The organism is Mesorhizobium sp. CCNWLY176 (genome assembly GCF_037153935.1).
Classification (GTDB): Bacteria; Pseudomonadota; Alphaproteobacteria; order Rhizobiales; family Rhizobiaceae; genus Mesorhizobium_M; species Mesorhizobium_M zhangyense.
The window spans coordinates 1-111,411 of the sequence record NZ_JBBBDZ010000016.1; the positions used below are offsets into that span (position 1 = coordinate 1).

The 111,411-nt window shown below is 61.3% G+C and carries 112 protein-coding genes, 1 tRNA gene and 1 riboswitch (1 of these 114 only partly in view); of the genes, 51 read left to right on the top strand and 62 right to left on the bottom strand.

The window, feature by feature from the left end:
* On the top strand, window positions 1-321 hold a 321-nt coding region (locus WBQ96_RS22435), incomplete at its 5' end, for a tyrosine-type recombinase/integrase (protein ID WP_336552526.1).
* 39 nt (window positions 322-360) lie between these two features.
* Here WBQ96_RS22435 and WBQ96_RS22440 read toward each other — a convergent pair.
* From WBQ96_RS22440 to WBQ96_RS22455, 4 genes are read right to left on the bottom strand one after another with little or no spacing between them, the layout of a single operon-like run.
* Window positions 361-1,674: an O-antigen ligase family protein gene (locus WBQ96_RS22440; RefSeq protein ID WP_336552527.1), complete on the bottom strand. Its 1,314-nt coding sequence runs from the start codon at window positions 1,672-1,674 to the stop codon at window positions 361-363.
* Complete coding sequence (locus tag WBQ96_RS22445; RefSeq protein ID WP_336552528.1) at window positions 1,671-3,203, bottom strand: undecaprenyl-phosphate glucose phosphotransferase; 1,533 nt, start codon at window positions 3,201-3,203, stop codon at window positions 1,671-1,673. Before WBQ96_RS22445 ends, WBQ96_RS22440 begins: the two co-directional genes overlap by 4 nt.
* 43 nt (window positions 3,204-3,246) lie before the next feature.
* Window positions 3,247-4,464: a glycosyltransferase family 4 protein gene (locus WBQ96_RS22450; RefSeq protein ID WP_119818294.1), complete on the bottom strand. Its 1,218-nt coding sequence runs from the start codon at window positions 4,462-4,464 to the stop codon at window positions 3,247-3,249.
* A gap of 41 nt (window positions 4,465-4,505) precedes the next feature.
* Complete coding sequence (locus WBQ96_RS22455) at window positions 4,506-5,069, bottom strand: polysaccharide biosynthesis/export family protein (protein WP_091916658.1); 564 nt, start codon at window positions 5,067-5,069, stop codon at window positions 4,506-4,508.
* Window positions 5,070-5,321: 252 nt separating this feature from the next.
* Here WBQ96_RS22455 and WBQ96_RS22460 point away from each other — a divergent pair, with 252 nt between their 5' ends.
* A complete protein-coding gene (locus tag WBQ96_RS22460) occupies window positions 5,322-7,493 on the top strand; it encodes a GumC family protein (RefSeq protein WP_336552529.1) in 2,172 nt (723 codons plus the stop codon).
* A gap of 253 nt (window positions 7,494-7,746) precedes the next feature.
* On the opposite strand, the gene WBQ96_RS22465 is transcribed toward WBQ96_RS22460, so the two are convergent.
* Window positions 7,747-8,964 carry a GNAT family N-acetyltransferase gene (locus tag WBQ96_RS22465; RefSeq protein ID WP_336552530.1) on the bottom strand — a complete coding sequence of 406 codons (1,218 nt, stop codon included), beginning with the start codon at window positions 8,962-8,964 and terminating at the stop codon, window positions 7,747-7,749.
* 87 nt (window positions 8,965-9,051) lie between these two features.
* Here WBQ96_RS22465 and WBQ96_RS22470 point away from each other — a divergent pair, with 87 nt between their 5' ends.
* The gene (locus tag WBQ96_RS22470) at window positions 9,052-10,110 is read left to right on the top strand and encodes a polysaccharide deacetylase family protein (RefSeq protein ID WP_336552531.1); all 1,059 of its coding nucleotides are present in this window, start codon (window positions 9,052-9,054) and stop codon (window positions 10,108-10,110) included.
* Window positions 10,111-10,113: 3 nt separating this feature from the next.
* Here WBQ96_RS22470 and WBQ96_RS22475 read toward each other — a convergent pair whose 3' ends face one another.
* The gene (locus tag WBQ96_RS22475) at window positions 10,114-10,329 is read right to left on the bottom strand and encodes a DUF2842 domain-containing protein (protein WP_336552532.1); all 216 of its coding nucleotides are present in this window, start codon (window positions 10,327-10,329) and stop codon (window positions 10,114-10,116) included.
* Between the two features lie 151 nt (window positions 10,330-10,480).
* Here WBQ96_RS22475 and WBQ96_RS22480 point away from each other — a divergent pair, with 151 nt between their 5' ends.
* Entirely contained in the window at window positions 10,481-11,572 is a 1,092-nt protein-coding gene (locus WBQ96_RS22480) for a COX15/CtaA family protein (protein WP_336552533.1), read from the top strand.
* Here the strand turns inward: WBQ96_RS22480 and WBQ96_RS22485 are convergent.
* The 3 genes from WBQ96_RS22485 to speB form a co-directional block, all read right to left on the bottom strand.
* Window positions 11,562-12,401 (bottom strand): aminoglycoside phosphotransferase family protein, encoded by an 840-nt coding sequence (locus tag WBQ96_RS22485; protein ID WP_336552534.1) that lies wholly within the window; start codon window positions 12,399-12,401, stop codon window positions 11,562-11,564. The genes WBQ96_RS22480 and WBQ96_RS22485 overlap by 11 nt on opposite strands.
* A complete protein-coding gene (gene argC / locus WBQ96_RS22490) occupies window positions 12,402-13,340 on the bottom strand; it encodes an N-acetyl-gamma-glutamyl-phosphate reductase (RefSeq protein ID WP_336552535.1) in 939 nt (312 codons plus the stop codon).
* 71 nt (window positions 13,341-13,411) lie between these two features.
* Complete coding sequence (speB, locus tag WBQ96_RS22495; RefSeq protein ID WP_165114333.1) at window positions 13,412-14,380, bottom strand: agmatinase; 969 nt, start codon at window positions 14,378-14,380, stop codon at window positions 13,412-13,414.
* A gap of 449 nt (window positions 14,381-14,829) precedes the next feature.
* Between speB and WBQ96_RS22500 the strand changes: the two genes are divergently transcribed.
* Both WBQ96_RS22500 and WBQ96_RS22505 read left to right on the top strand, forming a co-directional pair.
* Window positions 14,830-15,852: a glycerophosphodiester phosphodiesterase family protein gene (locus tag WBQ96_RS22500; protein WP_165114331.1), complete on the top strand. Its 1,023-nt coding sequence runs from the start codon at window positions 14,830-14,832 to the stop codon at window positions 15,850-15,852.
* A 172-nt stretch (window positions 15,853-16,024) separates the two neighbouring features.
* Complete coding sequence (locus WBQ96_RS22505) at window positions 16,025-16,942, top strand: hypothetical protein (RefSeq protein WP_336552536.1); 918 nt, start codon at window positions 16,025-16,027, stop codon at window positions 16,940-16,942.
* Here WBQ96_RS22505 and WBQ96_RS22510 read toward each other — a convergent pair.
* The 4 genes from WBQ96_RS22510 to WBQ96_RS22525 form a co-directional block, all read right to left on the bottom strand.
* Window positions 16,927-17,310 carry a hypothetical protein gene (locus WBQ96_RS22510; RefSeq protein WP_336552537.1) on the bottom strand — a complete coding sequence of 128 codons (384 nt, stop codon included), beginning with the start codon at window positions 17,308-17,310 and terminating at the stop codon, window positions 16,927-16,929. The two genes, WBQ96_RS22505 and WBQ96_RS22510, sit on opposite strands and share 16 nt — an antisense overlap.
* A 124-nt stretch (window positions 17,311-17,434) precedes the next feature.
* Window positions 17,435-17,911, bottom strand: coding sequence for a 30S ribosomal protein S9 (rpsI, locus tag WBQ96_RS22515; protein WP_091916670.1), 477 nt, complete (start codon window positions 17,909-17,911; stop codon window positions 17,435-17,437).
* Between the two features lie 2 nt (window positions 17,912-17,913).
* On the bottom strand, window positions 17,914-18,378 hold the full coding sequence (rplM, locus tag WBQ96_RS22520; RefSeq protein ID WP_091916849.1) for a 50S ribosomal protein L13: 465 nt from the start codon (window positions 18,376-18,378) through the stop codon (window positions 17,914-17,916).
* 234 nt (window positions 18,379-18,612) lie between these two features.
* A complete protein-coding gene (locus WBQ96_RS22525; protein WP_336552538.1) occupies window positions 18,613-19,059 on the bottom strand; it encodes a PaaI family thioesterase in 447 nt (148 codons plus the stop codon).
* A gap of 149 nt (window positions 19,060-19,208) precedes the next feature.
* On the opposite strand from WBQ96_RS22525, the gene WBQ96_RS22530 reads away from it, so the two are divergent.
* The 4 genes from WBQ96_RS22530 to WBQ96_RS22545 all read left to right on the top strand — a co-directional run bounded on the left by WBQ96_RS22530 (window position 19,209) and on the right by WBQ96_RS22545 (window position 22,383).
* Complete coding sequence (locus WBQ96_RS22530) at window positions 19,209-20,027, top strand: enoyl-CoA hydratase (protein ID WP_336552539.1); 819 nt, start codon at window positions 19,209-19,211, stop codon at window positions 20,025-20,027.
* Between the two features lie 43 nt (window positions 20,028-20,070).
* Window positions 20,071-20,592: a CoA-binding protein gene (locus tag WBQ96_RS22535; RefSeq protein WP_336552540.1), complete on the top strand. Its 522-nt coding sequence runs from the start codon at window positions 20,071-20,073 to the stop codon at window positions 20,590-20,592.
* A 147-nt stretch (window positions 20,593-20,739) separates the two neighbouring features.
* Window positions 20,740-22,023 carry an O-acetylhomoserine aminocarboxypropyltransferase gene (locus WBQ96_RS22540; RefSeq protein WP_336552541.1) on the top strand — a complete coding sequence of 428 codons (1,284 nt, stop codon included), beginning with the start codon at window positions 20,740-20,742 and terminating at the stop codon, window positions 22,021-22,023.
* A gap of 12 nt (window positions 22,024-22,035) precedes the next feature.
* Window positions 22,036-22,383: a cupin domain-containing protein gene (locus WBQ96_RS22545; RefSeq protein WP_336552542.1), complete on the top strand. Its 348-nt coding sequence runs from the start codon at window positions 22,036-22,038 to the stop codon at window positions 22,381-22,383.
* Between the two features lie 92 nt (window positions 22,384-22,475).
* On the opposite strand, the gene WBQ96_RS22550 is transcribed toward WBQ96_RS22545, so the two are convergent.
* Together WBQ96_RS22550 and WBQ96_RS22555 are read right to left on the bottom strand one after the other, a co-directional pair.
* A complete protein-coding gene (locus WBQ96_RS22550) occupies window positions 22,476-23,306 on the bottom strand; it encodes a hypothetical protein (RefSeq protein WP_337035931.1) in 831 nt (276 codons plus the stop codon).
* Entirely contained in the window at window positions 23,293-24,564 is a 1,272-nt protein-coding gene (locus WBQ96_RS22555) for a cytochrome P450 (protein WP_336552544.1), read from the bottom strand. Before WBQ96_RS22555 ends, WBQ96_RS22550 begins: the two co-directional genes overlap by 14 nt.
* A gap of 134 nt (window positions 24,565-24,698) precedes the next feature.
* Between WBQ96_RS22555 and WBQ96_RS22560 the strand changes: the two genes are divergently transcribed.
* A complete protein-coding gene (locus tag WBQ96_RS22560; protein ID WP_336552545.1) occupies window positions 24,699-25,532 on the top strand; it encodes a cyclase family protein in 834 nt (277 codons plus the stop codon).
* Window positions 25,533-25,719: 187 nt separating this feature from the next.
* Window positions 25,720-26,823: an NAD(P)/FAD-dependent oxidoreductase gene (locus tag WBQ96_RS22565; RefSeq protein ID WP_336552546.1), complete on the top strand. Its 1,104-nt coding sequence runs from the start codon at window positions 25,720-25,722 to the stop codon at window positions 26,821-26,823.
* Window positions 26,824-26,891: 68 nt separating this feature from the next.
* Here WBQ96_RS22565 and WBQ96_RS22570 read toward each other — a convergent pair whose 3' ends face one another.
* From WBQ96_RS22570 to WBQ96_RS22585, 4 genes are all read right to left on the bottom strand, one after another.
* Window positions 26,892-27,152, bottom strand: coding sequence for a hypothetical protein (locus tag WBQ96_RS22570; protein ID WP_337035932.1), 261 nt, complete (start codon window positions 27,150-27,152; stop codon window positions 26,892-26,894).
* A 259-nt stretch (window positions 27,153-27,411) separates the two neighbouring features.
* A tRNA-Glu gene (locus WBQ96_RS22575) sits at window positions 27,412-27,486 on the bottom strand.
* Window positions 27,487-27,564: 78 nt separating this feature from the next.
* Complete coding sequence (locus tag WBQ96_RS22580) at window positions 27,565-28,845, bottom strand: YcbK family protein (protein WP_336552548.1); 1,281 nt, start codon at window positions 28,843-28,845, stop codon at window positions 27,565-27,567.
* A gap of 268 nt (window positions 28,846-29,113) precedes the next feature.
* On the bottom strand, window positions 29,114-30,952 hold the full coding sequence (locus tag WBQ96_RS22585; RefSeq protein WP_336552549.1) for a PHA/PHB synthase family protein: 1,839 nt from the start codon (window positions 30,950-30,952) through the stop codon (window positions 29,114-29,116).
* 107 nt (window positions 30,953-31,059) lie between these two features.
* On the opposite strand from WBQ96_RS22585, the gene WBQ96_RS22590 reads away from it, so the two are divergent.
* The 5 genes from WBQ96_RS22590 (at window position 31,060) to recJ (ending at window position 37,138) form a co-directional block, all read left to right on the top strand.
* Window positions 31,060-31,440: a hypothetical protein gene (locus tag WBQ96_RS22590; protein WP_336552550.1), complete on the top strand. Its 381-nt coding sequence runs from the start codon at window positions 31,060-31,062 to the stop codon at window positions 31,438-31,440.
* 70 nt (window positions 31,441-31,510) lie between these two features.
* Entirely contained in the window at window positions 31,511-32,728 is a 1,218-nt protein-coding gene (locus WBQ96_RS22595; protein WP_336552551.1) for an LL-diaminopimelate aminotransferase, read from the top strand.
* 50 nt (window positions 32,729-32,778) lie between these two features.
* A complete protein-coding gene (locus tag WBQ96_RS22600; RefSeq protein ID WP_336552552.1) occupies window positions 32,779-34,092 on the top strand; it encodes a homoserine dehydrogenase in 1,314 nt (437 codons plus the stop codon).
* A 195-nt stretch (window positions 34,093-34,287) separates the two neighbouring features.
* Window positions 34,288-35,265 (top strand): class II fructose-bisphosphatase, encoded by a 978-nt coding sequence (glpX, locus tag WBQ96_RS22605; protein WP_336552553.1) that lies wholly within the window; start codon window positions 34,288-34,290, stop codon window positions 35,263-35,265.
* A gap of 88 nt (window positions 35,266-35,353) precedes the next feature.
* Window positions 35,354-37,138, top strand: a complete 1,785-nt coding sequence (gene recJ, locus WBQ96_RS22610) for a single-stranded-DNA-specific exonuclease RecJ (protein WP_336552554.1) — start codon at window positions 35,354-35,356, stop codon at window positions 37,136-37,138.
* On the opposite strand, the gene WBQ96_RS22615 is transcribed toward recJ, so the two are convergent.
* The 3 genes from WBQ96_RS22615 to folE all read right to left on the bottom strand — a co-directional run bounded on the left by WBQ96_RS22615 (window position 37,139) and on the right by folE (window position 39,333).
* Window positions 37,139-38,110 (bottom strand): patatin family protein, encoded by a 972-nt coding sequence (locus tag WBQ96_RS22615; RefSeq protein WP_336552555.1) that lies wholly within the window; start codon window positions 38,108-38,110, stop codon window positions 37,139-37,141.
* A gap of 84 nt (window positions 38,111-38,194) precedes the next feature.
* A complete protein-coding gene (gene hisI / locus WBQ96_RS22620; protein ID WP_336552556.1) occupies window positions 38,195-38,650 on the bottom strand; it encodes a phosphoribosyl-AMP cyclohydrolase in 456 nt (151 codons plus the stop codon).
* Between the two features lie 44 nt (window positions 38,651-38,694).
* Complete coding sequence (gene folE, locus WBQ96_RS22625) at window positions 38,695-39,333, bottom strand: GTP cyclohydrolase I FolE (protein ID WP_336552557.1); 639 nt, start codon at window positions 39,331-39,333, stop codon at window positions 38,695-38,697.
* Between the two features lie 236 nt (window positions 39,334-39,569).
* Here folE and WBQ96_RS22630 point away from each other — a divergent pair, with 236 nt between their 5' ends.
* A complete protein-coding gene (locus WBQ96_RS22630) occupies window positions 39,570-40,013 on the top strand; it encodes an iron-sulfur cluster assembly scaffold protein (RefSeq protein ID WP_336552558.1) in 444 nt (147 codons plus the stop codon).
* Here the strand turns inward: WBQ96_RS22630 and WBQ96_RS22635 are convergent.
* Window positions 40,010-40,918, bottom strand: coding sequence for a LysR substrate-binding domain-containing protein (locus WBQ96_RS22635; protein WP_336552559.1), 909 nt, complete (start codon window positions 40,916-40,918; stop codon window positions 40,010-40,012). The two genes, WBQ96_RS22630 and WBQ96_RS22635, sit on opposite strands and share 4 nt — an antisense overlap.
* Window positions 40,919-41,014: 96 nt before the next feature.
* Here WBQ96_RS22635 and WBQ96_RS22640 point away from each other — a divergent pair, with 96 nt between their 5' ends.
* The 3 genes from WBQ96_RS22640 (at window position 41,015) to thrS (ending at window position 43,719) form a co-directional block, all read left to right on the top strand.
* Window positions 41,015-41,176 (top strand): hypothetical protein, encoded by a 162-nt coding sequence (locus tag WBQ96_RS22640; RefSeq protein WP_165114262.1) that lies wholly within the window; start codon window positions 41,015-41,017, stop codon window positions 41,174-41,176.
* A gap of 80 nt (window positions 41,177-41,256) precedes the next feature.
* On the top strand, window positions 41,257-41,631 hold the full coding sequence (gene yidD, locus WBQ96_RS22645) for a membrane protein insertion efficiency factor YidD (RefSeq protein ID WP_336552560.1): 375 nt from the start codon (window positions 41,257-41,259) through the stop codon (window positions 41,629-41,631).
* 108 nt (window positions 41,632-41,739) lie between these two features.
* Window positions 41,740-43,719, top strand: a complete 1,980-nt coding sequence (thrS, locus tag WBQ96_RS22650) for a threonine--tRNA ligase (protein ID WP_336552561.1) — start codon at window positions 41,740-41,742, stop codon at window positions 43,717-43,719.
* A 90-nt stretch (window positions 43,720-43,809) separates the two neighbouring features.
* On the opposite strand, the gene WBQ96_RS22655 is transcribed toward thrS, so the two are convergent.
* Complete coding sequence (locus WBQ96_RS22655) at window positions 43,810-44,700, bottom strand: hypothetical protein (RefSeq protein ID WP_336552758.1); 891 nt, start codon at window positions 44,698-44,700, stop codon at window positions 43,810-43,812.
* A 180-nt stretch (window positions 44,701-44,880) separates the two neighbouring features.
* On the opposite strand from WBQ96_RS22655, the gene WBQ96_RS22660 reads away from it, so the two are divergent.
* Both WBQ96_RS22660 and WBQ96_RS22665 read left to right on the top strand, forming a co-directional pair.
* Window positions 44,881-45,465 (top strand): nitroreductase family protein, encoded by a 585-nt coding sequence (locus WBQ96_RS22660; RefSeq protein WP_336552562.1) that lies wholly within the window; start codon window positions 44,881-44,883, stop codon window positions 45,463-45,465.
* Window positions 45,466-45,470: 5 nt separating this feature from the next.
* Complete coding sequence (locus tag WBQ96_RS22665) at window positions 45,471-46,073, top strand: flavin reductase family protein (protein ID WP_336552563.1); 603 nt, start codon at window positions 45,471-45,473, stop codon at window positions 46,071-46,073.
* On the opposite strand, the gene WBQ96_RS22670 is transcribed toward WBQ96_RS22665, so the two are convergent.
* Window positions 46,070-46,951, bottom strand: a complete 882-nt coding sequence (locus WBQ96_RS22670; RefSeq protein WP_165114249.1) for an HpcH/HpaI aldolase/citrate lyase family protein — start codon at window positions 46,949-46,951, stop codon at window positions 46,070-46,072. The two genes, WBQ96_RS22665 and WBQ96_RS22670, sit on opposite strands and share 4 nt — an antisense overlap.
* On the bottom strand, window positions 46,951-47,406 hold the full coding sequence (locus WBQ96_RS22675) for a MaoC family dehydratase (protein ID WP_165114247.1): 456 nt from the start codon (window positions 47,404-47,406) through the stop codon (window positions 46,951-46,953). Before WBQ96_RS22675 ends, WBQ96_RS22670 begins: the two co-directional genes overlap by 1 nt.
* 154 nt (window positions 47,407-47,560) lie before the next feature.
* Here WBQ96_RS22675 and WBQ96_RS22680 point away from each other — a divergent pair, with 154 nt between their 5' ends.
* The gene (locus WBQ96_RS22680) at window positions 47,561-48,682 is read left to right on the top strand and encodes a DUF2336 domain-containing protein (RefSeq protein WP_336552564.1); all 1,122 of its coding nucleotides are present in this window, start codon (window positions 47,561-47,563) and stop codon (window positions 48,680-48,682) included.
* Between the two features lie 12 nt (window positions 48,683-48,694).
* Here WBQ96_RS22680 and WBQ96_RS22685 read toward each other — a convergent pair whose 3' ends face one another.
* From WBQ96_RS22685 to WBQ96_RS22750, 14 genes are all read right to left on the bottom strand, one after another.
* On the bottom strand, window positions 48,695-50,764 hold the full coding sequence (locus WBQ96_RS22685; protein ID WP_336552565.1) for an FUSC family protein: 2,070 nt from the start codon (window positions 50,762-50,764) through the stop codon (window positions 48,695-48,697).
* A gap of 22 nt (window positions 50,765-50,786) precedes the next feature.
* A complete protein-coding gene (gene parE, locus WBQ96_RS22690; RefSeq protein ID WP_336552566.1) occupies window positions 50,787-52,835 on the bottom strand; it encodes a DNA topoisomerase IV subunit B in 2,049 nt (682 codons plus the stop codon).
* A gap of 212 nt (window positions 52,836-53,047) precedes the next feature.
* On the bottom strand, window positions 53,048-55,861 hold the full coding sequence (gene gcvP / locus WBQ96_RS22695; RefSeq protein WP_336552759.1) for an aminomethyl-transferring glycine dehydrogenase: 2,814 nt from the start codon (window positions 55,859-55,861) through the stop codon (window positions 53,048-53,050).
* Window positions 55,862-55,869: 8 nt separating this feature from the next.
* Window positions 55,870-56,238 carry a glycine cleavage system protein GcvH gene (gene gcvH / locus WBQ96_RS22700; RefSeq protein ID WP_336552567.1) on the bottom strand — a complete coding sequence of 123 codons (369 nt, stop codon included), beginning with the start codon at window positions 56,236-56,238 and terminating at the stop codon, window positions 55,870-55,872.
* Window positions 56,239-56,244: 6 nt separating this feature from the next.
* Window positions 56,245-57,345 (bottom strand): glycine cleavage system aminomethyltransferase GcvT, encoded by a 1,101-nt coding sequence (gene gcvT, locus WBQ96_RS22705; RefSeq protein WP_336552568.1) that lies wholly within the window; start codon window positions 57,343-57,345, stop codon window positions 56,245-56,247.
* Between the two features lie 150 nt (window positions 57,346-57,495).
* Window positions 57,496-57,582, bottom strand: a riboswitch (glycine riboswitch).
* A gap of 166 nt (window positions 57,583-57,748) precedes the next feature.
* Complete coding sequence (locus WBQ96_RS22710) at window positions 57,749-58,135, bottom strand: helix-turn-helix domain-containing protein (protein WP_336552569.1); 387 nt, start codon at window positions 58,133-58,135, stop codon at window positions 57,749-57,751.
* 181 nt (window positions 58,136-58,316) lie between these two features.
* Window positions 58,317-59,108: a molybdopterin-binding protein gene (locus WBQ96_RS22715; protein ID WP_336552570.1), complete on the bottom strand. Its 792-nt coding sequence runs from the start codon at window positions 59,106-59,108 to the stop codon at window positions 58,317-58,319.
* Window positions 59,105-59,986, bottom strand: a complete 882-nt coding sequence (locus WBQ96_RS22720; protein WP_336552571.1) for a cytochrome b/b6 domain-containing protein — start codon at window positions 59,984-59,986, stop codon at window positions 59,105-59,107. The genes WBQ96_RS22715 and WBQ96_RS22720 overlap by 4 nt, the downstream gene beginning before the upstream one ends.
* 121 nt (window positions 59,987-60,107) lie before the next feature.
* Complete coding sequence (fghA, locus tag WBQ96_RS22725) at window positions 60,108-60,944, bottom strand: S-formylglutathione hydrolase (RefSeq protein WP_336552572.1); 837 nt, start codon at window positions 60,942-60,944, stop codon at window positions 60,108-60,110.
* The gene (locus tag WBQ96_RS22730; RefSeq protein ID WP_336552573.1) at window positions 60,941-61,342 is read right to left on the bottom strand and encodes a type II toxin-antitoxin system VapC family toxin; all 402 of its coding nucleotides are present in this window, start codon (window positions 61,340-61,342) and stop codon (window positions 60,941-60,943) included. Before WBQ96_RS22730 ends, fghA begins: the two co-directional genes overlap by 4 nt.
* Window positions 61,332-61,586, bottom strand: a complete 255-nt coding sequence (locus tag WBQ96_RS22735; protein ID WP_336552574.1) for a FitA-like ribbon-helix-helix domain-containing protein — start codon at window positions 61,584-61,586, stop codon at window positions 61,332-61,334. The genes WBQ96_RS22730 and WBQ96_RS22735 overlap by 11 nt, the downstream gene beginning before the upstream one ends.
* A 65-nt stretch (window positions 61,587-61,651) precedes the next feature.
* Window positions 61,652-62,302, bottom strand: a complete 651-nt coding sequence (locus WBQ96_RS22740) for a DUF1345 domain-containing protein (RefSeq protein WP_336552575.1) — start codon at window positions 62,300-62,302, stop codon at window positions 61,652-61,654.
* On the bottom strand, window positions 62,299-62,784 hold the full coding sequence (locus tag WBQ96_RS22745) for a YaiI/YqxD family protein (RefSeq protein ID WP_336552576.1): 486 nt from the start codon (window positions 62,782-62,784) through the stop codon (window positions 62,299-62,301). Before WBQ96_RS22745 ends, WBQ96_RS22740 begins: the two co-directional genes overlap by 4 nt.
* A gap of 14 nt (window positions 62,785-62,798) precedes the next feature.
* Entirely contained in the window at window positions 62,799-63,926 is a 1,128-nt protein-coding gene (locus WBQ96_RS22750) for an S-(hydroxymethyl)glutathione dehydrogenase/class III alcohol dehydrogenase (RefSeq protein WP_336552577.1), read from the bottom strand.
* A 117-nt stretch (window positions 63,927-64,043) separates the two neighbouring features.
* On the opposite strand from WBQ96_RS22750, the gene WBQ96_RS22755 reads away from it, so the two are divergent.
* The 4 genes from WBQ96_RS22755 (at window position 64,044) to dnaE (ending at window position 70,918) form a co-directional block, all read left to right on the top strand.
* Window positions 64,044-64,478 carry a potassium channel family protein gene (locus WBQ96_RS22755; RefSeq protein ID WP_336552578.1) on the top strand — a complete coding sequence of 145 codons (435 nt, stop codon included), beginning with the start codon at window positions 64,044-64,046 and terminating at the stop codon, window positions 64,476-64,478.
* A 100-nt stretch (window positions 64,479-64,578) separates the two neighbouring features.
* The gene (locus WBQ96_RS22760) at window positions 64,579-66,591 is read left to right on the top strand and encodes an acetyl/propionyl/methylcrotonyl-CoA carboxylase subunit alpha (protein ID WP_336552579.1); all 2,013 of its coding nucleotides are present in this window, start codon (window positions 64,579-64,581) and stop codon (window positions 66,589-66,591) included.
* Between the two features lies 1 nt (window position 66,592).
* Window positions 66,593-67,270, top strand: a complete 678-nt coding sequence (locus WBQ96_RS22765; RefSeq protein WP_336552580.1) for an HAD hydrolase-like protein — start codon at window positions 66,593-66,595, stop codon at window positions 67,268-67,270.
* 117 nt (window positions 67,271-67,387) lie between these two features.
* Window positions 67,388-70,918, top strand: coding sequence for a DNA polymerase III subunit alpha (dnaE, locus tag WBQ96_RS22770; RefSeq protein WP_336552581.1), 3,531 nt, complete (start codon window positions 67,388-67,390; stop codon window positions 70,916-70,918).
* A 27-nt stretch (window positions 70,919-70,945) separates the two neighbouring features.
* Here dnaE and WBQ96_RS22775 read toward each other — a convergent pair whose 3' ends face one another.
* The 3 genes from WBQ96_RS22775 to WBQ96_RS22785 form a co-directional block, all read right to left on the bottom strand.
* Window positions 70,946-71,248, bottom strand: a complete 303-nt coding sequence (locus tag WBQ96_RS22775; protein WP_336552582.1) for a DUF6958 family protein — start codon at window positions 71,246-71,248, stop codon at window positions 70,946-70,948.
* Complete coding sequence (locus WBQ96_RS22780; RefSeq protein ID WP_336552583.1) at window positions 71,245-71,697, bottom strand: YybH family protein; 453 nt, start codon at window positions 71,695-71,697, stop codon at window positions 71,245-71,247. The genes WBQ96_RS22775 and WBQ96_RS22780 overlap by 4 nt, the downstream gene beginning before the upstream one ends.
* 107 nt (window positions 71,698-71,804) lie before the next feature.
* Window positions 71,805-73,133 (bottom strand): DNA polymerase IV, encoded by a 1,329-nt coding sequence (locus WBQ96_RS22785; RefSeq protein WP_336552584.1) that lies wholly within the window; start codon window positions 73,131-73,133, stop codon window positions 71,805-71,807.
* A 67-nt stretch (window positions 73,134-73,200) separates the two neighbouring features.
* On the opposite strand from WBQ96_RS22785, the gene WBQ96_RS22790 reads away from it, so the two are divergent.
* Window positions 73,201-73,776 carry a GNAT family N-acetyltransferase gene (locus WBQ96_RS22790; protein WP_336552585.1) on the top strand — a complete coding sequence of 192 codons (576 nt, stop codon included), beginning with the start codon at window positions 73,201-73,203 and terminating at the stop codon, window positions 73,774-73,776.
* 9 nt (window positions 73,777-73,785) lie between these two features.
* On the opposite strand, the gene WBQ96_RS22795 is transcribed toward WBQ96_RS22790, so the two are convergent.
* Together WBQ96_RS22795 and WBQ96_RS22800 are read right to left on the bottom strand one after the other, a co-directional pair.
* A complete protein-coding gene (locus WBQ96_RS22795; RefSeq protein ID WP_336552586.1) occupies window positions 73,786-74,439 on the bottom strand; it encodes a hypothetical protein in 654 nt (217 codons plus the stop codon).
* Window positions 74,436-74,735, bottom strand: coding sequence for a DUF3572 domain-containing protein (locus WBQ96_RS22800; RefSeq protein ID WP_165114189.1), 300 nt, complete (start codon window positions 74,733-74,735; stop codon window positions 74,436-74,438). The genes WBQ96_RS22795 and WBQ96_RS22800 overlap by 4 nt, the downstream gene beginning before the upstream one ends.
* A 256-nt stretch (window positions 74,736-74,991) precedes the next feature.
* On the opposite strand from WBQ96_RS22800, the gene WBQ96_RS22805 reads away from it, so the two are divergent.
* Together WBQ96_RS22805 and WBQ96_RS22810 are read left to right on the top strand one after the other, a co-directional pair.
* Window positions 74,992-75,348: a response regulator gene (locus WBQ96_RS22805; RefSeq protein ID WP_281353940.1), complete on the top strand. Its 357-nt coding sequence runs from the start codon at window positions 74,992-74,994 to the stop codon at window positions 75,346-75,348.
* 37 nt (window positions 75,349-75,385) lie between these two features.
* Window positions 75,386-76,759, top strand: coding sequence for a PleD family two-component system response regulator (locus WBQ96_RS22810; RefSeq protein WP_336552587.1), 1,374 nt, complete (start codon window positions 75,386-75,388; stop codon window positions 76,757-76,759).
* Window positions 76,760-77,146: 387 nt separating this feature from the next.
* Here WBQ96_RS22810 and rpmG read toward each other — a convergent pair whose 3' ends face one another.
* The 6 genes from rpmG to topA all read right to left on the bottom strand — a co-directional run bounded on the left by rpmG (window position 77,147) and on the right by topA (window position 84,828).
* Complete coding sequence (gene rpmG / locus WBQ96_RS22815) at window positions 77,147-77,314, bottom strand: 50S ribosomal protein L33 (protein ID WP_019173400.1); 168 nt, start codon at window positions 77,312-77,314, stop codon at window positions 77,147-77,149.
* A 103-nt stretch (window positions 77,315-77,417) separates the two neighbouring features.
* Entirely contained in the window at window positions 77,418-78,563 is a 1,146-nt protein-coding gene (locus WBQ96_RS22820) for an MFS transporter (RefSeq protein ID WP_336552760.1), read from the bottom strand.
* 62 nt (window positions 78,564-78,625) lie between these two features.
* On the bottom strand, window positions 78,626-79,366 hold the full coding sequence (locus WBQ96_RS22825; protein WP_336552588.1) for an NUDIX hydrolase: 741 nt from the start codon (window positions 79,364-79,366) through the stop codon (window positions 78,626-78,628).
* A gap of 75 nt (window positions 79,367-79,441) precedes the next feature.
* Window positions 79,442-79,876: a DUF983 domain-containing protein gene (locus WBQ96_RS22830; RefSeq protein ID WP_336552589.1), complete on the bottom strand. Its 435-nt coding sequence runs from the start codon at window positions 79,874-79,876 to the stop codon at window positions 79,442-79,444.
* Window positions 79,876-82,203, bottom strand: a complete 2,328-nt coding sequence (gene rnr / locus WBQ96_RS22835; RefSeq protein WP_442920852.1) for a ribonuclease R — start codon at window positions 82,201-82,203, stop codon at window positions 79,876-79,878. Before rnr ends, WBQ96_RS22830 begins: the two co-directional genes overlap by 1 nt.
* A 6-nt stretch (window positions 82,204-82,209) precedes the next feature.
* A complete protein-coding gene (gene topA, locus WBQ96_RS22840; protein ID WP_336552590.1) occupies window positions 82,210-84,828 on the bottom strand; it encodes a type I DNA topoisomerase in 2,619 nt (872 codons plus the stop codon).
* Window positions 84,829-85,117: 289 nt separating this feature from the next.
* Here topA and WBQ96_RS22845 point away from each other — a divergent pair, with 289 nt between their 5' ends.
* Window positions 85,118-85,321: a hypothetical protein gene (locus WBQ96_RS22845; RefSeq protein ID WP_336552591.1), complete on the top strand. Its 204-nt coding sequence runs from the start codon at window positions 85,118-85,120 to the stop codon at window positions 85,319-85,321.
* Here the strand turns inward: WBQ96_RS22845 and dprA are convergent.
* From dprA to WBQ96_RS22865, 4 genes are read right to left on the bottom strand one after another with little or no spacing between them, the layout of a single operon-like run.
* Window positions 85,283-86,416 carry a DNA-processing protein DprA gene (gene dprA, locus WBQ96_RS22850; protein WP_336552592.1) on the bottom strand — a complete coding sequence of 378 codons (1,134 nt, stop codon included), beginning with the start codon at window positions 86,414-86,416 and terminating at the stop codon, window positions 85,283-85,285. The two genes, WBQ96_RS22845 and dprA, sit on opposite strands and share 39 nt — an antisense overlap.
* A complete protein-coding gene (gene plsY, locus WBQ96_RS22855) occupies window positions 86,413-87,027 on the bottom strand; it encodes a glycerol-3-phosphate 1-O-acyltransferase PlsY (protein ID WP_336552593.1) in 615 nt (204 codons plus the stop codon). The genes dprA and plsY overlap by 4 nt, the downstream gene beginning before the upstream one ends.
* A gap of 45 nt (window positions 87,028-87,072) precedes the next feature.
* Window positions 87,073-88,359: a dihydroorotase gene (locus tag WBQ96_RS22860; RefSeq protein ID WP_336552594.1), complete on the bottom strand. Its 1,287-nt coding sequence runs from the start codon at window positions 88,357-88,359 to the stop codon at window positions 87,073-87,075.
* Window positions 88,356-89,321, bottom strand: a complete 966-nt coding sequence (locus tag WBQ96_RS22865; RefSeq protein ID WP_165114172.1) for an aspartate carbamoyltransferase catalytic subunit — start codon at window positions 89,319-89,321, stop codon at window positions 88,356-88,358. The genes WBQ96_RS22860 and WBQ96_RS22865 overlap by 4 nt, the downstream gene beginning before the upstream one ends.
* Window positions 89,322-89,490: 169 nt before the next feature.
* Here WBQ96_RS22865 and WBQ96_RS22870 point away from each other — a divergent pair, with 169 nt between their 5' ends.
* Window positions 89,491-91,116 (top strand): DNA alkylation response protein, encoded by a 1,626-nt coding sequence (locus WBQ96_RS22870; RefSeq protein ID WP_336552595.1) that lies wholly within the window; start codon window positions 89,491-89,493, stop codon window positions 91,114-91,116.
* Here WBQ96_RS22870 and WBQ96_RS22875 read toward each other — a convergent pair.
* Window positions 91,101-92,036, bottom strand: coding sequence for an AEC family transporter (locus WBQ96_RS22875; RefSeq protein ID WP_336552596.1), 936 nt, complete (start codon window positions 92,034-92,036; stop codon window positions 91,101-91,103). The two genes, WBQ96_RS22870 and WBQ96_RS22875, sit on opposite strands and share 16 nt — an antisense overlap.
* A 171-nt stretch (window positions 92,037-92,207) precedes the next feature.
* On the opposite strand from WBQ96_RS22875, the gene WBQ96_RS22880 reads away from it, so the two are divergent.
* Together WBQ96_RS22880 and WBQ96_RS22885 are read left to right on the top strand one after the other, a co-directional pair.
* Complete coding sequence (locus WBQ96_RS22880) at window positions 92,208-92,762, top strand: hypothetical protein (protein ID WP_336552597.1); 555 nt, start codon at window positions 92,208-92,210, stop codon at window positions 92,760-92,762.
* Window positions 92,762-93,073, top strand: coding sequence for a DUF6105 family protein (locus WBQ96_RS22885; protein ID WP_165114164.1), 312 nt, complete (start codon window positions 92,762-92,764; stop codon window positions 93,071-93,073). Before WBQ96_RS22880 ends, WBQ96_RS22885 begins: the two co-directional genes overlap by 1 nt.
* Here WBQ96_RS22885 and ruvX read toward each other — a convergent pair.
* Window positions 93,040-93,525 carry a Holliday junction resolvase RuvX gene (ruvX, locus tag WBQ96_RS22890; protein WP_336552598.1) on the bottom strand — a complete coding sequence of 162 codons (486 nt, stop codon included), beginning with the start codon at window positions 93,523-93,525 and terminating at the stop codon, window positions 93,040-93,042. The two genes, WBQ96_RS22885 and ruvX, sit on opposite strands and share 34 nt — an antisense overlap.
* 78 nt (window positions 93,526-93,603) lie before the next feature.
* On the opposite strand from ruvX, the gene WBQ96_RS22895 reads away from it, so the two are divergent.
* The 5 genes from WBQ96_RS22895 (at window position 93,604) to WBQ96_RS22915 (ending at window position 97,485) form a co-directional block, all read left to right on the top strand.
* Complete coding sequence (locus WBQ96_RS22895) at window positions 93,604-94,311, top strand: metal-dependent hydrolase (RefSeq protein WP_091916773.1); 708 nt, start codon at window positions 93,604-93,606, stop codon at window positions 94,309-94,311.
* 100 nt (window positions 94,312-94,411) lie between these two features.
* The gene (gene gatC / locus WBQ96_RS22900; RefSeq protein WP_336552599.1) at window positions 94,412-94,699 is read left to right on the top strand and encodes an Asp-tRNA(Asn)/Glu-tRNA(Gln) amidotransferase subunit GatC; all 288 of its coding nucleotides are present in this window, start codon (window positions 94,412-94,414) and stop codon (window positions 94,697-94,699) included.
* Between the two features lie 7 nt (window positions 94,700-94,706).
* Entirely contained in the window at window positions 94,707-95,174 is a 468-nt protein-coding gene (locus WBQ96_RS22905; protein WP_336552600.1) for a GNAT family N-acetyltransferase, read from the top strand.
* The gene (gatA, locus tag WBQ96_RS22910; protein ID WP_336552601.1) at window positions 95,174-96,655 is read left to right on the top strand and encodes an Asp-tRNA(Asn)/Glu-tRNA(Gln) amidotransferase subunit GatA; all 1,482 of its coding nucleotides are present in this window, start codon (window positions 95,174-95,176) and stop codon (window positions 96,653-96,655) included. Before WBQ96_RS22905 ends, gatA begins: the two co-directional genes overlap by 1 nt.
* Before the next feature lie 35 nt (window positions 96,656-96,690).
* Window positions 96,691-97,485: a YdcF family protein gene (locus tag WBQ96_RS22915; RefSeq protein ID WP_336552602.1), complete on the top strand. Its 795-nt coding sequence runs from the start codon at window positions 96,691-96,693 to the stop codon at window positions 97,483-97,485.
* Here the strand turns inward: WBQ96_RS22915 and WBQ96_RS22920 are convergent.
* Window positions 97,437-98,189 carry a DUF599 domain-containing protein gene (locus WBQ96_RS22920; protein ID WP_336552603.1) on the bottom strand — a complete coding sequence of 251 codons (753 nt, stop codon included), beginning with the start codon at window positions 98,187-98,189 and terminating at the stop codon, window positions 97,437-97,439. The two genes, WBQ96_RS22915 and WBQ96_RS22920, sit on opposite strands and share 49 nt — an antisense overlap.
* A gap of 300 nt (window positions 98,190-98,489) precedes the next feature.
* Here WBQ96_RS22920 and WBQ96_RS22925 point away from each other — a divergent pair, with 300 nt between their 5' ends.
* From WBQ96_RS22925 to WBQ96_RS22950, 6 genes are all read left to right on the top strand, one after another.
* The gene (locus WBQ96_RS22925) at window positions 98,490-98,615 is read left to right on the top strand and encodes a hypothetical protein (protein ID WP_281353934.1); all 126 of its coding nucleotides are present in this window, start codon (window positions 98,490-98,492) and stop codon (window positions 98,613-98,615) included.
* A 188-nt stretch (window positions 98,616-98,803) separates the two neighbouring features.
* Complete coding sequence (locus WBQ96_RS22930) at window positions 98,804-100,204, top strand: L-serine ammonia-lyase (protein ID WP_336552604.1); 1,401 nt, start codon at window positions 98,804-98,806, stop codon at window positions 100,202-100,204.
* A gap of 63 nt (window positions 100,205-100,267) precedes the next feature.
* Window positions 100,268-100,705: a DUF1489 family protein gene (locus tag WBQ96_RS22935; RefSeq protein WP_336552762.1), complete on the top strand. Its 438-nt coding sequence runs from the start codon at window positions 100,268-100,270 to the stop codon at window positions 100,703-100,705.
* 83 nt (window positions 100,706-100,788) lie between these two features.
* Window positions 100,789-101,400, top strand: coding sequence for a class I SAM-dependent methyltransferase (locus tag WBQ96_RS22940; protein ID WP_336552763.1), 612 nt, complete (start codon window positions 100,789-100,791; stop codon window positions 101,398-101,400).
* Window positions 101,401-101,479: 79 nt separating this feature from the next.
* Complete coding sequence (locus WBQ96_RS22945; RefSeq protein ID WP_336552605.1) at window positions 101,480-102,214, top strand: VWA domain-containing protein; 735 nt, start codon at window positions 101,480-101,482, stop codon at window positions 102,212-102,214.
* Window positions 102,211-102,906, top strand: a complete 696-nt coding sequence (locus WBQ96_RS22950; protein ID WP_336552606.1) for a DnaJ domain-containing protein — start codon at window positions 102,211-102,213, stop codon at window positions 102,904-102,906. Before WBQ96_RS22945 ends, WBQ96_RS22950 begins: the two co-directional genes overlap by 4 nt.
* Window positions 102,907-102,937: 31 nt before the next feature.
* Here the strand turns inward: WBQ96_RS22950 and WBQ96_RS22955 are convergent, their stop codons facing one another.
* Window positions 102,938-104,368 (bottom strand): D-alanyl-D-alanine carboxypeptidase, encoded by a 1,431-nt coding sequence (locus WBQ96_RS22955; RefSeq protein ID WP_336552607.1) that lies wholly within the window; start codon window positions 104,366-104,368, stop codon window positions 102,938-102,940.
* Between the two features lie 273 nt (window positions 104,369-104,641).
* Here WBQ96_RS22955 and WBQ96_RS22960 point away from each other — a divergent pair, with 273 nt between their 5' ends.
* From WBQ96_RS22960 to clpA, 3 genes are all read left to right on the top strand, one after another.
* Window positions 104,642-104,971 (top strand): phasin family protein, encoded by a 330-nt coding sequence (locus tag WBQ96_RS22960; RefSeq protein WP_336552608.1) that lies wholly within the window; start codon window positions 104,642-104,644, stop codon window positions 104,969-104,971.
* A 271-nt stretch (window positions 104,972-105,242) separates the two neighbouring features.
* Entirely contained in the window at window positions 105,243-105,572 is a 330-nt protein-coding gene (gene clpS / locus WBQ96_RS22965) for an ATP-dependent Clp protease adapter ClpS (protein ID WP_091916871.1), read from the top strand.
* An 8-nt stretch (window positions 105,573-105,580) separates the two neighbouring features.
* Window positions 105,581-108,058, top strand: a complete 2,478-nt coding sequence (gene clpA / locus WBQ96_RS22970) for an ATP-dependent Clp protease ATP-binding subunit ClpA (RefSeq protein ID WP_165114137.1) — start codon at window positions 105,581-105,583, stop codon at window positions 108,056-108,058.
* A gap of 84 nt (window positions 108,059-108,142) precedes the next feature.
* Here clpA and WBQ96_RS22975 read toward each other — a convergent pair whose 3' ends face one another.
* The 3 genes from WBQ96_RS22975 to WBQ96_RS22985 form a co-directional block, all read right to left on the bottom strand.
* Window positions 108,143-108,316, bottom strand: a complete 174-nt coding sequence (locus WBQ96_RS22975) for a hypothetical protein (RefSeq protein WP_165114135.1) — start codon at window positions 108,314-108,316, stop codon at window positions 108,143-108,145.
* Window positions 108,317-108,353: 37 nt separating this feature from the next.
* Window positions 108,354-109,685 (bottom strand): ammonium transporter, encoded by a 1,332-nt coding sequence (locus tag WBQ96_RS22980; RefSeq protein ID WP_336552609.1) that lies wholly within the window; start codon window positions 109,683-109,685, stop codon window positions 108,354-108,356.
* Window positions 109,686-109,936: 251 nt separating this feature from the next.
* Window positions 109,937-110,356, bottom strand: a complete 420-nt coding sequence (locus WBQ96_RS22985) for a VOC family protein (RefSeq protein ID WP_336552610.1) — start codon at window positions 110,354-110,356, stop codon at window positions 109,937-109,939.
* Between the two features lie 281 nt (window positions 110,357-110,637).
* Between WBQ96_RS22985 and WBQ96_RS22990 the strand changes: the two genes are divergently transcribed.
* Both WBQ96_RS22990 and WBQ96_RS22995 read left to right on the top strand, forming a co-directional pair.
* The gene (locus tag WBQ96_RS22990; RefSeq protein WP_336552612.1) at window positions 110,638-111,396 is read left to right on the top strand and encodes an AzlC family ABC transporter permease; all 759 of its coding nucleotides are present in this window, start codon (window positions 110,638-110,640) and stop codon (window positions 111,394-111,396) included.
* A protein-coding gene (locus tag WBQ96_RS22995) for an AzlD domain-containing protein (RefSeq protein ID WP_165114125.1) crosses the window boundary here: on the top strand, window positions 111,393-111,411 show its 5' end (the start). The gene runs 329 nt beyond the window's last position; the window shows 19 of its 348 coding nt (coding positions 1-19); its start codon is at window positions 111,393-111,395; its stop codon lies off the right edge, out of view. Before WBQ96_RS22990 ends, WBQ96_RS22995 begins: the two co-directional genes overlap by 4 nt.

Sequence of the window (111,411 nt, forward strand, 5' to 3'; positions counted from 1 at the left end):
TCCGCTCCTCTCCCAGCCGGGAAACTACAGCGGAAAACTCCAATTCTGAACGGTCCAGTTTTCAGGGATCAGATCAGCGTCAAGAACTTCCGTTTTCACGATACACGGCATACCGCCGCAACCCGTGTTCTTCGCAAGAGCAATCTGCGCGTCGTTCAAGAGCTCCTCGGGCACGAGGATATCAAGACAACGACAAAATATGCTCACGCGCTGAAGGAAGACGTGCGAGATGCGCTCGATGCCATCGCCCCCACAAAAAGCCCCACAAAGGAGAGAAAGAAGGCTGATAAGGCATTGAAAAGAATTGGAAAAGCCGGCTGAGGTTCTTCTTCCCCCAGTCAAGTGCGCTACCGGGCTGCGCTACACTCCGGACCGGTTGCTGTCTATCTGCATATGCCTTTGTCGGTCAACCGAAATTCGTGGCTGTGACCGAGTTCGTTGTGCATCTGCGCGAATGGCATGCTGATGGCGATATTCCAGTCCTATTCCGCCCCAGATCAGGCCGAGCAGGAGATAAAAATGCCGCCAGTGGTCGGTGTCGATGAAGGTGCCGAGCGCGATATGGCCGATGAGCACGACATAGGCGCATAGAACGTAGGGTTGCCATGGCCGGTCGCGGAACAGGATGCGGAAGCCGCTGGCGAGCGTCCAGCAGATCATGGTCAGCCATGAGACGAAGCCGAGCCAGCCGTAATCCATCAGTGCTTTCAGCCAGATGTCGTGCGTGTCCTCGCCATAGATCTGGCCGAAGACCAGCGGGCCGATGCCGAAGGGCTTTTCCAGCGCCAGCATGAAACCGATGCCGTAGCGGGCAAAGCGGCCGAGGCGGGCGCTGTCATAATCCTGGGCGAGTTGGGCGCGTGCGGTGAACAGTTCGGCAACACTTGGTATCTGCAGCGCGATCAACAAGGCCAGCGCCAGGAACAGAAATGCCGCAACGCTCATGACGACGATTCGCAGGCGAAAGCGGCCGCTCGAGCTTTGCAGGAACAGCGCGCCGGTGAGCAGGATTGCGGACGCTCCGAAAAGGCCCCAGGCGCCGCGCGAGAAAGAGAAGAAGATACCGCCGACGATGATCAGCAGCGGCACCGCGTAGATGAACATTTTCGCAGGACTGCCAGTCAGCAGACGGTGAAGCAGGTAGATGCCGGGCAAGGCGAGGAAGGGCCCGAAGACATTGGGGTCTTCGAAGGCGCCGGCGGCGCGCTCATATTTGGTGAACATGTCGGCGCCGGGGAAGGCGTGGAAATAGCCGAGAATGCCGAGAAGCGAGGTGACCACGGCTGCCGTGACATAGGCCAGGAAGATGACCCGGTAGAGACCGGGCTGCATTTCCGTGACGGCAGCGAAGAACACGGCCGTAAACGCGAGGAACAGCGACACGGCCAGATAGAGCGGCGTGTTCATCAGGTCCGACATCTGGCTCATGGAGATCATGCCGCCGATATTGAAGGTGACCAGCAGCACCAGCAGTGGCACGACGGAGCGTGATAGCCTGAGGCCGAACAACGCCCATATGGCGATCAGTCCCGCCATATAGAGTTCGTACGGGGCCGGTTCGTTGATGACGAAGCCCGACAGAAGCACGCCAAGGCCGACCGCGCCCGACGAGATCAGCGCGATCAGCTTGGCGTTGACCGCGGCCCGCGGCAGGTCATGGGTGATCGCGCTCAATAGGCGTTTTCCGTATTGAGCAGCCGCACAGGCGTCAGGCAAAGGATTTTCAGGTCCAGCCAGAGCGACCAGTTCTCTATATAGAACAGGTCATATTCGGTGCGCATCCTGATCTTCTCGTCGGTATCCATCTCGCCGCGCCAGCCGTTGATCTGCGCCCAGCCAGTGACGCCTGGCTTCACGCGATGGCGGGCGAAATAACCGTCGACGACTTCGTTGTAGAGAAGGTTGTGCGATTGGGCGGCGATGGCATGCGGGCGAGGGCCGATCAGCGACAGGCTGCCGAACAGCGAATTGAAGAATTGCGGCAACTCGTCGATCGAGGTCTTGCGGATGATGCGCCCGACGCGGGTGACCCGCGGATCGTTCTTGGTGACGCTCTTCTTCGCGGAAGGGTCCGACATGTCCGTGTACATCGAGCGGAACTTGTAGACTTCGACGACCTCGTTGTTGAAGCCGTGCCGTTTCTGCTTGAACAGCACCGGCCCCTTGCTGTCGAGCTTGATGGCGATTGCGGTTGCCAGCATCACCGGCGAGAAGACGATGATGCCGAACAGGCTGAAGATGATGTCGAAGGCGCGCTTGGCGACCGAATCCCAATCGTTGATGGGCTTGTCGAATATGTCGAGCATCGGCACCGAGCCGATGAACGAATAGGATCGCGGCCGGAACTGCAGCTGGTTGGAATGCGCCGACAGCCGGATATCCACCGGCAGCACCCAGAGCTTCTTCAAAAGCTGCAGCACGCGCGCTTCGGCGGTGATCGGCAGCGACACGATCAGCATGTCGATGCGGGCGATGCGCGCGAATTCGATCAGCTCGCTGACATTGCCGAGCTTGGGATAACCGGCGACGATGGGCGGCGAGCGCTTGTCGTCGCGATCATCGAAAATACCGCAGATGCGGATGTCGTTGTAAGGCTGCTGCTCGACCGAGCGAATGAGGGATTCTGCGGATTTGCCACCGCCGACGATGACAGCGCGGCGTTCCATCCGGCCGTTGCGCGCCCATTGCCGGATCACGCGCGAAAGGATCAGCCGTAAGCCGAAGATCAGCGCGAAACCGATGACGAACCAGGAGCCGAACAGGAGTCGCGAGAACCCTTCCGAAATCTTGAGAAAGAAGCCGGCAAGCGCCAGCAGCGCGAAGGTGGCCGACCACATCAGCAGGATGCGCCCGAAACTGGAGAGCGGACGCATCAGCGCGGAGATCTGGTACAGATCGTTGAACTCGAGGAGGATCACCATCAGCAGGGAAGCCGCGCCGATAATGACCGGATAGTGCCAGAACAGATGCGTGGTCAGCCCGACATGGAACGCGAAGAGCGCGAAGCCCGGCAGGAACAGAAGCATGAATTCAACGAGGCGCATGACGCCGCTGACCATGATCGGCGACATCGTATCGCGGCGATATTGCGAGGCGACCTGCAGCGCAACTTTGTTGAGCTTGACGGGCTGGCCTGAAGAGCCAGCGTCAACTTTCCGGCCCGCATTGATCGAAAAGCGGTGTGGAGGTTCAATCTCGTTCATGGTCAAGACCCGCAGATTACGGATCATATCTAACAGTCAGGGGCTAAGAAACCCTTGAGACTATCGGTCGCTTCAGACCATCCTTCGGCTCGGAAATCTTCCGGCCGAGGGCTGCGAAATAGGTTTTTTCGATCTGCGCGGCCATGACGTCGGCGCCGAACCTGGCTTTCAGCTCGACCGGTGTCGGCATGAGGGCGCGGTAAGCGTCGGGATCGAGAAGCGCTTCGCTCATCTTATCGGTCAGTTGGCTGGTCAAAGGATAGACGAGCGCCGGCGAGCCGATGCCGAAGATTTCGGGGATTCCGCCAACGGCAGTCGCGATCATCGGCATGCCCGCACCGAGTGCTTCGAGCACGATGTAGGGCATCGCCTCGGCGCGCGAGGGAACGACGATAAACCGCGCCAGTGAAAAGGCTTTTCGCGCCGGCATGGGCGGCAGGAAGCGCACCCGGTCGGCCAGATCGAGGCGCTTCACCTGTGCGTGGTAACGCGGCAAATCCTCGCCGTCGCCGACCATCACGGCGGTGACCTTGCGTCCGAGTTTTGCCTCGGTGGCGGCGAGCGCGTCAATGAAGAGGTCTGGGCCCTTCAGATCGCGCATCATGCCGATATAGAGGAAATCGGCGGCGTCTGCTGCAGCCGGGACGGGTTCGAATTCGGCGGCGCGAAGACCGTTGTAGACAAGCCCGTGCGGCGGGCGCGGCGTGCCGATCTTGCGGCGGAAGGTTCGCTGCTCATAATCCGAAACGAACAGCAGGTGATCGGTGAAACGCTCCATCAGGCGTTCGAGCCCGAAGAACATTTTTCCCGTCGTGGTCGTTTCGTCGTAGTGCAGGCTGCCGCCATGCGGCGAATAGAGGCGGGCGACGCGAGACCTTGAAACCCGCAACAGCGAGCCGAACATGCGGGCATAGACGCCACCCTTGGCGCCATGTCCGTGCAGGACGTCCGGCTGCAATTCCTTGATGATCCTGTATGTGCGCCAGGCGGCGGTCATATCGCCGGGGCCGATATGGCGCTGCATCGGCGTGCGCCATATGCCGAGCGCCAGCATGTCCTTCATACCGGAAAACAGGCGTTCCTCATAGTCGCCGCCGGTGGTCGAATCGCAGACGATGCCGACCTGGTGCCCGGCCGCTACCTGAGCCTCGGCGAGATCGCGGACATGACGGAAGATGCCGCCGACCGGCGAGCGGAAACAGTGAACGATACGAAGCCGTTCGCCCGCGCTCCTCTCGCTGCCATTTGCATGCTGATTCATGGTCTCTTCCGTAAGTCGAAACCAATCTTACGGACGATGGATTAAAAAAGACGTTCGCGAACGTAGATTGTGTCGCCGGGCAATAGAGGATCGGATGTGACGACCCTTCCGGTCATCACCTTGCCGTTGATATCGCGGGTGATATCGACATTCGCCTGGTTGGCGCGCGCCGAGAAGCCGCCGGCAATGGCGATAGCCTTCTGCACCGTCAGGCCCGGAACGTAGGAGTACTGGCCGGCAGCGCCCACTTCGCCCATGACGAAGATCGGACGGTAGCGATCGATTTCGACCGAAACATCCGGGTCGCGCAGAAAACCCTGCCGCAGCTTGGCGGCAAGCGCTGCCTCGACCTGCTGGGCGGTGTTGCCGCGCGCCGGTACCGCACCGACCAGCGGGAAGGCGATGTAGCCGGACTGATCAACGCTGTAGGTGTTGGTGAGGCCTTCCTGTTCGAACACCGTCACACGAATGCGGTCGCCGGCGCCGAGCCTGTAGGGTTGGTCAAGCGCTTCATGGAAGGCTGCCGGTGCCGGGCGATAGCTGGAGCAGCCGGCAAGCAAAGCCGCGACGAGCAGTGCGTGAAAGGCGGGGCGAAAGCTTTTCATGGCCGGACGGACACCTTTGGCTGAGCGCTGGACTCAAGTTCAGCGACTTCGATGTCGCTGTTATCATCCTGTTAGGGTTAATGCCCGGTAAAGCCCGCTGCTCTTTTGGGTCGATCCGACTACGTATAGTTGCATTAGGGTCGGCTCATTAACGCTCTATCAATCAAGGAAAACAGATTCTTTCCAGCATCTTAACCGATGGGTTACCATAGATGTTTACCATAAGAAGCATCCGATACTGGAGCAGGATGCATGTCAGGCGCTCAATCAACTGCCAACGATATCGATGTCGACCTTGGAAAGCTCTTCGCCTCGCTGGCGAGGAACTGGCTGCGCATCCTGCTGGTCGCGCTCGTCGTTACCGGAATTGCTTTCGTCCTCGCCTGGATGGCGACGCCGCACTACAAGGCCGAAACCCGCATCCTGATCGAAACCCGCGAATCCGTTTTTACCCGGCCGGATACGGGCAATGCAGAGGCTGACCGCCCGATTCTCGATGAGGAAGGGGTAACCAGTCAGGTCGAGGTGATCTCGTCGACTGATATCCTGAAGCAGGTATCGCAGAAGCTCGGCCTCTCGAAGCTGCCCGAGTTCGATCCTGCCGCCAATATGTCCTTGGCCACCCGTTTGCTGGTGATTGCGGGGCTGAAAAGCGATCCGCATGAAATTCCTGCCGACGAGCGCGTGCTGAAGGCATTCCGCGAGAAGCTGAAGGTTTATCGCGTTGAAAAGTCACGCGTTATCGTCATCGAATTCTCGTCCGAAGACCCGCGGCTCGCAGCCGAGGTGCCGAACGCCGTTGCCGATGCCTATCTGTCGGTGAGCCGGGATGCCAAGCTGCTCTCGAATTCCGACGCCACCGACTGGCTGGCGCCAGAGATTGCCGACCTCAGCAAGCGCGTCAAGGAAGCCGAGTCGCGCGTTGCCGATTATCGCGGCAAGTCGGATCTGCTGATCGGACAGAACAACGCGGTCCTGTCGACGCAGCAGCTTTCTGAATTGTCTTCCGAATTGTCGCGGGTGCGCGCCAGCCGTGCGGCATCCGAGGCCAACGCCGAAAGCATGCGCAAGGTGCTGCAAGGCGGCGGTTCGGTCGATGCGTTGCCGGGCGTCCTGTCGTCGCCGCTGATACAGCGGCTGCGAGAGCGCCAGGTGCAGCTCAAGGCCGATATCGCTGACCTGTCGACGACATTGCTGGGGAATCACCCGCGCGTTCGCGCGCTTAATTCGCAGCTTGCTGACCTTGACCGTCAAATCCGCATCGAAGCCCAGAACGTGCTGAAAAGCATCGTGACGGAGGCGCAGACCGCGCAGATGCGCGAGAGCCAGATCGTCGCCGATCTCAACACTTTGAAGGCCGCTTCCGCGCGCTCCGGCGAGCAGGAGGTCGAACTGCGCGCTTTGGAGCGGGAGGCGACTTCGCAGCGGCAACTGCTCGAATCCTACATGACCCGCTATCGCGAGGCCGCATCGCGCAAGGACCGCAACTATCTGCCGGCCGATGCCCGCATCTTCTCCCGCGCAGTCGTTCCGGCGGAGCCATACTTCCCGAAGATCGTGCCGATCGTGGGGGCTGCCTTCGTCGCCTCGCTGCTGATCATGGCTGTGGTGACGCTTCTGCAGGAATTGTTCTCCGGCCGTGCAATGCGCCCGGCGCCCGGCGCGCATTTCGAGCCGGTCGAGCAGGTGGCGATGCCCGTCGTTCAAGCCGACGTGAGTGAGGAGCCTGCCGTGAAGGAATATGATCAAGCCGCGCCAATCGTTTCTTCCAAAGCGGAGCCGGAGGCCGAGGACGATCACGGCGAACTCTCAAGGCCTGAGCGCATGCTGGGTGAGATCGGCATCGAGCGTGCTGCCGAAAAGCTGATTGCCGGCGGCGCCATGCGAGCGATCTTCGTGTCGCCCGAGGGTGACGAAGCTGCGGCGACCTCGGTGATGGTTGCCCGCGAGGTCTCGGATGCCGGATTGCGGGTGCTGCTTCTCGATCTTACCGCGTCGGGCGCCGCTTCACGTCCGATGCTCGACAGCGGCCACTATCCCGGCATAACCAATCTTCTGTCGGCGCAGGCGCAGTTCACCGATGTCATCCATGCCGACCATTATTCCGATTGCCACGTCATTCCGGTTGGCACCGCCGATCCGGTTCGCGCCATGCGCGCCGCCGACCGCCTGCCGATCATCCTGGAATCGCTGACCACCGCGTATGATATCGTCGTGGTCGAATGCGGCCCGATCGATGCCGACGGCATCCGCCGGCTTGTCGGCGAGGGCACAGAAATCTTCATCAGCATGCTGGAACCGGACGAGGACGTGCTGTCGGCAGCCGACAACCTCCGCGAGGGCGGTTACCACGGTTTTATCCTGGTTACGCCGGCTGGCTATGAATTGCCGACGTCGCCGGTGCCTGGAAGGAACGTGGCCTAGGGGCGCGTTCAACCTGATTGGCGGGTGCCCCGCAGATTCGTGCCCGAGCCTTCGCTCTACGTTGCCCCCCTCTGGCCTGCCGGCCATCTCCCCCACAGGTGGGGAGATCAGCCTTCACCAGGGCTTTCGCCAACCTTCAACATCTCAGGATGTGCGGGACGAGCGACACAGCTAATCTCCCCACCCGTGGGGGAGATGGCCGGCAGGCCAGAGGGGGGCGCGAAGGAATGCGAACGGTCCCTTTGCGGTGTAATCAATCGTCGGCCGGCGTCGCCGATCCACCCGCAGCCCGTTTGCGCAGTGCCTTCGCGATCTTCCAGATAAACGGGCTGTTCTTTACAAACGCCTTGAGGCGCGCGGTCGCTCGCGTGCCGGCTGCGAACATCCGCCCCTTGGCCGTGAGTGGCAGAACGATGTCGACATGGCGCGTTTCGATATCGCACCAGAGCCGCTTGTACGGCTCGTCGCCGACGCTGAAATCGTAGATGTCGAAACCGTCGGCGCAGGCGGCGTTTATATTGTCATAGAACAGGAACTCGCCGGGGCTGCTGGCCGCAAGTTCATCGTCGGAGATCGCGCCGAACTCGCAGATGAGGCGTTTGCCGCACTGACTGGTGCCGGTGACCGCGCGCAACACGCCGCCGACTTCGAGCGCTTCCAGCGTGAAGATTGGCTGGTCGGCATTTACGCTCCCTGCAAACAGGGCATGGAAAAACGCCTGCAGTTCGGGCTCTTCGAAAACATTGGCGATGCCCATCTTGCGAAAGCGCTCCACCTTCATCGCAAGGAATGCGTCGAACAGGCGTCGCGTTTCATCGCTGGTTTGCGCGACGAGACGCCGATAACCGCCGGCTGCCTCGAATTTCCGCGTCTGCGCCCGGTGCTTCTTGCGCTTTCGCTTGGCGCTTGTGCGCTCCAGAACGGCGTCGAACCCGCCACCGAGGTCGACACTGAGCGCGATATTCGGGGTCGGGGCATGGGGAAGGGCGAGCAGTGGATTGGCTGTGCCATCGAGGTCGGTGGCGACGCGCTGGAGCACGAGGGCATCGATGTCCGGACGCGCCTTGCCGATAGCCTGCGTCAGGCCGATGATGTCCGCCTCGCTTGCCGATTGAAGCCATTTCGGCAGGGCCGGCGCGAAATTGCCGTTGGCATGCGTGCCTCCCATGAAGCGGGCGACGCGAAACGGCCCGACCTTGACGACTTCCAGCGCCAGCGCGAAAACCGCCTGTTCATTGCTGGTGATCGTGGCGATCAGGCTGTCGGGACGTATCTGCCTGACCCAGTTTTCGACCCAGAGCGCGCTCTGGGCGGGCGCGAAGACGCCGTTTGAACAAAGCCGCACATAGGAGGAAAGTGCTTCGGGTGTGGCCGTCGAAATCCGCGCATGCGTTGCACTAGCTTCCAGCCGAGCTGAAGCATGATCTTGCGCGGACGGTTCGATTCCAAATGACGCGGTGGCGTCAACCATACCTCAATCCTTCGCGGCTAATGCTGGTCGCCTGTCTTGCCGTGGGAAGGCCCCATTCAACGGATTGTAACGCCAAAAGGTGAATTAATGATCGACGGGGGCGATACGTTGCGAAGGCTGGTGCTGAACGCGGTCGGATATTCCGGCCTGGCGCCGCTCGCCCGTCCGCTGGTCGGTGGTATCGGCGCGATCCTGATGCTGCATCGGGTCACCGCCAACCTTGAAAGGCCGGACGGCGCCAACCGCCATCTCAACATAGCGCCGGCCTTTCTGGACGCGGTGATAACCGACATGAAGGCCGGCGGAACCGAATTCGTGACGATGGACGAGGCGCTGGAGCGCGTGAAGCGTGGCGGCAAAAGCGGCCAGTTCGCCACGCTCACCGCCGATGACGGCTACCGTGACAATCTCACCGAGGCGCTGCCCGTGCTCGAAAGGCACGGTGTGCCGATCACCATCTACATCGCGCCCGCCTTGATCGATGGCACCGTGGATTTGTGGTGGGAGGTGATCGACGATATCGTCAACGCCCGCGACATGCTGTTCCTGAACACCGCCGAGGGCCGCGTGATGATCGATTGCTCGTCGCCGGCCAAGCGGGCCGAGGCCAATGCGCGGCTTCAGGAGTATCTGACCATCGACGTGCGCGAGGAGGACCAGCGTGCCGCATTGCACGAACTGGCGCGTTCGTGTGGCGTCGATCCGACCGCGTCGGGCAGGAAGACGCTGATGAATTGGGACGAGGTGAGGGCGGCTGCCACACACCCGCTGGTGACGATCGGCGCGCATACGGTGCATCACTACAGCCTCAAGCGGTTGAGCGAGGAGACCGCTCGGCGCGAGATCGTTGATGCCGGGCGCATTCTCGAATCCGAGCTTGGCGAGAAACCGCGCCACATGGCGTATCCCTATGGCTATCCGAGCGCTGTCGGTGAACGGGAAGTCGCTCTTGCCAGGGCTGCCGGCTATGCCTCCGCAGTCACGACGCGTCATGGCGTGCTGCGGGCCGATCACGCCGGACATCTGCATGCGCTGCCGCGCATCTCGATCAATGGCCGCTACCAGCACGTTTCTTATATCCGCACGATGCTGTCGGGCATCACCACGCCCTTGGCGAATGCCGGCAAGATGCTGGTTACAGTGTAAGGATCAGGGCTTCGGCCTCGGCTCGATAATGAGCCATTTGATGATGCCCATCGCCGGCACCACCCAAAGAATGCCGGTGAACAGGAAGAAGGCCAGATGCACCAGCGGGCCGGATTCCGACAGCTGCGCCACTGCGACCGTCGTCGCGACCAGTGCATAGACGATGACCAGCACGATAAGCAGCACGGTTCCGATCAGTTTTTTCAGGCGAGTGGGCATGGTTCTTCCTTCGCCGCCGTCCTAAAACTTCTCAGGTCGCTGCGCAAGCCGAGAGCTGGCGCGACGGCGTGTCGCGTGCATGATAGCCTTGTAAGAGCTGTCCCGATGGTCCACCAATCGCCGCGTTTCTAACGGTTTGGAATTGAGAGCCATGGCCGCAATCGCCAACGCTGCACCGCTTGCCTCGCATGACAAGGAACAGCGCAACCGCGCCTTCGTGCGTGGTTGGCTCTATGTCGTGCTCGTCGTGCTGTTTGCGCTGGTGATGGTCGGCGGCGCCACGCGAATGACTGGCTCCGGCCTCTCGATCACCGAATGGAAGCCGATCCACGGCGTCATCCCGCCGCTCAACCAGGCCGAATGGCAGGAAGAGTTCGAAAAATACCAGCAGATCCCGCAGTATGAGCAGATCAACAAGGGCATGAGCCTGGACGAGTTCAAGGGGATATTCTGGTGGGAATGGGCGCATCGTTTGCTCGCCCGCGGCGTCGGTTTCCTTGTCGCCATTCCGCTTGCCTTGTTCTGGCTGTCGGGCCGTCTCGAGCGCGGGCTGAAGCCGCGTCTCGTCGGGCTTCTGGCGCTGGGCGGCCTGCAGGGCGCGATCGGCTGGTGGATGGTCGCCTCCGGCCTTTCCGAGCGGGTATCCGTCAGCCAGTACCGGCTGGCGACGCATCTGACGCTGGCCTGCATCATCATCATGGCTACGGCCTATATCGCGCGCGGGGTGGCGACCTATTCGGAGGCCCCGGCAAATCGTGGCGTCCAGCGCTTCGCCGGCATCATGGTTCTGCTGGTGCTGATCCAGATTTATCTCGGCGGCCTTGTCGCCGGCCTGCATGCCGGCCTAACCTACAACACGTGGCCGCTGATGGATGGTGCGGTCATTCCGGGCGACCTCTTCATCATCGATCCTGCGTGGCGCAACCTGTTCGAGAACCCCAAGACGGTGCAGTTCGTGCACCGCATGTTCGCTTATTCGGTGCTGGTCGTTGCCGTCTGGCATGCCTTCGCGACGATGCGGGCGCTGCCGGACACGACGCATGCCCGCCGCGCCTGGGTGCTGGTGGCGCTTATCCTGGGACAGGCGGCTATCGGCGTCGGAACGCTGCTGGCGCAGGCCCACATCCATTGGGCGCTGCTGCATCAGGGCTTTGCCATGATCGTGCTGATCTTCGCGACCGCCCATTGGCGCGGGGCGAAGGGTGCTTATCCCTTGCCGACAGAAATAGCCGTCAGAAGCTAGAACGCACCGCACGAACCGCCGCTACGACGGCAAGCTCGCTCGTCTCTTCGGCTTCGTTCTCGTCCTCGGCGTGCCAGGATGAGGACAGGCAGCCCCATGCAATGGCATGGTCGAGGATGGCGCGCGGGTCCTGTCCAAGCAAGCGGGCGAAAACCTCCGCCATATAGGCGATACGCTCCGCGTCCAGCGAGAGATCATGACGATGGAGCGGGTTGTAGAAGAAGTTCGCCGCGTCGAAGCCGGGGTCGCCGAGAATGCCTTTCGGGTCGATCACCAGCCAGCCGCGCTTTCCGTGCAGGATATTGTCATGATGCAGGTCGCCATGCAGGACGCGCAGATCATGCGGGTCCGACAGCAGGCGCTCGGCAATCTCCGCCGCTTCCCGGTAAGGGCTGTCCGTTCCCGCGTCGCGATCGGCGTTGGCCTTCTTGAACAGGCTGGCGAAACGCTCTCTTAGCGGCTGCAGTTCGGCCGGAGGAGGGGTGTCGGATGCTGAAAACAGTTCAGTCATCACGCCGACCGCAATATCGGTCGCGTGCCGGTCGCCATGCTCGTTCAGCTCGTCGGTGAGCAGGCGGTCGCCAGCATATTCGAGCAACATGTTATGCCCCTCGAAGCCAAGCAGCCGAACCGCTCCGGCACCGTCTCGCCACGACAGATAATGCGCGCCGCGCAGTTCGTCGGCGACGTCATCGAACGGCTTGAGCGCCTTGACGATTGCCGGATCGCCGTTTTCCAGCCGCACCTTCCAGATGCGACTCGAAAATGTTTCGTCAATGAGGATAGGGTCGCTGACTTTCCAGCGACCTGGAAAGTCAGGCTGGTCCATTCAGTGCTTCAGCCCGAGCATCAGATCCATGTTCTGGACGGCAGCACCCGAGGCGCCCTTGCCCAGATTGTCGAGCAGCGCCACCAGATTGACCTGGCCCTGGCCGTCGGTGCCAAAGACATAGAGCTTCATCAGGTCGGTGTCGTTGAGCTCTGTCGGATCGAGGCGGGCGAGCTTGGCGCTTTCGGCAAGCGGCACGACCTCAACGACGTCCTGACCGGCATAATGCGCTGCAAGCGCCGCATGGATGCCACCGAGCGTCACCGCACCGTTGAGGTCGGCCAGATGCAGCGGCACCTGAACGATCATGCCCTGTGCGAAGCGGCCGACGGAGGGCGCAAAGATCGGCTTGCGGTCGAGCAGGCCGTGCTGCTTCATCTCGGGAACGTGCTTGTGCGCCAGGGTCAGGCCGTAGAGGAAATGCGGCGAGGCGATGTGCTCCGGGTTTGCCGGGTCTTCCATCTGCGCGATCATCTGCTTGCCGCCGCCGGTGTAGCCCGAGACGGCGTTGACGCTCACCGGGTAGTCGGCAGGCAGGATGCCGGCTGCAACCAGCGGGCGGATCAGCGAGATCGCGCCGGTGGGATAGCAGCCGGGATTGGCGACGAGCCGTGCCTTGGCGATCAGCGCACGCTGCGCGCCGTCCATTTCGGCAAAGCCATAGGCCCAGTCGGGATGAATGCGGTGCGCAGTCGATGTGTCGATGATGCGCGTCGAGTTCTTGCCTTCCAGGATCGCGACGGCCTCGCGCGAAGCGTCATCCGGCAGGCAGAGAATGGCAAGGTCGGCCGACTTCAGGAAATCGGTGCGCATGTCCTTGTTGCGCCGCTCGGCTTCCGGGATCGACAGGACATCGAGATCGGATCGTTCGGCAAGGCGCGTGCGGATCTGGAGGCCCGTCGTGCCGTGTTCACCGTCGATAAAGATTTTCGGTTTCATGTCCTGTCGTCCATTAAACTTTGCAATTCCAAGGAGATGAAGCCGAAACCGGATTCATCTCCTCAATTTGGTCAGCTCGCCTTCAAGGCGTTTTCGCGAGCCTTTCGCTCGGCCAGCAGGCCGAGATACTGCATTGCCACCGTAGCGCCGGCAATCGCGGTAATATCGGCATGGTCGTAGGCCGGTGCAACCTCTACGACATCCGCACCGACAATGTCGATCTGCGTCATCTGGCGCAGCACCGAAAATATCTTGGCCGTCGAGGGTCCGCCTGCCACCGGCGTGCCGGTGCCGGGCGCATAGGCCGGGTCGAGGCAATCGATGTCGAAGGTGACATAGGTCTTCTTGCCACCGGTGCGCTCGGCAATCGCATAGGCGATGTCGGAGGCGCGCATGTCTTCGACTTCATAGCCGTAGATGATCTTGATGCCGAAATCGTCGGGCGCGTGGGTGCGGATACCGATCTGGATCGAGCGGTCCGGGTCGATGATGCCCTCGCGTACGGCGCGGGCCACGAACGAGCCGTGGTCGATGCGCTTGCCGTCATCGTCCCAGGTGTCCTGATGGGCGTCGAACTGCACCATGGCCAGCGGGCCGTGAATGGCCGCATGCGCCTTCAGCAGAGGCCAGGTGACGAAGTGATCGCCGCCCAGCGACAGCAGGAACGCGCCGGATTTCAGGATCTTCGCCGCTTCGCGCTCGATCGCGCCCGGCGTTTTCTGGTGGTTGCCGGTGTCGAGCAGGCAGTCGCCATAGTCGACGACGCCAAGATTCTCGAACAGGTCGAGATGAAACGGATATTGGGGATCACAGTCGAAGATCGCCGAAGCGCGGCGGATCGCCTGCGGGCCAAAGCGTGCGCCGGAACGGTTGGTAACGGCGGCATCGAACGGAATGCCCCAGACGACGGCATCGGCGCCCTTTACGTTCTTGGTGTAGCGGCGGCGCATGAAAGACAGTGCACCGGCATAGGTCGGATCGCCCGAGCGACCGGTGTTCTTGTTGGCCGTGAAAGCATGGTCAATGGATTTTGCAGGCATCACGATTTCCTAAAACTTGTCTTGTGACGGGCTGATGAAGCGGCGCGGAAATTGCACGGCTTCGGTGGGGAAATGAATTCGCCCCGGCTCTATATCACCGGGACAGGAGGCGGACCATCTTGACGCAGACGGCATTCCTCGATGGGTGCTCCTTCATTGATCGTGCCGCGAATGCGGCCTTTGGCGACCGCCGCCGAATGGTTCGAAATGCTCGTTCCTGGCGGGGTTTCTGCGCTCTCCTGGTCGCGCTTTCTCATTTTCCAGCGACGGGATTCGTTTCGCAGAGCGCCTTCATCGGCTCATCTTTCCCGTTTGTCGACTTTTTTTTCGTTCTCCGGCGTGGGCTGCCGGTCCGGCGGGTTGCGAAAATGTAGCCGGCGGCGTTCACCGCGCTGTCACGCGCTGTCTTTATGTCCTCGCCACATCAAACCGGCGAGGAAACGATTCTCATGCGGATGATGTGGCTGGGTGCGGCTGTGGCCGCTTTCCTGATGCAAGGCTCGACGTCCGTGTCGGCCCAGAACGCGCGGATCGACCAGATCATCGATCGCTTCGAGCATGCCAACCAGTGGCGCGACCATGTCATGATCGTCGCGCATCGCGCCGGCTGGAAGGCCGGCGGGAAAATCACCCGCCCCGAAAACTCAATTGCCTCGATCCGCCACTCGATCGACCTCGGCGTCGAGATGGTCGAGTTCGATGTCCAGAAGACGCAGGACGGTGAACTCGTCGTGCTGCATGACAGCTGGCTCGACCGCACCACCACCTGCAAGGGCGAACTGGTCAAGCATACACTCTCCGACTTGAAGGGCTGCCGGCTGATCGTTGAAGGCACCGGCGAAGTGACCGATGAAGGGGTCCCGACGCTGCGCGACATGCTTGCCGCAGCCAAGGGCCGGATCATGGTCAATATCGACAATAAGCTCGGTGTTGACGCTCTGCCGGAAATGGTCTCAGTCGCTCGCGATCTCGGTATCGAGCGGCAGGTGGTGATCAAGCAGAACCTCTGGAACGCCGACAAGATCGCCGAGATGAAGGCAGTCATGGCGAGGGTGGGCGAGGGCGTTCATTTCATGCCGATCATTGCCGACGATGCCGTCAGGGACGCTCGCTTCATCGAGACAGCCACGAAGGCTTTTTCGGCGGATGCGGTCGAAATGGTGGTCTGGCGCAGCCAAGGCCAAGGCATGATAGCCGATGGCGGGCCGCTGTTCGGTTCGCGTGCCCGAGCGGTTGCGGCTCGAGGCGACTGGCATCTCTGGGTCAACACCTATCCGATCGTGAACCGGGAAAGCGGCCTGCTGGCCGGCGGTCGCGGCGATGAGCTCGCGACATTCGCGAGCCTGCCGGAGGAAACCTATGGTTTCTGGGCGGAGCAGGGCGCGACGATCATCCAGACGGACGAGCCAGAAGCGGCGATCGATTGGCTGACAGCCAATGGCTATCGCACGCCCTATGATCTGACGAATTGACGTCGAGCACGACAGTCGTACGAGCCGGCTCGAAAGTCATCGCATTGGCGTTGCTCTTGGAAGACGTCGAATATTAGCCAAACATTCTCGATATTCCGTCATCTTCGAAAAGCAACTGGACAGTTCTAAGAGAACACGCTCTGGTAGACGGCGGGTTTGAGGATTTCCTTCTATGAATGCAGATGAAATTGTCAGCCATCCCGCGCTGTTTCCTGCGATTCAAAGGCAGTCGCGGGCCTTTTTACAAGTCTCCGAAGAACATCCGCGGCTGGCGGCAGTCTTTGCGACCCATCAGCGCTGGCTGATGGCGATGGTTGCAGTTTCCCTTTACTTTCGAAGTAACCCCAGCGGCAGCCCGAAGGGCACAAGCACTGCCCGCTTCTTCGAGGTGATCGATTATCATTCGGTGGCCAGCAAGAATACCGCCAGCGCATTCGTCAAGGAGATGCTGAACTACGGCTTTGCCAGCTATGGCTCCGATATCGAAGACAAGCGGACGCTGACGTTTCATCCGACGGCTTTGAGTGTCGACGCGATAGGCGTCTGGCTGGCGATTGGCCTCACCACGCTCGACAGTCTCGACGGCAAAAACCGGCTAGCCACATTCCAGGCTGCTCCTGATGGCGCGCGTCGGCTTCTGCCGATTATTTCCGACGGGCTGCTCAAGTCTCGCGCCGTGCGGGAACCCAAGAACACCTTCTCCCTTTTCTCGTGGCTCAACGAGGGCGGAATCGTCATGGAGAGGCTGATAACGGGCATGCGAAAAGCCGACATCAAGGCCGAGCGCATTTCGACCGACATAACCTCGGTCACGAATCTGGGCATGTGGCTGAACCTGTCGCGAGCCCATCTGGCGCGAAAGCTCCGCGAAGCCGAGACTGCGGGCAGCCTCGGATGGCATGGCCAGAAGAACCATTCGGTAATGTGGGTGTCGCAGGGCTTTCTGCAGGATTACATGACCGCCCAGGCGGTCAAATTGGCGATCATGGATGCTTCGTTCGTGACGTGTTTTGGGCCGGAGACAGTCGAGAGGGAGATTGTCGACCGGTCCGTGATTGCCAGTGCGCCGACAGCTCATACGATCTTTTGAGAGATGCTTTCATGTGTGCTGAATTCTTCCTGCCAGTAGATTTGCTCGGCATGAAGCCCTGACTCTGAAAACTGCTTTAGGTCGATAAAGTCCCCATCTGGTGTCTTGGCGACAAGGTGGAAGATTTCACTATCTTCTAATGTTGCCATGAGTTCGTGCATGAAATGCTCAAGACCATATTGAGCAATCAGCATGGGCCGATCATTTTCGGCAGCCAAGGCCAGCAGAGAACGAAATGCTTGATCTGAAGGAAAATCTCGCTCGCCCAGCATAGGGCGGAGGCTCGCCAGCACATGATCAAAACGATCAAATACTGCTCGTCCGAATTCCTTCAGCAATTCATCGGCTTGATTGGTCGACTTGATCACGGCGTCCCCCTGTTCTGACACCTATTTATGGTGCCATCCAAGCCGTTCGATCAACAAAAAAGGCCCCGCAGAACGGGGCCTTTTTTCTCGGTGCTGCAAGCAGCACCTGAAATTCGAAAGCGGATCAGCGCTTCGAGAACTGGAACGAACGACGGGCCTTGGCCTTGCCGTACTTCTTGCGCTCGACGGTACGGCTGTCGCGGGTCAGGAAGCCGCCCTTCTTGAGCACGCCGCGAAGGCCCGGCTCATAGTAGGTCAGCGCCTTGGAGATGCCGTGACGGACAGCACCGGCCTGGCCGGAGAGGCCACCGCCGACGACGGTCGCGATGATGTCGAACTGGCCGACGCGGGCAGCAGCGACGATCGGCTGGTTGAGGATCATCTGCAGCACCGGACGGGCGAAGTAAGCCGCGAATTCCTTGCCGTTGACGACGATCTTGCCGGAACCCGGCTTGACCCAGACGCGAGCGATCGCGTCCTTGCGCTTGCCGGTGGCATAGGCGCGGCCCTGCTTGTCCAGCTTCTGGACATAAACCGGGGCAGCCGGCTGTGCGGTAACGGCAGCGGTGCCGAGTTCTGCGAGCGAGTTGAGCTCAGCCATGATTACGAAGCCTTCTTGTTCTTGGCGTTCAGCGCGCCGACGTCGAGCGTCACAGGCTGCTGGGCGACATGCGGATGTTCGGCGCCGGCATAGACGCGCAGATTCTTCATCTGGCGGCGACCAAGCGGACCGCGCGGGATCATGCGTTCTACGGCCTTTTCAAGGACGCGTTCCGGGAAACGGCCTTCGAGCAGCTGGCGCGCGGTGCGCTCCTTGATGCCGCCCGGGTGGCCGGTGTGCCAGTAGTACACCTTGTCGGTGAACTTCTTGCCGGTGAATGCGACCTTGTCGGCGTTGATGATGATGACATTGTCGCCATCGTCGACATGGGGGGTGAAGGTGGGCTTGTTCTTGCCGCGGAGGATGTTGGCGACGATGGATGCGAGACGACCAACGACGAGACCCTCGGCGTCGATCAGCACCCACTTCTTCACCACGTCCGCAGGCTTCTGCGAAAAGGTTGTCATGGTCATATGCTTTCGGTTCGGACCTTCCGGAGAAGGCGTTTCTTGTTGCTTGGATTGAAACGCCGCCTGCGCGCCGCTTCAAAAACAAAACGACGGCCAATGTGGCCGCTGTTTCGATGACGGCTTATAGGCTGCGAATATCCCCAAGGTCAAGTGACAAGAAATGGCTGCTTTTCGATTAAATTCAATAAAAACAATGCGCTAAGTATAAGGTATTATTTTACCACACAAATTTCAGCGCTTCGGCGGTATCGAATAGGTGCCGGTGGCATGCGCGACCGTCTGCCCGTCCGGTCCGGCGACGATATCTATGTCGTAGACCATCAGGCTTTTTCCGAGCTTCAGGATGCGGCAATGGCCGTCGATCGGGCCGGCTTGCGCCTTGCGCATGAAGTTGATGTTGAGATTGGTAGTCACCGACAGCGCGTCAGGTCCGGCATGGGAAAGCACGCAGACATAGCCACCGATATCGGCCAGCGTGAACAGCGAAGGGCCGGACACGGTGCCGCCGGGGCGCAGGTGACGCTCGTCGGCATTCAGCCTCACCGTGCAACCTCCGGGAAATACGTCGACCGCCTCAAAGGCCGTCAGATCGCCGTTCAGCTGCGGATAGACGGATTTCAGCAGATCGTTGATTTCGCCGGCCGTCATCTTCGGTTCGAGTTTCTGCTGGGCCGGCATCTGATCTGCTCCTGTCGAGGGGTCTGGTTCTACCGTCGATGCTTCCGGCTGCTTATATCTGCCCGAAAGCGTCGCCAGAAAACACGTTTGCCCCCTGTTCTTCAACCTGCAGCGTGTTAGTTCTTTGGGCGAGACGAAGGAGATGAATATTGGCTGAGATCGTCGCCATAAAACCCGCGCCTGAAGGGCCGGTAACCTCGGTGCTTAAGGAAGGCGTGCTGCGCCTGACGCTGGCCAATCCGCCGGCCAATGCGCTGTCGATCGCGACGATGGCGGCACTTCAGGCCGAATTCGACCGTGCCCGCGACGAAAAGGCGGTGCGCGTAATCATCCTGGCAGCAAGCGGCAAGCTGTTCTGCGCCGGTCACGACCTCAAGGAAATGACGCTGCACCGCGCCGATGCTGACCGGGGCAGGGCCTTCTTCGAGCGCAGCATGGGCGCCTGCGCGCAACTGATGCAGACGATCGTGCGCCACCCCAAGCCGGTGATTGCCGAGGTGGATGGGCTGGCCACCGCTGCCGGCTGCCAGCTTGTCGCCAGCTGCGACCTCGCCATTGCCTCGAACGAGGCGACATTCTGCACGCCCGGCGTCAATATCGGCCTGTTCTGCTCGACCCCGATGGTGGCCCTGTCGCGCAACGTCTCGCGCAAGCAGGCGATGGAAATGCTGCTGACCGGCGAAACGATCGACGCGACGACGGCGCGCGAGTTCGGCCTGGTCAACCGCGTCGTGCCGCGCGAATACCTGAATCAGATCGTGAACAAATACGCTCAAACCATTGCTTCGAAATCACCTTTGACGCTGAAGATCGGCAAGGAAGCTTTTTATGCGCAAGCTGAAATGGGCCTTACTGATGCCTACGAATACGCATCGCGCGTGATGGTCGAAAACATGCTGGCCCGCGACGCCGAGGAAGGCATCGGCGCCTTCCTCGCAAAGCGCGATCCGAAATGGACGGGCGAGTAGGCGCCCCGACGGCTGCATCCCACCTATCAAACAAGCAGGCATCATGAATCACGATTCCTACGACAATTCCTACATCTCCGGCATTCTGAATTCGGTGAAGACGATCGCCGTCGTCGGCGCATCGGCGAACGATGTGCGGCCGAGTTATTTCGTCATGAAATATCTCATCGCCAAGGGTTTTACCGTGTTCCCGGTCAATCCGGGGCAGGCGGGCAAGGAGATCCTTGGCCAGATGACTTATGCGAAGCTCGCCGACATTCCGCACGGGATAGACATGGTCGATATCTTCCGGGCTTCCAATGCCGTGCCGGCAATCGTCGACGAGGCGCTGGCGCTCGACCCGCTGCCGAAGGTGATCTGGATGCAACTGACCGTCCGCAATGACAAGGCAGCAGCGCGCGCCGAGGCGGCCGGCCTTAAGGTCGTGATGAACCGCTGCCCGAAAATCGAATACGCCCGCCTTGCCGGTGAGATCGGCTGGAACGGTATCAATTCGGGCGTTCTGTCGTCGAAAAAGCCGATCATGCGCTCCGGCTTCCAGAGCTTCGGCGTTCGGCAGAAGTAGTTTTCGCAAAATCATTCCGTCGCGCCGCCATTTTCACGCGGCGTAGGCTCAAAGTGCATAAGGCGGAAGTATTTTGTTCTTTGCATTCGCGGCAGCGCTCCGCCAAGAATAGCAACGAATTTTCAAAAGAGCTTTTCGGAGGAAAAAATGTCCCAGCGGATTCCCGGTTTCAACACGCTCGCAGTTCATGCCGGCGCCAAGCCCGACCCGGCAACGGGCGCGCGCGCCACGCCGATCTACCAGACGACGGCCTATGTCTTCGATGATGTCGATCATGCCGCCTCGCTGTTTGGCCTGAAGGCGTTCGGCAACATTTACACCCGCATCATGAACCCGACGCAGGCCGTACTGGAGGAGCGCGTGGCGGCCCTCGAAGGCGGAACGGCAGCCCTTGCCACCGCTTCCGGCCACGCCGCGCAATTGCTGGTGTTCCACACCATCCTGCGCCCGGGCGAGAATTTCATCGCCGCCAGAAAGCTTTACGGCGGTTCGATCAACCAGTTTGGCCACGCCTTCAAGAATTTCGGTTGGGAAGTGCGCTGGGCCGACACCGACAACATCTCGACCTTCGAGAGCCAGATCGACGACAAGACGCGCGGCATCTTCATCGAGAGCCTGGCCAATCCGGGCGGTGAGTTCGTCGATATCGAGGCGATCGGCAACATTGCCCGCAAGCACGGCCTGCCGCTGATTGTCGACAACACCATGGCCAGCCCCTATCTGCTGCGGCCGATCGAGCATGGCGCCGACATCGTGGTGCACTCGCTGACGAAATTCATCGGCGGCCATGGCAATTCCATGGGTGGCGCGATCGTTGATGGCGGCACGTTTGATTGGTCGAAATCCGGCAATTATCCGATGCTGTCGGAGCCGCGCCCGGAATATGGCGGCGTCGTGCTGCACGAAACCTTCGGCAATTTCGCCTTCGCCATCGCTGCGCGCGTGCTGGGCCTGCGCGACTTCGGCCCGTCGATATCGCCGTTCAATGCCTTCCTGATCCTGACCGGACTGGAAACGCTGCCGCTGCGCATGCAACGCCATTCGGACAACGCGCTCAAGGTCGCCGAATGGCTGTCGAAGCACGACAAGATCGCCTGGGTGTCCTATCCCGGCCTGCCGAACGACAAGAACCACAAGCTGCAGCAGAAATACTCGCCGCTGGGCGCCGGTTCCGTCTTCACCTTCGGGCTCAAGGGTGGCTACGCCGCGGGCGTGAAATTGGTCGAGGGGCTGGAGTTGTTCTCGCATCTCGCCAACATCGGCGACACCAAATCGCTGGTCATCCACCCGGCCTCGACGACGCATCGCCAGCTTTCCGACGAGCAGAAGATCGCTGCCGGTGCGGGGCCGGATGTGGTGCGGTTGTCGGTCGGCATCGAGGATGTCGCCGATATCATCGCTGATCTCGAACAGGGCCTGGCGAAGGCTTGATGGAGTAAGGGCTTGTCCGAAAAATTCCTGACGATCGACACGACAAGCATCGAGCCGGAGGAAGGCGCGCCCGCTGAAGGGCGCGTCATTTCCGGCGATCCAAAATTCCGCACCTGGAACGCCGAGGAGGCCGAAGGCGGCCTCTATGCCGGCATCTGGGAATCGACGCCCGGCAAATGGCGCATCGAATATGACGAGTGGGAGTTCTGCCACATCCTCTCCGGCATCTCGGTGATCACCGAAGATGGTGGCGAGGCGCGTACGGTGAAGGCCGGTGACCGTTTTGTTCTGCGCCCCGGCTTTAGGGGAAGCTGGGAAGTGCTTGAAACGACACGCAAGGATTATGTGATCCGGGTTTGATTTTCAGGTGGGTGAAGGAATGCTGATATGATTGCACCGGATATCCCAACAAAGGTATCCGGCGTTTTCGTTTCAGCCAGCCTCCACAAGCGTCAACTTGGTACGCAGACGATCGTTGGCCTGCTGGAAAGGCTCGAGCTTTCGTTGGCCATAAGCGGCGGTTGAAATGAAAGCTTGCGGTAGGACCAGTGCATGACACGTTGCCCGGTGCCGGTGTCTATGACCAATAGCCCGTGATTTCTCAAAAACCTTGGCCAGCGGCTATAAGGGGGCTCACGGAAGGTGAGCAACGACAGGTCGAGCATGCTGGCGGCTGCCCGCGATCCGGACTGGATGCAGTAGGGTTGGGAAGCGGCAGTCTTTGCTGCCTGCCAGTGGACGGCTATTGCGGTGAAGCAGGCGAAGACGATGGATGCGCCGACAGTCCCGGCCAGGACAAAACAGGCGAGGCCATAGAGATCGTACGATAAAGGGCCCTGCGCCTTGCGCCGGCGCTGTATCGCCTGCTGTGCAAAGAACAGCGCGCCTGCCACCAGCAAGGCAAAAACGATGTCACCGCGCCATCGGCTGAAAATACCAAGCCCGAACAACAGCAAGAGCAATGCAGGCGCAACGGCGAGAACCGCGATCATTCCATCTTTTCCGGGAGTGGGGGTTCTCGCTGGACGCACCAGGAGGATTGCCAAACCCGCCAGGACAATCGCTACGAGGGCGAGGATAAGGGCATTTACGATGAATTGGCCCAGCCCAAATCGGTCGTCTGAAGCCGAAAAGGAGCCTGACAGCACAAGGCAAATCAGGACTTCATTCAGCGCGAGGGCGATAAAGGTTATCGGCCATCGCGCCGATGCGGCGCAAAAAATCGCCAGCAGCAGCGGCAGATAGAGGATGAGCAGGATTATGTATGAGCTATCGACCAGCATGTTCTGACCATTTGCACGGCAGTCTTTCCAATCCATGAAAATGATAAGTGTCGCGGAAGCGTGGCTCTTCAGCGGGCGCCAGGCCGGGCAACCGATCGAACAGCACCTTCAACGAGCTCTGCAACTCCAGCCGCGCCAGCGGTGCACCGATGCAGAAATGGATGCCGGCGCCGAAGGAGACGTTTTTCTGGTCGCTGCGGCCGGGCATGAATTTCTCCGGTTCGACGAATGATGCCGGATCGTGATTGGCCATGCCGAGCAGCAGTCCGACCTGTTCGCCGGGCTTGACCGTCACGCCGTCGGCGAGCTCGATCTCACCATAGGCATAGCGCGTGAACATATGCAGGGGCGCGTCGAAGCGCAGGCATTCTTCCACCGTCGCTGCGGTCGCTTCCGGTGTGCCAAAAAAGCGGCGGGGGTCGCCGCCCTGCGCAAGGATGGTGCGCACGGCATTGCCTGTCTGATGGACAGTCGCCTCGTGGCCGGCGTTGAGCAGCAGGATCGCCGAGGAAACCAGCTCGTCCTCGCTCAGTTTCTGGCCGTCCTCCTGCGCCGAGATCAGCAGGCTGAGCAGGTCGTCGCCCGGATTCTTGCGGCGCTCGGCCACGTAGGAGCGCAGGAAGTCGGCAAATGCAAGCGACGACGCGTTGGCCTTGTCCTCGGTCTCGCGCGTGCGGCCATGCATATACATCGCCACCATGTCGTGGGACCAGTCGAGCAGTTGCGGCCCCATTTCCACCGGCACGCCGAGCATTTCGGCGATGATGGTGATGGGCAGGGGCGCTGCGAACGCCGGCAGAAGATCGGCTTCACCCGCCGGTTCGAAACGATCGACCAACTCGTTGGCGAGCGCCTCGACGCGCGGGCGCAGTCGCTCGACCTGGCGGGAGACGAAGGCGCGGTTGACCAGCGTCCGCAGGCGGGTGTGAACCGGCGGCTCGAGCTCCAGCATGGAATTGGCCTCGATCACGTCGAAGGCCTTGAGATGGGTGCGGTCCCGATCGGTCCCCCGGCTGTCAGGAATGCCGGCCGGATTCTGTCGGCCGAAGCGCCGGTCGCGCAACAGCCGGTTGACGTCGTCATAACCGCCAAAGCACCAGAAGCCAAACTCCTCCCAGAAGAATACGTTCGATGCGCCATGCAACCAGGCATAGGCCTCGTACGGATTCTGGACGAAACGCTGCTCGTGCGGGTCGAGACGCAGGCGGCGATGGTCGGGGGCAAGGGTCAGGAAGGGCGGTGGGCTAATCGAATGCATAAGCCGATATAAGCGAAACCACGTATCTGTCACCAGCGACAGTTTCTTTGATTGATTAAACGAACTGGTTCGTACATCCTGACGTTGCCGTAACGGGAGGTTGCGGCGACCGGATTAAGGGAAGGAGACCGGATATGTGCCCTCCAGGATGTTTTCATTCGATATGTGAGAATGCAACCCGCCGCGGCCTGCTGAAGGCGGGCTTTACACTGGGGCTTGGTGCCGCTGCCGCGGCTGCTCTGCCGGTAGGGAAGGCCGCGCTGGCCGCGCCGACCAGTTTCAGCGAGACTGTGGATCTTTCGCATGCGCTGTTCGAAGGATTCCCGACATTCAGCGGAGAAAAATGGTTCACGGTCGAGAACATCGTGAATTTCGCCAAGGACAAGGTGAACCTGAACCGCTGGACGCTTGTGGAGCATTCCGGCACGCATATGGATGCGCCCATCCATTTCTCGGCCGATGGGATGAGCGCGGATATGATTCCGATTTCCGATCTGATCGTTCCGGCGGCGGTCATCAACATCGCCGCGCGCGCCGCCGAGAATGCAGACACCGCACTGACGCCCGACGACATCAAGGCATGGGAAGCCAGGAACGGCCGGCTGCCGGACGGATGCTGTGTGATAATGAATTCGGGTTGGCACAAACTGGTCGGCGATGCCAAATTTGCCGGCCGGGACGCCGAAGGCAAGAACCACACGCCGGGGTTTCACATCGAGACTGTGCAGATGTTGATTGCGGAAAGGAATGTGAAGGGAATTGGCGTCGACACGCTTTCGCTTGACACCGGCCTGAATTCCGGAGGCGCGTTCCCTGTCCATTACGAGTGGTTGGGGAGCGGTCGATGGGGCGTGGAGGCGGTCGCCAATCTCGATGCAATCCCCGAAAGCGGGGCGCAACTCTTCCTGGGGATTCCCAAGGTCAAGGGCGCGACCGGAGGTCCGACCCGGGTGATTGCCCTGCTTTGAACACCGATGCGCAGCCCTTGCGAAACCATTCGCAGGGGCTGCGGCTTGATTTGGCTCGCATGCCTGATTGGCTTGCCGTCGTTGAGCAGCCGAAGTGGCGGATTGGCAACTTGCCAGCCTGGCGTCCTGCCGTATGGTAGTCGCACTCGGCCAACCCTGCCGGCCGAGCTTTGCTGGGATTTTCCGTATGAACATCATCGTCGTTGGCGCGGGCATCGCCGGCCTTTCCACCGCATGGGCGCTCACCAAGGCGGGACATCAAGTCAGCATTGTCGAGCAAGGGCCAATTCCCAATCCGCTTGCTGCCTCCGGCGATCATCACCGCATCATCCGCCGCGCTTATGGTGCGTCGAACGGTTACGGGCGGCTGATAACCGAAGCCTATGAGGCCTGGGACGAACTCTGGGCGGATCTTGGCGAAACCCATTACGATCCGCGAGGCTTCATCTGCGTCTCGCGCGAACCGGGGGACGAGGCCGACGAATATCGCGAAGGGCTGGAGGCCGGTGGCTATCCCTTCGAAATGGTCGAGCCGGCGGATGCCGTTACCCGCTGGCCTTTCCTTGAAGCGGGGAGCTTCAACTACGCCTTCTTTTCCCCGGAAGGCGGATCGCTTCATTGCCGCAAGATCGCCGCTGGTCTCGTCCGCTGGTTGAAGGCGAATGGCGCGAATGTCTATGAGAACAGCAAGGTCGTCGAAATAGATCAGGACGCCGGAATGGTCGCGCTCGAATCGGGTGAGACGATGCAGGGTGAACGCGTCATCGTCACGGCAGGCGCATGGGTTCTGAAGCTGTTCCCGGAACTCGGCTTCGAACTCACGACCTATCGTACCGCGGTCGTCTATCTCGAGCCCCCAGCCGACCTGAAGGCTGCCTGGGAGGTAGCACCGGTGATTCTGGATGTCGGCGGCAAGACCGACGGCTACATCATTCCGCCTTCAGGCGGTGCAGGGCTGAAATTCGGATCGGGCCTGCACAAGGTCAAGACCAGCGACGCCAACTGGAACAGGCAGCCGGTGAAGGGCGAAGGGGAGGCTATACGCAACCTGTTCTCGCCGCCGATGGCCCGCATTGAAGAATATGCGGTCAAGGAAGTGGTGACCTGCGCCTACACCTTCACCGCCGACGAACGCTTCCTGGCGCGCGCGCTGGGCAAATGCCTGGTGGTTTCGGCATGCTCAGGCCACGGCTACAAATTCGGCGCCGCTGTGGGCCGCAGGGTGGCTTCAGCGGTGCAGGCCGACGATACAGAGAGCCTCATATCCTGGCTGCGCGCCGAGACGGTGTAACTCGGTGCGGGCACAGCATGAAAAGCGCGATGAAGCGCTGATGCAGGTCCGGCCTGATTCGCGTTTCGTCAGGCTCGTCCTTCCACACCATAACGGTGCAGGGGATTCGTCATCGCCGTCGTCTGCGTAAGACCGAGAACCTTTCGGATGGTTTCGGGGCTCTCGCTGACCACGGTCTGGCCGACGACATGGGTGATGATCGTCCCCGGGCCATGTTCTTTCATGGAAACCAGATGAGTGGTGTTGAAAAAGATCTGCTTGCCGTCAAAATCGGTGAGTGCAATCCACATGTCGAGCCCCTGCAAAGCGCGAAAAATCTCGCGTGCCAAGAACCCAGGCCGGATGAACTGCCTCACGCCATTTGCGGCTTCAATGAGACCCACGTACATCTGAGAAGTTGAAGTCTTGCGCAAACGGGAACGTTTTGCAACTGCGAACTAATATATGTTTGCCAAAAGGTTACCCAGCGTCACATGCGCGAAAATGGTTTCGATGAGCGGCACCGGTCTGCAGGGATTTGCAAGGCAAACGTCTTTCCCATGCCGGCTAGCCGGTGAACAGATTCTTAATTTGTTCAAGGAAAAGAGGTGGTACGCCCAAGGGGAATCGAACCCCTGTTACCGCCGTGAAAGGGCGGTGTCCTAACCGCTAGACGATGGGCGCGGAAGACGAAGCGGGTTATAGTCAGCTTGTTTGCTATGGGCAACCCGTCAAAAGCCCGTTTTACAAACTTTTTTTATCTCATCTGCGGCGGCGGCAACGCCAGTTCCAGTCGCGCTCCGGGCCGACGTCGATATGCACCGATTCCGTGTGGCAATAGGTGCCGACGCCACCGCGGCCGGGCATGGAGCGGACGTAGTTGGCCAGTTCCCATTTGCCAACGCCGGGGATCTGAATGTCGGCTGCCGCGCAATACATATGCAGCGAATTCTTGGCGCCGCGGGCTTGGCGGTTGCGGCTCGGGCTGCGGTAGCCCGAGGTGACGATCATCTTCTTGCCGTAGTGCTGTTCGACCACCTTCAGGACACGGACCAGCGAAGGCTTCAGGCAGGCAACATCGACATTCTCGGTCTGCTTGAGAAGGCCGTTGGGGGCAAGGCGCGCCAAACCAGCGGCAGACGCTACCTGAATCGGTTCGTCGTCTTCCTCGTGCAGATCGACATCGCTGTCGTCGTCGAGGCCTGATTTGCGCTTGATTTCGAAAAGGGCGGTCTGGCGCACGCCGGGTAGGGCGTTTTCGCCGCTGTCGGAGGCAGAATTTCCTCCGCTGAGCGAGGCGAGGGCAAGCGGCTTTGCGGCAGAGTCAGCGGAAGCCAGCTGAATGATCGGCTTGGCTTTTTCTTCTGCTACCGGCGCCGGGACGGCCGCAGCTGCGGCTTCCTTGATTGCAGGAGCAGCCGGTTTCGGCTGCGCAATTACTGGCTTGGATGTCGCGGAAGCGGACGATGCACCGAAGAACGAAGCAAGGAAGCCTTTTTTCTTGGGCGCGGCCTGTTCGGCCTGAGGTGCTTCGCCGGCTGTCACATAGACCGGATTGTTCATTTCGGTGGCGGCACTTGCCACTTGCACCGGTTTCGCCGCTACGGGACCTTCGCCGTTGCGGCCCGTCGGCGCGGAAGCCTGGACCGCCTTTGGCTGTGCAGCCGATTCGGCAGGCGCTGATGCCGGCGCAGAATCAGCAGTGGCCGCAGCGGCGGTCTGCGTCGATGCCTCGGCGTTCACCGCAGCTTGCGACTGCAGCGCGGGATTTTCGGTGGCGGGCTTTGCGGCGGGCAGATAGGCGACTTCGGCAGGCAATGCCGTGTCGCCTTCTTCCATGACTGTCGTCACGGCCGGGCTGCCGGCATCTGTCTGCTGGGAGGTGGTAACGGAACTGGTCTGAAGGCTCGAACCACCCGTGGCGGCCTCGGCTGCCTGAGCAGGTGCGGTTCCTGGTGCGTTGAAACCGGGAGAGCCGAGTTCGAGGGTAGGGTCGGTGGTCGATGTGCAGGACGCCAGCAGAACGGAGAACAGCGCTGCCACAACGGCACGGCTCCCCCCTTTCGCAAAGCGCGACCTTGCTACAGTCAAGCCCGTCCCCTTCTGCCTTCTCAGCCGCGCCTTATCAGGCGGCGGCACTCAAAAAATCAAAACCGAAACTATTCTGCCTCCGACGGCATGCCTGAACCTTGCGATCTGGCGAATTGTCCGCCGATGCGGAATCAAATTCGAAAATGGCAGGAGCAAGTTTGCCGGGCCACCATTTCGCTCGCTTTGACCAAGAGGTCAACTCACCGCACATTACAGTGTGTTACACACGCACCTTCACATAGCTGCCCGGCGCGTCGCCGAGAGTCTTCGTGTGTTCGCCGGGTATTCTTGCCGGCACCTGTGCAGGGTTTTTCTCGGTGACCCAGTTTTGCCAGTGCGGCCACCAGGAACCCTGGTTTTCCTTGGCTTTCTCGATCCACTGGTCGAATTTTCCGGCCGGCTTTCCGCCGGTCCAGTATTGGTATTTGTTGGCGGCAGGCGGGTTGACGACGCCGGCGATATGGCCCGATCCGGCCATCACATAGTCAACCGGCCCGCCGAAATATTGACAGCCGAGAAACACCGAAAGTGCGGGTGCGATATGATCTTCGCGCGACGCGAGATTGTAGACGGGAATCGTTATATCGCCCAGCGAGATGGTGCGGCCGGCAAGTTCCGTGCGGCCCTGCGACAGGTTGTTTTCCAGATAGCAGTTGCGCAAATAGAACGAATGATTGGCTGCCGCCATGCGGGTCGAATCGGCGTTCCAGTAGAGCAGGTCGAAGGGCAGGGGATCCTTGCCGCGCATGTAATTGTTGACGACATAGGGCCAGATCAGGTCGCCGGAGCGCAGCATGTTGAAGGCCGTCGCCATCTTCGTGCCGTCGAGATAGCCCTTGCCGTTCATCGAGCGCTCGAGCGCGGCGATCTGGTCTTCGTCGACAAACACCTTGAGATCGCCGGCAAAAGTGAAATCGACCTGGGTGGTGAAGAAGGTGACCGACTGGATTCGGTTGTCACCCTCCTGGGCGAGCAAAGCGAGTGCCGCTGCCAGCAGGGTTCCGCCGACGCAGTAGCCGATCGCATTGACCTCTTTTTCGCCGGTGGCGGCTTCAATCGTATCGAGGCCATATTGCAGGCCTTCGCGAATATAGGCTTCCCAGCCCTTAAGGCCGTGGCGTTCGTCCGGGTTGATCCAGGAGATGACGAAGACGGTATGGCCTTGTTCTACCGCCCAGCGGATGAATGATTTCTGCGGGTTGAGGTCGAGTATGTAGAATTTGTTGATCCATGGCGGGCAGATCAGCAGAGGCCGTTTCAGAACCTTTTCGGTCGCCGGTTCATACTGGATGATCTCGGCAACATCGCTGCGCCCGACGACCTTGCCCGGCGTCATCGCCATGTTGCGGCCGATCTCGAACTGCGAGTAGTCGGCCTGCCGGAGCTTCAGGTCGCCCTTGCCGGCGACGATATCCTCGGCCAGCATCTTCATGCCGCGCACGAGGTTTTCGCCGTTGCTCATCACCGTCTCGCGGAAAAGCTCCGGGTTGGTGAGGATAAAGTTCGACGGAGAGATCGCGTTGGAAACCTGCTTAACGTAGAAGCTGGCCTTGTGGCGGGTGTGCTCGTCCAGCCCGTCGGCGTGCTCGACAAGATCGTTCGCCCAGCGCGACGTGACGAGATAGGTCTGCTTGAGGAAGTCGAAGAAGGCGTTCTTGCCCCATTCCGGGTCCTGGAAGCGTTTGTCACCCTTTTCCGGCTTGATGCCTTCCTCGGCGCGTTCACCGGCGCCAGCGCCAGCGCGCTGGATCGCGTTCGACCAGACGTTCATGTAACCCGAAAACAGCCGCGTCTGCGCTTCAAGCGCGCGTGACGGGTCGGAAAGCCAGTATTCGGTGAGCTTGGAGAAGGTCTTGACCATGTCGGCCATCGGCTCGGCCACGCTGTCGCGAACCTCGCCTTTTTCGCGCGGCTCGGCCCATGCCGAGGCAGCCTTGCCCGCCTGCTCGACCATCCGGGCGAGATTCAGCGCGAAGCGTTCCGGGTCCTTGACGAGATATTGCTCGACGGAGGGCGTCGGATCGGCGTCTGTCTTGCCAGAATCGGCTGTCTTCGACATGGTTCGGGCACATCCTCCAAGGCGTATTCTTGACATGTTATCATGGGACGTCGAAAGAGGTCCAACAACGACCCTTCTTCGTGTAATAGGGTCGCAGAGGAAATAATATGACAGAGCTTGATCGCGGCGGCTTTTTTTCCGGATTGCGGATGGTGCTTGCGGGCGCCGGCATCGTGCTGGCGGCGTTGCAGCTTTCGGCCTGCACCAGCATCGAAGAAGGCGTCCCGGTTTCCACGGCAAAGCCTTCCGGCCTTTCCTCCGGTCAGGCCAGCGATACCGGCACATTTCCAAATCTGAACATTCCGCCCAAGGCCGCCAACCAGCAGTTCACGCCGGACCAGAAGACGGCGAAGTTTTCCGAACTGAAGTCGGCGCAAGGGTCGCAGGCCGCTGCCGGCACGGGCAGCGTGCCGAACGACCAGCCTCGGCTGAAGAAGATAGCCGCCACGCACGCAGCCGAGACATTGGCCGAGATCGAAGGCAACTGATGCCTCGACCCGCCCTGTGATTGGGTATATACGCGCGTCACGATTTGATGGCCATTTGCTTGGATTTGTCATGGAAGAGTTTCACAAGATTCGCCGGCTTCCGCCTTATGTTTTCGAGCAGGTCAACCGGCTGAAGGCCAGCGCCCGGTCGCGCGGCGCCGACATCATCGATCTCGGCATGGGCAATCCCGACCTGCCCACGCCGACGGCCATCGTCGACAAGCTGTGCGAAGTGGTGCGCGATCCGCGCACCCACCGCTATTCTTCCTCGCGCGGCATTCCCGGCCTGCGCCGCGCCCAGGCCAACTATTATGCCCGCCGTTTCGGCGTGAAGCTGAACCCGGACACCCAGGTCGTTGCCACGCTGGGCTCCAAGGAAGGCTTCGCCAATATGGCGCAGGCAATCACCGCGCCAGGCGATGTCGTGCTGTGCCCGGACCCGACCTATCCGATCCATGCCTTCGGCTTCATCATGTCGGGCGGTGTCATCCGCTCGCTGCAGGCAAAGCCGGACGACAGCTTCATCCCGGCGCTCGAGCGCGGCGTGCGCCATTCGATCCCGAAGCCGCTGGCGCTCATCCTCAATTATCCGTCGAACCCGACGGCCCATGTCGCCACGCTCGACTTCTACAAGGATGTGGTGGCCTTCGCGAAGAAGAACGACATCATCATCCTGTCGGATCTCGCCTATTCCGAGATCTACTTCGACGGCAATCCGCCGCCTTCGGTCCTGCAGGTACCGGGTGCGATGGACGTCACCGTCGAGTTCACGTCGATGTCGAAGACATTCTCGATGCCCGGCTGGCGCATGGGCTTTGCCGTCGGCAATGAGCGGCTGATCTCGGCACTGACGCGCGTCAAATCCTATCTCGACTATGGTGCCTTCACGCCGATCCAGGTCGCGGCAACCTCCGCCCTCAATGGCGACGGTGCCGACATCGCCGAGGTGCGCGAGGTCTATCACAAGCGCCGCGACGTCATGGTTGATGCCTTTGGCCGCGCCGGCTGGGAAATTCCGGCGCCGGCTGCGACGATGTTTGCCTGGGCGCCGATCCCGGAGCAGTTCAAGCAACTCGGTTCGCTCGAGTTCTCCAAGCTGCTCATCGAGCATGCCGACGTGGCGGTAGCGCCAGGCGTCGGCTTCGGCGAGCATGGCGACGACTATGTGCGCCTCGCACTGGTCGAAAACGAGCACCGCATTCGCCAGGCCGCCCGTAACATCAAGCGCTTTCTGGCGACGACCGCCAAGCAGCCCAACAATGTGGTACCGCTGTCGGCACATCGCTGAGCCGTCGCTGCCAACCATCCAGAATGACCGAGAAGAGGGGCGCTGCCATCATGGCCGAAGCTTTGCGTATTGGAATAGCCGGGCTCGGCACGGTCGGTGCCTCGGTCGTGCGCGTTCTGTCGGAGAAGGCTTCCGAACTCACCCGCCAATGCGGACGCCAGCTGGTGGTGACCGCCGTTTCCGCGCGTGATCGTGCGCGTAACCGCGGTGTCGATGTCGCGGCCGCCAAATGGTTCGACGATCCGGTGGAACTGGCCAGGAGCGCCGATATCGATGTCTTCGTCGAGCTGATCGGCGGCGACGAGGGGCCGGCGCGCGCCTGCGTCAAGGCAGCCCTCGAAGCCGGCAAGCATGTCGTCACCGCCAACAAGGCGCTGCTTGCCAAGCATGGCGTCTCATTGGCCGAGATCGCCGAGAAGAAGGGTGTTCTGCTGAACTACGAAGCGGCGGTCGCCGGCGGCATCCCGATCATCAAGACGATGCGCGAAGCGATGGCCGGCAACAGCGTCACCCGCGTCTTCGGCATCCTCAACGGCACCTGCAATTACATTCTGACGCGCATGGAGGCCGAAGGCCTTTCCTTCGAGGACTGCCTGAAGGATGCCCAGCGCCTCGGCTATGCCGAAGCCGACCCGACCTTTGACATCGAGGGCAACGACACCGCGCACAAGCTGTCGATCCTGACCAGCCTTGCCTTCGGCTGCAAGATTTCCGCCGACGACATCTATATGGAAGGCATCAGCAACATTTCGCAGGCCGATATCCGCGCGGCGGGCGAACTCGGCTATCGCATCAAGCTGCTCGGCGTTGCCCAGCAGACGGAAAGCGGCATCGAGCAGCGCGTCCACCCGACCATGGTGCCAACTGCTTCGGTGATCGCGCAGGTTCATGGCGTGACCAATGCCGTTGCCGTCGAGACTGACATATTGGGCGAGCTTCTGCTGTCCGGTCCGGGTGCGGGCGGCAATGCTACGGCATCGGCCGTGATCGGCGACATCGCCGACATCGCCAAGAGCCGGCCCGGCTTCCAGCACGGCCCCGTCTTCGGCCGTCCGACCAAGGAGTTGAAACCCTACAAACGCGCCAAGATGCGCGCGCATGAGGGCGGCTATTTCATCCGCCTCACCGTGCATGACCGTGTCGGCGTGTTTGCAGCCGTCGCCAAGCGCATGGCCGACAACGACATTTCGCTGGAATCGATCGTCCAGCACGCCACCGGCACCGAGGCGGACGCGACCAAGACGGTCATCCTCGTCACCCACGAGACGACGGAAGCCGCCGTGCGCAAGGCCGTCGATGGCATCACCAAGGATGGTCATCTCACTGACAAGCCGCAGGTTATCCGCATCGAACGCGCCGGCTGAGAGCCGATTCGCTGACACTGCTGGGCATCAAACACCCAGCTTCGCATGGCTTGAACATAGCTTAATCGATTGATGTTTCCCCGTTGGGCAAGAACGGCGCCGGCAGGTCTTGCCCTTGTCATTTCACTTTGACACAAGGGTCCGGCTGCCCGGTCCCGGGCGTTTCAAGATCAAGAACACGGGAATACTCAAACTATGGCGAAAAGCGTTGTCGCCGGTCTCGACCGGATCCTCACCATGGAACTCGTCCGCGTAACGGAGCGCGCCGCGGTGGCGGCTGCACGGCTTCGCGGCAGGGGCGACGAGATGGCTGCCGACCAGGTCGCGGTCGATGCCATGCGCGCCGAACTGAACCGCCTCGCGATCAAGGGCACCGTGGTGATCGGCGAGGGCGAGCGCGACGAAGCACCGATGCTCTATATCGGCGAGGAGGTCGGCTCCGGCGACGGCCCGGAAGTCGATATCGCGCTCGATCCGCTGGAAGGCACGACGATCTGCGCCAAGAACCTGCCCAATGCACTGGCCGTCATCGCCATCGCCGAGAAGGGCAGCCTGCTGTTTGCGCCTGACGTCTATATGGACAAGATCGCGGTTGGACCCGGCTATCCCGATGGCGTCATCGACATTGATGCGACTCCCGAGGAAAACATCAGGAGCGTGGCCAAGGCCAAGGGCGTCCCGGTTTCGGAAGTCACCGCCTGCATTCTCGACCGCCCGCGCCATGCCAAGCTGATCGAAGCCGTGCGCAACACCGGTGCGGCCATCCGCCTGATCGGCGACGGCGACGTTGCCGGCGTCATCCACACCACAGACCCCGACGAGACCGGTATCGACATCTATCTCGGCACCGGCGGTGCGCCGGAAGGCGTACTGGCTGCGGCGGCATTGCGCTGCACCGGCGGCCAGATGCAGGGCCGTCTGATGCTCGACACGCCGGAAAAGGTGGCGCGCGCTGCCAAGATGGGCATTTTGGACCCCGAAAAGGTCTATCGCATCGAGGAGATGGCGCGCGGCGACGTGCTTTTCGCTGCCACCGGCGTCACCGACGGCAACATGCTCGCCGGCGTGAAATTCGGCCGCAACTCGATCACCACCGACACGATCGTCCTGCGGTCCTCGTCCAAGACCGTGCGTGAGATCAAGGCGCGCCATCAGGATCTCGACAAATTCTGAGAGCCTGTTCGCCGACATTGCCGTGCTGCCCTTGGCATTCGCCCGTGAACGCTTATCGTGCGGTCATGGGTGAAGAACTGGGCGGCGCATGACAGCCGAGAAGCGTTACTTTCTGGGCGTCAAGCGCTCCGCGACCGGGCTTGCCTGGGAGCATCGGCTGAGCGAGCGCCAGGAGATGACAGCCCTTGCCATCGCGCAGGGCCACGGCGTGCCCGACATCGTGGCGCGCGTGCTGGCCGGGCGTGGCGTCACGGCTGATGACACCGAGCGCTTTCTCGATCCGACGATCCGCGATCTTCTGCCCGATCCAGCCTCGCTGACCGACATGGAGGCAGCGGCCGAACGCATCGCCATTGCCGTCGTGCGGCGCGAGAAGGTGGCGATCTTCGGCGACTACGATGTTGATGGCGCCGCGTCGTCAGCGCTTCTGAAGCGCTTTCTTGCCCATTACGGCATCGAGGCCGAAATCTACATTCCCGACAGGATTTTCGAGGGTTACGGCCCGAATCCTGAGGCGATGCGCGAACTCGTGTCGCGCGGCGCGCGCCTGATCGTCACGGTCGATTGCGGCACCAACAGTGCGGCCTCCATCGATGCCGCGCGCGAGGCCGGCGCCGATGTCGTCGTGCTCGACCACCATCAGGTCGGCGGGCCGTTGCCGGTGGCGAGCGCCATCGTCAATCCGAACCGCGACGACGATCTTTCCGGGCAGGGACATCTCTGCGCAGCCGGCGTCGTGTTTCTGGCGCTTGTTCAAACGGCAAAGGTGCTGCGCACCAAAAATTCCGGCGTCACCCCGCCCGATCTTTTGTCCATGCTCGATCTGGTGGCGCTGGCGACGGTTTGCGACGTGGTTCCGCTCACCGGCGTTAATCGGGCCTTCGTGGTGAAGGGGCTGCTCGCCATTCGCCAGCAGAAGAACGTTGGCATCGCGGCACTGGCGCGCATCTCGCGCATCGGCGAGCCGATAGGCACGTTCCATCTGGCCTTCCTGATAGGTCCGCGCATCAATGCTGGCGGACGCATCGGCGACGCGGCTCTCGGCAGCCGGCTTCTGGCGACGGACGATCCCGTCGAAGCGGGAAAAATCGCCGAAACGCTGGATCGGCTGAACCAGGAACGGCAGGCTATGGAGCAGGAGATGCTCGCCGAGGCCCGCGCCGAAGCCGATGCCGAGCTTGCCGGCGGCGCCGGTCCTGCGGTGATCGTTACGGCCGGTCCGAAATGGCATCCCGGCATCGTCGGGCTGCTCGCGTCGCGCTTGAAGGACCATGCGCGCCGTCCGGCCTTCGCCATTGCCTTCAACCCAAATGGCGTCGGCACAGGATCGGGCCGCTCGGTCTCGGGCTTCGATCTGGGAAAACTGGTGCGCGAGGCGGCCGAGCGCGGGCTGATCGTCAAGGGCGGTGGTCATGCCATGGCGGCCGGCATCACCGTCGAGCGTGAAAAGCTCGGCGCGCTGCGTGCCTTTTTCGAGGAACGCGCGGCAGCCGATGTGTTTCGCCTGCAAGGCGAGGAAAGCCTGCCAATCGATGCGGCACTGGCCGCGGACGGCGCCACGACCACGCTGCTCGACACGCTGGAAAAGGCTGGGCCGTTTGGCGCTGGCCATGTCGCGCCGGTCTTCGTGCTGCCGCGCCACAAGATCGTCGATGCCCGGCTGGTCGGTTCTTCCCACATCAGGGTCGATCTTCGCTCGGATGGCGGCGGGCGCATTCAGGCGATCGCCTTTCGCGCCCTCGATACGGCTTTGGGAGATTTCCTGTTCAAGAGCCGTGGCGCGACGGTGCACGTCGCGGGCTCGCTGTCGTCGAACTACTGGAACGGTAACAGGACCGCGCAATTCCGCATCATAGATGCCGCGCCGGCCTGATTACACCAGTACGGTCTGCAGCCGTTCAAGCTCCGTGATGTGCGCCTTGGTCGCCTCGTAGCCGAGGCGGATCGCTTCGTCGGCACGATGAAACTCTGAGAGGCCGATATGGCCGAGCTTGGGCTGGATCGACATATCCGGCGGATCGCCCGCCAAACGCGCGCGTGAGATGCGGTCCTGGATGATGTTGAAGGCCTCGACCATGACACCGGTGATGCCGAGGCGGGTTTCCTTTGCGCGCGCTTGCGTGTCCTTGCGGCCTGCGGCGGGCACGTCCTTTTCGATCACCAATTCGCCAGCGTTATGCTTGATCACGGCGGCGCGGCCATAAAGATCGTAGTGCAGATTGACCGCAACGACGAGCGGCTGCTCGTAGGCGCGGCAGACGGAAACCGGAACCGGATTGACCAGCGCGCCATCGACGAGGATGCGCTTGTTGGCGACCACCGGCTCGAACACGCCCGGGAGCGCATAGGAAGCGCGCATGGCGGTGATGAGGGAGCCGTTCGACAGCCAGATTTCATGGCCGGTGCTGATTTCAGCCGCAACGCAGACGAAAGGCTTCGGCAAATCCTCGAAGCGCAGGCCGGACATATGTTCCTGCATGCGCGCGGTCAGCTTCATGCCGCCGAACAACCCGCTGCCGCCGAGATGAAGATCGAGCAGGCCGAAGAAGCGGCGCCTGGTCAGGCTGCGCGCGAAATCTTCGAGTTCGTCGAGTTTGCCGGCGAGATAACAGCCGCCGACGAGTGCGCCGATCGAGGTGCCGGCGATCATGTCGATCTCGATGCCGGCCTCGTCGAGCGCCCTCAGCACGCCGATATGCGCCCAGCCGCGGGCCGCGCCGCCGCCAAGCGCCAGCGAGATGCCGGATTTCTTCTGGGGCTGCGGTTCCTGTATGCCGCCGGACGAAGCGGGGCCATTGGCTTCCCGCACATCGGCTCTATTGCGTAGTGACGCCCACTCGAGCATCGAAATCTCCCATGTCCCACCCCGATGATAGGCATGGGCCGTATCGAAAAGGTGAATCTATGCGACGGTTCAAGTTTAAGTGGTTCACTTGGCGTCTGGATATGTCTTTTTAACGTCGAAAAGCGGCCTGCTGCCATCATCACTTAGGATGGCAACTCCGTCTTTTGCAGCCACGGTCCTGTAAAAACACGAACGCCGGCCGGTGTGACAGGTTGCATCGTGGCCCAACACATTTACGCGAAGCCACACCGCATCCTGATCACAATCGGTACGGATCTCGGCGACGTGCTGCATGTTTCCGGAGGTCTCGCCCTTCTTCCAGAGCGCATTGCGTGACCGCGACCAGTAATGCGCGATACCGGTCTCCAGCGTCAGCGACAGGGCTTCGGCATTCATATGCGCGACCATGAGCAGCATGCCGTCGCGGGCATCCGTCACAACGGCCGTTACGAGACCGTTGGCGTCGAAGCGCGGCGCGAAGGATTTGCCTTCCTCGAGCACTTTCTTGTCCGATGAAACGTCAAATGCGATGGGGGCCATTGCCGGCTCCTTTTTTAGCGGACCCGGCAATCACCTGATTTTGATCAGGAAGAAGCGCCGTTCCGCACCATTGTCACGAACCGGACCTGCTCTTCGGGACTGTCCTTGAAAGCGCCGGTGAAGGTTGAGGTGAGGGTGGTGGAACCCTGCTTGCGAATGCCGCGCATGGCCATGCACATATGCTCGGCTTCGATCATGACGGCAACGCCGCGCGGGTTTAGCACCTCCTGGATGACGCCGGCAATCTGCGCCGTCATCGCTTCCTGCGTTTGCAGGCGATGCGCGAAGATATCGACGACGCGTGCGATCTTGGACAGGCCGACGACCTTGCCATCCGGCAGGTAGCCGACATGGGCCTTGCCGATGATCGGCACCATGTGGTGCTCGCAATGCGAATGGAACTGGATGTCCTTAATCAGGACGAGATCGTCATAGCCGGCCACTTCCTCGAAAGTGCGGCCAAGCTCTTCCGCCGGGCACATATCATAGCCGTTGAACATCTCGCGGAAAGCCTTGGCGACGCGCTTGGGCGTGTCTCGCAAACCCTCGCGGTCGGGATTGTCGCCGGTCCAGCGCAGAAGGGTCAGCACGGCGGCCTCGACCTCGTCCTGCGACGGCCTGTTGGTCTCCGGCTTGTCGAGATATTCTGATTTCGGCATCAATTTCTTGATCACGGCGTCCATGAAGGATGTCTCCCGTAGTCCCTCTCACAGGAGGGACGAGTTGAACGGACCACAGCCTTTTTGCGGGAGTTCGGAAATTCCGGCCCGAAAGCGGCGTGACTTGAGTTCCGTCGGTTCAGCATTGTTGGTCGCCTTGCCGTTAGCAGAACACCAGCATTATATAAGGGCTTGCCGGGCGATTGGAAGATGTACAAACGGCAAAGGCTGTCTGCGAAACGGCGACGGATTGGAAAACAATGATTGACGATGTCTACAATGCGAAAATTCTCGGCTTTGCCGGAAATATCGCCCGTATCGGCCGTCTCGATCATCCAGACGCCACCGCGACCGCTCATTCCAAGCTCTGCGGCTCGACCGTCACCATCGACCTCACAATGGAAAACGGTGTCGTTACCGACTTCGCCCATGACGTAAAGGCCTGCGCGCTCGGCCAGGCCTCGTCCTCGATCATGGCGCGCCATGTCGTCGGTGCAACCGCCGACGAACTGCGCGAAGTGCGCGAGACCATGCGCAAGATGCTGAAGGAAAACGGTGCGCCACCTGAGGGGCGTTTCGACGAACTCAAATATCTCGAGCCGGTGCGCGACTACAAGGCCCGCCACGCCTCGACCATGCTGACCTTCGACGCTGTCGTCGATGCCATCGGCCAGATCGAGAAGAAACACGCCGACGCGGCTTAAATAAACTTCGTCGCCTGCTCGGCTTTCAGCTCCTCCTGAATCCAGTTCGCAAATGCCTGAGTTGCCTCGCTCAGTTCCCTGAAATCCGGCGCAACGAGCCAGTAGGCGCCATAGGGCACCTCGATCGGGAAGGGCATCACCAGTCTCTTCGCCTGCAGGTCCCGGCTGATCAGCGCGATATCGCCGAGCGCGATGCCGTGTCCCAGCACGGCGGCCTGTGTCGCGAGCGCAGAATCGGTGAAAATCGGGCCGCGCTGCGGTGCCATGTCGTGAATGCCCGCTTCTTCGAACCAGCGTGACCAGCCGTTGCGGTTCTCATCGTGCAGCAGGCTGTGATGGCGAAGGTCGCCTGGCGTCAGCAAGGGCGGGCCCGACGCAAGAAGTTCGGGAGACAGCACCGGCGCTACCGAAATGTCGAGCAGGCGCGTGGATTCGGTGCGGGGCCAGGATGTTTCGGTCGCGCTGAAACGGATGGCGATTTGCGCTTCATGGCTGCGGAATTCGATCAGGCGCGGGTCGACGCTCAGCGAGACATCAATATCAGGGCGTAACCGGCTGAAAATATTGAGTCGAGGGACCAGCCATGTGCCCGCGAAGGACGGCTCGACGCTGACGGCCACCGTCTCATGCGGTAGCGCTTCGCGCAGTTCGGTCAGGCGCCGGTCGATGTCGTCGAAGCTCGTCGTCAGTTGTTCCAGCAGGCGCATGCCATTCTCGGTCAGCGAGACGCGGCGGTGATGGCGCTCGAACAGCGCGTAGCCGGTGAACTGTTCGAGTTCGCGAATTTGCCGGCTGATCGCGGCCTGCGATACGAAAAGCTCATCAGCCGCCTTGCTGAAACTCAACAGCCGGCCCGCCACTTCGAAGCTCCGTAAAGCTGTCAGCGGAAGCCGCCCACGCTTCATTTGCATAACCCCAAGTTATCCAAGCGCGAAATTATACTCGTTTGAGGACGAAGTACAGGCGCGGTCTAATCCTTGCGCAACAAGGAGGCTACGGCCATGAACCTTACAAACATCTTCGGCGACGTCATCCGCATCCTGACTTTTCAGACCATGCCGCTGCGTTCCCGGCACGATCGACCGAGCCGCGAGGAGCACCCGGTCGAACTGCGCTACCCGGAGCGGCCCGCGCGGCCTGCGCGCAACGACAGTCTCATCTGAATTGCATGCGACGCGCATGTAGTTGCAAAACAGCGCTGGAAACGACATCTACGACGCTGACGGAGCGTTGAAATAGGCGGATGAGCCACGATCACCACCATGCGCACGCGGCCCGGCCGGTCGCGCGCGGCAGAAACTGGCCCGGCCCCTGGCGCAAGACGCCGGGCCGGGTTTTCGGCACGTCGCTCGTTCGCCTTTACCAGCTCACCCTTTCCGGCTTCGTCGGCAATTCCTGCCGGCATCTGCCGACCTGTTCGGAATATGCTCACGAGGCCATCGCCCGTCACGGCCTGTGGGCCGGTGGCTGGATGGGGCTTTTCCGGGTGATGCGCTGCGGCCCTTGGGGCACGCACGGCATCGACCGGGTACCCGAACGGTTGACCGCGCGGTATCGCTGGTTCACGCCGTGGCGTTACTGGCGCATCGGAAAAATGCCGCAAGACACGCAAAGCTGAACGCTCTCGCCTTTACGGCGCGGCAATCTCCCCCTAAAAGGCCGTCGCTGCCGGACGCATCCGGCAATTTAACCACCCGCGCTCGTTTGCGGGACTGGATAGGAGAATATGATGTCCAACGTTTCCCTCACATTTCCCGATGGTTCCGTGCGCGAATACGACGCGTCGATGACCGGTGCGGCGCTGGCCGAATCGATCTCGAAGTCGCTCGCCAAGAAGGCCGTGGCCTATGCCGTCGACGGCACGCTGCGCGATCTTTCCGACCCGCTCGGCAAGTCGGGCAAGGTCGAGATCGTGCTGCGCGACGATCCGCGCGCGCTCGAATTGATCCGCCACGATACGGCGCATGTGCTGGCCGAAGCCGTGCAGGAAATATGGCCGGGAACGCAGGTCACCATCGGTCCGGTGATCGAGAACGGTTTCTATTACGATTTCGCCCGCAACGAGCCCTTCACGCCCGAGGATTTTCCCGTCATCGAAAAGAAGATGCGCGAGATCATCGGCCGCAACAAGCCGTTCACCAAGCAGGTGTGGACGCGCGAAAAGGCCAAGCAGGTGTTTTCCGACAAGGGCGAGGCCTACAAGCTCGAGCTGATCGACGCCATTCCCGAAGGCGACGACCTGAAGATCTATGCGCAGGGCGACTGGTTCGACCTTTGCCGCGGCCCGCATATGGCGTCCACCGGGCAGATCGGCAACGCCTTCAAGCTGATGAAAGTTGCCGGTGCCTATTGGCGCGGCGACAGCAACAATCCGATGCTGACGCGCATCTATGGCACGGCCTGGGCCGACCAGGCGCAGCTCGACCAGTATCTCCACATGCTGGAAGAGGCCGAGAAGCGCGACCATCGCCGCCTCGGCCGCGAGATGGACCTGTTCCATTTCCAGGAAGAGGGGCCGGGCGTTGTCTTCTGGCACGCCAAGGGCTGGAAGATGTTCCAGAACCTCGTCAGCTATATGCGCCGCCGGCTCGACACGCAGGGCTATCAGGAGGTCAACGCGCCGCAGGTACTCGACAAGTCGCTGTGGGAAACGTCGGGTCACTGGGGCTGGTATCGCGATGCCATGTTCAAGGTCACGGTTGCCGGCGATGACACCGACGACGATCGCGTTTTCGCGTTGAAGCCGATGAACTGCCCGGGCCACGTCCAGATATTCAAGCACGGCCTGAAGTCCTATCGCGATCTTCCGGTAAAGCTTGCCGAATTCGGCAATGTGCACCGCTACGAGCCTTCCGGCGCGCTGCATGGTCTAATGCGCGTGCGCGGCTTCACCCAGGACGATGCGCATATCTTCTGCACCGAAGAGCAGCTTGCCGACGAGTGCCTGCGCATCAACGACCTGATCCTGACGACCTATGCCGATTTCGGCTTCGACGAGATCAGCGTGAAGCTCTCGACTCGGCCCGACAAGCGCGTCGGTTCTGACGAGGCATGGGATCATGCCGAGGAAATCATGGGCAATGTGCTGGAGACGATCAGGGCGCGATCGGGCAATCGCATCAAGACCTCGATCAATCCGGGCGAGGGCGCCTTCTACGGCCCGAAGTTCGAATATGTGCTGAAGGACGCCATCGGCCGCGAATGGCAATGCGGCACCACGCAGGTCGATTTCAACCTGCCGGAACGCTTTGGCGCTTTCTACATCGGCTCGGACTCGGAAAAGAAGCAGCCGGTGATGATCCACCGCGCCATCTGCGGCTCGATGGAGCGGTTCCTCGGCATCCTGATCGAGAATTATTCGGGTCATTTCCCGCTGTGGTTCGCGCCGCTGCAGGTGGTGGTGGCGACGATCACGTCGGACGCCGACGAATATGCGCAATCCGTGGTCAAGAAACTGAAGGCTGCCGGCCTGTCGGCCGAAGCCGATCTGCGCAACGAGAAGATCAACTACAAGGTCCGCGAACATTCGCTGGCCAAGGTTCCGGTCATTCTCGTCTGCGGCAGGCGAGAGGCGGAAGAGGCGACGGTAAATGTCCGCCGGCTCGGCTCGCGCGACCAGACGTCGATGACGCTGGACGAGGCCGTGGCAGCGCTCACCGATGAGGCGATCACGCCGGATCGCAAGCGGGCGCTGTTGGAGAGCTAAGGCTTTTTGAAAGATCTAAAAAATGCGGGGCATGTATTTGCCCTGCCTTTTTCATGATTCCAAGATTTGCAGGCCGATGGAACAGGCGGTTCAGTCCGCCCCGTCATTGGGGTCGGCCGCAATGGCGTCGTTGGCCAGAACCTCGACGTCCTGATTGTGCCCGCCGACGACCGTAAAATCGCGCTGATAGATGCGGTCGCGATTCTTGGCGACGATGGTGTACTCCCCTTCGGCCAGCACCATGGAGGCGAATGCGCCGACGCTTTCGCGCACCGGGTCGCCTGATCCCGTCAGCACGGACCATGACGTGTCAGCAATGGCTTCGCCGCCCTCGTCGCGCACCAGTTTCAATGTCAGCTCGGCGGCACGGTGCTCGACGGTCGCATCGGTCAGCTTGCCGGCCTCGACGCGGATGTCGGAACGAATCACCGCATTGACCGAGCCATAGGTGGAAACGACGTGATAGACGCCGGCGTTGAGCCGAACGATGGAATTGGGGCTTACGTCCGGGATGATCAGCGCGCGATCGCCGTCAGCCCCCGGTTCGGCTTCGTAGATGGAGAATCGCAGCTTCTCCGGCGGGATGCGCACGCCGCCGGCAAGCACGGCATCCAGCTTCAGGCCGCCTGCATCGAGCACGAGGCTTTCATGCTTGGCTTCGCGGCCAACGGTTATGCGCTTGGTTGCCCCGGCGCGGCCGAACGAGGCATGGACGAGATAGCTGCCGGGCTCCAGCTGGAACATGCTGGTGCCGCCCTGGGCCGACGCGACCAGCGGCAGCTTGCCGTCCGGCCCGGGTTCCGGCCGGAACACGCGCCAGATCAGCCCGCGGCCGATATCGTCGCTTGCCTCGGTCAGTTTGGCGGCGAGTGTGAGTTGGCCGCCTTCGCCTTGCGCCAGTGATCGGCCGCTATGCGGGGAGGCGTAGCTCGACAGGTCGGGAAGCGTAACGCCCTTCAGCGGGTCCGTCTGCTGCGCCATGGCAAGCCCGGATGCCAGTGTGAACACTGAGGCACCAAAGATGAATGCGAAAGGTCGGAGGAATCCGGCGAGCATGGCTTGCTTTGAAGCCCAATGCGGTGGCAATTTCAAGGCATATTCAGCCCAAGCCGCCGTCTGCACTCCGGTCGCTTCAGCCAGCAACATCAGGAGAACGACGCCGTGACTTCATCGATCATCGATTTCATGTTGAGCAGGGGGTCGGCCCCTATACCCGAATTGCGCGAGCCCGCACCCAGCGATGCCGAGATCAAGACCATGATCACGATAGCTTCGCGCGTGCCGGATCATGGCCGGCTGGAGCCGTGGCGCTTCATCGTCTATCGCGGCGAGGCGCGTCATCGCATTGGCGAAGAACTGGCGGCTTTGGCGGAAAAGCGCGAAGGGCCGCTGACGGAAGGCCGCCGCAACCAGGAGCTGGCGCGATTCTCGCGTGCGCCCCTGGTCATCGGTGTCGTATCGAGCCCGAAGGAAAACATGAAAATCCCGCAATGGGAGATGTTTCTGTCCGGCGGCGCGGCCGCCATGAACCTTGTCATTGCCGCCAATGCGCTCGGCTACAAGACCAACTGGATCACCAACTGGTATTCGGACACCGAGGAAGGGCGGCGCATTCTGGGCCTTGCTCCGCATGAGCGCGTCGTTGGCTTCATTCACATCGGATCGTTCGACGGCACTGTGCCGGAACGGCCACGACCCGACGTGACCTCGCTCTACGGCGACTATTCCGGTCCCTGGGAGGGCTGAGAGCCTTGTTCTACGAACCGTCCAAGGGGCACGGCCTACCGCATGATCCGTTCAAGGCGATCGTGGCACCGCGGCCGATCGGCTGGATATCGTCGATCGGGCGCGACGGCTCGCTCAATCTCGCACCCTATTCCTTCTTCAATGCCTTCTCCTCGGCTCTCGTCTGGTTTTCATCTGACGGGGAGAAGGACAGCGCCACGTTTACCGCGGAAACCGGCGAATTCGTTGCCAATCTGGTCGGGCGCGATCTTGCTGAGAAGATGAACCGGACCAGCGTGAATGCGCCGCGCGGCACCAGCGAGTTCGACTATGCCGGGCTGGAGATGGTGCCGTCGCGAATGGTAAAACCACCGCGTGTTGCCGGCGTTCCTGCCGCGCTCGAATGCAAGGTGACGGAGATTTTTCGTCCCAAAATGCTCGATGGCAGCGATTCGGGCGCGGTGGTAGTCGCCGGTGAAGTGGTCGGCGTCTTCATCGACGATGCGTTCCTGACCGACGGCCTGTTCGACATGGTCAAGGCGGGAAATGTTAGCCGGCTTGGCTATATGGATTATTCGGCCATCACCGAAACTTTCGTCATGCGCCGCCCGCGCTGGGAGAAAGATTAGACCACAATCTTGGCCGCTTGCGCACGCGCCAGCAACCGCTCGGCGCGGCGCAGATGGGGCATGTCGTACATCTGGCCGTCGATGGCGACGACGCCGGGATTGCCCGCGGCCTGGAATGCCTCGACCACAACTCGCGAATGCGCCACCGCCTCGGGCGAGGGGGTGAAGGCTTCGTTGATAACCGGCACCTGCGCCGGGTGGATCGCCATCTTGCCGGTAAAACCGTCGCGCTCGGCCTCGATGCATTCGGTACGGAAGGCGTCCATGTCGCGGAAATTCGGAAACACGGTGTCGATTGCCGCGACATCAGCTGAGGAAGCCGCAAGGATCGTCATGGCGCGGGCGAGGCGAAAGACATCGGTGTAGCGGCCATGCTCGTCGCGCGTGGCGCGCGCACCGACAGCCGCGGAAAGATCTTCCGCGCCCCAGGTCAGGCCGGCAAGGCGTGCGTTTGCGCCGGCATAGCTCGCCGCCGCCAGAACGCCGGCTGCCGTCTCGGTGATGATGGGCAGAATGGCGATGCCGCCATCTGGCAGGTTGTTTTCCGCCTCAAAGACACGCAGCTTGACGGCCAGTAGCTGGACATCGGCGCCGTTGTTGGACTTCGGCAGCATGATGCCTGCGGGTTTTACCGGCACGAGGGCTGCGAGGTCGTCGTCGGTCAGCCCGGTCGAAAGATCGTTCACGCGGACATAGACAGCCGGACCATCCTGGCCTTGCCGATCGCGAATGAAGTCAGCCGCTATCTTGCGTGCCGCAATCTTGTTCTGCGCCGAAACCGAATCTTCGAGGTCGACGATGACGACATCGGCCTCCGACGAAAAACCCTTCTCGAGCTTCTTTTCCGAATCGCCGGGAACGAACAGCAGCGAGCGCATCAGGCGGCAGCCTTCTTCAGCATCATCGCCTGCCGGGTGCATTTGGCCACCAGCGCGCCGTTCTGGTTGAAGGCGCGGTGCTGGAATTCGACGATGCCGCGATCCGGCTTCGATTTCGATTCGCGCACGGAGAGAATTTCAGTCTCTACCCGGATCGTGTCGCCATGAAAAACCGGATGCGGAAACACCGTTTCCGTCATGCCGAGATTGCCGGCTGTGGTGCCGAGCGTCGTGTCGTGAACGGAAATGCCGATCATCAGGCCGAGCGTGAACAGGGAGTTCACCAGCGGCTTGCCCCATTCGCTTTTGGCGGCGAAGTCGAAGTCGATATGCAGCGGTTGCGGGTTCAGCGTCATGACCGAGAACAGCATGTTGTCGCTCTCGGTGACGGATTTGGTCAGCGCATGGCGGATGACCTGACCGACCACGAATTCATTGAGATATAGTCCAGCCATAATCACGTCCTCCATTGCGCGTGCGTTTGATAGTCGCTGCCGACATCCCCGGCAAGCAGGTTAACGGATATGGTGAACCGTTCGTAAACCATTTCTCCCTAACGTCATTTGCGGGGCTGGAAGAAACTTCCGGTGGGAAAATCGAGTGGCGTGAATGATTGTCGGGCATTTCCTGAAATGGATCGATACGGCGCGGGTCGCCGAGCGGGCAGCTGCGGCCAGCGCATTGGCGCGAGCCTATGTCCAGAAGGAACTGCCGTTCGAGGATCGATGCGCCGCCGAAGCCGCGCTCACGCTTTTGCTTGACGATCCGTCGGCCAAGGTTCGGCTGGCGATGGCCGAGGCCCTGTCGATGAGCCATCATGCGCCTTTGCAGGTCATCAGCGCGCTTGCCAATGATCAGCCGGAAGTGGCCGGCCTAGTGCTGGCACGCTCGCCTTTGCTGACCGATAGCGATCTGATCGACCGCGTCGCTTCGGGCCAGAAGGCGACACAGAAACTCATCGCCGACCGCCCGTTTGTTTCGATGGCCGTATCGGCCGCCATCGCTGAAGTCGGCGAGCCTGAAGCCTGTGCGATGCTGCTCGCCAACAGTGGCGCCGATATCGCCTCGCTCAGCTTTCGCCGCATGGCCGAGCGTCACGGCGATCTTGCTCTGGTTCGCGAAGCGCTGATTGCCGATCCGCGCCTGCCGTCCGAATGCCGCCATATGCTGCTGGTCAAGGTCGGCGAGGCATTGAAGCGCTCGCCGCTCGTCGCTGCACTCATGGGGTCGGCTCGGGCCGAGCGCGTCATGCGCGACGCCTGCGTCAAGGCATCCCTGACGCTGATCGAGAATACGCAGACCGACGAATTCGCCGCCCTGATCGAGCATCTGCGCCTGCGCGGCGATCTCACGGCGAGTTTTCTCATCCGCACAATTGCCCATGGCAAGGTCGATTTCTTCGGTGCTGCGATCGTCGCGCTGACGGAGCAGGCGGAAACCCGGATAAGGGCGCTGCTGGCCGGCGGCCACGATGTCGCGCTTTCCGCACTGTTTCGCCAGGCGGGCCTTGCGGTATCGACCCACAAGGTCGTCCTGCGGGCGCTGAAGATCTGGCGCGAAGTTGCCAATGGCAAGCGCGTCGCCGGCGTTCAAGAGGTAAGCTGGCTGATGCTGAAGGAATTGGGCGGGCCGTCAGCGCCGGGCGATCTCGCCGGCCTGCTGAAGGCTATTCATATCGAAGCCTTGCGGGACAATGCGCGCGGGCATGCCCTGGCCATCGCCGCAGCCTGAGCGATCGCTCTGCTATTCGGCTGCCTTGCGGAAAAACTGCGGATAATCCTCGATCGCTGCGGCGATGACGCGCAGCGATGCAGCGGCCTGCAAGGTTTCGGCGCTGCTGTTGCCGGCTGCCATTTCGGCGGCGGCCTCGCGGGCACTGTCGATCCATGACGCGAAAGACTGTCTTCCGGGCAATGGCAGAAACACATCGCGTGCGAACTGCCGCAGGAACTTGGTTATCAGCTCCGACACCTCGTTCGAAATCCCGTCTGCCAGCTGCAGTTTGCGCAGGCGCAGAATTTCCAGCCCGACCGTCATGGCGGCAAGACTGCCTTCGAGAACGGTTTCGCCGGCCTGACCAAGCCGTTGAACTAAAGGCAGAATCTGGTTGATCCGATCGTAGGCGAGGCTCTCGAAGGCCGAGCGCCTCGGCAGGCGCTCGTGCAGGCAGAGCCGCGCAAGATCGTCGCGCATCGCCTTGATCAGCCGTGCGGCCGTGTCTTGCGGTCTTGCCGGCAACACGACGGCGAACACGCCCATGGCGAGCAATATGCCGACGAGAATAGAGGCGGTGCTGTTGAAGAACGCCTGCGGCGCATAGACCATGGTCTGATGCGGGTTTAGGAAGGCCAGGAAATTGATGGCGAAAGCGGTCGAAATGCCGATATGCCGCCGGTTCGCCATGCCGAGTGCCGCCGCGATCAGGATCGGTGCGGCGAATAGCACGAACCAGCCGAAACCCGGCAAGGCAGGTAGCGCAACCTGCCCGACCAGAAAAGCAAAGGGCGCGGCCAGAAGCGTTCCCTTGAAGAACTCCAGTGCGCTTTCAACCGGAGCTGGACGCGTTGCGAAGAGGCTCGAAACGACGGCAACCAGAATGGCGACACCGGCGGCATCCGACCAGCGCGTCGTCATCCAGAAGGCGATGACGAGCATCGTCGCCGCACCGGCGCGGATGGCGTTTCTGAGTGCTGCCCGGCGGTCGCGGTGCACGACAAGGGCGGGCTGCCGCCGATCCCGCGTGCGGCCCGATACGGGACTGCGCAGCGCGTCCAGCCCGCGCAGCGTCTCCTTCAGCGAATCGGCGAATTCGCCGGCAATCGTCAATCGAGCGGCAGCACCAACCTTGTCGCTTCCTTCGCCGGCGGAAGCTTCCGGCATATGCCGTGCCTGCGCCGCGATGGTGTCGAGGCGCGCAATCCACGGGCGCGTATCGGCAAGCGCGGTCGAGCCCGAAGCCGTCAAATCGCCGAGCAAGGTTTTAAGCTCATTGCGGACCGGCATCAGGGCGGCATTCAGCGGTGCTGCATGGCCGTGCAGCATGCGCGTGGCCGACAGGGCGGACAGAAGATGGCCGATCGTTCGCCGCACCGGATGGCCGTGGGCGGCAAGGCTCGGTGCCTCCAGCCGCGCATAGGCGCGCATTTCGGCGAGCGCCTGTATGTCGGCAATCAGCTTGCGATGCAGAGCGTCGAGCTTCGTCTTGTCGCCGCTGGCAAAAGCGCCGTTGGCGTAGGCGGAGAGGTCCAGGATGCTGCGCTTCAGCCGCGCTACGATTGCGTCACGCGCCAGTTGCGGCAGGAACAGGCGGCTGGCAAGACCGGCGCAGACAATGCCGAGCACGATTTCCATGCTGCGGGCGATCGCAAGATCGATGACAAGGTGTCCATGCCCGAATGACGGCATGCCGATGATGACGGCGGTGTAGCCGGCAAGGACTGCGCCATAAGCCTCGGGATTGCGCAGGAGCGAAGACGTAAATGTGCAGAGCCCGATCCACAGCGCCAGGACCGTCACGAAAAGCCAGGGGCTCGATCCGGTTAGCGTCGTGATGGCGACGGCGGCAAGCGCTCCAGCCAGCGTACCGAGCAGGCGATAAAATCCCTTGGCCAGCACCATGCCGGCGACCGGCTGGGAAACGATGAACACCGTCATCATCGCCCATTGTGGCTGTTCCAGCTGCAGCGCAAAGGCAATCGAGAGCGCAACCAGACCGGTCACGGTGGTGCGGATGGCGAAAACCCAGTCCGCTCGCGCGGGGCGGGTGAAATTCTCGGGATTGGGCAGATAGTCCTTGAGGCGAGGTCGGGTCATGACGGTTCCCGACACTCGCCGGTCAGATATCCAGTTCCTGCGCGTATTCGGCGCGTTCCTGGATGAAACGGAAGCGTGCTTCCGGCTTGGTGCCCATCAGCGCATCGACGGACAATTTCGTAGCCGCCTCGTCCTCCACGATATCAACGCGCAGAAGCGTGCGCTTCTTCGGATCCATCGTCGTTTCCTTGAGCTGGCTTGCCATCATCTCACCGAGGCCCTTGAATCGGCCGAGTTCGATCTTGCCGCGCCCGGTGAACTCCGTTTTCAGAAGCTCGTCCTTGTGGGCATCGTCGCGCGCATAGGCGACCTTGCCGCCCTGGCTGATGCGGTAGAGCGGCGGCACGGCCAGATAGAGGTGGCCGCCATTAATGAGCTGCGGCATTTCCTGATAGAAGAAGGTGATAAGTAGCGAGGCGATATGAGCGCCGTCGACGTCGGCGTCGGTCATGATGATGACGCGGTCGTAGCGCAAATCTTCGTCGCGGTATTTCGAGCGCGTGCCGCAACCGAGCGCCTGGATTAGGTCGGAAATCTGCTGGTTGGCGGTCAGCTTGTCGTGGCCGGCGCTGGCGACGTTCAGGATTTTTCCGCGCAGTGGCAGAATGGCCTGCATGGCGCGGTCGCGCGCCTGCTTGGCCGAGCCACCCGCCGAATCGCCTTCGACGATAAACAGTTCGGCACCCGCTGCAGCGTTCTGCGTGCAATCGGCCAATTTGCCGGGCAGGCGAAGCTTGCGCACCGCGCTCTTGCGCGACACTTCCTTTTCCTGGCGGCGGCGGACACGCTCGTCGGCCCGCGCGATCACCCATTCCAGAAGTTTCGAGGCTTCCTGCGGGTTATCGGCCAGCCAGTGATCGAAGGGATCGCGCACGGCAGTCTCGACCAGGCGCTGCGCCTCGATCGTCGCCAGCCGGTCCTTGGTCTGGCCGACGAATTCCGGCTCGCGGATGAAGACCGAGAGCATGCCGGCGGCCGAGATCATCACGTCTTCGCTGGTGACGATCGCCGCGCGCTTGTTGCCGGTCAGTTCGGCATAGGCACGAAGACCGCGCGTCAGCACATTGCGGAATCCAGTCTCGTGGGTGCCGCCTTCGCCTGTCGGGATGGTGTTGCAGTAGGAATTGAGGAAACCGTCGCCGCCATACCAGGTGACGGCCCATTCCATCGAGCCGTGGCCACCCTGGCGATCGCTTTTTCCGGCAAAGATTTCACGCGTCACCTGGAAATCGTCGCCCAGCGAGGCCTTGAGATAGTCCTTCAGGCCACCGGGAAAATGCAGGACGGACTTGGCGGGGGTGGGGTCCTTGTCCTTGATCAGCAACGGATCGCAGGTCCAGCGAATTTCAACACCGCCGAACAGATAGGCCTTTGAGCGGGCCATGCGGTAGAGCCGAGCCGGCTCGAAGGCAGCGCCCTTGCCGAAAATATCGGCATCTGGATGGAACCGGATTTTCGTGCCGCGCCGGTTGTGCACTTCGCCGAGCGCTTCCAGATCCCCGATCGGCTTGCCGCGCGAAAAGCGCTGGCGATAGAGCTGGCGGCCGCGCGCGACCTCGACCTCGAGATGGTCGGACAGCGCATTCACCACCGAAACGCCGACACCGTGCAGACCGCCTGAAGTCTCGTAGACCTTTGAGTCGAATTTGCCGCCCGAATGCAGCGTCGTCATGATGACTTCGAGCGCCGGCCGCTTGTATTTCGGATGCGGATCGATCGGAATGCCACGGCCATTGTCGGTGACGGTGAGAAAGCCGTCGGCTGATAGCTCGACATCGATGAAGGTCGCATGGCCGGCAACCGCCTCGTCCATCGAGTTGTCGATGACTTCGGCGAAGAGGTGGTGCAGCGCCTTCTCGTCGGTGCCGCCGATATACATGCCCGGACGCCGGCGCACCGGCTCCAGCCCTTCCAGAACCTCGATGTCGGCCGCGCTGTATCCCTCGCTGCCATCCTTGGCCGGCTGAGGCGCGCGCTTGGCGGCTGCTTGCACCAGCGGATCGGCCGGGCGCGACGAGGCAAGCGGCGTCTGCTTGTCGAGATTTCCGAAGAGGTCGTTGCTGTCGTCCATAAGGCGCGGATTTCCAGTGATTCGTCTTAGCCGCCATACTGCCACGCTTTTCAGCCGGCGCGACAGAGGTTCCCGTTCCGTTCAGGGAAATATGCTTGCTTCTATAGGCTTTTGATAACCAAAACCTCAAGGGGATAGTTAACGAATCGAAAGCAGGGCCGGCAAACGCCAGCCCTGCTTGTTGTCATCGATAAATTGAGCCGGCTGAGGCGCTACTCTGCCGCCCCGAGATATTCCGCCATCGGCGGGCAGGAGCAGACCAGATTGCGGTCGCCGCCGACATTGTCGATGCGCGAAACTGGCGGCCAGTATTTTGCAGCCGTTTCCGCATCGCCAGCCGGGAAGGCCGCCTCTAACCGCGAATAGGGATGCGTCCAGTCGCCGACGAGCGTTTCGGCAGCCGTATGCGGTGCGTTGACCAGCGGGTTGTCCTCGCGCGGCCATTCGCCCTTTGCCACCCGCTCGGCTTCCCCGGCGATTGCGATCATCGCCTCGCAGAAGCGGTCGACCTCGCGCTTGGGTTCGGACTCCGTCGGCTCGACCATCAGCGTGCCAGCGACCGGCCAAGACATGGTCGGCGCGTGGAAGCCATAGTCGATCAGGCGCTTGGCGACGTCCTCGACGCCGATGCCGGCGCTTTCCTTCAGCACGCGCGTGTCAAGGATGCACTCATGCGCGACACGTCCATTGCGTCCCTGATAGAGCACCGGGTAATGCGCCTTCAGCCGGGCTGCGATGTAGTTCGCGCTGAGGATCGCCGTTTCGGTTGCCTGCTTCAGGCCCGACGCGCCCATCATGCGGATATACATCCAGGTGATCGGCAGGATCGACGCACTGCCGAAGGGTGCCGCCGAAACCGCATGTTCGGAGCCTTCCGTGACGTGGCCCGGCAGGTAAGGCTTCAGATGCGCCTTGACGCCGATCGGACCGATGCCGGGGCCGCCGCCGCCATGCGGAATGCAGAAGGTCTTGTGCAGGTTCATGTGGCAGACATCGGCGCCGATTTCGCCCGGCTGTGCCAGGCCGACCAGCGCATTGAGATTGGCGCCGTCGAGATAGACCTGCCCGCCATGCTCGTGAATGAGCGCGCAGATATCGCGGATGCCTTCCTCGAACACGCCATGTGTCGAGGGATAGGTGATCATAAGGGCTGCAAGGTTGCCTGCGTGCTCAGCCGCCTTGGCCTTCAGGTCATCCATGTCGACATTGCCGTCTTCGGTGCAGCGCACGACGACGACGCCCATGCCGGCCATGGAGGCGCTGGCCGGGTTGGTGCCATGTGCCGAGGAGGGGATGAGGCAGACATTGCGGTGATGATCGCCGCGCGACTGGTGATAGTGGCGGATCGCCAGCAGGCCGGCATATTCGCCCTGGCTGCCGGCGTTGGGCTGCAGCGACACCGCATCAAAGCCGGTGATTTCGCACAGCCACTTCTCCAGATCGTCGATCATCTCACGATAGCCGAGCGAATGCGCGGCCGGCGCGAAGGGATGCAGATTGGCAACCGACGGCCAGCTCACCGGCATCATCTCGGCAGCTGCGTTGAGCTTCATCGTGCAGGAGCCGAGCGGGATCATTGCGCGGTCGAGCGCCAGATCCTTGTCGGCAAGCCGGCGCAGGAAGCGCATCATGTCGGTCTCGGAGCGGTTTTCGTGGAAAACCGGCTGGGTCAGGAAACCTTTTCCGCGCGGATTGGCTGGTGTCTTGACCTTGTCGGCCGGTGATGGCTTTGCACCGAACAGAGCCGCGATGGCTTCAAGGTCTTCTTCGGTCGAGGCCTGATCGAAGCTGACGCTGATGCGATCATTGTCGATCACGCGCAGCAGCCGGCCATCCTTCTCAGCGGCTGCCGCGATAGCCTTGGCCTTGCCTTTGGCGGTGATGGTGACGGTATCAAAGCGGCGGTCGCCGTCGATTTCAATGCCTACGGCCTTCAGTCCGAGCGCAAGCCGCTCGGCAAAAGCATTGATCTGGCTGGCGATCGACTGAAGCCCCAGCGGTCCATGCCAGATGGCGAAGGAGGCGGCCATGTTGGCGAGTAGCGCCTGCGCCGTGCAGATGTTCGAGGTCGCCTTGTCGCGGCGGATATGCTGCTCGCGCGTCTGCAAGGCGAGCCGGTAGCCGGGGCGGCCATTGGCATCGACCGACTGGCCGACGAGACGGCCGGGCATGAGGCGCGTGAGCTTGTCGGAAACGGCGCAGTAAGCCGCATGCGGTCCGCCAAAGCCCATCGGCACGCCGAAGCGCTGCATCGGGCCGACGGCAATGTCGGCACCAAGACTGGCCGGCGTTTCCGCAATCGTCAGCGCCAGCGGGTCGGCGACGAAAATGACGATTGCGCCGACCGCCTTGGCCTTGGCGATCGCATCGGCGTGGTTGCCATAGACGCCGAACGTATCGGGCCAGGAAACGACGAGGGCGGCGGTATCCTCATCGATCGTTTCGCCGTCCACTTCGATGCCCAGTGGCTCGGCGCGAGTCGTGACGACATCGAGCGTCTGCGGGTGAGGTGCGCCGGCGAACGCCACGCGATGACGCTTCTCGCGATGGTGGCGATAGGCGATACCGACGGCTTCGGCCACCGCGGTCGACTCGTCCAGAAGCGAGGCGGAGGCAACCGGTAGGCCGGTCAGTTCCGTCACCAGCGTCTGGAAATGGAACAGGAGTTCAAGCCGGCCCTGGCTGATTTCGGACTGGTAGGGCGTATAGGCCGTGTACCAGGCGGGGTTTTCGAACAGGTTGCGCTGGATCACCGGCGGCACGCGGCAGCCATGATAGCCGGCGCCGATGAAGCTTTTCAGCACGACGTTCTTCGACATTATTTCCGCAAGCTCGACAAGCGCCTCGGCCTCGCTGGCGGGCGCCGGCAGATCGAGCGGGCGGTCGAGCCGGATCGATTTCGGCACGGCCTGCGAGATCAATGTCTCGATGGAAGGCACGCCGAGCACGGCGAGCATGGCGCGCGTATCGGCGGTGCTGGGGCCGATATGGCGGGTGGCGAACGGATAGGGAGCGGCAGTCATAATGTCACCTTTTAGCCGATCAGCGCGTTGTAGCCGGCTTCATCGAGCAGGCCGGCAAGCTGGCTTTCGTCGGAAAGCTTCATCTTCCACAGCCAGCCATCGCCGGTTGCGGCCGAGTTCACCAGCGCCGGGTCGGAAGCCAGCGCACCGTTGGACTCAACGATCTCGCCGTCGATGGGAGCGTAGACGTCCGATGCTGCCTTGACGGATTCGACGACGACGGCGACGTCGCCCTTGGCAAGCTTGCGTCCGGCTTCGGGCAGTTCGACAAAAACCAGGTCGCCAAGCTGTTCCTGCGCATAATCCGTGATGCCGACGGTGGCGATGCCGCCCTCGACGCGGAGCCACTCGTGATCGTCGGTGAAATAGGTCGTTGCCATGAGAACTTATCCTTTGCGGTAGCGATGCGGCGTGAAGGGTAGAGAAGAAATGTCGACGGGAATTTTTGTGCCCCGGACATCGGCGAAGATTTTCGATCCGCTGCTTGCGAGCGGCACGGAGACGTAACCCATGGCGACCGGTGAGCCTGCGGAGGGCCCGAAGCCACCCGAGGTGACGTGTCCGGCGGGGTTGCCTGCCTCGTCGAAAAGCTGGGCGCCGGCGCGAACCGGCTGGCGACCGTGTGGTTTCAGGCCGACCCGCTTTTCGGTCGCGCCTTTTGCGAGAATGGCGCGCAATGCGTCAGCGCCGATGAACTGGCCGCTGGCGCGCAGGTCCTTGGAGATCGCCCACATCAGGCCGGCGCTCGCCGGGTCGATGTCGGGAGTGATGTCCTGACCGTGAAGGCAAAGGCCGGCTTCAAGCCGCAGGCTGTCGCGGGCGGCGAGGCCGATCCATTTGACGCGCTCATCGGCAAGCAGGGTTTCGAGCAGCTGGCGCGCATCGGCCTCCGGCAGGCCGATCTCGAAACCGTCTTCACCGGTGTAGCCCGACCGGCTCATGAACCAGTCTTTTCTGGGCTCGAAGCCATGCATGAACAGAAGTTCACCGGTCTCGATGCCGGCGCGAGCCAAAGCTGCCCAGGCTTCCGGCCCCTGGATGGCGAGGAAAACGCGGTCCAGCGCATCGATCCTGCAGTCGAAAGCCTTGGCCAGCGCGCGCAGATGCGCCTCGTCCACCGCTGCATTGCCCGCATTGGCGACGACCATGAAGCGCTCGGCTCCAAGCCTCGTGACGATCAGATCGTCGATGATGCCGGCCTGTTCGTTGAGGAAAAAAGTGTATTTCGACTGGCGTTCGGAAAGTGCCGCCGCATCGAGCGGGCATGCCTTGGCAAGCAGCGCGGCAGCACCGGGGCCGGCGATTTCGAACAGGCGCATATGCGAGATATCGAACAGCCCGGCATGGTCGCGGGTGTGAAGATGTTCTGCCATGACGCCGGCCGGATAGGTCAACGGCATTGACCAACCGGCAAACGCGCCAAAGCGCGCTCCAGCTGCAACATGCAGGTCTTCGAGGGGTAGTTTCTTGCCGTCGGTGCCCGTCATGACATCTCCAGAGTCGCACGCAAGCGGCCGCTACGGCGGCCATTCCGTGCCCCTCTGTCTGAGGCCTGAGAGACTCGCGCAACCGGAACTCTGTCGGCGACGCTTACACCTTCGGCGCGGGAGGTTTAGTCCCGACTTTCCAGAGTGTCTTTCCCATCTACGGTTCTTTTGCCTGAGAGATTTCGGGCGATTTCCCCTTCGGCGGCAGCAAACGCTGCTCTCTCCCGCAAACAGGTAGAATCCGGAAAACACCGGATCCTCGACGCAGCATAGCTAGCTCATGACCGACGCATTGTCACGCCCCATGCGACATACGCACAGCTTTGTTATCGCGCGGCAGGAATGCCGTGCGGCCATGAAGCTGATTTTCGGGGCGGCGACAAAACGCGGACGAAAAAGTCCGTCAACTCGCGGCGGCGAGACGATCCATGTCGTTCTGAAGGCGGACGATCAGGCTGCCGGTTTCGGCATGCAGAAGCCTGAGGCGATCCAGTTGGGCGCCAACGGTTTCGATCATGTCGCTGTCGTCTTCCGGCTCGATGGGACCGGTGCCGACGCCATGCAGGACCCATGACAGGCTGACATTGAGAATGCCCGATACCATGTTCAGGCGGTGCGCGCCGGGCTGCGAGCGGTCGCTTTCCCAGGCGGTTATCGTCGACATTTTGACGCCGAGCCGCCATGCCAGTTGCTTGACGCTCATGCCGCTGGCCTCACGGGCTCGGGACAGTCGGCCGCCGATCGTATCGAGATCCGGCGTTTGTTCGTAAATATTCGTGGTGTCGGACACCCGATGCACCTCCTGTGATGTGCGGATTGTCCTGTTTCCGACACGGAAACAGGTGCCCTAAACATGGCGGACGGGTGACCGCATAGCAAGGCGCTTTGCATCAATATCGTGTAAAGTCTTGTATTTAAGGGTAATTCTTAGACTGAAAGTTCGACTGTTGGTCGGGGGATCACGTCGTATTTCAGATACCACCGTACCAATCGTAGCCTCGATCTTCCCAATAGCCGCCCTTGCCGTCGCCCATCTGGGTGAAGCTATCGACCAGTTCTATCTTCCGAATATATTTCGGCATCTTGTAGCCAAGCTGACGCTCGACACGCACCCTGAGAGGAGCGCCATTCTCGACCGGCAACGGCTTGCCGTTGAGGCCGTAGGCGAGGATCGTCTGAGGATGGCGGGCGTCGATCAGGTCGATCGAGCCATAGTATTTTATCCTGCCCGAAAGCCCGTTCTCGATCGTGTCCATGCAGTGGAATACGGCATAGCGGGCCTGCGGCTTTACCTTGGCTTCGTCCAGTACCAGCGACAGCGGCGTTCCGGTCCATTTGGCGATGCAGCTCCAGCCTTCGACGCAATCGTGGCGGGTGATCTGGGTGCGCGACGGCATGGCGATTAGCTGTTCTCGCGACAGCGACAAGGGCTTTTCGACCAGACCGGAAATTTCGAGTCGCCAGTCGGCGAAGTCATTGCTCTGGAGCGCGCGGTAGTCGGCGTCATCCGGGGCTGTCACGCCGTTGGGGCGTTGTGGCTGCCGGATATCGGCTTCGGTGAATTCCTGGGCGAGTGAGTCGCGACCGGCCAGCAGGCGTTGGACGCGATAGGTCAGATTGTTGGCGCCTTCCAGAACACCCCTGACCTGGCTGTCCGTCGAAGACAGCGAATCGAAGGCGTCACAGCCGGAGATGGCGAGGCCTGAGGCGCCAAGTGCTGCGGAAGTAAGAAAGCCGCGGCGGCTGATCTGGAGTTTTTTCATGACCGCGTGCTCCGTGCCGAGGACTTGTCGCCGGACGTGGGCGGGTCGGTTCGGTACCAGCCGGTGATGATCGAGCGCAGTTCGTTAAGCGGCCCAGCCGCAAGAATCATCAGCATGTGGATAATGAAGAAGCCGACCAGCAGCACCATGACTGTGAAATGGATGGTACGCGCCGTCTGCCTGCCGCCGAAGAGATCAGCGAGGAACGGTATCGCCGCGTTCATGCTGGGCGACATCGCAAGCCCGGTCAGGATCATCAGCGGCATGAGCACGAACAGCACGCCGCCATAGGCGAGCTTCTGCAGCGTGTTGTAGTCGCGGCTGTGATGGAATTTCAGCTTGGCGTGGTCGACGATATCGCCGGGCAGGCGCTTCAAATCCGCGACACGCGGCTCAAGATCGCGGCGCAGATGGCCGTTCACAAGGCTGGCGATCAGCCAGACGAGCAGGGTGCCTGAAAGCAGCCAGGCAAAGAAGAAATGGATGACGCGGCCTGTCGCCAGATCCTGATGGGACGGAATCGTCGCCCATGCTGGAAAGGCGCGGGCGTGCAGGTCGTCGGGTCCGCCGGAGAGGCCCAGAACACCGGTGGTATCGAAGCGGTGGCCGAGAATGTCCGTATAGCCTTTCGGCCCTTCAGGCGTGTTTTCGGCGCTGAAACTCAGCACCGAATTGTCGAAGCTGAAGCCAGACTGCTTGCCGATATAGAGCGACGGATGCGCATTGAAGATCTGCAAGCCCGTCAGCAGCAGGAAGAACAAGGCCAGTGCCCATATCCAATGGGTCAGCCGCGTCCAGGCGAATTGCCGATAGATGAGCGGACGATCATTCGTCGGCTCAATATCGGATTGAGCCGAGCGGAGAACTGCGTCGTCCATGTCCTGTTCCTCCCTGTGGCATCAAAAACGCCACGCCGTCTTTTCCGGATGTTACCGGATAGCAACGGGAAGAGACATTCACAGGTTTCAGCGCGCGAATGACATTAGCGCGACAGGAAAGTTACTTCGCAAGTCTTTCGGTATGCCAGCGCAGATGATCATCCATGAAGGTCGAGATGAAGAAATAGGAGTGGTCGTAACCCTCCTGCATGCGCAGGGTCAGCGGAATGCCGGCTGCCTTGCAGGCGTCATCCAGCAGCCATGGCCGCAAGCCGTCATCGAGGAAGCCGTCGGCACTGCCCTGATCGACAAGGAATTCGGGAAAGCGCTTGCCGTCCTCTATCAGCGCGACCGCATCATAGGCGCGCCATGATGCTTCGTCGGTACCGAGATATTTTTCGAAAGCGGGCTTCGACCAGCCGGCAATCATCGGGTGGACAATCGGTGCGAAGGCCGAGCAGCTTTTGAAGCGGTCGGGATGTTTCAAGGCGATGGTCAGCGCGCCATGGCCGCCCATGGAATGGCCGAAGATCGCCTGCCGCTTCATGTCCGCTGGGAATTCCCTGGCGATCAGCGCGGGCAGTTCCTCGGCAATGTAGGAATACATCCGGTAGTTCTTCGCGAATGGCTCCTGCGTGGCGTCGAGATAGAAGCCGGCGCCACAGCCGAACTGCCAGTTATCCTTCTCGTCGGGCACGTTCTCGCCGCGCGGGCTGGTATCCGGGCAGACGATGATCAGACCGAGTTCGGCGGCAAGCCGGCGGTATTCGCCCTTGTCCATCACGTTCTGATGCGTGCAGGTCAGGCCCGATAGATACCAGACGACCGGGCAGGGGCCATCCTTGGCCTGCGGCGGCACGAACACCGCGAAGGTCATGTCGCAGGCGCACGCTTCTGAGGCATGGGAATAGACGCCCTGGACGCCGCCATGAGATTTCGCGGTGGAGATGGTTTTCATGAAATGGGCTCGATCAGCAATGTTTCGATTGAAAGGGATTTGGCGATGGCTGCGAGACGCTTGTCCGCAGTAGCCAGCGGTTGGTTACGTTCAAGCGCGAGTGCAAGGTACATGCAATCGTAAATCTTGTGCGTATTGTCGGCTGCGATCTTTGTCGCACTGGGCAGCAACTGGTCGTCGGGCACAAATTTCGAAACCGCAACCTTTACTGCCTGGATGCCGGCAAGGATGCCGTCCAACGAGATCTGGCCGATGCGATGATATTTGAGTAGAGCATTTGTCGTTTCCAGCAGCAGTAGATCAGGGGCCGCGCATTCGATTGAACGAAGTCGTTTTGCGGTGTCCGAAAACGGTGTCTCGACAAGCCATGGAACCGCAACGCTTACGTCAATGATCATTATCTGGCCCGTCCCGATCGAGACGGGATTCTTCCATGATTCTCAATGCTGTCTTCAGATCGACAGGCTTGCTTTTGGCGCGGATCGTATCGATCGCGGCCCACGCCTCTTCCCGTGTCATTCCTGCTTCGCGCGTGATGACGTCGCGCGCCAGTTGCTCGGCTGACAGGCCGTTGGCCTTGGCGCGGGCCTTGAAGCTTTCCACGACATCGTCCGGGATGTTCCTGATCACCATGCTACCCATGGGAATTCCTTTGAAAATGATATCACAATGATATCATTTTTCACCGAACGTCACAACCGCGGCCATCAACCCGCCAGCGAAACCACGAGATTGACCGCTGCCGCCACGATCACCGTGTTGAAAAAGAACGACAGGACCGAGTGAACCATCGTCGCAATGCGCATGGTGGTGGTGTTGATGTTGGTGTCGGCGGTTTGCGCCGTCATGCCGATGACGACGGAATAATAGAGGAAATCCCACCCAACCGGCCGCTCGGTGCCTGGAAAAATCAGTCCACCCACCGGCTTTCGGCTGCGCTTGTCGGAGGTGTTGTCGCCTTTCCAGTAAAGATGCGCGTAGTGCAGTGCGGCCATAGTGTGGATAGTGAACCAGCCGAGCGGCAGCGACAGCATCGAAAAGGCGAGCCCGATCGGATGCGGCGCATCCTTGGCGTTCATCAGCAGGAACAGCGAGCCCACCGCCACGCAAATGATCACGGCTGTGGCCAGAAAGATGATGCCGATAGGCTCGTCGGCATCTTGCGCGCGCCGGCTGAGATAGTCGGCACTGAACGTTGGCATCTGCCTCAGCATGAGAGTGATATAGATGACGAAGAAGACATTGGCGCCGATCGCATAGGCAAGCGGCTGCTTCAACAGCAACGCCAACGCGAATGCCGCCAGCCCCAGGACTACGCCGGCATAGAACGGAAAATGGCGTACGCTCAGTAGGTTCATCCGGCCACATCCTTGGCGGCACTTTCGGCAGATGCCTTTGCCTTCCGGCCCGTCTGGTCGAGCGCGCCGAGAAAGCGCGAGCGATCCTGCGGCGCGAAGCCGGCATTATAGCCCTTGCTCTCGCCGGTCTCGCGCAGATGTTGCTTCAGGTCGCGCATGGCAACCGCCATGCCGATCGTCTCATGCGTGAAGGGCTTTCCGGTCATGCCGAGAACATGCGCGCCCAGCGCTACGGTGCGGGCCGCCAACGGAATGTCGGCCGTCACGACGATGTCGTTGGGTTTTGCATTTTCGACGATCCAGTCGTCCGCCGCATCGGCGCTCTTTGAAACGACGACGTGGCGGATCATCGGATCGCGGGAAGGGCGCAAGCCCCCGTTCGAGACGAAAACGACCACCAGCCCGAGCCGGTCCGCGACCTTCTCGGCCTCCGCCTTCACCGGGCAGGCATCGGCGTCGACATAGATGATCGGGTCCGGCATGTGGTTTTCCTGGCTCAGTAGATCACCACGCTTCTGATGCTCTCGCCGCGATGCATCAGGTCAAAACCCTTGTTGATGTCTTCGAGCGGCATGGTGTGGGTGATCATCGGGTCGATCTGGATCTTGCCTTCCATATACCAGTCGACGATCTTCGGCACGTCCGTGCGGCCGCGCGCGCCGCCGAAGGCTGTGCCCTTCCAGGTGCGGCCGGTGACCAGCTGGAACGGCCGCGTCGAGATTTCCTGTCCGGCGCCTGCAACGCCGATGACGATGCTTTCGCCCCAGCCGCGGTGAGCCGATTCAAGGGCTTGGCGCATGACTTTCACATTACCGGTGCAGTCGAAAGTGTAGTCCGCGCCCCCGATCTGGTCGGCGCCGCGCTTGGTCATGTTGACGAGGTAAGGCACGATATCGCCGTCGATCTCCTTCGGATTGACGAAATGCGTCATGCCGAACTTTTCGCCCCATGCCTTGCGGTCATTGTTGAGGTCGACGCCGATGATCATGTCGGCTCCGGCAAGCCTCAGGCCCTGAAGCACGTTGAGGCCGATGCCGCCGAGGCCGAACACGACCGCCGTCGAACCGATCTCGACCTTGGCCGTATTGATGACCGCGCCTATGCCGGTGGTGACACCGCAGCCGATGTAGCAGATCTTGTCGAAAGGCGCGTCCGGGTTGACCTTGGCCAGCGCGATCTCGGGCAGGACCGTGAAGTTCGAGAAGGTCGAGCAGCCCATGTAATGGAAAATCTTGTCCTTGCCGATGGAGAAGCGCGAGGTGCCGTCCGGCATGAGGCCCTGGCCCTGCGTCGAGCGGATCGCGGTGCAGAGATTGGTCTTGCGCGACAGGCAAGACGGGCACTGGCGGCATTCGGGCGTGTAGAGCGGGATGACGTGGTCGCCCTTCTTCAGCGACGTAACGCCCTTGCCGACATCGACGACGACACCGGCGCCCTCATGGCCGAGAATCGCCGGAAAAATGCCTTCCGGGTCAGCGCCCGACAAAGTGAACTCGTCGGTGTGGCAGATGCCGGTCGCCTTGATCTCGACCAGGACCTCGCCCTCGCGTGGACCTTCGAGGTCGACTTCCATGATTTCAAGCGGTTTTCCGGCTCCAACGGCGACTGCGGCGCGGGTCTTCATAAGCAATTCCTTTTGCGTAGATCTGTCTTGATGGTTGGGTCGGTGCTTGCAGACTGACTAGGCGAATTGTCCGCATTTTGCCATAGCCGGGCCACCATCTGCGCCTTTAGTTCGCACATGATCGAGAATCTTCTCCTCGCCACAGTCTTCGATGTGCTGACTTTCCTGGTCCATGCGGCGGGGCTGATTGCTCTCACCCATGTCGTCTCGTTTCTGCTGTCGCATCCCCTCATCGACGGAAAACAGGGCGAAAAGGCTCTTGCGATGGGTGCGCTGGCGCTGGGGCTGTTCGCCCTGGTCTGTGTCGAACTGGCGATCTGGGCCGTCGGCATGCTGGCGGTCGGCGCACTCCCGGATTTCGAGACGGCCTTCTATTTCTCGGCGTCGACATTCGCCACCATCGGTTTCAACGACGTGACGCCCTTGAAGGAATGGCGGTTGCTCTCGGCAATGGAGGGGATAACAGGCCTTCTCATCATGGGCTGGACGGCCGCCTATCTCGTCACATCCGGCGTGCGTTTTGGGCCTTTCGAGCGCGACAAGCATTTCTGAGGGTGGCAATTTCTCGCGCAAGGTCGGTTTGTAATTCCGGCACTTGAGACGCTGCGGGATAGTCCATAAAACGGACCAGCCACCAGAGGGACGCATCTTCATGTTCAAGAAAATCCTGATCGCCAATCGCGGCGAAATTGCCTGCCGCGTCATCAAGACGGCCCGCAGGATGGGTATCGCAACGGTTGCCGTCTATTCGGACGCCGACCGCGATGCGGTTCATGTCGAGATGACGGATGAGGCGGTGCATATCGGCCCGGCGGCGGCCGCACAAAGCTATCTGGTGGCCGAAAAGATCATCGAGGCCTGCAAGCAGACCGGGGCGGAAGCCGTGCATCCGGGCTATGGCTTCCTGTCGGAGCGGGCTTCCTTCTGCGAGGCGCTGGAAAAGGAAGGCATCGTCTTCATCGGTCCCAAGCCCAAGGCGATCAAGGCAATGGGCGACAAGATCGAATCGAAGAAATTCGCCAATGCGGCGAAGGTTTCCACCGTGCCGGGCTATCTCGGCGTCATCGAGGACGTCGATCATGCCGAAAAGATCGCCGGCGAAATCGGCTATCCGGTTATGATCAAGGCTTCCGCCGGCGGTGGCGGCAAGGGCATGCGCATCGCGTGGTCTGAGGCTGAGGTGCGCGATGGTTTCGACCGCGCCCGCTCGGAAGCGAAAAGCTCCTTCGGTGACGACCGCGTTTTCATCGAAAAGTTCGTCGTCGATCCGCGCCATATCGAAATCCAGGTTCTGGCCGACGGCCACGGCAACGCCATCTATCTCGGCGAGCGCGAATGTTCGATCCAGCGCCGCAACCAGAAGGTCGCGGAAGAAGCGCCTTCGCCGTTCCTCGACGAGAAGACGCGCAAGGCTATGGGCGAGCAGTCCGTGGCTTTGGCCAAGGCGGTGGACTACCAGAGCGCCGGCACGGTCGAGTTTATCGTTGATAGCCAGAAAAACTTCTATTTCCTTGAAATGAATACACGTTTGCAGGTCGAGCATCCTGTAACGGAACTCATCACCGGCATCGATCTGGTCGAGCAGATGATCCGCGTCGCCGCTGGTGAAAAGCTGGCGATCAGCCAGGCCGACGTGAAGCTGAACGGCTGGGCCGTCGAAAGCCGGCTCTATGCCGAGGATCCCTATCGCAACTTCCTGCCTTCCATCGGCCGCCTGACCAGCTACCGGCCGCCAGAGGAAGGAAAGTTCGGCGACATCGTCATCCGCAACGATACGGGCGTGACCGAAGGGTCGGAAATCTCGATGTTCTACGATCCGATGATCGCAAAGCTCTGCACCTGGGCGCCGACGCGGCTCGAGGCAATCGATGCGATGTCCGAGGCGCTTGATATGTTCGTCGTCGACGGCATCGAACATAACATTCCGTTTCTGTCAGCCCTGATGCAGCATCCGCGCTGGCGCGAGGGGCGGCTTTCGACGGGTTTCATCGCCGAGGAATATCCCGACGGCTTTGCGCCGATCACGCCGAACGATGACGAAAAGTCGGTTCTGGCCGCGATTGCCACGGTGGTCGAACTACTGCGGCGTGATCGCCTCGATCGCCTGACCGGGCGGCTTGCACCGCATTCGGGCGTGCTGAAGCCGGATTGGGTGGTGCGGCTTGGTGACGACTATATTCCGGTGTCGATCGGCGAGGGCATGGTTTCCATTCCGATCGAGGTCGACCTGCTGGTTGCCGGCGGCAAGCCAATGACTGTCATCTCCGACTGGCGGCCGGGCGAAGCGATCTGGCAGGGAATGGTCGGCGGACGCCGCGTTGCAGCGCAGATCAGGCCGGTGCCGAATGGCATCCGCATTGCCTGGAAAGGCATGTCGGTGACGGCCCGCGCCATGCTGCCGCGCACGGCCGAACTCGACCGCCTGATGCCGGTCAAGATCGCGCCCGACACCTCCAACCTGCTGCTCTGCCCGATGCCGGGGCTGGTCGTCTCGATCGCCGTCGCGGAAGGCCAGGAAGTGAAGGCCGGCGAGACGCTGGCCGTGGTCGAAGCGATGAAGATGGAAAACGTGCTACGCGCCGAGCGCGACCTGACGGTCGAGAAAATCAACGCCAAGGCCGGCGACAGCCTCGCGGTCGATGCCGTGATCATGGAGTTTGCTTGAAATGGATATTTCCGCGCGGCGGCAGGCCGTCCTTTTCGATCTCGACGGCACGCTGACGGACCCCTTCGTCGGCATCACCAAGTCGCTGCAATACGCGGTTGAAAAGCTCGGCCGCGTCGCGCCTGCTGCGGATGACCTGCGCTGGTGCATTGGCCCGCCGATCAAATCCGCGTTCGGCATCCTGATCGAGACCGAAGATCCGGATTTGATCGACGAGGGCGTGCGGCTCTATCGGGAGCGTTATTCGGATGTCGGCAAGTTCGAGAACGTCCTGATAGAAGGCATTCCCGAAGTGCTGGCTGAACTTGTCGCCGATGGTTATTTCCTGTCGGTCGCGACCTCCAAGCTGAAGACCTATGCCGGCGAGATCATCGATCACTTCGACCTCCGCCGCTATTTCAACGTCGTGCACGGCTCCGAGCTGGACGGGCGAAATTCCGTGAAGGGCGATCTAATCGCCCATATTCTTGCGGTGGAGCCGATTGATCCTGCACGAACCGTCATGATCGGCGACCGTTCGCACGATGTGGTCGGCGCCAAGCTGAATGGCATCGAGACCGTCGGCGTGCTTTGGGGATACGGTGATCGCAAGGAACTGGAGGAGGCAGGTGCTGCGCGGATCGCCAAGCGACCCGCGGAATTGCGTCAGCTGATCGGCGCATTGCTGGAGCCTGCCTGAGACCACCAGTCTTTGCCGGTGCGATTAAGCTGTTCGTGGTTCGGTGTCGGGGTGGAATCAGCTAGGCTCGAGCGATACATTGACCGAACAGATTCCCGAGTAGCAAAGGCGTAAGATATGGCGAGCGACCGGCCCCCGCGCGACCCCATCCTGCGCAGTGCGCAAAATGCGCCGGCAAAGGCTACAGTGCCTTTGCGCAACTTCATCCACCTGCGCGTGCATTCTGCCTATTCGCTGCTGGAAGGCGCGTTGCAGGTCGGCAAGATCGTCGGCCACGCCGTCAAGGACAGCGCGCCGGCCATCGCCATCACCGACACCAACAACCTGTTCGGCGCGCTCGAATTCGCGCAAAAGACCACCAAGGAGGGCGTGCAGCCGCTGGTCGGCTGTCAGACGAGCCTGTCCTTCACCGGCGAGGTCAATGATTCTTCTCGCGGCGGCAATCGCCGCCATGGGGCCGATCTGCATCCGATCGTGCTGATCGCCGCCACCGAAGAGGGCTACGCCAATCTCGTCCGTCTGGTCAGTCGCTCCTATCTCGAGACGCCGCCGGGCGAGACGGTGCAGGTCACCACGGAATGGCTAGAGGAGTTTTCTCCGGGGCTGATCTGCCTGACCGGAGGCCCGCTGGGGCCGATCGGTACGGCACTGAAATCCGGCCACATAGAACTGTCCGAGACAAGGCTGTCGGCCCTGAAGGCGCTGTTCGGCGACCGGCTTTATGTCGAACTGCAGCGTCTCGGTGGCTATGACCGAAACCTCGAAGCTGCGACCATAGACCTGGCCTATCGCCACCGCCTGCCGCTGGTGGCCACCAATGAAGCGTTTTTCCAAGCCCGTGACGACTATGAAGCCCATGACGCGCTGATTGCCATCGCGGAAGGTTCGGTCGTCGCTTCCGATGACCGCCGCCGCTTGTCTCCCGACAATTATCTGAAGAGTCAGAAGGAGATGTCGGCACTTTTTGCAGACATTCCTGAAGCGCTCGACAACACGATCGAGATCGCGCAGCGCTGTTCCTACTACCCGAAGAAGCGCAATCCGATCCTGCCGCGCTTTACCGGCGGCGACGAAGCCGATCCCACGGAAGCGCTCAAGGCCGAGGCAGACGAACTGCGCCGTCAGGCCCGCGAAGGCCTGCAGCAGCGCTTCGAGACTGCCGGGCTGACCGAAGGTTTCACCGTCGAGCAATACAGCGAGCGGCTGGAGTTTGAGCTCGGCATTATTGAGCGCATGAAGTTCCCCGGCTACTTCCTGATCGTCGCGGACTTCATCAAATGGGCCAAGGCGCAAGGCATCCCGGTCGGCCCCGGCCGTGGTTCGGGCGCGGGCTCGCTGGTTGCCTATGCGCTGACCATCACCGACATCGATCCGCTGCGCTTCTCGCTGCTGTTCGAGCGCTTCCTCAATCCCGACCGCGTCTCGATGCCCGACTTCGACATCGACTTCTGCCAGGACCGGCGTGAAGAGGTGATCCGCTACGTCCAGGGCCGTTATGGCCGCGATCAGGTTGGCCAGATCATCACCTTTGGAACGCTGCAGGCGCGCGCCGTGCTGCGCGACGTCGGGCGTGTTCTGCAGATGCCCTACGGACAGGTCGACCGGCTCTGCAAGATGGTGCCGCAGAACCCGGCAAATCCGGTGAAACTTGCCGACGCTATCGCCAACGAGCCGCGTTTTGCCGAGGAGACCGAGAAAGAGCCGATCGTCCAGACACTGCTCGACATGGCGCAGAAGCTGGAAGGGCTTTATCGCCACGCCTCGACGCACGCTGCCGGCATCGTCATCGGCGACCGGCCGCTGTCGGAACTGGTGCCGATGTACCGCGATCCGCGCTCCGACATGCCGGTCACCCAGTTCAACATGAAGATGGTCGAGGAAGCCGGGCTGGTGAAGTTCGACTTCCTGGGCCTGAAGACGCTGACGGTGCTGGAAACGGCGGTGCGGCTCATTCGCCGTCGTGGCATCGAAGTCGATCTGGCGCGCATTCCGCTCGATGACGAGAAGACCTACGCGATGCTGTCGCGCGGCGAGGTCGTCGGCGTGTTCCAGGTTGAAAGTGCCGGCATGCGCAAGGCGCTGATCGGCATGAAGCCCGACCGCATCGAGGACATTATCGCGCTGGTCGCGCTCTACCGGCCGGGTCCGATGGAGAACATCCCGACCTACAATGCGCGCAAGCACGGCGAGGAAGAGGTCGCCTCGATCCACCCCAAGATCGATCATTTGGTCAAGGAGACGCAGGGCGTCATCGTCTACCAGGAACAGGTGATGCAGATCGCGCAGGAACTGGCCGGCTATTCGCTCGGCGAAGCCGACCTTCTGCGCCGCGCCATGGGCAAGAAGATCCGTGCCGAAATGGACAAGCAGCGCGAGCGCTTCGTCACCGGTGCTGTGGAAAAGGGTGTCAGCAAGCCGCAGGCCGACTTCATCTTCGACCTGCTGGCAAAATTCGCCGACTACGGCTTCAACAAGTCGCACGCCGCCGCCTATGCGGTGGTTTCCTACCAGACCGCCTATCTGAAGGCGCATTATCCAGTCGAGTTCCTGGCCGCGTCGATGACGCTGGATATGTCCAACACCGACAAGCTTGCCGACTTCCGCCAGGATGCGCTGCGGCTTGGTATCGATGTCGTCGCGCCCTCGGTGATGAGTTCGTTCCGCGACTTCGAGGTCGCCGAAAACCGCATTTTCTACGCGCTGGCAGCCCTCAAGGGCGTTGGCGACGCGGCGGTCGAGCACATCGTCGCCAAGCGCAAGGAAAAGCCGTTCGCCAGCCTTGCCGATTTCTGCGAGCGCATCGATCCGAAGATCGTGGGCAAGCGCGTCTTCGAAAGCCTGATCATGGCCGGCGCCTTCGATTGCTTCGGTCATGACCGCGCGGCCCTTATGGCGGGCGTCGAGCGCATGATGGGTATGGCGCAGCGCGCGCAGGAAAATGCCGCTTCGGGCCAGTCCGACATCTTTGGCAGTGCCATGGGTGGCCAGGCGCAGACGCTACATCTGCCTGCGGCCGATATCTGGCTGCCGGCAGACAAGCTGCACCGCGAATTCCAGGTCGTCGGCTTCTATCTCTCAGCGCATCCGCTGGACGAGTACAAAGCGGTTCTGGAAAAGATGCGCGCGCAGAACTGGGCCGATTTTTCCGCTGCCGTAAAGCGCGGCGCGGCTGCCGGTCGGCTGGCAGGCACCGTCACCTCCAAGCAGGAGCGCAAGACGCGCACCGGTAACAAGATGGGCGTGGTGGCTTTCTCCGACACCACGGGCCAGTATGAAGCAGTGCTGTTTTCGGAAGGTTTGGCGCAATATCGCGACTTGCTGGAGGCAGGCCGTTCCGTCGTCATCACGGTCGCGGCTGAAGACCGCCCGGAAGGCATAAATCTGCGCATCCAGACGGTGCATTCGCTGGAAGATGAGGCAAGCCGCGTCCAGAAGGCGCTGCGCGTCTATCTGCGCGACGCATCGCCGCTCGGCACGCTTGCCAACCAGCTCAACGTCAAGGGCGAGGGGCAGGTGAGCTTCGTACTGATAAAGGATGGCGCGCAGGGCGAAGTCGAGGTCGAACTGCCCAACCGCTACCGAATCTCACCGCAGATAGCGTCAGCCATGCGCGCCGTGCCCGGCGTGGTCGAGGTGGAACTGGTTTAGCGCGGGCGCGTTAGCTTTGGTTCAGCATCAAGCCTTATGCAGCCGAAGCGGCGTGACCTTCTCGCGCGTGATGATGCGCTTTGCCTCCAGATCGAGCTGTACAGCCTTCATCCACCAGCCCGACTTGGCGCCACCAGGAAATAGCTCTTCCGGCAGATGCACGATCACGCCCTTCTGAACCTCCGCCACCGTCAGCCCCGGCGTGGTTCCTGGCAGTGTCTTCAGCAAAGCGTGCTTCATGGCTTCATACATGGCTGCGTCGACGTACTCGACGTTGCCTGGATGGTTCACGTTCTCGATCCCGATCTTCCCGGGTTTGCCTGTGGTCATGCCGCATCCTCCTTTGATTTCGGTTCGAGATCGATCGCCGCGCGAAAACTCCCATCCATGTAGAATGGCACGGACGTATGTTCGTGCGCGATCTTCCAGACGCCGTTGGCCCGCTTGAGGCAGACCGTCGCACGTGACCAGAAGACAGCCAGCTCGCCACCTTGCTTGGTCGTGGCACTGGTGCGGTAGAAGCCGTGGCAAAAGGCGATGTCGCCGTCGATCGTAATCTCGAAATCATGCGCTTCGATCTCGACCGGCCCTTGCCAGGTATCGAACCACGCTGAAAGACCATCGATGTCGGGCCGATGATCCAGTGGTGGCGCAAGATCGAAAATCAGCGCTTCAGGCTCGTATTGTGCGATAACGCGCGCTGCATTTTTGTCGTGATGCGCCTGGCGGATGGCGTCCATGACAGCGCGGATTTCTTTCCTGTCGGTGTTGATGCTCATGACAAATCCTCCATTGTTCCTGGGAATGCATCCGAAGGACGAACAAGGAAGGTGATATCCGACAGGTGGAGGAATTTTTTCGAACAGCTCCGATGGTGCGCTGTAATTCAGTCTTCCACATCCTCGCGCGGACGCGCATTGCGGCCCTTGCCGAAGGTGTAACCAGTTTCGACCGCCGTCTTTCCGAACTTGTCGCGCAAGGCATCCATTGCGCCTTCGGCCAGCGCGCGCTTTCGCGATTGCACGTCAATGAGGTCGGGTGGGTCGGCCTTCTCGACACCGGTCAGGTCGCTGACGCCGATGCCGAGCAGCCTGTATTTCGTGCCGTCTGTTTCCTTCGCCAGAAGCTGCATGCCGGTCTGGAAAATGCGATCTGCGAGCCGCGTCGGATCGCCGAGCTGGCGGTTGCGCGTGCGGATCTTGAAATCCTGCGTCTTCAGCTTCAGCACCACCGTGCGCCCGGCAATGCCGGATTTTTTCAGCCGCGTGGACACTTTTTCAGACAATGCCCGCAAGATCGGCACCAGATCGGCGGAGGAGGCGAGATCTGTGTCGAAGGTGGTTTCCGCCGAGACGCTTTTCGCGTCATGGTCGGGCTCGACGCGGCGCGTGTCCTGTCCGCGCGACAGGCGATAGAGCCGGTCGCCCATCGTACCGTAGCGCCGCATCAGGTCGCCGCGCTCCATGCGCTGGATCTGGCCGATGGTGCGGATGCCGTCGCTTTCCAGCGTCGCGGCAAAGGCTTTTCCCACACCCCAGATCAGCGTCACCGGTTGCTCAGCGAGAAACGTGGTGGCTTCTGCCTCGCCGATGATCGAAAAGCCGCGCGGCTTGCGGAAGTCGGAGGCGACCTTGGCGAGGAACTTGCAATAGGAAAGCCCGGCCGAAACGGTGATGCCGATTTCCTTTTCGACGCTCTGCGCAAACCGCGCCAGCACCAACGCCGGCGGGAGGCCATGAAGGCGCTCGGTGCCGGCAAGATCGAGAAAAGCTTCGTCTATGGAGATCGGTTCGACCAGCGGCGTTAGCGCCTGCATCATGGAGCGAACCTCGCGGCCAACGCGGACATATTTTTCCATGTTCGGCGAGATGACGACAGCTTGGGGGCAGGCTTCCAGCGCCTTGAACATCGGCATCGCCGAGCGCACGCCATTGATGCGCGCGATGTAGCAGGCGGTCGAGACCACGCCGCGCTTGCCGCCGCCGATGATCACCGGCTTGTCCTTCAATTCCGGATTGTCGCGCTTTTCCACGGCAGCGTAGAAGGCGTCACAATCGATATGGGCAATGTGAAGCGCATAAAGCTCCGGATGCCGCATCAGGCGCGGGCTTCCGCATTTGGTGCAACGCATCGCCGGCCCGCGCTGCACGGCGAGACAATCTCGGCAAAAACCGTGGCTTGGATCGTTGACAGAGGTGCTCATGACTGCGAACATAAGAGGAACATCGCAATCTTATGGCAGCAGGCTGCAGCTCGCAAGGCTGCGGTCGCAAGGATGTATGATGAAACTGACAATCGAGCCGCTGACAGCCGATTTATGGCCGGCTTTCGAGGATCTGTTTGGCAAGCAAGGTGCCTGCTATGGCTGCTGGTGCACGCATTTTCGGTTGCCGCCCGCGCTGCGCCGGGAAAACGACCGGGTGCACAACAAGGAATTCATCAAGGCGCGCATCGAATCGGGTCCGCCGCCGGGCCTGCTGGCGATCGAGGACGATATCGCGATGGGCTGGATGCAGATAGGACCGAGGGCGGACGTGCCCGAATGGAACAATGCGGGCAGGGGCTCCGCTCCGCTCGAGCCTGATGAAGCCGCCGATCCCACCGTCTGGGCAATCTCCTGCTTTTTCATCCGCAGCAAGGCGCGCGGCAAGGGGCTGACCCATAGGCTTGTCGGTGCCGGGGTCGAATTTGCACGTAAGAACGGCGCGCGGTTTGTCGAGGCCTGTCCGATGAACCAATCGAAGGATTCACGCTCGCTCGGCCTTTTCGTCGGCTCGACCCGGGTATTCGAAAAGGCAGGGTTTTCGCCAATGATCGAGCGCAAGCCGGGTCGGCCGCTGATGCGTTTCGTGGTGTAGGTTCTGAGCCTAAATACCCAACGCAGCAGCGATTTTTGGCGCGGCGTCATGCCAGTCGTCTACGACGGTGATGCCGTCCGGCAAAGGCGGCATGAGTGCACGCAGGCCCTTGTGCGCCATGAGGTGAAAGAGATGAGCGTCGGCCACGGCCTCCCGAACCGAAACGAGATTGCGGGCAATGTCATCGACGAAGGCGACCGGACGAGGGTGTTCGCCGCGCAACTGCCTGATTGCCGGACCTTTCGCCGTTTCGGTGGTCACCAGCGGATAGGGAAAGCCGAGCCGGTCCAGAAGCATGCGCCGGGTCGCCCGGTGCTGGTGCGGCATCGCTGTCAGCATGACGATCTCCGCCTTCTCGGCAATCGCCGCGACTGCCTCGACCGCACCCGCCGGCGCGACTTGCCAGTCTGCCTGGACGAAGAAGAAATCTTCGATCAGCGTCGAAACGCGTGCATCGTCGAGAGCCTCATTCCTATCGCGGTCGAAGACATTGCCGTGCAGGCGAAACGAATCGGTTTTCAGGTCGAGACCGTGCGACCCGAGAAAGCCGATGAATGGCTGAACGAATTCCAGAACCACCTCATCGACGTCGAGTACCAGAAGCGGGCGCTCGTCTTTTGCCAGTTCGGCGATCTGGCGTGCGGTCTCGGGATCGTCGCTCATATCGACGACTGGTGGTTGTCGTCGCCGAGCGGCAGACGCCTCAGTGCCGCTCCGATATTGGCCGGTGGGATGCCCGAGCTTTCCGAAAACTGCATCAGCGTCGGTTCGTGGGCGAGGATGAATTGCAGCACGCCCGCCAGGAAACCCGGTTCGCGCGCCGCCTCGCGAATCGCGGATGCTTCGATGCCGGTCAAGGCGAGAAAGCGCGGCAAGAGTTCAGGGTCCGATGCGACGAAGACGAGAGCCTCGATGGCGATCGCCTCGGCGTCCTTGCTCGTTGAAAATTTGTCGGCCATCGTCACCTTCATGCCATCGATGCGAAAACGTTTGTCGGAAGTAGCCGCAACGATCGGCTCGGGCAAGTCTTCGGGCGGTCGCATCAAAAATGGTATAAGGATTGATGTTTGAATTTGCCGCGACGGATCGATTTCCGTTTCGTCAATGATCTTGCGCTAATGTTGTCGCGGGTTTGGTGCCATCGGCAAGGCGCGTCAAGCGGTATAGGCTGGCGCGATCGGCAGTCGGGACGGGAAATCTATGGCTAAGAAGGTTATGATCGTCGAGGACAATGAGCTCAACATGAAGCTCTTCCGCGACCTGATCGAAGCAAGCGGCTATGAGACCGTGCGTACGCGCAACGGCCTGGAGGCGCTTGATCTTGCTCGTGCGCATAAGCCTGATCTGATCCTGATGGACATCCAACTGCCGGAGGTTTCCGGCCTCGAAGTGACCAAGTGGTTGAAGGAAGACGACGAACTTCACGTCATACCGGTCATCGCCGTCACTGCGTTTGCCATGAAGGGCGATGAGGAGCGCATTCGCCAGGGCGGTTGCGAAGCCTACATTTCGAAGCCGATCTCGGTTCCGCGCTTCATCGAAACAATCAAATCATATCTGGGTGACGCATGATGCCTGCTCCGTCGCCCTCGCATCGGCAGGAAGCATCATGACTGCGCGTATTCTCGTCGTTGACGACATTCCAGCCAACGTGAAGCTGCTCGAAGTGCGGCTGCTCGCCGAATATTTCGACGTTCTGACCGCGACCAATGGCGCCGATGCCATTGAAACCTGCCAGAACGACAAGGTCGATGTCATCCTGCTCGACGTGATGATGCCGTATATGGACGGGTTCGAGGTCTGTCGGCGGCTGAAGAGCGATCCCGCGACTTCGCATATTCCGGTGGTGATGGTCACCGCGTTGGATCAGGTTTCTGACCGTATTCGCGGGCTGGAGGTGGGAGCCGACGATTTCCTGACCAAGCCGGTGAATGATCTTCAGTTGATGACGCGGGTAAAAAGCCTCGTGCGCCTGAAGATGCTCACCGACGAGTTGCGCCTTCGTGCCTCGACCACGCGCAACATCGGCATCGAAGAACTCCTGAGCCGCCGGCAGCCATCCGAGGACGTCACGCCGAAAGTGCTTCTCGTCGATGAGCGCCCGTCCTCTTTTGAGCGCATCCAGAAAATGCTGCGCCAGGCGGCCGATCTCGACGTTGTGACCGATCCGCATACCGGGTTTTTCCAGGCCGCCGAACTGCCCTACGAGTGCATCATCGTCTCGACCGGCTTTGCCGATTTCGATCCGCTGCGGCTTTGCTCCCAACTACGTTCGATCGACCGCACGCGCTTTGCGCCGATCATTCTGCTGGCGGACGAAGGCGAGGAGGAACGTATCATCCGTGGGCTCGAACTTGGCGTGAACGACTATCTCATCCGCCCGATAGACCAGCAGGAACTGACGGCCCGCCTGCGAACGCAGGTCAAGCGCAAGCGCTACACCGATCATCTGCGCGCCAGCGTCACCGAGACCATAGAGATGGCGGTGACGGACGGACTGACCGGCCTGCACAACCGCCGCTATCTCGACAGCCATCTGCAGACGCTGTTCGATCGCGCCGTCGCGCGCCGCAGGCCGATCTCGGTGATGATAACCGATCTCGACCGGTTCAAGTCGGTCAACGACACCTACGGTCACGACGGCGGCGACGATGTGCTGCGCGAATTCGCACGCCGGCTGCGCAAGAATGTGCGCGGCATCGATCTCGCCTGCCGCTACGGCGGCGAGGAGTTCGTGGTCGTCATGCCCGACACCGATGGGGCGATCGCCGAAAAGGTCGCCGAGCGCATCCGCTCCGAAATCGCCCAGACGCCGTTCTCTGTCGGCAAGGATGGCCAGACGCTGAATGTGACCATCAGCGTCGGCGTGTCTTCGCTCAGGCGCGGCACCGATACGGTCGAAGATTTGATGAAGCGGGCCGATGTCGCGCTCTATGAGGCCAAGACGGGTGGGCGCAACCGGGTAGTCGCAAAAGCTGCATAAGCTCCGGAAGCAGTTGTGCGGCGAATCAGGAGAAGGGGTGTTTACCTTAATCCAAGTGATTCGGCGGCATTGGTTAAGAAAGTATTGATTTTCAATCGGTCTTGCGCGAGTGTTCCAGCGAAAGACGGACGCCGGCGCGAGGAGATGCCGGTTTGTCCTGCCGACGCCCCATGATGCTCAGGTCCGCCGCATCTCCTGGGTCCATGGGGTCGGCCGGTTGGCACTGGCACATAGTGGCCTCCTCGTACCGCTGTCAGAACGCCGACCGGCCCCCTAATTCTCACATGAAGCATGAAAAAACGGGCCGAGAGGCCCGTTTTTCTTTTCACTTCCCGAAAATGAAAACGCCGCCCGAAGGCGGCGTGTTTCCGGCAGGAAAATCGAAGATTACTTGATCTTCGTTTCCTTGAATTCGACGTGCTTCTTGGCGACCGGATCATATTTGCGGAAAGACAGCTTTTCCGTCTTCGTGCGGCTGTTCTTGCTCGTCACGTAGAAAAAGCCGGTATCGGCGGTCGACAGGAGCTTGATCTTGATATTTGCGGCTTTTGCCATGATTTTCGTCCGTTAATTTTCTGGAGTTCGGGCCGCCTGACCACGGCAACAAAGCCCGGACGCGGGAAACTTGGCGCGACACATAAAGAACGTGCACGGAAAGTCAAGCCCGACGGCTGCCGGCCATGAGACGAGTGACGGCTAGAACGATGTAAGCGGCGAAGAAAAGACCGAGCGACCAGCCGAAACCCCTTGTGCCGAACATATCCATGCCGATGCCGATCACTTGCGGCCCGGCCACCATGCCGAGGCCGTAGCAAAGCACGAAAGCGGCGTTCGCGTTTGCCAGTTCATGGCCGGAAAGCTGTGAGCCGAGATGTGCGAGGCCGATCGTGTAAAGTGCCGCGACCACTCCACCCCAGAGAAACAGCAAACCTGCCACCAGATGCCAGTTCATCTGCACATGGGGCAGCAGGATCATGCCGGCCAGCCCCACCGCCGCACAGATCAGCAGCAGATAGCGGCGGTCGCCGATGCGGTCGGAAATCATGCCGAGCGGTATTTGCATCAGCACATTGCCGAGACCGATCATGGTCAGGAGCAGGGCCGCATCGCCTTCCGAGTAGCCTATACGGTTGCCATAGACCGGAAACAGCGCGAAGCCACCGGTTTCCACCGCGCCGAAGACCAGCACGGCAGCGGTCGCCGTCGGTACCAGCCAGATGTAGCGGATGAACCCACCCGAACCGCCTTCGACGACGATCGCCGGGCTTTCTTGCCAGGCCGCAAGCACCGGGATTGCGGCGATGGTGACAAGCACGAACACCGTGCCGAAAGGCAGGAACCCGGAACTGCCCATCTGGGCGAAGAGCCAGGGGCCGGCGGCAAAACCCAGCGACAGCACTGTCGCGTAGATGCCGAGAACCAGTCCGCGCCGATGCGGCGGAGCTGAGGTACTGATCCAGAACTCGGACAGGATGAACAGAATGGTGAGGGCGAGGTGCAGGACCACGCGCAACGGAAACCACATCCAGAACGCCGGCGCGAAATAGAAGCCAACGAAGGCCAGCGCGCCGAGAAAGATCATTGCGAGCATCGTCCAGACGACGCCGAAACGCACCGCAAGCGGTGTCGCCATGGGAGCGGCCGCGATCGAAGCCACGCCGGCAATTGCCGTATTCAACCCGATCATGGATGCCGAGTGGCCGCGCGTCTCCAGTATGATGCTGAGAAGCGGCATGCCGAGACCGATGGCTATGCCGACAACGCTGATCGAGGCAACGGCTGCCGAAATCGACAGCCAGCGCATTGGCACGTCGTCTTCCGGCGATGGGGAACTGGCGGTCATTTTATGCGGGAGCCCAGAATTTGTCAGAGAATTTCGCGGACGAAGCGTTTGCGGATCATGCGATAGAAGGGCACGGGCCCGCCGGGGCGAAGCAAGGGATCCTGCGCCAGTCGCTGTTCGAGTTCTTCAAGGATTGTCTTGGTGATGGCCGGAATATCGGCTTGCCGCGCCTCGGGCAGGGGCAGCCACATGAGTTCTTCCAGCTCATTGGTCGGTCCGCCGTCGGGCAGTTCCACCGCGACATCGCTTCGCCAGGCGGAGAGGAAGCGCGTGTCGAAACGACGTACCCGTCCGGGCGGCGTGATGGCGCGCGCGATGAAACGCAGCGGCTTGAGCGAGGGCTGCACGCCATGCTCCACAAAACCCTGCCAGTCAGCCTTGCCGGTTGTGAACGGACCTTTTTGCCCGATCAGCAGCCCCGCTTCTTCATATGTCTCGCGGATAGCTGAAAGTGCGATGGCACGAGCCCGCGTGGCGCTGCCGCTGGCAACCGTGCCAATGAGTTTCGCCGCTTCGTCGGGGTGCAGGCTGTCGGTCACCGGTACACGGCTGTCGGAAGGGTCGGTGCGGCCGCCTGGAAAGACGAACTTTCCGGGCATGAACGCATGGCTGGAGTGCCGCCGGCCCATGAGCACGAAGACATCGTCGCCCTTTCGGTCGAGCAGCATCAGGGTCGCGGCATCGCGCGGCCTTTTCGGCCCTGCGCCGAGCGCGAAATCTCGACCTTCGGCTTTGTCCACTTGTGCTTTCGTCATTCCGTCCATGAAATCCCCTTTAGGACAATCTGCGGCCAGACGGAATTATTCCAAAGGACTGAGCATTGCTCCAGAAGTCGAATTTCAGGCCTCGGGGTGAGATTCGATATAGTCTTCTTCCTCACCGAACCCGTGCATATAGAGCGCCCATTGCAGTCCGACGACAGCGCCCTTGACCGGCCGCAGCAAGGCAAGCGCCATGATGATCGTCAAAGGAACCCAGATGGCCAGATGCTGCCAGGTTGAAAGCGTGCTGGTGGCCTCCACGCCCATGAAGGCGCCGACGATGATGTGGCCGACAATGACGACGACGAGATAGGCGGGCAGGTCGTCGGCGCGGTGATGTAACATTTCCTCGCCGCAATGTGCGCATCTGTCCACCGGCTTAAGGAATGATTCGAACAGCTTGCCTTCCCCGCAATGCGGGCAGCGGCACAGAAGTCCGCGCTTGATCGCCGTCCACAGCGGACGCGCCGGACGATCTATCTGGTGCGCCCCACCGAAAACCTGCTGTTCCATCAACGTCTCCTGTTGCGGGCCGGTCCGCGCGATGGTTGTGATGCGCGGCCCCGCGGTCTTTGCGCCTTGGCCTTGTGGAAGGACCTTTTGGACCCCGGCAAAGGTTTCGGGTCGGTCAGCATTTCAAAGCGCATGGCGCCCGCCAGGGGTGCTACCTCGATGAGACGAACCTCGACCCTGTCCGCCAGCTGGTAGCCTTTGCCGGTACGATCTCCAAAAAGCGCTCGGGCAGCCTCGTCGTAGATATAGTAGTCACCGTCCAAAGATGACACCGGTATGAAACCATCTGCGCCGAACTGCGGCAATTGGACAAATAGCCCCGCCTTGGTTACGCCGGAGATACGGGCGTCGAATGTTTCGTTGATCTGGCCGGAAAGATAACCGGCGATCAGACGGTCAACGGTGTCACGTTCGGCCGCCATGGCGCGGCGTTCGGTTGCCGAGATCAGTGCCGAAATATCCTCGAGCCGTTCTTCTTCGCCGCGCGAAATACCGTCGGCGCCGAGCCCCAGCGAGCCGATCAGCGCACGGTGCACGATGAGGTCGGCGTAGCGGCGAATCGGCGAGGTGAAATGCGCGTAGCGCCGCAGGTTGAGGCCGAAATGGCCAAGGTTTTCAGGCGAATACAGGGCCTGACTCTGGGAACGAAGCACCACCTCGTTGACCAGCGCCTCGTTCTCGGCGCCTCTCACCTGATCGAGTATCTGGTTGAATTGCGCCGGTTTCATCTGCGCACCGCGCGCCAGCGACAGGCCGAGCGTGGCCAGGAATTCGCGCAGCGATTCCTGCTTCACCAGCGAGGGCGCGTCATGGGTGCGGTAGACCAGGCTCTGCTTCTTCGCTTCCAGGGTCTCGGCGGCCGCGACATTGGCCTGGATCATGAATTCTTCGATCAGCTTGTGCGCATCTAGCCGGTCCGGCACGATGACCCGGTCGACCGTGCCGTCAGGCTTCAACAGGATTTTGCGCTCGGGTAGGTCCAGTTCCAGCGGCTGGCGCGAATCGCGGCCGCGCTTCAACACGCCATAGGCGGCCCAAAGCGGCTTCAGGATTGGCTCAAGGATCGGACCAGTCGTGTCGTCCGGCACGCCGTCGATTGCCGCCTGTGCCTGTGAGTAGGCAAGGCGCGCCGCCGATCGCATCATGATGCGATGGAAGGAGTGGCGGATCTTGCGTCCTTCGGCGGAAAACACCATGCGCACGGCAAGCGCAGGCCTGTCGACCTTCTCCTTCAGCGAGCAAAGATCGTTGGAGATGCGCTCGGGCAGCATAGGCACGACGCGGTCGGGAAAATAGACCGAGTTGCCGCGCTTCAAGGCTTCGCGGTCGAGTGCGGTGCCGGAGCGGATATAGGCCGCAACATCGGCGATGGCGACGATGGCGATGACACCGCCGGGGTTGCTTTCGTCCGTGTCGGGTTCGGCGAATACCGCGTCGTCATGATCCTTGGCGTCGGCCGGATCGATGGTGATCAGCGGCACTTCGCGCCAGTCCTCGCGGCCTGAAAGCGTTGCCGGCTTCACGGCTTCGGCTTCTGCCAGCACTTCAGACGGGAAGATGTGCGGAATGTCGTGCGCGTGGATGGCGATCATCGAGACCGCCTTTTCGCTGGTCAGCGAACCGACGACATTCAGAACCTTGGCACGCGGCAGCCCGTAGCGGGTGGCGCGCTGCGGCTCGACTTCAACCAGATCGCCATTCTGGGCGCCGTTCTGGTATTCCTTCTCGACCGTCAATTCCGGCTGCCGGCGCTCTACTGGCTCGATGCGGAAACTGCCGTCCTGAAGCACGCGAAAGACACCGAGAACGGCGTCCTTGCGCTTCTCGAAAATCTTCATCACCCGAGCGGTGTAGGCCGGGCCGGTTTCGGCATGGGTGGGGAAAGTCTTTGCCAGCACGCGGTCGCCGATGCCGGCGGTCGGACCGCTGCCACGTGACATCTTGATAGACACCACCGTTGGCAGCGCGTCTTCCGGCTGATCGGTCGGGCGTCCGAGCAGGCCGCCATCGGCATCGCGCGCAAAAATGTCGAGCACGGCGATATGGGGCAGGGCGCCGGGGCGAACCAGCCGCTTGCGGTCCTTCTCCAGCGCACCCTCGTCCTGAAGGTCACGCAGCATGTCCTTCAGCCAGATGCGGTCTTCGCCCTTGAGCGAAAACGCCTTGGCGATTTCGCGCTTGCCGCTCTTGTCCGGATTGTTGGCGATGTAACGCAGGATGTCGTCGCGCGTCGGACGAAAATCCTTGGATTTGTCTCCGGATACGGACGGACCAGTTGATCCGTCCTTGCCGATCGCGCCTTTGCGTCCGGAGATTTTCCTTGCCAAAGCGTGCTAGTCCTTTGTTTTCGCTGCCGGCTTCTTAGCTGGTGCTTTTTTTGCGGGCGCCTTCTTGGTCGTGGCAGCCTTTGCCCGGACCGGCTTCTTGCCACCGCCCTTGGCTTCCTTCTCGGCAATCAATGCCAGGGCGTCCTCGACCGTCACGGTCATCGGATCCTTGCCCTTCGGCAGCGTCGCGTTGACCTTGCCGAAGTTGACGTAAGGGCCGTATTTGCCGTCGCGCACGGTGATCGCGCCACCGTCGGGATGCTCGCCGAGTTCCTTCAGAGCCGCAGGCGTGCCGCCATTGCGGCCGCCTTTGCCCTTCAACTGTTTTTCGGCGATCACCGAAACGGCGCGGTTGAGGCCGATCGAGAACACGTCCTCGATGCTTTCGAGATTGGCATAGGTGCCATCGTGAAGCACGAAGGGACCGTAGCGTCCAAGCCCGGCGGAAATCATCTTGCCGCTTTCGGGATGTTTTCCCACATCGCGCGGGAGTGCCAGCAGCGCCAGCGCCTTTTCATGGTCGATGCTCGCCGGCGTCCAGCCCTTAGGCAGGCTGGAGCGTTTTGCTTCCTTGCCTTCGCCGCGCTGGATGTAGGGGCCGAAGCGACCGCTGCGCAGCGTGATCTCTTCGGAGGTGTAAGGGTCGGTGCCCAGCACCTTGTTGCCGTCTTCACCACCGGCAGATTCGCCATCGCCATTGACGGCGTCGCCGAGCTGGCGCGTGAAACCGCATTCGGGATAGTTCGAGCAACCGACGAAGGCGCCGTATTTGCCGAGTTTCAGCGACAGGTTGCCGGTGCCGCATTTCGGGCAGATGCGCGGATTGGAGCCATCTTCGCGCGCCGGGAACACCAGCGGCGCAAGTTCCTCGTTCAGCGCGTCGAGCACGTCGGTGACGCGCAATTCCTTGATGTCGTCGACTGACGCCGAGAAATCCTTCCAGAAGTCGCGCAGCACGTCCTTCCACGCGAGCTTGCCGTCGGAAATCTCGTCGAGCTTTTCCTCGAGTGCCGCGGTGAAATCATATTCGACATATTTCTCGAAGAAGCTTTCCAGGAAGGCCGACAGCAGCCGTCCCTTGGATTGCGGGATCAGCCGGCGCTTGTCGATGGTGACGTATTCGCGGTCTTCGAGCGTCTTCAGGATCGCCGTATAGGTGGAGGGACGGCCGATGCCGAGCTCTTCCATCTTCTTGATCAGCGAGGCTTCCGAATAGCGCGGTGGCGGTTCGGTCGAATGCTGCGTGGCAAGGATGGCATCGCGGTCAAGCGCTTCACCGGCGCGGATTTCCGGCAGACGCTTGTTTTCCTCGTCCTCCGAATCTTCGTCCTTCTGGTCGGTGTAGGCAGCGATGAAACCGTCGAAGCGGATCACCGAGCCGACTGCGCGCAAGGCAGCGATGCGGCTGCCGTTGACAGCCTCGATCTCGGCCGTCGTGCGTTCGATCTCTGCCGGCTGCATCTGGCTGGCGATCGCGCGCTTCCAGATCATGTCGTAGAGCCTGAACTGGTCGGCGTCGAGATATTGGCGGACCGAGTTCGGCGTGCGCATGAAATCGGTCGGGCGGATCGCTTCGTGCGCTTCCTGTGCGTTCTTGGCCTTGGCCGTATAATTGCGCGGGTTTTCGGGCAGGTATTTGCCGCCGAATTCCTTGACGATGGCCTCACGTGCCTGCGTCACCGCCTCGGGTGCCATCTGCACGCCGTCCGTTCGCATATAGGTGATCAGGCCGGCCGTCTCGCCGCCGATGTCCATGCCTTCATAGAGACGCTGCGCAACCTGCATGGTGCGCACCGCCGAAAAGCCGAGGCGCGACGATGCCGCCTGCTGGAGCGTCGATGTCGTGAAGGGTGGGCCGGGATTGCGTTTGGTCGGCTTGGCTTCGACCGTCAGCGCCTTGAAGCTCGCGCCTTCCAGCATCGTCTTGATGTCTTCGGCCTGCGCCTGTGACGAAATATCGAGCTTCTGCAGCTTCTTGCCGTCGAAGGCAGTCAGCCGCGCTTCGAACTTGTCGTTGCGCGGCGTGCCGAGCATTGCCGCGATCTGCCAGTATTCTTCGCGGATGAAGCGCTCGATCTCGGCTTCGCGGTCGCTGACCAGACGAAGTGCCACCGACTGCACACGACCCGCCGACCGAGCCCCGGGCAGCTTGCGCCAAAGCACCGGCGACAGTGTGAAGCCGACGAGATAATCGAGTGCGCGGCGCGCCAGATAGGCATCGACCAGCGGCACGTCGATCTGGCGTGGATTGGCCATCGCTTCCAGCACGGATTGCTTGGTGATGGCGTTGAAGACAACGCGGCTAACCGGCTTGTCCTTCAATGCGCGCTTCTGCTTCAGCACTTCCAGAACGTGCCAGGAGATCGCTTCACCTTCGCGATCCGGATCGGTTGCGAGAATCAGGCCGTCGGCGGCTTTCACCGCGTTGGCGATCTCGGTCAGCCGCTTGGCCGAAGGGCCATCGACCGCCCACGACATGGCGAAATCTTCATCGGGCTTTACCGATCCGTCCTTGGCCGGAAGATCGCGGACATGGCCATAGGATGCCAGAACCTTGTAGTTCCGACCGAGGTATTTGTTGATTGTTTTCGCTTTAGCCGGCGATTCGACGACGACAACGTCCATGAGGGCTCGTATTTCCAGAGTGGCGCCCAAATCAAGCTGCGGCGCACGACAGATATTTTCAATTGGCTCGTCACATGGCTGCCGTTTGCCGTCCGGTCAAGGGGCGGGTGGCAAAATCGGCCTTATTGCGAGTTGTACAACTCCTGCAAGATGTATCGCATGGGTTGCAATTTAAGATAGCTGTAATATATTTGATGTTACCAGGGGTTGTATCGTTCCAAGAGTTTTGTAAGTCGCAAACATTCAAGCTCCGCGAACTACGCTTCGTGGGATACCAGGAGTATTGCCGATGGGTCATGTCTTTACAACACGACGCACCGATACGCTGGATTACATGCAATCGATGCTCGGCCAGCTTCGCACGATGGCCGAGTCCGAACGTTGCGATATGCTCGCCTACCTGATCGAGATGGCCTATGTCGAAACCAGCGACATAATCCGAGGCGAACGTCCGTCACGGATCCAGCAGGACAAGAGACACCGAGCCACCTGAGTGACGCTCCAGCCGGCCCGCGAGGTCGAGCTCCAGTAGGATCATGAACACCTGCGCCGGGTGAAGCCCGGTATAGCGTATGATTTCATCCACTCCGACCGGCACTGGCCCCAGTGCTTCGATGACGCGGGCGCGGTCGTCGTCTAGCGGCGGCGGCGTTGCCGAAAAATCCGGCGGTTCCTCGAATGCGGGTGGCAGGGGCAGGGGTGCCCCAATCAGAGGCGCAATCGCCGTAGTGATGTCGTTGACCTCAGTCACAAGGGTCGCGCCATCCTTGAGAAGGCCGTTGGTGCCGGCTGCACGCGGATCGAGCGGCGAACCTGGCACGGCAAAGACCAACCGGCCCATTTCTCCCGCCAGCCGCGCGCTGATCAGCGAACCGGAGCGCTTTGCCGCTTCCACGACGACCAGTCCGAGCGCCATGCCGGCGACGATGCGGTTGCGGCGTGGAAAATCCTGCGCACGAGGCTCCCAGCCGAACGGCATTTCGGAAACCACCGCACCGCCATTTTGCGCGATCTCCTCGCAAAGCCCGATATTTTCGGGCGGATAGGGACGATCGAGCCCGCCGGCCAGCACGCCGACCGTCCCGGTAGCCAGGCTGCCGTGATGCGCCGCCGTATCGATGCCGCGGGCAAGGCCGGAGATGATCGAGTAACCCTCACGGCCGAGCCCGTCGGCCAGCATGCGCGCCATCTTGATTCCGGCCAGCGAAGCATTGCGCGCGCCGACGATCGCGATCGGCGTCAGTCCGAACACAGCGCCGGTGCCCTTGACCGCGAGCAGTGGCGGCGGGTTGTCCATGCGGCGCAGAACAGGCGGATAGTCGGCCTCGCCGATGCCGACGAAACGTGCGCCGCATTTTCGCGCAACTTCCATTTCCGCTTCGGCCTGCGCGATGGAAGGGATACGCGCGACACGGTTTGCGCCGCCCGACATCATCAGTTCCGGCAGCATTTCTATGGCTGTCTCGGCCGAACCGAAACGATTGATGAGGTCGCGAAAGGTTGCCGGGCCGACATTCGGCGTGCGGATGAGCCGTAGCCAGTTGAGCCGTTGCCGGTCGCTGAGGCGGGGACCGGCTGCGACATTCATCCCTTGGCTCCGATGCGCGATTCGGTTCCGGCGAGCAGCCGGGTGATATTCGCCCTATGCTTTACGATCACGATCAGGCTCATGATGGTGAACAATGCAGCCACCGCATGAGCGCCAAAGAAATAAAGCGCGATAGGCACCGCGATCGCCGCGATGAGGGCCGCCAGCGACGAATAGCGCGTGATGAAGGCGATCAGCAGCCAGACGACGGCAAAGACCAAGGCGCCTTTCCAGGCGAGGCCGATCAGCACGCCGAGATAGGTCGCCACGCCCTTGCCGCCCTTGAAGCCGAGCCAGGCCGGAAAGAGGTGGCCGAGAAAAGCTCCGAAGCCGGCGATAAGCGCTGCCTCCGGGGCATATAGACCGGCGATGAGAACGGCAGCCGTGCCCTTGAGCGCGTCGAGAATGAGGGTGAGGGCCGCGAGTTTCTTGTTGCCGGTGCGCAGCACATTGGTCGCGCCGATATTGCCGGAGCCGATCTTGCGAACGTCGCCAAGTCCGGCAGCGCGCGTGATCAAAAGGCCGAAGGGAATCGAGCCGAGCAGATAGCCGAAGACGAGTGCCGCAATGAGAAAGGGCAGCGGTAGCTGCCACGCCGACAGATCAGCCATTGTTTCCCCTCCAAACCAGAACGCATGCGTATTGGTGTTCCGGCTTTAACCCGCAAACACTGTGCGGCCCGAAACCATTGTTTGCAAGACCCTGCCTTGCAGGCGCGCGCCTTCGAAGCAGGTGTTTTTCGAGCGGGAGCGGATGGCGCTCTCTTGCACGATCCATGGCTCGTCGAGATCGACCAGAACCAGATCGGCCGCTGCCCCCGGTTTCAGCGTGCCGCCGGGCAGACCGAACAGTTTTGCCGGCGCGGTCGATAGCACCTCGATCACCCGCAGCAGCGACAGATCCTCATTATGATAGAGACGAAGTGCGGCGCCCAGCAGCGTCTCCAGCCCGATCGCGCCGTCGGCAGCGTCGGCAAAAGGCAGGCGCTTGGTGTCGACGTCCTGCGGATCGTGCGAGGAGACGACGATATCTATAGTCCCGTCCTTCAGCGCCTCGACCATCGCCAGCCGGTCGTCCTCTGTGCGCAGGGGCGGCGACAGGCGGAAGAAGGTGCGGTATTCGCCGACATCGTTTTCGTTGAGAGACAGGTGGTTGATCGAGACGCCGGCGGTGACCTTGGCGCCGTCGGCCTTGGCGCGGGCGATCGCGTTTGCCGACATCGCCGTGGAAATCTTGGCGGCGTGATAGTTGCCGCGCGTTAGCCGTGCGAGCATCAGGTCTCGTTCCAGCGGTATCGCCTCGGCTTCGCGCGGAATGCCGGAAAGGCCGAGCCAGCTGGCATAGAGCCCTTCGTTCATCACGCCCGAACCGGCGAGATCCCTGTCCTGTGTTTCATGCATGATGGTCGCGCCGAAGTCGCGCGCATAAGTCAGCGCGCGGCGCATCGTCAGCGCGTTGGAAATCGTGTGCCGGCCGTCGGTGAAGGCAACCGCGCCGGCTTCGCGCAGCAGGCCGAATTCGGTCATCTCGCGGCCTTCAAGGCCCTTGGTGATGGCAGCCGCCGGAAAGACATTGACCGAGGCCGTATCGCGAGCCGTCCGCAGCACGAACTCGACCAGCGCGACATTGTCGATGACCGGATCGGTGTCAGGCATCATGACGATGGACGTCACACCGCCGGCAGCAGCAGCCACGCTCGCGGAAGCAATGGTTTCGCGATGTTCGCCGCCGGGCTCGCCGATAAAGACGCGGCCATCGACCAATCCGGGGATGATCGCCTTGCCGGCGCAGTCGATGACCGTCGCACCTTCCGGTGCGCCTTGGTTCAGCGCTGACGCGCCCGCGGCGGCAATCTTCTTGCCGTTAACGATGACTGTGCCGATCTCGTCCAGTCCGCGCGACGGGTCGACGATGCGGGCGCGTTGGAAAACGGTGACGCTCATGCCGATACCCCCTCGCGGTTGCGACGAGGATCGAGCAAGGCTTCCATTACGGCCATGCGCACGGCGACGCCCATCTCCACCTGTTCCTGGATCACGCTTTGCGGGCCGTCGGCGATTTCGGATGCGATTTCGACGCCGCGATTCATCGGGCCGGGGTGCATGACCAGCGCGTCGGGTTTTGCCGCCTTCAGCTTTTCCGCGTCGAGCCCGAAATAGCGGAAATATTCGCGCACCGACGGCACGAAGGCGCCTTCCATGCGCTCGCGCTGCAGGCGCAGCATCATCACCACGTCGGCGTCCTTCAGTCCCTCGGCCATGGTCGCGCAAACCTCAACCCCCATCTGCGCGATGCCGGATGGCAGTAGCGTCGACGGTGCGACGACCCGAACCCGTGCGCCGAGCGCGTTGAGCAGAAGAATATTGGAGCGGGCGACGCGTGAGTGAAGAATGTCGCCGCAAATCGCAACCGTCAGCCGGGAGAGATTGCCCTTGGCGCGGCGGATGGTCAGCGCATCGAGCAGCGCCTGTGTCGGGTGCTCATGCGCACCGTCGCCGGCGTTGACCACCGAGCAGCCGACCTTCTGCGCCAGAAGGGCGGCGGCACCGGCAGAAGCGTGGCGGATGATGAGAATGTCGGGCCGCATCGCGTTCAGCGTCATGGCCGTGTCGATCAGCGTTTCGCCCTTCTTCACCGAAGAGCTCGCCACCGACATGTTCATGACATCGGCGCCGAGACGCTTTCCGGCCAGCTCGAAGGAAGACTGTGTTCGGGTCGACGCCTCATAGAAGAGATTGATCTGCGTGCGGCCGCGCAGGGTCGATGTCTTCTTCTCATGTCGTCGGGAAATCGCCACGGCGGCGTCGGCGCGATCGAGCAACAGCTCTATGTCGACGGGAGATAGATCCCGTATGCCGAGCAGGTGGCGGTGCGGATAAAGGGGCAGGGACGAAGCTTCTGTCATCTCAAGGCCGTGCTATATGCGCGCGCAAAAGCCATCGCAAGCTGTCGTTGTGGGTTGGCGCGATTTCTCCCGGGATTTTAATCGCGCGGCTACCAATCCTTGCGTTATAAAACCGTCCACCCCGCTTCGGATTCGCATGGCGCGCCGAAGAACCAGTTAAGGAAAGCGCGTGACCGACGAGGTAACGAACCAGCCCCCGCCATTGACCGGAAGCAATGCCTGGCGGGGCGATCCGTTGCTGGTACAGCTTGCCGAGCATTTTTCCGAGCCGGTACGCAAGGATCTGGATGGTCTTGGCCGCTTCGTTCTGAGCTCCGAAGCGCAGGATCTCGCACGCCTGGCTAACACCGAAACACCGAAGCTGAAGACGCATGACCGGCAGGGCCGGCGCATCGATCTGGTCGAGTTTCATCCCGCCTATCACGCGTTGCTGCGCCGTTCGGTCGCCGTCGGCTTGCACTCCTCGGTCTGGGAGAACGGTGCTACCGAAACCGGCAAGCGCCATCAGGTCCGCGCCGCCCGCTTTTATCTAACGTCCGAACTGGAATCGGGTCATCTCTGCCCGATCACAATGACCAACGCCTCGCTCGCTGCCCTGATGGCCAGCCCGAAATTGTTTCGCGAATGGGCGCCGCGCGTCACCACGCGCAAATACGATCAGGCCCAGAAGCCGCCGGTCGAAAAGACCGGGCTGACGCTCGGCATGGGCATGACCGAGAAGCAGGGCGGCACGGATGTGCGCGCCAACACCACCAAAGCCGAACGCGTCGGCAGCGGCTTTTACAGGCTCACCGGCCATAAATGGTTCATGTCGGCACCGATGTCAGATGCTTTTCTGGTGCTTGGGCAAGTGCGCGAGGGCCTGTCATGCTTCCTCGTGCCGCGTATCCTGGGCGATGGAACCGGCAATGGGTTTCGTTTCCAGCGCTTGAAGGACAAGCTGGGCAACCGCTCCAACGCTTCCTCGGAAGTCGAGTTCGTCAACTCCATCGGCGAGATGGTCGGCGAACCAGGCGAGGGGGTGAAGACCATCATGGATATGGTCACGCTGACGCGCCTCGACTGCGCCGTCGCATCGTCCGGCATCATGCGGGCCGGTCTGGCGGAAGCCGTCCATCATGCCCGCCACCGCCAGGTGTTCGGCTCCAGTCTCATCGAACAACCGCTGATGCAGCGCGTTCTGGCCGACATGGCGCTGGACGTTGCCGGCGCCACGGCGCTGTCGTTTCGGTTGGCGCGTTCGTTTGACGAAGCCGCCAGCGATCGCGGCGAGGCGGCATTCGCGCGGGCCATGACGCCTGTAGTCAAATACTGGGTCTGCAAGATCGCACCGGCATTGCTTTACGAGGCGATGGAGTGCCTCGGCGGCAACGGCTACGTCGAGGAAGCGCCGCTGGCGCGCTACTACCGCGAGGTTCCGGTCAATGCGATCTGGGAAGGCTCGGGCAATGTCATGGCGCTCGATGTGCTGCGTGTCCTTGGTCGCGCGCCGGGCCTTTTCGATGAAGTGCTTGCCGGCATCGAGCGTGACCTGGGCGCCGGCGGGCCCGGCACCATCGGCGTTTTGCGTGCCGCCATGCAGGTCGCATCTTCAGACGAAGGTTCGGCGCGCATACTGACCGAACAACTCGCGCTGTCGGCCGCCGCCGCCGAACTGAAGCGGTTGGGGGCAGGGCGCATCGCCGATGCCTTCATCGAAACGCGGCTCGCCGGCCAATGGCGCGGAACCTACGGCATGCTTGACGCGCGCCACGATGCGCGCATGATCGTTGATACGCTCTATCCTGCCAACTGAGCCGTAACTGCCAGCACGACTGGTATGGTGACGAACGAGACAATCGTCTGCAGCGTGGTGACGGCGGCGTAGAGTTCTGCATCGCCGCCAAGTTGCCGCGCCAGCAGATAGCCGTTCATGGCAGATGGCACCGCCGCACAAAGCGCCAGGTAGCTGAGTTGCAACCCACTGACGCCGAAGGCAAGACCCGCGCCGACAAGCAATATCGGGAAGACCACCAGTTTGAGCACCAATGGCAGGACAAGGCCGAGACGCGGTTGCCACAGGTCGCTGACGCGCAACGCAGCCCCCACCGCGAGAAGTCCCATTCCGAGCGCCGCATTTGCGATCAGGCCGAGCGCCTGGTTGAGCGGCCCGTAAAGTTCGAACGGCAATTGCCTGAACAGGATACCGGCGAGCGAACCGAGAATCATCGGATTGGTCACGATGCCGCGGCCAATGCGCGCCCAGTTTATGGAATGGTCGGCAAACCGCGTGACGGTGAAAACCGTGGTCAGGTTTATCGGTATGATGATGACCGCCATGACAAGGGCCACCACCGCCATTCCGGCAGGCGGGAATATCTTCTGGGCGATCGCCAGCGCGATGAAGCTGTTCCAGCGCACCGACGTCTGGAAGATCGAGGAGAATTCGCTTTTGCGGACAAGGCCGCTGGGTTTCAGGAGAGGCCACAGCGCAAGGGTGATGGCGATCATTGCGACCAATGCCACCAGCAACGCGGCCATCATAGCATCGAGCTGAAGTCCGCTGAAATCGGCATTGTAGATCGTGACGAACAGCAAGGCCGGATAGAGGAACCAGAAACCGATCTGATCCAGGCCAAGCCACGCCGACGAATCGATCAGCGGCATGCGACGCAGGAGATTACCGCCGATGATGAGCAGGAAAATCGGCAGGATGCTTTCGAAGATCGGGAGCATGGACGCTTCAAGGTTGAAGGCGAGGGCGGGGCGGCGAACGATGGACGGTTCTATAGAGCCTATGTCTTGCCGTTATCAACAGCGCGCCTCCGTCCGTTAACCTTAACAAATGGTTTCCGTTGCGGTGAAAATGCTCCGGCTCCACTGTGGAAGGAGACCAAAAGGATTCCCATGCGCCATCTCCTCGGCTCCTTCTTGACCTTCCATTGGGCAGCAGCCTTCGCGCTGCTGGCGATGGCCTGCGTCTTCGGAAGCGCCGGCGGTGCTTCGAATGCGCTCGATATCCTCGGAATAGCCTTGCCGGATGAAAACGCAGTCACTGTGGGCTCGCTGTCCAGCGTCTTCCTCTCGGTGACTTTTGCACTCGTGGCAGCCCTGTTCCTTTGGGCATTTCTGACGCTGTTCCTCTGCGAACCCTCGGATCAGGGCGACCCGGACGAGGTGACCCGCGTGGCCTTTGCCGCTGCCGCAGGCGTCCTGTCCTTGATGCTGGTTCTGGGGGTTATGCGCGCGGATGCCGGCATCTTTCCAGTAGTCGCGGCGGTTCTTGCGGCGATAACCACGTCCTATCTCGCTATACAGGCCGAGCGCTGGGCAGCATTGCTGACGGCTTCACCCGAAGAGGAAGATGGCCAAGAAGTGGCGCGGTCGATGGCGATGGGAGCAGCCCACGGAGCCATGCTGTCGCGCATTTCCGGCCGATCTGACCCGAGAGGGAACGCCTGATGCGTTATGTTCTTGCGCTTTGGGCTCTGCCGCTGGTGCTGTTCTGGGGCTGGTTCGGCCTGTCATTCTACAACATCAATTTCGGCTATGTCATGCTGACCAGGCAGGTGCACGATCTTGTCTTTCAGCTCTATGGCGACACGCTCGGCATCGATCCGACCATCATCCCCGGCATGGTCGCCAAGGCCTGCATCATCGACACGCTCATCGTGCTAGCCATCTATGCGTTTCGTCGTCGCCGCCAGATTGGCGCATGGCTGAAAACGCAACGCGAACGTTATCTTGGCGAGGCCTCTTCACCGAGCGCGTAAAGCCGATCCAGAACGCCTTGCAGAATGAAGGCGGCGGCAGCCGAATCGATCTTCGTCTTCCGTTTTGCCCGCGACATGTCCATTTCGATCAGGCTGCGCTCGGCGGCGACCGTCGACAGCCGCTCGTCCCAGAAGGCGAAGGGCAGGTCGGTCATGCGCGCTATGTTGCGCACGAAGGCGCGTGACGCCTGGGCGCGAGGCCCTTCGCTGCCGTCCATGTTGATCGGCAGGCCAATCACCACCGCACCGGTGTTTTCCTTCGTCAGCAGATCAATGAGGCTCGCTGCATCGACGGAAAACTTCTTGCGGATGATGACCGGGCGCGGATGGGCAAAGGACAGGCCGCGATCAGAGACGGCCACGCCGATCGTCTTGTCGCCGAGATCGAGCCCGGCAAGCGTCCTGCCATTGGCCAAGAGGGCCGGCAGGTCTTCGATCACGACAATGTTCAATGGCTCGCCGCTTTCCTTTTGACATGAATGCCCTGCCTTCTATCTTCCCGGCAAGAGAAAATCGAGGAGACGACCTTCATGAAAATCACCTGGTATGGCCAATCCGCATTCCGCGTCGAAGCAGGCGGCGCAAAGATCCTGATCGATCCGTTCCTCAGCCAGAATCCTTCATGGGGCAAGGGATGGGAAGGGCCAGCCGAAGGTATAACCCATCTGCTCCTCACGCATGGCCATAATGACCATGTCGGCGATTCGGTCGAAATCCTGAAGAAGACCGGCGCCCAGCTCGTCGCCAATTTCGAGATCTGCATGTATCTCGTCGGCAAGGGTGCGAGCGGCGACAAGATCAATCCCGGCAATCTTGGCGGCACCGTCGATTGCGGTGGCTTCACGACGACTTTCGTCCAGGCGCTGCATTCCTCGTCCTTCGGCGGCGAGGGCGGATCGAACGTCTATCTCGGCAATCCCGGCGGCCTTGTTCTGCATTTCCCCGACGACCGCACACTCTACCATATGGGCGATACCGATATTTTCTCCGACATGGCGCTGATCAACGAACTGCACGAGCCGAAGATCGGACTGGTACCCGTCGGCGACCGCTACACCATGGGCGGCGCGGTCGCGGCCTTGGCCTGCCAGCGCTTCTTCAAGTTCGAGACGGTCATACCTTGCCACTACGCGACATTCCCGATGCTGGACCAGACGGCGGAGAAATTCGTCGATGGCATGGAAGGCTCGGGCGTCGATGTCATCGTGCCGAAGGTCGGCGAAAGCAGGGACATTTAGCCGCCCGAAGGCAATCGCGCGGACATGCTTGTTGCGCACCGCGCTTGGCGCCGCTATAGCCCGAACATGATTAGCAGCCCGGATTTCCGGAGAGTTTTTGATGTCCGTCGATAAAGCCACCGTCAAGCGCGTCGCCCATCTTGCCCGCATCGCCGTCACCGAGGAAGACGCCGAGCGCATGACCGGCGAGTTGAATGCCATCCTCGGCTTTGTCGAGCAATTGAACGAAGTCGATGTTTCCGGCGTCGAGCCGATGACCTCGGTGACGCCGATGGCAATGCGCAAGCGCGAAGACATCGTCACCGACGGCAACAAGGCGGCCGATATCGTCGCCAACGCGCCGGTAACCGACGAGAACTTTTTCCTCGTCCCGAAGGTCGTGGAGTAACACCACGATGACGGTAACGATTGCCATCGAGACCCCGTTGCAGGACGACGTGCGCGCCATGGTGGCGGTTCTCAACGCCCACATGATCCCGCTTACGCCGCGGGAGTTTCAATTCCAGTTGACCGTCGAGCAGATGGCCGAACCGACCGTGACGGTACTTGTCGCGCGAAACGAAGCCGGTCGTCAGGTCGGCATGGCATCCCTCAAGGATCATGGCGACAGCCTCGGTGAAGTGAAGCGCATGTTCACGCTGCCGGAAGTGCGCGGCCAGCGGGTCGGCGCAAAGCTTCTGCGGCACATTGAATCGCTGGCACGCGAAAAGGGAATTTCGCGGCTCGTGCTGGAGACGGGCGAAGCGCCGGGCTTCGAGCCGGCCTGGCGCGTCTACGAACGTGGCGGGTTCCAGGTCTGCGGCGCGGTTCTCGACTATCCCGATTCCGGCTTTTCCCGTTTTTACGAAAAGAACCTTGCCTGATGAGCGACCTTACCAAACTGACAATTTCCGAAGCCCGCGAGAAACTTCGCTCGAAGGATATCTCGTCCGTTGAGCTGACCGACGCCTATCTCGGCGCGATCGACGCTGCCAACCAGACCTTCAACGCCTATGTCGCGGTCACGCATGACAAGGCGCGCGACATGGCCAGGGTATCGGACGAAAAGCTGGCCAAGGGTGAGGGTGGGGCGCTCGAGGGCATCCCGCTCGGCATCAAGGACCTGTTCGGCACCGAAGGTGTGCACACGCAGGCTTGCAGCCATGTGCTCGACGGCTTCAAGCCGCGTTATGAATCGACCGTGACGGCAAATCTCTGGGCCGACGGTGCGGTCATGCTCGGCAAGCTCAACATGGATGAGTTCGCCATGGGTTCGTCCAACGAGACCTCCTACTACGGCGCGGTCGTCAATCCGTGGCGCGCGGGTGGTTCGAACAGGCAGCTCGTTCCCGGTGGCTCGTCCGGCGGCTCGGCAGCTGCCGTCTCGTCCTGGCTCTGTGCCGGCGCGACTGCTACCGACACCGGCGGCTCGATCCGCCAGCCCGCGGCATTCACCGGCACGGTCGGCATCAAGCCGACCTATGGCCGCGTTTCGCGCTGGGGCGTCGTTGCTTTTGCATCGTCGCTCGATCAGGCTGGCCCGATCACGCGTGACGTGCGCGATGCCGCGATCATGCTCAAATCCATGGCTTCGGTCGATCCGAAAGACACGACCTCCGTCGATCTGCCGGTGCCGGACTATGAGGCTGCGATCGGCCGCCCGATCAAGGGCATGAAGGTCGGCATTCCGAAGGAATACCGTGTCGATGGCATGCCGGAAGAGATCGAGGCGCTGTGGCAGAAGGGTATTGCCTGGCTCAAGGATGCCGGTGCCGAGATCGTCGACATCTCGCTGCCGCACACGAAATATGCGCTGCCGGCCTATTACATCGTCGCGCCGGCGGAAGCCTCGTCCAACTTGGCGCGCTACGATGGTGTTCGCTACGGCCTGCGCGTGCCGGGCAAGGACATCACCGACATGTATGAGCAGACCCGCGCCGCCGGTTTCGGCCGCGAGGTCAAACGCCGCATCATGATCGGCACTTATGTGCTTTCGGCCGGCTATTACGATGCCTATTATCTTCAGGCGCAGAAGGTCCGCACGCTGATCAAGAAGGATTTTGAGGACGTCTTCGCCGCCGGCGTCGATGTCATCCTGACGCCGGCGACGCCGTCGGCTGCCTTCGGCATCGCCGATCAGGACATGGCGAGCGATCCGGTGAAAATGTACCTCAACGACATCTTCACCGTCACCGTGAACATGGCCGGCCTGCCGGGCATCGCGGTTCCGGCCGGGCTCGACGCGCATGGCCTGCCGCTCGGTCTACAGCTTATCGGCCGGCCCTTCGACGAGGAAACGCTGTTCCAGACCGCTCACGTCATCGAGCAGGCGGCGGGACGGTTCGAGCCGGAGAAGTGGTGGTAGAGATTGTTCCGCCATCCTTTTGAAAAGGTGACGGGATGTTCTTTGTAGTCTCCAAAGTCTTCTGGTTCTTCATCCAGCCGCTGAACCTTGCGATCTTCCTGCTTCTGGCCGGCGTGGTCGGCCTGTTTCTCGGCTGGCGGCGCTTGTCGGTCGCCGGCTGCGTCAGCGCGTTCCTGATCCTAGGATTGGCGACTTGGACGTCGCTCGGCGCAATGCTGATGAATCCATTGGAAGAGCGTTTTCAGCGTCCGACATTGCCGGAAAAGGTCGATGGCATCGTCGTGCTGGGCGGTGGGCTTGAAGGCGCGATCAATCTGGCGCGCGGCGGCTATGAGATGAACAGCGCCGGCGATCGTTTCGTTGAGGCGGCAGTGCTGGCGCGACGTTTTCCGGATGCGAAGATCGTGATCTCCGGTGGCGTCGGCACGTTGGTGCTCGAAGGCGAGGGCGATGCCGATACGGCACCCCGGCTGCTTTCTGCGCTCGGCGTCGCACCCGAACGCATGGTGCTCGAAAACCAGTCGCGCAACACTTACGAAAATGCGGTTTTCACCAAGCGGCTGGTGACGCCCAAGCCCGGCGAGACATGGCTTCTGGTCACCTCCGCCTTCCACATGCCGCGCTCGATGGCACTGTTTCGCAAAGCCGACTTTTCGGTCCTGCCCTGGCCGGTGGATTATCGCACCTCGGGCGAGGAGGGCGTCGGCTTCTTCCGCGACAACCCGCAGGCTTCGCTTCAGAACACGACGATGGCGATCCGCGAATGGATCGGGCTTTTCGCCTATTGGCTCTCGGGGCGGATCGACTCACCGTTTCCCGGCCCGGCGTAATCCTGCGCTTCGACCATGACGGCCTCTCTTGCCGCTGAAAAGAACTGGCGGCGCAAAAGCACGGCGAACAGGATCACCGTCGTCAGCGCGAACACGATCGGGTCAACGAACCAGCCGAGATAGCCGATCGAGAAGAAGATGCCGCGCAGACCAGCGTTGAAGTGCTTCCCGGCCAGTATGTTCATGCGCGCAGCGCGGCGGATCGCGGTTTCCATCTCGATTTCGTTGGCATGACCATCCCTGATCATGGGCACCGCTCCGATCAGGATCGAGCAGTAGTTGAACAGCCTGTAAGACCAGCCGAATTTGAAGAACGAATAGGCCAGGATGACGATCAGCCCGAGCACCTTGATCTCGAAGATCGGCCGCGACGGAGCACTGGCAAAGGGCAAGTCCGACAGAACCGTCAGCACATGATCTGACGCGCCGAGCAAGGCGAAGCAGCCACCGACTGCAATGAGCGAGCTCGAGGCGAAAAACGCGGTTCCCTGCTGGAGCCCGACCATGATGCTCGTGTCGATCATGCGCAATTCGCGCCGCGCCATCGTCTGCATCCAGGCTTCGCGCTGGGCATTCATTGCCCTGCTCAGCGAAACGCGACTGACCAGCTTGCCATCGGCGGCAAGCGTGTGCACCACCCAGGCAACCAGGAAGAAGACCAGTGCGGCGAGATCGGCTGCCGTCAGATGAAGAGAATCGAGCATTTTGCGAACATATCACGGCCGCGTGATGCCGCGAAAAGCACTTCGCTCAAGATGACGACTGCGACACAATCCCGTCACACAGCTTGCGAAAGTGTTTATGCGAAGAGCCGGATAAATCGTTGATTTTATTAAAATGCGGATGGCCGGCGCATGGCAGATATGCGAAATCCGCCTTGCTTCTGCCTTTTTTGCAGTTGCGAACAGCCGCGCAAAGGCGTATCCAGCCATCCCACTGCGGGGTGGGAGAAAAGCGGCGGGAAAGCCGTTCTCGCAAGATTTCACAGGATAGAAAAAGACATCATGGACGACAGCGTTCAGAAATCCTGCTGGGGCCTCACGGCCAAGGCAGTGATCGGCATTGCAGGCATCATCGTACTTTTCTGGCTGGTCAGCGGGGCCGAAGCGGCGGCAGCGGTCGCAAGCTGACCCCGGCAGACAGCATCGAAATTTGAAAGAGGCGCGGTTTTCCGCGTCTCTTTTGTTTTGAGGGTGTCGTTGGCGAAGCAATCGAAGTCGGGAAGCGCCAAGCTTTGCCTGACAAAAGCGCCCAAACATCCATATATAGATGAGACAAGCGCAGCCCGCGCCTTGCAGTCCGTGGAGACCAACCGCTCGTGTTCCTGTCGGTATTCGACCTCTTCAAGATCGGCATCGGTCCGTCCAGTTCGCACACGATGGGCCCCATGACGGCTGCAGCCCGCTTCCTGGCGGAAATGCTGGGTGATGACTGGCCGCGCCCGGCGGGTGCGAAGGTCGATCGCGTCGCTGCCAGCCTGCACGGCTCGCTTGCCTACACCGGCGTCGGCCATGGCACCGACCGCGCCGTCATCCTTGGCCTTGCCGGCCAGATACCCACGACCGTAGACCCTGACCTTTCCGATGCGATCATCGAGAAAATCACAGCGGAGAAGCGCGTAGCCCCTCCCGGCCACCCATCCTATCGCTTCGATCCGGCGAGCGATCTTGTGATGGACAAGAAGACGCCTCTGCTCGGCCACGCCAACGGCATGGCCTTTTACGCCTACGATGCCGACGACCGGCTGCTGCTGAAACGCATCTACTATTCGATCGGCGGCGGCTTCGTGGTTTCCGAGGAAGAGCTTCAGCGCCTGAAATCGCGCGGCGACACGTCGACCGGCCCGAAGGTGCCGTATCCGTTCAAGAATGCCGTCGAAATGCTGGCCATGGCGGGCAAGAGCGGGTTGTCGATTGCCGAGATGAAGCGCGTCAACGAGGAGACGCGCCAGTCGCGCGACGAACTCGACTCCGGCCTGGATGCCATCTGGGGCGCCATGAAAAGCTGCATCGAGCGCGGCCTGTCGCAGGACGGCATCATGCCGGGCGGGTTGAAGGTGCGCCGCCGTGCCCGCCAGCTTCATGACAAATTGCAGGAAGAATGGCGTCAGAACCGCCCGAACCCGCTTCTGGCCAATGATTGGCTGTCGATCTACGCCATGGCCGTCAACGAGGAGAACGCTGCCGGCGGCCGCGTCGTTACAGCGCCGACCAATGGCGCTGCCGGTACGCTGCCTGCGGTGCTGCGCTACTGGCTGCATTTCCATCCCGAGGCCGATCAGGCTGGCATTCGCGATTTTCTGCTGACGGCTGCCGCCGTCGGTGGCATCATCAAGACCAACGCCTCGATTTCAGGCGCGGAAGTCGGGTGCCAGGGCGAGGTCGGTTCGGCTTCGGCAATGGCCGCCGCCGGGCTTTGCGCCGTCATGGGCGGCACGCCGGAACAGGTGGAAAATGCCGCCGAGATCGCGCTTGAACATCATCTCGGCATGACCTGCGATCCCGTCGGTGGGCTCGTGCAGGTGCCGTGCATCGAACGCAACGCGCTGGGAGCGGTGAAGGCGGTGACGGCCGCCTCGCTGGCCATCAAGGGCGACGGAAAGCATTTCGTGCCGCTCGACGCGGCCATCGAAACCATGCGCCAGACCGGCATGGACATGAACGAGCGCTACAAGGAAACCAGCCTGGGCGGCCTTGCAGTAAACGTCGTGGAGTGCTGAGCCGGCCTGTGGAGAACGGTGATTTGAATTGACGACGCCGATGCCGGCGCTAAACCATTGGCCATGGCCCTGAACCTCATAAAACTCTGCGTCGGCTGCGACAGCGTCGAGGATCTGGAAGAGTGGATCGCCTTCCGGCTGGACGAACGCCGCCGCAATGGCGAACCGGTCGAGCAGTATCACACGACCCGCATGATGCCGACGCGCGGCGCGGAGCTCATTGACGGCGGTTCGCTCTATTGGGTCATCAAGAGCAACGTGCAGTGCCGCCAGCGGCTTCTGGAAATCCGACCCTTCACCGACGAAGAGGGCATTTCGCGCTGCCATCTGGTGCTCGACCCGGTTGTTATCCGCACCGACTGGCAGCCGCGCCGGGCCTTTCAGGGCTGGCGCTATCTCAAGGCGCCGGATGCCCCGGCCGATCTTGGCTCCGGCAATTCCGGCCTGGTGGAAATGCCGCCAAAACTGCGCCGCGAACTGGCCGACCTCGGACTGCTTTGAGTTCACCCGCCGATAATTCCAAAGCGCCGGGTGCAATCGCCAAACCGGCTGACCACGCTGCAGCAAGCTTCATCCGCGCGCACATGCATGTCATCGCAGTGCCTTTCGTGCCGGAGATCAGGCTTTACACGGCGCATCCGGGCAGCGGGTTGCGGCGCCTGACCGAAGCTGAAGGGGATGCAGACCCTTTACCCCCTTACTGGGCCTATCCCTGGGCGGGCGGATTGGTGTTGGCGCGGTATTTCCTTGATCGACCGGAAACGGTGACAGGCCGGCGGGTGCTCGACCTTGGGGCGGGCTCCGGGCTGGTTGGCATTGCGGCGATGAAAGCCGGTGCAGGCGAGGTGATCGCTTCCGAAATCGACCGCAACGGCGTTGCCGCAATCGGCCTGAACGCCGCTGAAAACGGTGTCTCGATCACGGCAATTGGAAGCGATCTCACGTCTGGCCCGCCGCCCTTGGTGGATATCGTGGCCGTTGGCGACCTCTTTTACAAAAGCCAACTCGCGGAGCGCGTCATGGCCTTTCTCGACCGATGCCTCGATACCGGTATCGATGTCCTGATCGGTGATCCGGGGCGGGCATATCTGCCTCGTTCTCGGCTGCGGCAGCTAGCCGAATATCGGGTGCCTGATTTCGGGGTAGGCCGGGACGCTGACATACGCCCCAGCGCCGTTTTTGCTCTCGAGCCATGAAGCCGTGCATCAAGCCGTTTTTACCCATGATGCGCTAACCCGGCTTGCAAGCAGCGCCATCCCGCCACATCTTCCTTTCATGACTGAAAAGAAGCCGCCTGCATCCATCGCCAATCGTGCCTCGCCGCCTGAAAAGCATTCGAGCGCAGGGGACGTCGAGGCTTTCGTGCGGCAGGCACGAGCGCTGGGCCAGGCGAAGGGATCGAGTTCTGGCCGCCTCATTCTGGCGCTGGATGCGACGATGAGCCGGCAGCCGACATGGGATCTCGCCTGTTCGCTGCAGGCTGAAATGTTCGACGCCGTGCAGCATGCCGGTTCGCTCAATGTCCAGCTCGTATATTTTCGCGGTCTCGGCGAATGCCGTTCCTCGCAATTCGTGGCTGATACGGCGTCGCTGAAGCGTTTGATGATGCGGATCTCCTGTCAGGGCGGCCATACCCAGATCGGCAAGGTTCTTTCACATGCACTTAGGGAAGTCGGGCGCTCCAAAGTTGGCGCGCTCGTCTATATCGGCGATGCGATGGAGGAGGACGTGGACGATCTTTCGGTGAAGGCGGGAAATCTCGGCCTGCACGGGGTTCCCGTCTTCGTCTTTCAGGAAGGCAAGGACCATCTTGCCGAAGCGGCCTTCAAGGAAATCGCGCGGCTGTCGAAAGGCGCCTGGTTCCGCTTCGACCGTAACGCGCCGGCAATGCTGGCGAAACTGCTTTCAGCGATCGCGGTCTTCGCTACGGGTGGCCTCAAGGCCCTTGAAGTGCGTGGACGCGAGGAGGATCGCCTTATGATCGAACATCTGCGCGGCAGGTCCGGATGAGCCTTCTGCTTGGAATTCTGAGCCTTGCGATGCTGCTGCTGGTGGCCGGGACGGTATTTCTGCGCGCTGAGCCCGCCAGCCTTGCCAGAACGGCAACGCTCGCCGGTCCTATCGCCGTCGGGCTTGTGGGTGTCGTGTTTCTGCTCGTCGGCCGAGCGGGATTTGGTGGCATGCTGCTATCGGCAGCTTTCGCCTGGTACTCTGCAGGACGCATGCGCGCTGCGAAGAAAAAGACGCCTGGAAAACGCTCGACGGTGCGTACAGCGGCGCTGGAGATGGAACTCGATCACGACAGCGGCGTGCTGGAAGGCATGGTGCTTGCCGGCCGGCACGAGCAGAAGATGCTCAGCGCCATGTCGCTGAAAGAGCTCAAGGAGCTCTACGCAGACCTCTCCGGTGACCAGGAGAGCCGTCAGCTGCTAGAGACTTATCTTGATGGCCGGTTTCCCGTCTGGCGCGAAGACGCGGATGCGCACGGTAGCGACGGGCATGGTGTTGCGCCAGGTTCTGGCGCCATGACTAAGGAGGAGGCCTACAAGATCCTTGGTCTTGAAACGGGGGCCACCGCGGCGGATATCCGCAAGGCGCACCGCCGCCTGATGCAGCGCCTGCACCCCGATCTCGGAGGCACGTCTTTCCTGGCGGCGCGGATCAACGAAGCCAAGGACGTCTTGCTCACCAATCACCATTAGTCTCCTTCGACACGAAACAACCCGGAGTGTTTCAGTTGTTCTGAATTGCGTAGCAGGCGATTTTCTTCTTCTTCAGTGCAGCGCAGGCGTCCCACGCGGCGGTCTTGGTGCCGAAGCCGCCGAAGCGTGCGCGATGGTAGGTCACGCCGCCTTTTTCGAACTGCACGGTGAAGGCTGCAGCGTCGGAAAGAAGCTTGGGCGCCTGCTGGCTGGCCTTGGAAAGGAATGCCTGGGCTTCTTCGCGGCTCGGCGACGAAGCAACCTGGATCGCCCAGCCTGACGGGCCGACAGATGCGGTATGGGCCGGATCGACTTCCTGCTGGATGGCAACAGCCTGATCGACTGCAGCGGTACGCTGCTCAGCAACCTCTTCGACCTCAGCCTGCGGCCTTGGCGCCGGATCGGCATAGGCCTGCATGACAGGGGCAGCGACCGTTTCCGGCGTGCGCGCAACCTTGCGCTTGACGACGGCAGGCGCTTCATCGGCAGCAACCACGATATCGGCACCCGGGCGCGTATCCGGGGTCGGCGCGTCATGCTTGGGCAGCAGCACCTTGGCGATCGCACCGATCGGCGAGGTGGTGGCGCTGGCAATCAAAGGGCCGCCCTTGCCGCCGTTGGAAGCCTGGGGCAGGTACTTCTTGATCAGGTCGGCCATATGGTTGTCGCGAGCAGCACCGCTGGCGCCGCCCATAACGACCGCGACGATGCGGCGATTGCCGTCGGAAACCGACGAGACGAGATTGAAGCCGGAAGCATTGGTATAGCCGGTCTTGATGCCGTCCACGCCCTTGATGCGGCCGAGAAGACGATTGTGGTTCGGCATGCGCTGCCGGCCATACGTGAAGGAGCGGGTGGAGAAATAGCCATAATACTGCGGGTAGTGCTCCTTCAGCGCGATGCCGAGCATGGCCATGTCGCGGGCGGTGGTGAACTGCGCCGAGTTTGGCAGGCCGTTGGCATTGCGGAAAACAGTGCTGTTCATGCCGAGGCTGCGCGCCTTGGCGGTCATGATGCGCGCGAAATTGTCCTGCGAGCCGCCGAGAAGCTCGGCAAGTGCTGTGGCTGCGTCATTGGCCGACTTGGTGACGAGCGCGTAGATCGCGGTTTCGACAGTGACCGAACCGCCCGCTTTCACGCCGATCTTCGTCGGCGGCTGCGCGGACGCCTGGGCGGAGAAGGGGACGCGGGTGTCCTTGTTGATCTTGCCGCGCGAGAGCGCTTCGAAGGTCAGGTACAGCGTCATCATCTTGGTCAGCGATGCCGGAAAACGTCGCGATTCCGAGTTCGCCGAGAACAGCGTCTTGCCGGTATTGGCGTCGACGACGATCGCAGCATATTTCGCATTCGCCGATGCCGAACCAACTGCCGCCACGCACATCGTAATGGCGAGAAAGGCTGCGATTGCGGATTTTGCGGAGAATACTTTTTGGAGAGCAATGCCTGCAAACGCTTGACGCACTGTTACACCCTTTGGATTTTTGTTGCACCCGAGGCGGCAAAGGCTCCTGCCTCACTTTCGGGTCACAGTAGGGTCACAGCGTTACCAATCCGTTTATGGTAACCGTAACGTTCACCATTTTGTTTTGGATTTAGGATAAATTTATCTTTCGCCGCTGCTGCGAATTGCCTGCCTTGAGGGCATCTCCGATTGACTTTTTGTGCATCGCACAATAAATTAGCGGCATCGCACAAAAAAGCGCCAGACCAACCGACAACGAAAGGGAATGCGCAGATGATGCAGTCGTTTGAAGACACGAGCAAATTCGGCAAGGAATTCATGGACAACAGCCTGAAGAGCTTTGCGTCCGTCTCCAAGAGCGCCCAGGCGATCGCCGCCGAAGCGGGCGAATACTCCAAGAAGTCGTTCGAAAGCGGTTCTGCTGCGTTTGAAAAAGTGATCTCGTCGGGTTCGTTGGAAAAGGCCCTCGAAATCCAGACCGACTACGCCAAGCAGGCCTATGAGGGCTTCGTTGCCGAGGCTACCAAGCTCCAGGAGCTCTATGCCGACCTCGCCAAGGAGGCTTACAAGCCTTTCGAATCGATCATTGCCAAGGCGAAGTAATTTTTCGCGATTGACCTATTCGCGGAGCTCACCGCTCTGCCATAAACCCGGTTGCCTTGCGCAGCCGGGTTTTTTCGTTCTTCTTGCCCGTTATCCGATCACGATTGACTGAAATCGTCGCTCCTGAAACGAGCAAGCATATTGTCACCAAGAAAGAAGGGCTTAAAATCTGGTGTCGACTACCTACATTCGAGTTTCGGGTGAGGATCCCGCGAAAGGCATGGTGCAAGTGACGAACGGCGGGGATGCCACGACCAAGCGAGTGGCGCATATGCAGAATGGCCAGGACGGGGGCAATGGCCCCGGCCGCGGCACAGCCGTAATCACGCGCACGAAGACCAAGACAAAGAAGCCCAGCCTTTATCGGGTTCTGATCCTCAACGACGACTACACGCCGATGGAATTCGTCATCCATATTCTGGAACGGTTTTTCCAGAAGGATCGCGAAGCCGCTACCCGCATCATGCTGCATGTTCACAATCATGGCGTCGGCGAATGCGGGGTCTATACATTTGAAGTGGCCGAGACCAAAGTGTCCCAGGTCATGGATTTTGCCCGTCAGAATCAACATCCGCTGCAATGCGTGATGGAGAAGAAATGAGGTACTGAATGCCGGCTTTCTCCCAAGGCCTGGAAAAGGCGCTGCACCAGGCGTTGACACTCGCCAATGAGCGCCACCATGAATATGCAACCCTTGAGCATCTGCTGCTGGCGCTGATCGACGACGCCGAAGCGGCCGCCGTCATGCGTGCCTGCAACGTCGATCTCGACGATCTGAAGCACACGGTGCTCACCTATATCGATACCGAACTCGATAATCTGGTCACCGGTTACGACGAGGACTCAAAGCCGACCGCCGGATTCCAGCGCGTCATCCAGCGCGCGGTTATCCACGTCCAGTCTTCGGGCCGCGACGAGGTTTCGGGTGCCAACGTGCTCGTGGCTATCTTTGCCGAGCGCGAGAGCCACGCTGCCTACTTCCTGCAGGAACAGCAGATGACCCGCTACGACGCGGTCAACTACATCTCGCATGGCATTGCCAAGCGGCCGGGCGCCAGCGAAAGCAGGACGCCTCGCGGTGCCGAGGACGATCAGTCCGGCGGTTCCTCCGGTGGCGGCGACGCCCAGGAGGAGGGCGGCAAGAAGAAGCAGCAGGACGCGCTTACCGCCTACTGCGTCGATCTCAACAAGAAGGCGCGGGCCGGCAAGATCGACCCGCTGATCGGCCGTGAATCCGAGATCAACCGCACCATCCAGGTGCTGTGCCGCCGCTCGAAGAACAACCCGCTCTATGTCGGCGATCCCGGCGTCGGCAAGACGGCGATCGCCGAAGGATTGGCCAAGCGTATTGTCGAGGGCGATGTACCGTCGGTGCTCGCTGACGCCACGATCTTTGCACTCGACATGGGTACCCTGCTTGCAGGCACCCGCTATCGCGGCGATTTCGAGGAGCGTCTGAAACAGGTCGTCAAGGAGCTCGAAGAGTATCCGGGTGCGGTCCTGTTCATCGACGAGATCCATACGGTGATCGGCGCCGGTGCCACCTCGGGCGGTGCGATGGATGCGTCGAACCTGCTCAAGCCGGCGCTGTCTTCCGGTGCGATACGCTGCATCGGTTCGACCACCTACAAGGAATTCCGCCAGTTCTTCGAGAAGGACCGTGCCCTGGTGCGGCGCTTCCAGAAGATCGACGTGAACGAGCCGACCGTCGACGATGCGATCGAGATCATGAAGGGCCTGAAGCCCTATTATGAGGACTTCCACAAGGTGAAGTTCACCAACGAAGCCATAAAGGCTGCGGTGGAACTCTCGGCGCGCTACATCAACGACCGCAAGCTGCCGGACAAGGCGATCGACGTGATCGACGAGACCGGCGCCTCGCAGATGCTTTTGCCGGAAGGCAAGCGCAAGAAGACGATCGGCATCAAGGAAATCGAAGCAACCATCGCGACGATGGCCCGCATTCCGCCGAAAACCGTTTCTGCCGACGACGAGCAGGTTCTGGCCGGTCTCGAGACCGAGCTGCGGCGTGTCGTCTACGGCCAGGATACGGCGATCACCGCACTGTCGTCGGCGATCAAGCTCGCACGTGCCGGCCTGCGCGAACCGGAAAAGCCGATCGGCTCCTACCTGTTCTCAGGCCCGACCGGCGTCGGTAAGACCGAAGTCGCGCGGCAGTTGGCACTGTCGCTCGGCGTCGAGTTGATCCGCTTCGACATGTCGGAATATATGGAGCGTCACACAGTCTCGCGGCTGATCGGCGCGCCTCCCGGCTATGTCGGCTTCGACCAGGGTGGCCTGCTGACCGACGGCGTCGACCAGCATCCGCATTGCGTGCTGCTGCTCGATGAGGTCGAAAAGGCGCATCCGGATCTGTTCAACATCCTGTTGCAGGTCATGGATCACGGCAAGCTGACCGACCACAATGGCAAGCAGATCGACTTCCGCAATGTCATCCTGATCATGACCACCAATGCGGGCGCATCGGATGCGCAGCGCGCGGCGATCGGGTTTGGATCGACCAAGCGCGAAGGCGACGATGTCGAGGCGATCAACCGGCTTTTCACGCCGGAATTCCGCAACCGTCTCGACGCGATCATCCCGTTCGGTACGCTGCCGGTTCCGGTCGTGCACAAGGTGGTCGAGAAGTTCGTCATGCAGCTGGAAGCCCAGCTTTCAGAACGTGGCGTGACCTTCGACCTGTCGCCGGACGCCATCGCCTGGCTTGCCGAGAAGGGCTATGACGAGCGCATGGGGGCCCGGCCGCTCGGCCGCGTCATCCAGGAGCACATCAAGAAGCCGCTGGCTGACGAGGTTCTGTTCGGCAAGCTCAAGAAGGGCGGCACCGTCCGTGTGACCGTCGAGAAGAAGGAAACCGGCGAGACCGGCCTGAAGCTCGAAACGCTTGCCGATGAACTGCCGGTCAAGCCGAAGAAGGAAGAACCGAAGAAGCTTCCGGCAAAGAAGCCGGCCGCAAAGAAGGCGGTTGCGAAGAAGCCTGTGGCAACGGCGAAGCCGAAGTCTCCGCCGAAGGGCAAGGACGGAACGAAGCGCAGCCTGGTACCGCAGCTTCCACGCAAGGGCTGACCGGCCAAGGCATCTGAACCCAGAGACGAAAAACCCGCCGGCGAAAAGCCGGCGGGTTTCTTTTTGGCGGACGATAGAGCCGTCTTATTTGCCGTTCAGTTTCCTGGAACTGGCGTTCTCGTGCTTGACCATGCTGACGATGGTGTAGACGCAGGCAGCAATGGCCGCGAGACAGAAGATGGCCAGCAGGGCCGGTTTGTCGGCGAAGGTGAAATAAGCCTCCGCGCCTTCCCAGGCGGTGATCGGTGCGCTGTTCATGATGAAACGTCTCCGCTTATATCTTTGATTGCGTTCATTATTCGGCGGGGCTGAGTGCGCCGTCGCCGAAGGCGGGGATGCGTGATTCAGGATAGGCCTTTACCGGAACTTCGGCGAGGTCGAGACCGGCCAGTTCTGCGGCTTCGCTGCTGCGCAGCAGGCCGAACATCTTGAGCACATAGGAAAGCACGTAGCCCGGCAGGAAGCCGAGGACGGCGAACACCAGCATGCTCTGAACCTGACCAAGGAACGAGATCGCCGGTCCTTCCACGTTCGGATATCCCGACGCGAAAATGCCGCAAGCCACCAGGCCCCAAACACCGCCGAAGCCGTGAACGGCGACTGCGCCGACTGCATCGTCGATCTTGAACTTGGTGAGCAGCAATTGGTTAAGCTTCGGGACGACGCAGCCGCCGGCAAAGCTGATCATGAAGGCGAGCGGCGGGTAATAGACATCAAGGCCCGGCGCAGACGAGATAACGCCGACCAGTGCACCCGACATCATCCAGAACGGATCGCGGGTGACGAGATAGCAGCCAAGCATGCCGCCGGCGACGCCCATCAGCGTGTTGAAGGCGAAGGCCGAAAGCGTGGTCGGCGTGTTGTAGATCGTCATCCAGGTGTCGCCGGTGTAGATGATGCAGCCGCCGAGGAAGCCGAAGAAGCCCATGACAATCAGCATCAGGCCGATCAGCGACATCGGCATATTATGTCCGTTGATCTCGTTGACGCTGCCATCCGCATTGAAGCGGCCGATGCGCGGCCCGAGATTGATCAGCACGCCGAGCGTGAAGAAGCCGGCGACCATGTGGACGCAGCCTGCGGCTCCGATGTCGTGAAGACCCCAACTCGTGGTCAGCCAGCCGTTGGGATGCCATCCCCACGACGCGCCGAGAACCCACACCATAGAGCCGAGCACGATAGCGAGGATGGCAAAGCCGGAAATGCGGATACGCTCGATGACCGAACCTGACATGATCGATGCGGTGGTTGCCGCAAAGAGCGTGAACGCGGCCCAGAAGATGCCGGAAGCGTTGTCGCCGAGGTTCGGCCCCATTGCCTGCGCCCAGGGCAGGGCATTTGCGCCGGCTTCCGATATGGTGAGGCCGGTCGGAAAAGCGTTGTAGATGAACCACCCGACGAAATAGAAGAACGGTACGAGGAATGCGAAGGCGACGAGGTTCTTGACGCCCGAAGCGAGTGCATTCTTGGCGCGGGATGCGCCCATTTCATAAGCGAGAAAACCCGCATGGATGGCGATCATCAATGCGGTGCACCACCAGTAAAATATCTCCGCATTGACGGCCGTGGCCATCTTCAGAGACGCCTCCAGCGCCTCTATCTTGGTTTGCAGTTCTGCCGGTTCCATTATTGTTACCCCTCGGTGTTGTTGAGACGACACCTCCCGGCCTTCCCTGAATTTTCTCCCTTTGATTATGCCGCCTCTAGCGGTCCGCTATGCTGCGGATATCCCAGCTCCAAAGCTCTCCCTGCTTTGAAAACGGGCATCTTCACGCTATGCAGAAAAAAGAGGCAATGCAAATGTTTTTCTCTGTAGGAAAAAGCCTTGAACGCCGCGAAAAAGCCGGCCGCGCTTGACTACGACCGGCAGTTCTTTGCTCAGAGGCCGAAGGTGACCAAGCCGGAAGGGCTGACCACCCAGGCCGGGTTCCACGCGATTTCCCAGGCATGATCGTCCGGATCGGTGACATAGCCGGTGAAGCCGCCATGCGGCGGCTCGGTCGGGGCTTTCAGCAGCCGCCCGCCGGCTTTGACCAGGAGATCCATTGTCGGCTGGACGTCATCTCTGGCTGGAACATTATGGCCCATGGCGAAGGCGCCCGGCTTGACCAGCTTGCGTCCCATATCCGCGGAAAGCGAGGTTTCCAGCCAGGTTCCGAGCACGAAACCGTTCATCTGGTAGAAGACGATGTCCTCGTTCTGGAAAATCGGCTGCCAGCCGAAACCTTCGACATAGAAGCGCCGTGACCGCACCAGATCGGCGATGCCAAGGGTGAGTACGGAGATTTGCTGTTGCATTGTTCATATCCCTAACGTTTGCGCTGACGCACCATGCGACAGAGCTACGTCATGGGACTTGGCGCAAGCGCCAGACAGAGTTCCCCGCAGGAAACGACCGGGCTAACCACACCGATCCGCCTTTTTCGACGCCTACAGCGTAGCGCAGGCCATCTGCCGGCTCAAGCTTCGCCGGCGTGTCTGTTGTAATCTCCTGCCATCTTGATCGGCGTTGGCTGGCAGGTTCTGGCCCACGAATTTCACGTCGCCTCGGCTTTTCGCATGTGCTAAGCGGCAAAGCGATGTCCGACGAAGCTACCGCAATTTCCATAGATTCCGAAGCCGACACTGCCGGGCACCTGGTCTGGTATCTGCGCGGCGTTCGCGCTGCCTTCTCCGTTCCCGGCCTGCTCCTCGCCAGCGCTCATATCGGCTTTGCCGGATTGGCAAAGGAAGCGGGACTGACGCTGGTTCAGACCGTTTTCATGACAGGTACTGTCTGGGCGCTGCCGGCCAATGTCGTTCTTATCGGCGGCATTCTATCGGGCGCTTCGCTGCCGGCGGCAGCCTTTGCCGTGGCGCTGTCTTCGGTTCGCCTTATGCCGATGGTCGTGGCGCTCGTGCCGGAATTGAAGGGCCCTCGCACATCGAAATGGTTTCTGTATTTCCTGTCCCATTTCGTCGCCGTAACGTCCTGGGTGCTGGCGATGGAGCGGCTCGGCGGCATCCCACGCCAGATGCGCACCAGCTATTATGCCGGATTGGGGCCGACACTCGTCCTGGTCAACATGATCGTAGTCGCGGTCGTCTTCCTGCTTGCTGACAGCCTGCCGCCGACAGTTTCGGCAGCTCTTTTCCTGCTCACGCCGATGTATTTTCTCACGTCGCTCTGGGGCTCGGCGCGCGAACGGGCAGGGCACGTCGCGATGGTTCTGGGTTTGGTACTCGGACCGGCCTTCCACTTGATCTGGCCGGGCTTCGACCTGCTTCTCGCCGGCCTCATCGGCGGCGGCGGTGCCTATATCTTCCACCATATGACGCGGAAGAGGGCAGCCCGGTGACGTTCGGGTCGATAG

Bases quoted from the DNA above. Each gene is read 5' to 3' on its own strand.
- WBQ96_RS22655 (WP_336552758.1), bottom strand. From the start codon at position 44,700: ATGGCGCAGCAGACGGACCCGCTGAAGGGCGTTACGCTTCCCGACCTG.
- WBQ96_RS22590 (WP_336552550.1), top strand. From the start codon at position 31,060: ATGACAGAGCTTGATCGCGGCGGCTTTTTTTCCGGATTGCGGATGGTG.
- WBQ96_RS22795 (WP_336552586.1), bottom strand. From the start codon at position 74,439: ATGAGCGACGATCCCGAGACCGCACGCCAGATCGCCGAACTGGCAAAA.
- dprA (WP_336552592.1), bottom strand. From the start codon at position 86,416: ATGAATGTCGCAGCCGGTCCCCGCCTCAGCGACCGGCAACGGCTCAAC.
- thrS (WP_336552561.1), top strand. From the start codon at position 41,740: ATGATGTCCAACGTTTCCCTCACATTTCCCGATGGTTCCGTGCGCGAA.
- WBQ96_RS22555 (WP_336552544.1), bottom strand. From the start codon at position 24,564: ATGCATTCGATTAGCCCACCGCCCTTCCTGACCCTTGCCCCCGACCAT.
- WBQ96_RS22920 (WP_336552603.1), bottom strand. From the start codon at position 98,189: ATGCTCGATTCTCTTCATCTGACGGCAGCCGATCTCGCCGCACTGGTC.
- WBQ96_RS22975 (WP_165114135.1), bottom strand. From the start codon at position 108,316: ATGAACAGCGCACCGATCACCGCCTGGGAAGGCGCGGAGGCTTATTTC.
- fghA (WP_336552572.1), bottom strand. From the start codon at position 60,944: ATGAAAACCATCTCCACCGCGAAATCTCATGGCGGCGTCCAGGGCGTC.
- WBQ96_RS22895 (WP_091916773.1), top strand. From the start codon at position 93,604: ATGAAAATCACCTGGTATGGCCAATCCGCATTCCGCGTCGAAGCAGGC.
- WBQ96_RS22485 (WP_336552534.1), bottom strand. From the start codon at position 12,401: ATGGACCAGCCTGACTTTCCAGGTCGCTGGAAAGTCAGCGACCCTATC.
- WBQ96_RS22565 (WP_336552546.1), top strand. From the start codon at position 25,720: ATGAACATCATCGTCGTTGGCGCGGGCATCGCCGGCCTTTCCACCGCA.
- WBQ96_RS22635 (WP_336552559.1), bottom strand. From the start codon at position 40,918: ATGAAGCGTGGGCGGCTTCCGCTGACAGCTTTACGGAGCTTCGAAGTG.
- WBQ96_RS22810 (WP_336552587.1), top strand. From the start codon at position 75,386: ATGACTGCGCGTATTCTCGTCGTTGACGACATTCCAGCCAACGTGAAG.
- clpS (WP_091916871.1), top strand. From the start codon at position 105,243: ATGCAGAATGGCCAGGACGGGGGCAATGGCCCCGGCCGCGGCACAGCC.
- WBQ96_RS22475 (WP_336552532.1), bottom strand. From the start codon at position 10,329: ATGCCCACTCGCCTGAAAAAACTGATCGGAACCGTGCTGCTTATCGTG.
- recJ (WP_336552554.1), top strand. From the start codon at position 35,354: ATGACAGCCGAGAAGCGTTACTTTCTGGGCGTCAAGCGCTCCGCGACC.
- WBQ96_RS22915 (WP_336552602.1), top strand. From the start codon at position 96,691: ATGTTCTTTGTAGTCTCCAAAGTCTTCTGGTTCTTCATCCAGCCGCTG.
- WBQ96_RS22460 (WP_336552529.1), top strand. From the start codon at position 5,322: ATGTCAGGCGCTCAATCAACTGCCAACGATATCGATGTCGACCTTGGA.
- rpsI (WP_091916670.1), bottom strand. From the start codon at position 17,911: ATGGCTGAGCTCAACTCGCTCGCAGAACTCGGCACCGCTGCCGTTACC.
- gatA (WP_336552601.1), top strand. From the start codon at position 95,174: ATGAGCGACCTTACCAAACTGACAATTTCCGAAGCCCGCGAGAAACTT.
- WBQ96_RS22860 (WP_336552594.1), bottom strand. From the start codon at position 88,359: ATGAGCGTCACCGTTTTCCAACGCGCCCGCATCGTCGACCCGTCGCGC.
- WBQ96_RS22820 (WP_336552760.1), bottom strand. From the start codon at position 78,563: ATGCGCTGGCTGTCGATTTCGGCAGCCGTTGCCTCGATCAGCGTTGTC.
- gcvT (WP_336552568.1), bottom strand. From the start codon at position 57,345: ATGACGGGCACCGACGGCAAGAAACTACCCCTCGAAGACCTGCATGTT.
- WBQ96_RS22445 (WP_336552528.1), bottom strand. From the start codon at position 3,203: ATGAACGAGATTGAACCTCCACACCGCTTTTCGATCAATGCGGGCCGG.
- WBQ96_RS22785 (WP_336552584.1), bottom strand. From the start codon at position 73,133: ATGTTCGCAGTCATGAGCACCTCTGTCAACGATCCAAGCCACGGTTTT.
- WBQ96_RS22845 (WP_336552591.1), top strand. From the start codon at position 85,118: ATGGGTCATGTCTTTACAACACGACGCACCGATACGCTGGATTACATG.
- rplM (WP_091916849.1), bottom strand. From the start codon at position 18,378: ATGACAACCTTTTCGCAGAAGCCTGCGGACGTGGTGAAGAAGTGGGTG.
- WBQ96_RS22775 (WP_336552582.1), bottom strand. From the start codon at position 71,248: ATGACCACAGGCAAACCCGGGAAGATCGGGATCGAGAACGTGAACCAT.
- WBQ96_RS22925 (WP_281353934.1), top strand. From the start codon at position 98,490: ATGGACGACAGCGTTCAGAAATCCTGCTGGGGCCTCACGGCCAAGGCA.
- WBQ96_RS22885 (WP_165114164.1), top strand. From the start codon at position 92,762: ATGCGTTATGTTCTTGCGCTTTGGGCTCTGCCGCTGGTGCTGTTCTGG.
- gcvH (WP_336552567.1), bottom strand. From the start codon at position 56,238: ATGGCAACGACCTATTTCACCGACGATCACGAGTGGCTCCGCGTCGAG.
- WBQ96_RS22940 (WP_336552763.1), top strand. From the start codon at position 100,789: ATGCATGTCATCGCAGTGCCTTTCGTGCCGGAGATCAGGCTTTACACG.
- WBQ96_RS22880 (WP_336552597.1), top strand. From the start codon at position 92,208: ATGCGCCATCTCCTCGGCTCCTTCTTGACCTTCCATTGGGCAGCAGCC.
- plsY (WP_336552593.1), bottom strand. From the start codon at position 87,027: ATGGCTGATCTGTCGGCGTGGCAGCTACCGCTGCCCTTTCTCATTGCG.
- folE (WP_336552557.1), bottom strand. From the start codon at position 39,333: ATGGACGCCGTGATCAAGAAATTGATGCCGAAATCAGAATATCTCGAC.
- WBQ96_RS22465 (WP_336552530.1), bottom strand. From the start codon at position 8,964: ATGGTTGACGCCACCGCGTCATTTGGAATCGAACCGTCCGCGCAAGAT.
- WBQ96_RS22740 (WP_336552575.1), bottom strand. From the start codon at position 62,302: ATGAACCTACTGAGCGTACGCCATTTTCCGTTCTATGCCGGCGTAGTC.
- dnaE (WP_336552581.1), top strand. From the start codon at position 67,388: ATGGCGAGCGACCGGCCCCCGCGCGACCCCATCCTGCGCAGTGCGCAA.
- WBQ96_RS22720 (WP_336552571.1), bottom strand. From the start codon at position 59,986: ATGGACGACGCAGTTCTCCGCTCGGCTCAATCCGATATTGAGCCGACG.
- WBQ96_RS22640 (WP_165114262.1), top strand. From the start codon at position 41,015: ATGAACCTTACAAACATCTTCGGCGACGTCATCCGCATCCTGACTTTT.
- WBQ96_RS22550 (WP_337035931.1), bottom strand. From the start codon at position 23,306: ATGCTGGTCGATAGCTCATACATAATCCTGCTCATCCTCTATCTGCCG.
- WBQ96_RS22500 (WP_165114331.1), top strand. From the start codon at position 14,830: ATGCGGATGATGTGGCTGGGTGCGGCTGTGGCCGCTTTCCTGATGCAA.
- WBQ96_RS22760 (WP_336552579.1), top strand. From the start codon at position 64,579: ATGTTCAAGAAAATCCTGATCGCCAATCGCGGCGAAATTGCCTGCCGC.
- WBQ96_RS22670 (WP_165114249.1), bottom strand. From the start codon at position 46,951: ATGCGCTCGCTGCTGTTCGTTCCCGGCGATTCGGAAAAGAAGCTCGAG.
- WBQ96_RS22540 (WP_336552541.1), top strand. From the start codon at position 20,740: ATGTCCCAGCGGATTCCCGGTTTCAACACGCTCGCAGTTCATGCCGGC.
- WBQ96_RS22450 (WP_119818294.1), bottom strand. From the start codon at position 4,464: ATGAATCAGCATGCAAATGGCAGCGAGAGGAGCGCGGGCGAACGGCTT.
- WBQ96_RS22780 (WP_336552583.1), bottom strand. From the start codon at position 71,697: ATGAGCATCAACACCGACAGGAAAGAAATCCGCGCTGTCATGGACGCC.
- WBQ96_RS22480 (WP_336552533.1), top strand. From the start codon at position 10,481: ATGGCCGCAATCGCCAACGCTGCACCGCTTGCCTCGCATGACAAGGAA.
- gatC (WP_336552599.1), top strand. From the start codon at position 94,412: ATGTCCGTCGATAAAGCCACCGTCAAGCGCGTCGCCCATCTTGCCCGC.
- WBQ96_RS22790 (WP_336552585.1), top strand. From the start codon at position 73,201: ATGAAACTGACAATCGAGCCGCTGACAGCCGATTTATGGCCGGCTTTC.
- WBQ96_RS22765 (WP_336552580.1), top strand. From the start codon at position 66,593: ATGGATATTTCCGCGCGGCGGCAGGCCGTCCTTTTCGATCTCGACGGC.
- WBQ96_RS22525 (WP_336552538.1), bottom strand. From the start codon at position 19,059: ATGCCGGCCCAGCAGAAACTCGAACCGAAGATGACGGCCGGCGAAATC.
- WBQ96_RS22875 (WP_336552596.1), bottom strand. From the start codon at position 92,036: ATGCTCCCGATCTTCGAAAGCATCCTGCCGATTTTCCTGCTCATCATC.
- WBQ96_RS22945 (WP_336552605.1), top strand. From the start codon at position 101,480: ATGACTGAAAAGAAGCCGCCTGCATCCATCGCCAATCGTGCCTCGCCG.
- parE (WP_336552566.1), bottom strand. From the start codon at position 52,835: ATGGACGACAGCAACGACCTCTTCGGAAATCTCGACAAGCAGACGCCG.
- yidD (WP_336552560.1), top strand. From the start codon at position 41,257: ATGAGCCACGATCACCACCATGCGCACGCGGCCCGGCCGGTCGCGCGC.
- rpmG (WP_019173400.1), bottom strand. From the start codon at position 77,314: ATGGCAAAAGCCGCAAATATCAAGATCAAGCTCCTGTCGACCGCCGAT.
- WBQ96_RS22825 (WP_336552588.1), bottom strand. From the start codon at position 79,366: ATGGACGGAATGACGAAAGCACAAGTGGACAAAGCCGAAGGTCGAGAT.
- WBQ96_RS22455 (WP_091916658.1), bottom strand. From the start codon at position 5,069: ATGAAAAGCTTTCGCCCCGCCTTTCACGCACTGCTCGTCGCGGCTTTG.
- WBQ96_RS22805 (WP_281353940.1), top strand. From the start codon at position 74,992: ATGATCGTCGAGGACAATGAGCTCAACATGAAGCTCTTCCGCGACCTG.
- WBQ96_RS22865 (WP_165114172.1), bottom strand. From the start codon at position 89,321: ATGACAGAAGCTTCGTCCCTGCCCCTTTATCCGCACCGCCACCTGCTC.
- WBQ96_RS22750 (WP_336552577.1), bottom strand. From the start codon at position 63,926: ATGAAGACCCGCGCCGCAGTCGCCGTTGGAGCCGGAAAACCGCTTGAA.
- WBQ96_RS22730 (WP_336552573.1), bottom strand. From the start codon at position 61,342: ATGATCATTGACGTAAGCGTTGCGGTTCCATGGCTTGTCGAGACACCG.
- WBQ96_RS22990 (WP_336552612.1), top strand. From the start codon at position 110,638: ATGTCCGACGAAGCTACCGCAATTTCCATAGATTCCGAAGCCGACACT.
- WBQ96_RS22615 (WP_336552555.1), bottom strand. From the start codon at position 38,110: ATGCTCGAGTGGGCGTCACTACGCAATAGAGCCGATGTGCGGGAAGCC.
- WBQ96_RS22685 (WP_336552565.1), bottom strand. From the start codon at position 50,764: ATGACCCGACCTCGCCTCAAGGACTATCTGCCCAATCCCGAGAATTTC.
- WBQ96_RS22535 (WP_336552540.1), top strand. From the start codon at position 20,071: ATGAATCACGATTCCTACGACAATTCCTACATCTCCGGCATTCTGAAT.
- WBQ96_RS22960 (WP_336552608.1), top strand. From the start codon at position 104,642: ATGATGCAGTCGTTTGAAGACACGAGCAAATTCGGCAAGGAATTCATG.
- WBQ96_RS22630 (WP_336552558.1), top strand. From the start codon at position 39,570: ATGATTGACGATGTCTACAATGCGAAAATTCTCGGCTTTGCCGGAAAT.
- WBQ96_RS22715 (WP_336552570.1), bottom strand. From the start codon at position 59,108: ATGAAAAAACTCCAGATCAGCCGCCGCGGCTTTCTTACTTCCGCAGCA.
- WBQ96_RS22680 (WP_336552564.1), top strand. From the start codon at position 47,561: ATGATTGTCGGGCATTTCCTGAAATGGATCGATACGGCGCGGGTCGCC.
- WBQ96_RS22935 (WP_336552762.1), top strand. From the start codon at position 100,268: ATGGCCCTGAACCTCATAAAACTCTGCGTCGGCTGCGACAGCGTCGAG.
- hisI (WP_336552556.1), bottom strand. From the start codon at position 38,650: ATGGCCCCCATCGCATTTGACGTTTCATCGGACAAGAAAGTGCTCGAG.
- WBQ96_RS22745 (WP_336552576.1), bottom strand. From the start codon at position 62,784: ATGCCGGACCCGATCATCTATGTCGACGCCGATGCCTGCCCGGTGAAG.
- WBQ96_RS22560 (WP_336552545.1), top strand. From the start codon at position 24,699: ATGTGCCCTCCAGGATGTTTTCATTCGATATGTGAGAATGCAACCCGC.
- WBQ96_RS22595 (WP_336552551.1), top strand. From the start codon at position 31,511: ATGGAAGAGTTTCACAAGATTCGCCGGCTTCCGCCTTATGTTTTCGAG.
- WBQ96_RS22950 (WP_336552606.1), top strand. From the start codon at position 102,211: ATGAGCCTTCTGCTTGGAATTCTGAGCCTTGCGATGCTGCTGCTGGTG.
- WBQ96_RS22985 (WP_336552610.1), bottom strand. From the start codon at position 110,356: ATGCAACAGCAAATCTCCGTACTCACCCTTGGCATCGCCGATCTGGTG.
- speB (WP_165114333.1), bottom strand. From the start codon at position 14,380: ATGCCTGCAAAATCCATTGACCATGCTTTCACGGCCAACAAGAACACC.
- WBQ96_RS22585 (WP_336552549.1), bottom strand. From the start codon at position 30,952: ATGTCGAAGACAGCCGATTCTGGCAAGACAGACGCCGATCCGACGCCC.
- WBQ96_RS22675 (WP_165114247.1), bottom strand. From the start codon at position 47,406: ATGGCTGGACTATATCTCAATGAATTCGTGGTCGGTCAGGTCATCCGC.
- WBQ96_RS22505 (WP_336552536.1), top strand. From the start codon at position 16,025: ATGAATGCAGATGAAATTGTCAGCCATCCCGCGCTGTTTCCTGCGATT.
- WBQ96_RS22905 (WP_336552600.1), top strand. From the start codon at position 94,707: ATGACGGTAACGATTGCCATCGAGACCCCGTTGCAGGACGACGTGCGC.
- WBQ96_RS22600 (WP_336552552.1), top strand. From the start codon at position 32,779: ATGGCCGAAGCTTTGCGTATTGGAATAGCCGGGCTCGGCACGGTCGGT.
- WBQ96_RS22830 (WP_336552589.1), bottom strand. From the start codon at position 79,876: ATGGAACAGCAGGTTTTCGGTGGGGCGCACCAGATAGATCGTCCGGCG.
- clpA (WP_165114137.1), top strand. From the start codon at position 105,581: ATGCCGGCTTTCTCCCAAGGCCTGGAAAAGGCGCTGCACCAGGCGTTG.
- glpX (WP_336552553.1), top strand. From the start codon at position 34,288: ATGGCGAAAAGCGTTGTCGCCGGTCTCGACCGGATCCTCACCATGGAA.
- WBQ96_RS22755 (WP_336552578.1), top strand. From the start codon at position 64,044: ATGATCGAGAATCTTCTCCTCGCCACAGTCTTCGATGTGCTGACTTTC.
- WBQ96_RS22980 (WP_336552609.1), bottom strand. From the start codon at position 109,685: ATGGAACCGGCAGAACTGCAAACCAAGATAGAGGCGCTGGAGGCGTCT.
- argC (WP_336552535.1), bottom strand. From the start codon at position 13,340: ATGAAACCGAAAATCTTTATCGACGGTGAACACGGCACGACGGGCCTC.
- WBQ96_RS22470 (WP_336552531.1), top strand. From the start codon at position 9,052: ATGATCGACGGGGGCGATACGTTGCGAAGGCTGGTGCTGAACGCGGTC.
- topA (WP_336552590.1), bottom strand. From the start codon at position 84,828: ATGGACGTTGTCGTCGTCGAATCGCCGGCTAAAGCGAAAACAATCAAC.
- WBQ96_RS22800 (WP_165114189.1), bottom strand. From the start codon at position 74,735: ATGGCCGACAAATTTTCAACGAGCAAGGACGCCGAGGCGATCGCCATC.
- WBQ96_RS22735 (WP_336552574.1), bottom strand. From the start codon at position 61,586: ATGGGTAGCATGGTGATCAGGAACATCCCGGACGATGTCGTGGAAAGC.